We start from the raw sequence: 88,610 nt of genomic DNA, 5'->3' as shown, positions 1-88,610 counted from the left end.
TCAAGGGTGACGGCAATCCGCTTAAGAGATACGCCCTCTCGCAGTAGCTGCTCAATTTGTAGACGCTCCGAATCAGTGAGATGCTTGTTTTTTGCCATGGTAAATTCTCCTTTGACTCAAAGATTCCCGCAGAACACATCCTAAAGTTCTTGTCGGAATATTGCCAGACTAAATGCAATCACTCCCCCATGGGGGAGTGAAGAAAAAGGAGACTTTCGATTGTAAGACTTAATGCCACTATCCTGTTTGAAGATTTAAATGCAATCACCCAGTAATGTATAGGTTGCATTTACAAAGTCAATTGAGGATTTTTTCATTTTCCCACATTTTTGATTAATTTACCCTTAACAAATTATTTTTCTTATGTTATACTGTTAAAGCTTATGGGTTACCAAACATGCCGATGTGGCTCAGGGGTAGAGCAGCTCACTCGTAATGAGCAGGTCGTCGGTTCAATTCCGACCATCGGCTCCACGGAAAACACAGACACCGCAAACCCTTGCGGTGTCTTTTGGTTTTTGTTTTTACTTCTGCAATTGCTCAACTTCTGCAACTCTTCTGCAACCCAATTATTTTTTCATCTTTTTGGGGTTTCTTTTTCTTTCTTAAATGGCTATCAATTTTTAGAGCGGCTTGCTCTTTAAGCTTTCTTCGAACACGGGTATAGATTTTAGTTGTTCGGATATCAGTGTGGCCTAGAATCTCCTGAATGACTCTTAAGTCTTCTCCATCCTCTAATAATATCGTCGCATAAGTATGACGAAGAGCATAAAGCTTTACTGGAGGAATTTCGCGTCTTCTAAGGCATGCTTGGAATGAACGATAGAAATTTCGGTAATCCACTGCTTCCCCGGTAGGAGTAGCAAAAACGTATCCCTGATCGTTATATTCTTCCCCGGTAAGAAGTTTCTCTTTTATTTGATTGATGCGGTGTAATCTGAGAGCAGCTGCTACCCTATGAGCCAGAACGAGCATCCTCTTGCTCTTTTTTGTCTTTGTCTCCTGGTTTATTACTTTTGTCTTTGTTTCTGCGTCCGGATCCTCATTCAAAACCCTTTCCCGTGTCTCCTCAACATTTGCAGTCCTATTCTTTAAATCTACTTGTGACCATTTCAGTGCTATCATCTCACCGGGGCGCATACCGGAGCCGATTAAGAGTATAAATCCTGCAAAATACCGATAATTCAAAATTTCAGTCAGAAATTTATCCATTTCTTCATCTGATAATGTTTGAGTCTCTTCCGCATCTGGTGGCGGCACGTCGATCCCAGTAGCCGGATTTGATGCTATTTTCTTAAATTTTACAGCTTTTGCAAGGATACTGTGTAAAATCCTGTGAGTCTTAATGATGGTTGCCGGTGATAAATAGATATTCAGTTTCTTGGTACTAATTTGATAATATTCAGCGATTTTTTGGATCGATTCAACGTCAGGAATCTCTAAATTCTTTTCCCAGGCAACATATGATTCCGGATCAATGTTAATGGCCGCTGATATTTCCTCGGGGTTGGTTTGTTTTTCAGCTCTAAGGGTCCTAAGTATTTTCCCTATTCGTTTATCCTTCCTTGGCGTCTTCTCCATATTGTTTATCATCAACTGAATCAGAGACGGATCTTGCTCTAACTCGTATAAAGTGTAGTCACCCAATGCGGGGAATACGTGATTTCTTAATTCAGTTTCATATCCGCGCCAGGTAGTTGCTTTGATTTTTGAAAAATCCTTTCTCCATGTTGCTGTCCAATCACGGAGAGTGACCTTTGACGGACGGATGTATTTATTCTTGTTTACCTTCTCAAGGGCCTCAGTTATTTGCTGTGCTACCTCTGCTCTGGTTTTACCAGTAAAGGTAGGACGATAAGGCTTTCCAGTTGCGGGGTCTTTTCCGGCTGTTATTTGACCTTTATATCCGTATTCATAAGGCCAGATTGTCCCTTCATTATTTCCGCGTTTTCTCTTTTTATATTTCTTTTCGCCAGCGGTATCTTTTTGTTTAGGCATTGTTAACCTCCAATCGAACGTGTGTTCAAGCAAAAGGGTAAAAAATATACGCTCACCTGAAATCAGGGGAGTCTTTTTTTGTTTTATAACCTTTTAAATGCTATCAGCTCCCTTGGTATGTCGTAAGAGGCAGCAATCTCATTGATTGTCTTGTCGTGATTTTCATGGAAGAGATAATCAGGCAATAATAGCTCTGCCGCAAATTCATTCGCTTCTCTTTCGATACGATCAGTAGAAAAATAAGTGTTTGCTCTCAGAAACGGAGTATTTGCTTTCGGATGAAGAATAGCGTGTCCTAGTTCATGGGCACACACCATCTGCCGTTCTATTTCTTCAAGGTTTTCATTTATGTGGATGAACTTTGAACGTTTATAGCTATTGTGATATCCTAACGTATTCCCTAATGGTTCAAAAAGGATCAATATATTTTTTAACTCGGCGATCCTAAAAGGATTGTTTGTTTTATATCTTCTAGTGAGCCTAATAACTCTTTTTTTAATCGTGTTAATACCAACCACTCCCTTGAATTCTATCTATATTTCTTAGGGGTGAATTTCTTCTTGGCTATTTGCTTGGCTAGTTTCATAGAGTTTTCTAAGGATATACGGAGAAGCTCTCTGTCATCCTCAGAAAGGGGTTCTCCTTGGAAAGCGAGGGCTTGATCAGATTCAAGATCAGACATCATTCTTTCTAAGTCTATTGCTATATCACGTTCTTCTTTTGGAGTGAGCGGCTGTACTAATCGTTTTTCTTCTAATTCTGCTTGATATTTTTTTAGCTGTTCTCTATTGACTGTTTGCGCAGTTGATTGATCGATATACCCTGCAGCTTGCAGTAAATCTGTACGACTTACTAAAAAATCTACAGGATTATTCGCAGCGATTTTTTCAATAGTTGATAAGGAAGGGGGCTCTAGTATAAGGCCCATACATATTTTCGAAATCTCGTCCGAGTCAATATTTGTATCCTTCGCGAACTCCTCATATGTCCTATTGTTCCGGACATAGTTAATTAACTGGTTCAATAGAAGCCTTTCAAAACCATAAAGCAAGTAATCCGTTGAGACACCAAAATAATCAGCAACTTTTTGAACTTTATCAGAGGAAGGAGAACTTTTGTCCCATTTATAAATTGATCCTCTTCCAAAGTCTAGATCTCTTTCAAGTTTGGTTAGGCTTATTTTGTATAGCTCGCATAATCTCTGAATTTTTTCCAACATGGGAAACACTCCCTTTATAAATAAAATTACGTAAAATAATCAGACCACTATTGACTTACGTTAAATATTCAGATATTATTGTATTAACAGCTTAGATTATCCAAAAAAGGTAACAAAAATATAAGAATTACAAGGTCCCATTTAAAAAATCGTATCCGCACGAGTTTTAATTGGCGTATTTCTTATATCCAATTTTAGAATATTTTCAGACTATTGTCAACATCTAAGCTGCTATATTCTACAAATAATTTCCAGAAAGGAGGATCAGCAATGCCATTAGTTGAGAGAATCAAAGATCTTTGCAAAAAACATGGTACTTCTATCCCAAAACTAGAAAAAGAACTTAGTTTCGGTAACGGCGCTATCTATAAATGGACTACCAACAGCCCGTCAATCGATAAAGTTCAAAAAGTTGCTAAGAGATTAGGGGTAACTCTGAATGATCTTGTTTGTGAAAAAGTTAATACCTGAGAATGGGTTAGGGGGTTACCACCATGGAGCAAACCGCAAAGTTAATTGAGTTTCCTAACCAAAAAAGAAATGAAGCATTGCTAACCGCAAAAGAAGCGTCTCGGGAATTTGGAATTGGGAGAGATAGATTATATCAACTCGCCCACACAGTTCCTAAAACGGGATTTCCTGCCTTATGGTTTGGTCCTAAAACGGTAAAATTCCCGCGTGAGGCGCTCCGAGAATGGTTAGGGAGTGAACGAGGCAGGCAAGCACTTTATCAGACTATGAAAGGCAGGTGAACGTATGGCGAAACGCAAACGGAACCGTTCCAAGGAAAGGATACTTAATCTCATAGCAAATAAGACTCGTTGCTTCATCCAGCGAAGAGATGCTCAACGGCATGACCGCGAGCGTAGCAGCAGACTAATAGAGCTGCTTTATATAAACGGAATGCTGAAGTGAGAGGAGGTGACAAGCAATATGGAAGCTACGGCAAATTATCAATGTAGTGAACCTGAACTGCTTCCCTGGGATTTCCTATTCGATGCAGATCGAGCGACGAGTGATAGACCGTCAGCAAGAGCAAGAAAACTAATTAACGTACTCGATGCGACAAATGCGCAGGCACAAAAAGAAAAAGACCGTTAAAAACGGCCACAAAGAAAATTATTCAAGATCAGTTTACATCTTAACAAATCAGGAGTCAAGAGAGGAGATTTAAATGAATATTGGTGATTTTGTAAAGGGTTTACCAGGTAACGGTTATTCAATCACAGATGAAAATATGACCAAAGGTGTCGTTGTAGACGTATTGTCCGAAAGCGAAATAAGGGTGAAGATCTTAGAGCATGTGCAAGGTGGCTCAGGAACATGGAATGTCAAAGCTAGCGCCTTTGAGGTAATAGGACATCAAAAAGAATTTAACCGTGAAGAAGTCCTGGAGCTGCTGCGCTCAGGCTGCAAGAAAGCAATTTTAGATTACGACCTCAGGAGTGCCGACCTCAGGAGTGCCGACCTCAGGAGTGCCGACCTCAGGAGTGCCGACCTCAGGAGTGCCAACCTCAGGAGTGCCGACCTCAGGAGTGCCAACCTCAGGAGTGCCGACCTCAGGAGTGCCGACCTCAGCGGTGCCGACCTCAGCGGTGCCGACCTCAGCGGTGCCAACCTCAGCGGTGCCGACCTCAGGAGTGCCAACCTCAGGAGTGCCGACCTCAGGAGTGCCGACCTCAGCGGTGCCGACCTCAGCGGTGCCGACCTCAGCGGTGCCGACCTCAGGAGTGCCGACCTCAGCGGTGCCGACCTCGACTTCTCTTGCTTGCCGCTGAGGTGCGGAGGCTTGAGATGGAAAATTGATAAACGTCTGGCTTGCCAGCTCGCTTTTCATCTTTGTTCAATGCAGTGCGACGATGAGGAATACATCAAAATGCGAAACTCCATCTTAGATTTTGCTAATCAGTTTCATCGAGTTGATGAGTGCGGCAGGCTAGAGCCGGTTGAACCTACAGAAACAGCGGAGGCTGTCGATGAGTAGTGAAGAAAGTAAAGCCCCTGAAAAATCCTGCTCCAACTGTGCTACTAATCCTTGTGAAAATGTTAATCCAGATTATGAATATTGCCTATTTCATGAAGAAATTAAGGAGGAAACAAAGAGATGAATATTTCCCTACACATTGAAGCCGCGAGTCCAATTGAATTACAGGAGGCCATTACCGGTTTAGCTGGTATCACCGGAGGGGCGGCAGCTTCTCAACCTGAAACTGATAAACCCAAACGCGCTACTAAGAACAGTGAAAAACTCGTAAATAAGCCGGGAGTTACTCCGGAAATAACGCCTGATCCTGAACCTGCTGACGAACCTACTACAGCAGAGAGCGAAGCAGCTGACGAGTATATCCCCACGGTTGTCGAACTCAGAGCCAAAGCCCAGGAAAAAGGTACATCCCCGGAAGGGAAAAAGTCAATCAAATCCCTGTTGGATGAATTCGGATCAAAATCAATCTCCGATGTGCCCGAAGATAAGAGATCCTCTTTCATGAGTAAGCTGGAGGCGCTATGAAAAATAAGTTCGAGGTAAGAGGTGACACAACCACTATTCTTTTAGCTCGAAAAGACGGAACCGTCATTGAAACAATTATCGAAACCGCTGATCTATTAAGGGCGCAGGAATTCCCGAACTCGTGGTATGCGAGTTGGAATCCGCCTACTCAATCCTTCTATGTTTATGGAAAGCTTCCAGCCGTAAACGGATACCGCAGAACAGTCCTACTTCATCGGTGGCTTGTAAATGAATCAGATGGTTGCGAGGTAGATCACATAAATTTGAACACGCTGGATAATCGACGTATTAAAAATTTGAGACAGGCAACGTATGCAGAAAATGCCCAAAATAAGAAGGTTAATCGAAGCAATAACAAATCAGGTCTGCGCGGCGTTTCTTGGTGCAACACGCATCAAAAATGGTTAGCACAGATCATGGTTGACAAGAAAACCAAATTTCTCGGGTATTTTGATGACAAATACGAAGCCGGGAGAATTGCGGCAGATGCAAGGGCTAAAATGATGCCCTTCTCAAAGGAGGCTCTATATGACACAGCATGCTGAACGGAAACACGCCTTTCTTAGTGCCTCTAAAGCCGAACAATGGTTATCGTGTCCACCTAGCGCCAAGCTGCAGGATGGACTTCCTGATTCAAGAAGCAATTATGCCGATGAGGGGACAACGGCCCATGAGCTTGCTGAAATCAAGCTACGCCAACGCTTAACCGTATGCAATTCAGTAGCACGGAAAACCCTTGCTGAAAGAATGGAGACTATCAAGGCCAGTAATTACTACGGTCCGGAAATGGAAAACGCCATTCAGGAATACGTTGAACGGGTAGAAGAACGATACATGGCAGCTAAGGCACGATCATCGGATGCCGTACTGCTCCTGGAAGAAAGACTAGATTTTACTGAATGGGTTCCTGATGGATACGGCACTGGGGACGTTGTGATAATCGCCGATGAGATCCTAGATGTTATTGACCTTAAATATGGTAAGGGAGTGCCGGTCAGTGCTGTAGGAAATCCACAAATGCGGCTTTATGGATTGGGCGCATGGTTCTTATACAACTTTCTTTATGGCATCAACCAAATCAATACAACGATCATTCAGCCCCGGCTAGATAGTGTCAGTACGGACACTATCCCATTAGATGAACTGCTTGATTGGGCAGAAACCGTCGTTAAACCTACAGCGAAATTGGCTTTTGCTGGCGAAGGAGAACACAAAGCAGGGGAGCACTGCCGCTGGTGTAAGGTCAAAGGCAACTGCCGAGCCCGCGCCGACGAGAATATGAAAGCCCTCGAATATGAATTCAAAGATCCAGCTTTAATGACGCTGGAGGAAGTCGGCTCAATCTTATTCATTGCAGATCAGCTCAAGGTCTGGGCAAAAGATGTTGAAGAGTATGCATTTGGCCAGGCTGTCGCCGGAAATAAAGTCCCACAATGGAAGCTCGTTGAGGGAAGAAGTAACCGAGCATTTACTGACAAAAATGCCGCAAAAGCAAAATTGCTTCAAGCCGGTTATGAAGAAGAAAAAATTCTCAAGCCCCAGGAATTGCTCGGTATCAGCGATCTTGAAAGTAAGATCTTAGGCAAAAAAGTATTTAAAGAGTTATTGAATGATTTGGTTGTTAAGCCCCAAGGAAAACCGGTATTAGTGCCGGAGACCGACAACAGGGCAGAGCTTAACAGTTTAGAAAATGATTTTAAAGATATTGAAATGGAGGATTAAGAAATTATGACTACTGAAAACACGAACGCAACCAAGGTTATTACCGGAAAGGTAAGACTCTCCTACGCGCATATCTTCGAACCCCAAGCCATTGACGGAGGGGATGAAAAATACAGCACAGCCATTCTTATTCCCAAAAGTGATAAAGAAACGCTTCACAAGATCAAAGCTGCTGTCGATGCTGCAATCGAACTCGGCAAAAGCAAATGGAACGGGAAAGTTCCCGGTAATCTCAAAAAGCCCCTGCGTGATGGTGATGAAGAACGACCGGATGATGAAACCTATGCCGGTCATTACTTCCTGAACGCTTCCTCAAAGACTAAACCTGGTATTGCAAAACCGATCGGGAAGGGCGCTGATGGAAAAACCAAACTCCAGGAAATCACCGACAGTACAGAAGTATATTCCGGGTGTTATGCCAAAGTCAGCCTGAATTTCTATCCGTTTGATACCAAAGGCAATAAAGGCATTGCTGCTGGGCTGAATAACGTTGTAAAGGTTCAAGACGGGGAATTCCTGGGCGGTCGTGCCAGCGTCAATGATGACTTTGCGGATGAAGAATTTGACGAGACATACAATGATGAGGATTTCATGAACTAAGAATATGGGGCTCGTAAGAGCCCCAATTTTCTCAAAGGACTTTGGAGGAGATTACCTATGGAAGATATTAAAAAGTTATTACTTGGCTTAAAGCTCAAAGATGTTGAGATGGGTAATGGTGATAGCCTACAACTTACTTTTGAAGGGGATTTAGTCTTAATTATATCCGGTGGTTATTGTAAAGAGGTCTTCACCGAAATCAAAAGGCGAAAAATAATATTCGAGGATGTAAAACAATGACTACACTTCAAATAGACATTGAAACCTATTCCAGCATAGATCTGATTGATTGCGGCGTGTATCGATATGTCGAGGCTCCGGATTTTGAAATTCTGCTCTTTGGTTACGCCTATGACGATGATCCGATTCAGGTCATTGATCTTACCGCTTTTGAGGATCTACCGGACAGAGTTATGATGGATCTAACGAATCCGGGAGTAATCAAGACGGCGTACAACGCTAATTTTGAAAGGACCTGTATTTCTAAGCACTTTGGTATTGTCTGCGATCCTACTCAATGGCGCTGCACTTCTGTATGGGCTTTAACTTTAGGACTGCCAGGTTATCTTGATGGAGTAGCTCAGGTTCTTAAACTTGAAGCCCAGAAAGATGCCCGCGGTAAAAACCTGATCAAGTATTTCTCTGTACCCTGTAAGCCAACAAAGACTAACGGGCAAAGAACCAGAAATTATCCGCACCATGACCCGGAGAAGTGGGAAGAGTATAAGGCATATAACCGGCAGGATGTAGTAGTAGAACGCGAGATCCGTCGTAAGCTTGATAAATTCCCTGTACCGGCGCATGAGTGGGATCTCTGGGCACTTGACCAAGAGATAAACGACAGAGGGGTAAGACTTGATCCTGTTTTATTCCGGAATGCAATAGGCTGCGCTGATCAGTATAGTGAAAGATTGGTGCAGGAGGCCCAGGAGCTAACCGGACTGGAAAATCCGAATAGCCTTACTCAAATTAAAGAATGGCTATCCGAACACGGCTTAGAGACTCCGGACGGATTGTCAAAAGAATATATGCCTGCATTACTGGACGCAGCTCCAAACGATGAAACCAAGCGAGTTTTGGAACTTCGCCAAGAGATGAGCAAGACCAGCGTGGATAAATTCAATGCTATGGACCGATCCATGTGTACGGATGAAAGAGCTAGAGGGCTGCTACAGTTCTGTGGCGCAAACCGTACTTGGCGCTGGGCTGGGAGGCTTATACAGGTTCAAAACCTTCCCCAGAACAAAATAGAGGATCTATCTGTTGCCCGTGAGACGCTGCGGAACGGGGACTTTGAATTACTTGAAATGTTATACGGACCGCCGCCGTTTGTACTGTCTCAGTTGATCCGCACGGCATTTATCCCTTCAGAGGGGTGCCGGTTCATCGTTGCTGACTTCTCAGCAATTGAAGCCAGGGTAATTGCTTGGCTAGCGGATGAAAACTGGGTACTGGATGTATTCCGGGGACATGGCAAAATCTACGAAGCAACAGCGGCTAATATGTTTGGAGTTCCAATGGAGACGATCGTCAAGGGTCATTCGAATTACGCTTTACGGGCAAAAGGCAAAGTCGCAGTATTGGCCTGCGGTTACCAGGGTGGGGAGAATGCCTTGGCTGTCATGGACAGTAAAAAGGAAATTGACCCAAAAGAATATCCGCGTCTGGTGCAACAGTGGCGAGAAGCAAACCCGAATATCAAAAAACTCTGGTATGCCGCTGAGAGGGCAGCAGTAAAAGCAGTTCAGGAAAAGACTACTGTCAATCTGGCTCACGGTGTCCAGTACCGGTATCAATCCGGTGTACTTTTTGCGGATCTACCCAGTGGACGAAGCCTGGCCTACGTGAATCCCAGAATTAAACCTGATCCGAACTTTGGCAAAGATGGATTGGTATTTGAGGGTATGGACCAGGTTAAGAAACAGTGGATCGCGCAAAGAACATACGGCGGTAAATTGGTGGAGAATCTTGTCCAGGCAATTGCGCGGGACTGTTTAGCGGAAAGCATGAAACACCTGAACCGTGCTGGCTTTAAGATTGTGATGCACGTTCATGACGAGGCAATCCTGGACGTGCCGATCGGGGAGAGTTCAGTGGAAGTCATAACATCCATCATGAGCCTGCCGATAAGCTGGGCACCCGGACTACCGTTAAACGCTGCTGGCTTTGAATGCGACTTCTATCAGAAAGATTGAGGAGAAACGAGATGAGAATTGCAAGGATATTCCCGCGAAAAACAAAGGCAACGCCGGATGATGATCTCGTTTTCTTTGGATATCCAAGGAAAGGAGCTATCCCGGAAGTTGATGAGATTCATGTCTCGGTAACATTTACAGAGGATAAAACTAAAGGAGAGCATTTGGCCGAGATATGGGGGGGGTGTACCGGTTTGCCAATTAAGGTAGGAGGACCAGCATATAAACAACCAGCCGGTGAATTTATCCCTGGAATGTATATGAAAATTGGGTACACAATTACATCTCGTGGTTGCCCTAATAAATGCTGGTTCTGTAATGTTCATAAGGCTCAAAAAGAGTTTATCGAGCTTCCAATTAAAGACGGTTGGATTATTCAAGATGATAACCTTTTGGCTTGCTCTGAACAGCATATCAGAGAAGTTTTCGAAATGCTTAAAAGGCAACCGCACAAAGCCCAGCTCAGGGGAATGGAAGCAAAACTACTTAAATCGTGGCATGTAGAGCTTTTACGAGATATCAAACTCGATGAAATCTTCTTTGCTTATGATACCCCAGATGATTATGAACCATTGATAGAAGCTGGAAAATTACTTAATGGCGCCGGGTTCACTCTACAGAAGCGTAAAACGTTCTCATATGTCCTTGTAGGTTACCAAGGTGATACCTTTCAGGCTGCAGAGAAGAGATGCATAGACACTTTAAAAGCAGGTTTTATGCCTTTTGCCATGCTCTATATGGATGAGTCCGGATTCCAAGATCCTGGGTGGGCGAGTTTCCAAAGATCTTGGTGCAGAGTTGCTGCAATAGTTTCGAGTAATAAAGAGTTCTTTAAAAGTATAGACGAAATATCCTGGGAGGCGATGCTGCTATGAACTCATATGAATCTTTCATCTCCCACAAACGTAACACGATGCCACCAAATGGCTTTTCAATAGACCGGGATTCCTTGCATGAAAGTCTATTCGACTTCCAGAAAGATATCGTCCGCTGGGCGCTGCGACGTGGAAGAGCTGCTATCTTTGCCGGAACCGGTCTAGGAAAGACAAGGATGCAGATTGAATGGGCAATGAACATTCACCAGCAGACAGGGGGAGACATTCTCCTTCTAGCCCCGCTGGCGGTAGCAGCTCAAACGATACGGGAAGGAGCTGCCCTAGGATACGAGATCACCATGTGCAGGAGTCAAGACGATGTAAAACCCGGGCTAAACATTACTAACTACGAGATGCTTCATCATTTTGAACCGGTTCTATTTGACGGGGTTGTCCTGGATGAAAGCTCTATTCTAAAATCTTTCACCGGCAAATTCCGAACGGATCTGATTCAGTCCTTCGCTTTTACCCCTTACCGGTTGGCCTGCACCGCGACACCGGCACCAAACGATTATATGGAACTGGGGAACCATGCGGAATTCCTTGGAGTCATGAGCCGGACAGAAATGCTCAGCATGTACTTCGTACACGACGGCGGGGATACAAGTAAGTGGAGGCTGAAAGGTCATGCCGAAGATACCTTCTGGCGCTGGGTAGCTGGTTGGGGCGTTGTACTGGAAAAGCCCTCAGATTTAGAGTATTCCGACGACGGATACAACCTGCCGCCATTGACCATTATGGACCAGGTAATTGAGGTTGAAGGGGAACTGGCTAAGACCTTATCCCAGCGGCAAAAAGCCCGCAGGGAAACCATCAACGAGAGAGTTGAGGCTGTGAGGAAATTGGTGTATGGCGATCAGTAAGGAAGCTCGTAAGCAATATATGAAAGAATACTCCAAAAATAATCCATCTAAATTTAGAAGGACGCCAGAACAGCAAGCAAAGTATAACGAAACTCGTAGAAAAAAGTATGCAGAAAATCATGTTTATCGGGATGAGCAAAGAGCCAAGACACGTGACTGGCAAAAGAATAATCCTGATAAACGGAAAGCACAACGGATTAGAAAGTTTGGGTTAACCCTTGAAGAGTTTAATGCCTTGCTCAAAGCTCAAGATTACAAATGCGCAATTTGCGGCTACTCGGATACGAGCGATCCAAACTTTTTTCCTGTAGTAGATCATTGCCATGAAACCGGATACGTAAGAAATTTGCTCTGTATGAACTGCAACATGGCTATCGGGAAATTTAAAGATGATCCTGAGTTATTAAGAAAAGCGGCTGAATACGTGGAGGTATGGAGATGCATAAATGGATAATCTGGTGCAATTTAAACGATGAGCAGGATGCTCTTGAAAAGATATTCGGGGATGATTGTGTATCAATACGAGGCAGCACTCCAAATCATAAAAAGGTTGAACTGGAACGGCGCTGGCGTGAAGAAGAGGTCCCAATTCTGATAACTAAGCCCTTGTGCTTTGGATTCGGCATGAACTGGCAGCACTGCGCGGATATGGCTTTCGTCGGGCTTTCGGATAGCTTCGAACAGCTATTCCAGGCGATCAGACGTTGTTACCGATTCGGCCAGACAAGACCAGTTAATGTCCACATGATCACGTCCAGCCGGGAAGGTGCAACGGCTGAGAATATCAAAAGAAAAGAAGCCGACTTTCAAAAGATGGTTGCTGAGATGGTCAAATACACTAAAGAAATAACCTCTGAATCCATCCGGTCAACCGAAAGAGATGTTACCGAGTATACCGCGATAACCCCTATAAAAATACCTACGTGGCTGAGGAGTGAGAAGATTGCAAGTTAATACCATAGACCAAACTATAGAACCGGATTTCGCTCTTTATAACGGCGATTGCGTGGAAGTCACCAAGGGACTACCCGATAATAGCATCCATTACAGTATCTTCTCCCCGCCGTTTGCTTCCTTATATACCTATTCTAACAGTGACCGGGACATGGGGAACTGCCGCAGTGATGAAGAGTTCTTTGACCATTTCCGTTTTCTTATCCGAGAACTATACCGGGTAATTATGCCCGGCAGGCTGGTAAGCTTTCACTGTATGGAGATCCCGGCCATGAAGTCACGGGACGGGTATATCGGGATTAAAGATTTTCCCGCGCAGATCCGGCAAGCTTTCGAGGAGGAAGGGTTTATCTATCATTCAAGAACAACCATATGGAAAGACCCTCTGACCGAAGCTACACGGACACATGCACTTGGATTATTGCACAAACAAATTGAGAAAGACTCGTCCATGTGCCGCCAGGGATTGCCGGATTATTTACTAACCATGCGGAAACCTGGAGACAATCCGGAGCCGATCGCACATTCCTGTGGCTTTGATCGGTTCTTTGGAGAAGATGAACCAGAAGCACCAAAGAAGCCAAGACCCGAACCAGACAAAGAAGCGGCTGAAAAGAAAGAAGCCTACGTTGGGGAACCTGTCTATTCTCATCAAGTATGGAGGCGCTATGCGTCCCCAGTATGGATGGACATCCGGCAATCGAATACCCTTCAATACCGCTCAGCTCGTGAAGAAAAGGATGAGCGCCATATCTGCCCGCTGCAGCTGGACGTTATCGCCAGAGGGATAGAACTCTGGAGCAATCCAGGGGACATCGTATTCAGCCCATTCGCCGGTATCGGCTCAGAGGGTTACCAGGCAATCAAAATGGGGCGCAGGTTCGTCGGAGTCGAACTCAAGGAAAGCTACTACCAAATAGCGGTTAACAACTTGCAAATGGCGGTGCAAGAAGCATTCGATGAGTTGCTGGGATGAGAGGTGAACACCTATGGAATTAGATATAAGCTTCGGCAAGCATCGGGCAGATACCAACTGGCGGCCAGAATACTTAACCTGGGATGAGTTCATCGAACGGCTGCAGAAGGTCAGACGGACATCGGAGACGATGGCCGAATATGACAAGATGTCTAATATCGCTAAGGGGAAGATCAAAGACGGTCCGGCGTTCGTCGGTGGCCTTGTTCGAGGCGGCAGGCGTAAGAAAGAAAACGTCGATACCCGTAGCCTTATCACCCTGGATGCGGATCACGCTGATGATGGTTTTTCCTTCGCGGTAGAGCTTGTTTTAGGTGGCTGTGCTTATGCGATTTACTCCACACACAGCCACAGGTCACAAAGACCAAAATACCGCCTGATTGTTCCGGTTGATCGGCCAATGAACCCGGATGAGTATGCCGCCGTAGCGCGGAAGCTTGCTGACAACATCGGAATGAAATACTTTGATAAGACTACCTTTGACGTTCACCGGCTCATGTACCTGCCAAGTTGCTCAAAGGATGCTAAACCGGTTATAGAGGTCCAGGAGGGTGAGCCGGTCAATGTTGATCATGTTCTCTCTGAATACGATGACTGGCAAGATCCCCTCCAGTGGCCCCGGCATGAGGATGATAAGGCCCAAAGGACAACCGGCAAAAAGATGGAAGAGCCAAAAGAGAAGCATGGGGCAGTGGGATTATTCTGCCGCTGTTTCTCAATCAGTGAGGCGATTGAAAGATTTCTTCCGGAGGTCTATGAGCCTGTAGACGGGACCAATAAACGGTATACCTTTATCGGGGCAAGCAGCTTCGGGGGCCTAGTAATTTATGATGACGATACTTTTGCATTTAGTCACCACGAGAGCGACCCCTGCAGCGGGAAAGAGGTTAATGCCTTTGACCTGATCCGGCTCCATAAATTCGGGAAATTGGATGACCGAGCGAGTGAGCGGACGAACATAACAAAGCTTCCCAGCCATATCGCCATGGAGAAGTTCGCGATAAGCCAGCCTGAACTTAAACGGGCAAGAATGGCAGAAATCCAGGATGAGTTTAGCAGTGAAGGTGATCTCGACGATGACCCTGAGGGGGAGTCATGGAATGATAAATTATCCTTCCACCCTAAAACAAAGGACCTGCTGCCAACAGCCAAAAACATAGAACTGATATTATCCCATGGGGAATGGTTTGGAGTCCTTGCGTATGATGCTTTCGGGAATACCGAGGTCATACGCAAGCCCCTTCCCTGGAGAGAGAAGGAAAGGTCTGGTCGGGATTACGAGCCCTGGCTGGGCGCGGATGATAAACGACTACAGCATTGGTTCGCCAAAGTCTATGAAATCAATACCGGCAAGGCAATCCAGAACGCTTTTACGGAAGTGGTCCATATAAATACATTTCATCCAATCAAGGCTTATCTGGAGAGTAACACCTGGGACGGCACCGAACGAGCTGAGCTGGTATTCATCGACTATTTAGGTGCCGCAGATACGCACTATTCACGACAGGTTACCCGGAAAATGCTGCTCGCAGCGGTGAAGCGACTCTATATCCCCGGATGTAAGTTTGATGAAATGCTCGTTCTTATTGGCCCGCAGGGAGCAGGTAAAAGTAGCCTGCTGTCAAAGCTTGGCCGGGAATGGTTCAGCGATTCGCTCAGAACGTTTGAGAATAAGGAAGCCGGAGAACATTTGCAGTCTGGTTGGATCTTTGAGATTGGCGAATTGTCGGCAATGAAGCGGACTGAGGTTGAAGAGGTTAAGGCGTTTCTCTCAAAAACAGAGGACCGTTACCGGGTAGCCTATGACCGGCAGGTGTCGGAGTTCCCGAGAAAATGCGTGTTCTTCGGGACAACTAATACCAGGGACTTTTTAAGGGATACGACAGGGAACCGCCGTTTTTGGCCGGTAGAAATTCACCCTGAGTCAGCAAAGTTTAACCACTGGAAGCATCTTAATGATGAGCTGGTTGGGCAAATATGGGCTGAGGTATTGTGCTGGTTTAAGGTAGGCGAAACCTTGGAGCTTGATGACGAGGCAAGGGAAGAAGCGACACGGCTGCAAGCACAACACATGGAAACAGATCCCCGAGAAGGCATGATTCAGGAATGGCTTGAGACTCCTATTGTCGATGAATGGGGAGAAGAATCCAATGGGGTTTTACGGAACAGGGTATGCGCAGCACAGATATGGGCCGAGTGCCTTTTTAACAAAAAAGGATCTATGCGGCCATGGGAAGCAAAAGAAATCTGTGACATTATGCGTCGTATGCCAGGATGGAGAGAAACAAAAAGCCGTGTTCGCGTTTCTGGTTATGGACAACAAACTGCTTTTGAGCGAATCAGTAAGTGAAAAATTTACTGATTCGCCACTGAATCAACTGCTTCACCTGCCTGAATCTATTGATACATTGCTGAAACAGTAAAAAACTGTTTGCTGCATCACCCAAAAGCCTTGAATGATAATGGCTATAGCTTCATTGATACAGTTGAAGCAGTAAATTCTACTATTAAAGCAATAATTAAAATAGCATATGAAACGTAAATACAGGGCTATATATAATCCGTATGCTAATCGTGATATTACTCATATACGCGCGTGTGAGGGATTACAGCATCAAAGGAGTTTATAAAATGCGTGAATCTTACATCGAGAAAAAGCTCCGAATTGAAATCGAACGGTTAGGGGGCAAAGTACCTAAATGGGTGAGCCCCGGTAATCGTGGAGTGCCTGACAGATTAGTGATACTTCCAGGCGGGAGAACGATATATGTTGAGACGAAAGCGCCAGGGAAACCTCTGGAACCCCTTCAGGAAAAATGGGCAAAGACTCTTCGGAAGATGGGGCATAGGGTTTATAAAATCGATTCGGTTCAGGACATTGAAGAATTTATCCAAGAGGTGATACAAGAATGAGGTATACCCCGCACCAATACCAAGACTATGCGACAAAAAGAATTATCGAAACGAACTTTATAGCCTTACTGCTTGAGATGGGTTTGGGTAAGACAGTATCAACCCTGACAGCAGTAGATCTATTGCTGAATGATTATTATGATGCCTGCCGGGTATTGGTTATAGCCCCTTTACGTGTAGCGGATGACACCTGGGCGCGTGAGGTTGAAAAGTGGGATCATCTCCGGCACCTTCGGATCAGCAAAGTCCTGGGGAGTGCAGAACAGAGGCGCAGAGCGCTGAAAGCCAATGCAGATATTTTCGTGATAAACCAGGAGAACGTCGAATGGCTGGTTAGCGAGTTAGGAACAAGGTGGGATTTTGATACCGTCATAATCGACGAGCTTTCAAGCTTTAAGAATCCCCAGTCAAAACGCTTTAGAGCACTTCGCCGGGTCCGGCCAATGATGAAAAGAGTTGTCGGGCTAACCGGAACACCAGCACCAAATAGCCTGATGGACTTATGGCCGGAGATCTATCTGCTGGATCAGGGGCAGCGCCTGGGGAAAACGATAACCGGATACAGGGAGCAGTATTTTAACCCGGGAGCCCGTAGCGGTTATGTGGTTTATGAGTGGAAAGAGAAGAAGGAAGCTGAACAGCGAATATATGAAGCCATATCAGACATAGCTGTGAGTATGAAAGCTGAAGATTGGCTGCAACTGCCTGAACGGATTGACAGAGAAGTGCCAATCAAGCTTGATGAGGAGTCCAGAGAGCTATACAGGAAACTTGAAAGGGATTTACTGCTTCCATACAAGGATGCAGATGTAGTGGCGCAGACTGCAGCAGTGCTGTCAAATAAACTGCTTCAGATGGCTTCCGGTGCAGTCTATGACGAGGAAAAAGGCGTCAAGTATATCCACGATGCCAAGCTGGATGCCTTGGAAGACATCATTGAGGCGGCAAACGGTAAACCGGTGATGATTTTTTACAACTTTAAGCATAGCCTATCCCGGATTCAGCAGCGATTCCCACAAGCACAGATCTTAAGAAAAGGCAAAGAAGGGGTCCAGGATATTGCTGATTGGAATAGTGACAAAATTCCTTTGCTGCTGCTTCATCCAAAGTCAGCCGGTCACGGGTTGAATCTCCAGGAGTCAAGCTGTCAAACTGTTGTATGGTTTGACCAGATATGGAGCCTGGAAGAAGATCAGCAGGCGAATGCCAGGGTACACCGGCAGGGGCAGACAAGACGAATCGTAGTCTTGCGTTTGGTGGCTGAAGGTACGATTGATGAAGATGCCGTGGACGCATTAGCCCGAAAGGCTGCAGGACAAGATGCTTTGATGGATGCCGTTAAAGCGAGAATAGAGAGGGTCCAGTCATGAAGGTTAAATATCAAGGAGAATATTACATCGTAACGCTAATCCCACGAGGGAAGTATTTTTCATATCAAATCATCAGGGAGCGTACGGGGAATTCGGTTACTGACAAGAAGATCCTTGCCGCAGTTGCTGACAGGGCAAGAAGAAAGAGAGGGTAATCAAGTGAAAATATACATTTCGGGACCAATGACAGGAATACCGGAATACAACTTCCCGGCATTTAATCAAGCAGCAGACTATCTCAGAAGATCGGGTTATGAGGTAATTAACCCGGCAGAATTCGGAGATCCCTTGTTAAGCTGGGAAGCCAATATGCGCCGGGCAATCAGAGGGATGATGAAAGCAGACAGAGTAGTTGTTTTGGAAGGTTGGGAGAAATCCAGAGGTGCAAGAATTGAAGTCGAACTGGCTGAAAAGCTTGATATTCCAGTAGTCAATATGTTTGAGAAAGCGGTGAATGGATAATGGACAACTTAGAAGAAATCACAGGGGTAATGAGTTTAATGGCCGGAGAACTGATTGACGCGAATGAAAAATATCCTTTGTTTGCTTCAGCACATGAAGGCTACGGGGTTATGGCTGAAGAGTTCCAAGAGCTATTTGATGAGATCCGGAAAAAGAAGCCTGATTATAAAGCAATGCATGACGAGGCGATACAATTGGGCGCTATGTGTATGAAATTCATTTTATCGATGGAAGGATGGGTATAAGTTATGACGAAGAAAGAACTCCAGGAATTTTACTGGACCCAGAGGAATATCGAAAAGTTGGAAAGCAGGATAGAGGAGCTTGTCGCGTTTGCAACAAAACAAACTACCAGAATAAAAAATGACGCGGATTCTATACATGGTACTGGATTTAATGATCGTCTGGGTGATATTATGGCAGAATTAACAGATCTGAAAACGGAGCTGCAACAGCAGTTGCAGGAAGCTTTGAATAAGCAGTTAGCTATTGAACAGTCCATCATGGATTTACCTGAACGCGAGAAATATCTTATTCGGGCAAGGTATATCGAGCGAAAGAGTTGGGAAGAAATTGCGGTTGATATGAATTATAATTGGAGATGGATTCATAGGCTTCATGCAAAAGCTTTAAAAATGTTAGCCTAAAAGAAGCCAGTAAAAGACACATCAATATGTGATATTATGGTAACGAGTAAAGGCGTCCGAAGGGGCGTCTTTTTTCATACTCTCTTTTCTGCGAGGGGGATACATGGAAACTATTGCAAAATGTTGGCACTATAAGCCAAAAGATAAAACCCAGAAAGCTAATTGCATTAACTGTAATCATTGGACCGGCAAAGGGTGTAAAGATCAGCAGTTATTGATCGATAAATATCAGGAAAGTGAAGCCTTTAAAGCTTATGATCACATGATGCGCAGCAATAAAGGCGTAACCATTGAATAATCAGAGGTGATCACGGTGGCCTTAACAGCAAAACAAGAAAGATTCGTCCAAGAATATCTTTTAGACTTAAATGCAACTCAAGCGGCTATCCGTGCTGGGTATTCTCCAAGAACCGCAAACAGAATAGCGGCAGAAAACTTGTCAAAACCTGTCATTCAAACAGCAATTCAGGAAGCAAAAAATAAACGAGCTGAGAGAACAGATATCACAGCTGATATGGTCCTGCAGCGTTGGTGGGATATCGCCACAGCTGACCCAAACGAGATTGTACACATTCGCCGAGTCTGCTGTCGGCATTGTTTCGGGATAGGTCATCAGTACCAATGGCGTGATGAAGAAGAATACCAGCAGGCGGTACAATCAGCGATTAACTTTGCAAGAGAATCAGAAAAGGAACCTGTTATTCCTTCAAATGCTGGCGGGTACGGATATGATCGGCTGCTCAGGCCTCATCCAAAATGCCCATATTGCCAAGGTGAGGGAATAGCGGAATTCCACGTTGAGGATACTCGGGATTTAAGCTCAAAAGCAAAACTGCTTTATACTGGGGTGAAACAAACAAACGCCGGAATAGAGATTAAGATGCAGGACCAGGAGAAGGCTTTGGAGAATGTTGCCCGTCATCTTGGTATGTTCGTTGATAAATCTGAAATAAAAACGGATCAGAATATCAACGTGATATTTGGCATCCCGCGTCCGGCTAGGGAATAGCACATGGATATCACTGTTCAATATGAGCCAAATGCAAAACAAGCTACTTTTCATGCCTGCTCAGCGGATGAAGCCGTATACGGTGGGGCAAAAGGGGGAGGAAAAAGCTGCGCCCTGGTAATGGAAGCTCTAGCTTACGGGTTAGAGAATGCCGGTGCAGAAATGTACATCTTCCGTGAAACCTATGATGATTTAGAGGCTAATATCATCCGAGAATGGAAAGAGAAAGTCCCAAGAGAGCTTTATTCCTATAACGAAAGTAAGCACTTTGCCGCCCTGATAAATGGGACAGTAGTCAAATTCAGATACATCCGCAACTATGCAGACGCAGAAGGCTATCAAGGCCGGTCAATGGATTGGATCGGCGTAGATGAACTAACTAAACACGAAAAGAGAAGCATTCAGGTGCTTCTTTCTTGTTTGCGTTCACCAAAAGGGTTCAAGCCAAGGTTCAGGGGAACATGTAATCCTGGCGGCATTGGCCATTCCTGGGTGAAAGAAGATTATATCGAAGCAACAGGGTACGGGGTAAAAGAAATGATTGATCCGGTTACTGGGAATAAGCGTGCTTTCATCCCGGCTAAAGTCTATGACAATGACGTGTTAATGAAAAATGACCCGGCATACGTCAGAAGGCTTGAGAACTTACCGGAAGATCAAAAGAAAGCCTTTCTTTATGGAGATTGGGATATCTTCACAGGCCAATATTTTGGCGAATTCAGACGGGATATTCATGTTATAGATCCTTTTGTTATCCCGGATAGTTGGCGTAGGTATCTTGCCCTTGATTATGGATTGGATATGCTGGCAGCTTACTGGATTGCAGTAGATGATCACCAAAAAGCCTACGTTTACAAAGAACTGTATCAAAGTGGTTTAATTGTTTCTCAGGCTGCCGAAGCAATTATAGGCATGACCAATGAAACAATATATCAGTATATTGCCCCGCCTGACCTTTGGAATAAAAACAGGGATACAGGAAAAAGCACGGCTGAGATCTTCGGAGATAATGGTATATGGCTGGCTCAAGCAGATAACAACCGGGTACAGGGCTGGTACAACCTGAAAGAATGGCTGAAGCCCTATGAAGATGAACAGGAAAGCAAAACAGCATCGCTCGTCGTTACCAATAATTGTGCCAATCTTATTCGGACTCTTCCTCAGCTCCAATATGACGAGAAGAACCCGAATGATGTAGCGACCGAACCGCACGAACTTACTCACGGTCCAGACGCAATACGCTATTTTATTGCCGGTAGACCTTGCCCGAAGATACCGCAAAAGAATGGACAGCCGAAGAGACTTATTGATCAGCTCAAAAAGAAATCCAAGGTAATAATGTAGCACCCTAAAAGGTGCTTTTATTGTGAGGTGAACCCATTGGCATTATTCAGCAGGGGTAAAAAACAACCCAAAAAGGAGAAGCTCCAGTCCGTCAAGTTGGAATCTGGCAGAATTTATGACTATTCCACACCTGATTCTAGGGTGAACACTATTCGCTATTTGTACGCCTACGCAATGAACCAACGCCAGGAACAGGTAGATAAATGGCTTAAATTTAACGATTATTATGAGGGCCGACACAAAACGCAGCAAGAAATAAAAGACAGCTGCGAAGAAAGAGGATTACCCTTTGTCCCGGCTATAATCATGGACCCTTTCATTCATGTGGAATCTCAGATCATTCCCGATGTTCCGGACTTTGAATTCCGTGGCCGTGATGATGACTTGGACAGCATGAAAGCAAAGCAGCGGCAATATGTTGTTCAGTATGTCGTAGAAGATAACAAACTGGCAAGCATGAACACCCAAAACGAACGACAACTGAATAAGCTTGGCAATGCCTTTTGGAAAGTCGCCTTTGATTATTCCCTCATGGACGGTCAGGCTCAAGGTAAAATCGTCATCGGCAATCCTGACCCGGCAAATATCTTCCCTGACCCTTCCGCAGCCGAGCTGGATGACTGCGAATACATCGATTATGTTTATCGTCTGCACAAAATCAAAGCCGGAAGAATCTTTGTCGAAGATCTGAAACGCTTAGGAATAACCGTCTTTGACTTGGCGGCTGACGGATTCCACAGTCAAACCGAAATCTATGACACCACCACTCACGATGTCATGACTGACACTCTTCAAGTTATAGAGCACTGGTTCAGGCAGCCGTTTGACGGCTCAGACACCTATGAGTATGTCGTAGATGGTAAGACGATCACCGAAACAGTAACCTGGGAAAGCGGCGACATTGCCTGCTCAATCATCATCGACAACAAGGAAATCCGGTATATCCCCAAATACTGGCGCAACACCGGCAGGCAAAACAAGCTTTATCCCTTTGTAAAATACTGCAAAATCCCAATCAATAAGTCGTTCTGGGACCGCTCTGAGCTTGACCCAATTCTTGAGCTTGTAGATTCTGCGGATAGAGTTCTTGCCACGACGATACTCAATGATAATTTCATGGGTAACGACATTATCCTCATGGATGAAAACGCCTTATCTGATGAAAGCGAAGCAGAGAACGTCCCGGGAGCGATTTGGAAAACCAAGCCCAATCAGATAAACAACGTCCGCAGGCTTGGAGGGCTTGGAAATCTAAACGGCGGCTTAAAAGATACAATCACCTTCATTCGGGACCATATCAAAGAAACCGTCGGCAATTACGATGTCAACCAAGGCGGCAGTCCTCCATCAAACGTCAAAACTCTTGGCGGCTTGGTCGAACTCAGACAGCAAGGGGAGAGACGGCAATCCCTTAAGAAAGCCGACCGGACAGCTGGCTTTGAACTGCTCTATGAACTCATTGACTGGACGACCTTAGAATTTTATGACGATGACAGGATCATCTTCCTGGGGGCAACAGGAGAAGAAAAAGAGCCTGATCCAAGTCAGCTCATGCAACAGGATCCAAACCAAATGACTCCCCAGGCGAATATGGACAGATCCAAAGGTCCTGTCATCTTTAGATTCAACTCAGGGAGGTATGCAAGAGACGGTTATTTTCCCAAAGTTGATGCAGTCGTTCAGGCCGGTGACGGAGTCATAAACAGCAAAGCCTTTACCCTGAGTGCTACTGAAACGATAGCAAATATGAAAATAACCCAGGAGAATTACAAAATCGTCGAAGAAATGATCGACATCATGCAGCTGCCAAACCGTAAAGAAATCAAGCAATATCTCGAAGAATACTTTGCAAACCAAGCTGCCCAATCTTCTGGAAACGCTCAGCAGACAACAGCAATAAACCCGGCCATACAGCAGTTATTACAAAAAGCTGGAATCAATCCGCAAGACTACCCAAAATATGTTGAAATCCTCCAAGGCCTGGATGCTGAGGAATTGGCCCATTTGCAGGAAAACCCTGAAATACTCACTCAAATGGTGCAGGGAGGTAATTTGAATGCTTCCTAGGAACAGCGTCAAGAAGAAAAAAGAGTATCGAATCCACGAAAGATTAAGCAATGGGCAATTCATGAATTTGTACTTCTCAAAGCATTGCCATAGCTCCGGGATTCATATTTGGAATGTCGGGCTTTATATCTCTTCAAACACCAGAGAAGCAAATAACTTCTGGCTTGGTAAAAAAGTACCAGCTAAGATAACCGGCAGATGCGGAATCGAAGGACTAAAGAAAGCGTTTGACTTCATCATGGAATTTGCGCAGAGCCTTGGGATAAAGGATGAACTCCATGTCGGCTGGGAAGACGACAGAAGGAAATATGCCTACAGGTATTTGCTGAAAAGGGGTTTTTTAGTAGACGAAGATCAAGGCTTTTACCATATCAGAAACATGCAATACCGGGAGCCTGGTGAGAGCTCAGTAAATACTTTAAGGAGTGGAGTTTACCATGCAGTGTCCTAAATGCGGATGCACACTATCAATTGGTGTCACGGAAATGACTTTCGAGAATGACGATACTCCGGACAAAGAAACAATCGCCTATAATAATCTGCCGATGATCTGCACGAATAAAGCCTGTGACCTTTACGGAGGGAAGGACTTAACCAAGCCGGATCAGGTGGTTCAGGTCCTTAAACAAAGAATGAATTGAGGTGAGAAGATGAGCAAAACAAAAGCCCTCCCTGGTAAAAGCAAAACACCAAACGGAAACCTCGCAAAGCTTCAGGAAATCATAGGTCCTCAAAAAGCCAAAAAAAAAAAAGCAAATAAATAAAAAGGAGATAGTGAAATGACAGGTTTAATCGAAGGTAGAATAGTTCATTATGTTAGGAACAATGACCACGTTCCGGCGATTGTCGTTAAAGTGGAAAACAAAGAAGAAGGAGTCGTAAACCTCCAACTCTTTGAAGACTACAACGGAATATCATATGTGCTCAGTGCTGGTTATTCCGAAGAACCAACAGAAGAAACATGGCACTGGATTGAGCAGGAAGAAACTGCTGAAGTAAGTCAAGATCCCCCAACAACCTAAAAATACTTGAAGCCGAGAGGCTTATTTTTATTGCCAAAATTGGGCTGACGACCTGCAAAGACAGGGAAGCATAGTCCGACAGGACTTTAAACAGGGGGCCAAATGGAATACCGGATAATCTGCAAGTATTATTCCGTGGAAAATCAGGTAATCGAGATTGGGAAAATTCAATTACCTGAAAAGCCAAAACCAGGCGAAACAATCTTCATTGAAGATGACAACGGAATAAGAATTTTCGTTGTCCTTGAAGTCATTCGCCAGTACTACAAAAGCACAGAAACAGAAGGAGAAATTCTTTCCAAAGACGTTTATGTGCATGAAGTTATGTATGCTCCGTTTGAGGGCATTGACGACAGCCGAAGGCTGGAAGTAAAAGCCGACGGGCTAAAAACGGGAGGAAATATCAATGATTGACGAAACCGGCAAAGTAACATTTAACGAGCAAGAACAAGCGGAACTCGACCGCATAATCGAGGATAGACTTGGCCGCGAGAGAAGCAAGTATACTGACCATGATGAAATTAAGGGTGTTGTGGAAGAGCTGCAGGCTTTTGGATATCAAGGTACTGCAAAGGAAATCCGTGAGGCCATCAAAACACAGCGCGAAGAGATTGCCAGACAGCAGGAACTTGAAGAGCTTGAACAAAAGGCCAAGGCCATGGGAGACAATACTTCTCCACAACTTCTTCAAAAAATTGAGAAGCTGGAGAATGAACTCAGTCAATTAAAGGGTGAACGCCAAGCCCAAAAACAGGCGGATGACCAACGCAGACAGGCAGACGAAGCCTGGAATAAACAGGTCAAAGAAATGACGGAGGCTTATCCGGATATTGACCTGGACGAATTAGCCGAAGATCCAAAGTTCAAACGCTTTGCCAAAGGCAAAGGGATTCCCCTTAAAGAAGTCTATGAGGACTTTGTTGAATTCATCGGTGAAGCGGAAGCGGATACCATCGCCAAAGTTAAGTCCAAACAGGAACGCTCCACGGGAAGCGGCAAGGGAGCAGTCCCGCCCGGAAAGAACCACGGACTTAACAAAGAGCAAATGGATCTCGTTGACGAATGGAACAGAAAGAATCCCAGAATGAAAATGTCTTATCAACAGTTCGCTGATAAGCTGAACAGATAATGGAGGTATAACCATGAAAGTTGTATACGATCAGTCCGGCAGTCAAGTCACGGCCATGAGAGAATATGACATTGCAACCAATACCGCTGTAGCCTTAGACCAGGTTGTCAAACTCTCCAGCGGAAAGGTTGTTCTGGCCGTAGCCGGTGAAACATCCCCTATCTTGGGAATTGCCGCTGAGGCACATTCCGGCAGCGCAGACACGCTGAATCCCCGCGCCAACGGGCTCAGAATTAAAGTGTTTGACGCTCCTACCCAGATTTATGAATGCCCGGCTCCGCAGGTCACGGCAACCGGCGGCTCCACCACAACCTTTGTTGCCTCAACCATTGCCGGTTTCGCGGATAATGACTTTGTTGGCAGCAAGATGAAGCTCATCCAAAAAGGTGCAAGCAGCACCATCACGGATCCGGTCGGCACAGTTTACCCGATTACCGGCTCAACGGCTGCATCTGGAACCATGACCACCACGACAACCATCACTGGTGGATGCTCGGCAGGGGACATTTTCGCAATCTTCCCACCGGTTGGATTCCAGAAAGGCAACTTTGATTCTGGTATCAGCAAGCTTGTTTTGACTGCATCCGCAGCCATACCGGTTCGTGTCGCCAACTCTGATACCGACCGCAACACAATCCAGTTCGAGCCTGCTCTACACCAGCATGGCAATAAGAACTCCTAATTAACTGATTAACATACGAAAGGGTGAAATAGATGGGTATTTCAAACGTAAATACTGCCTGGAAAAATGACCTGTATCCGCTCATCGAGCAGACCTTCGATTATCAGTACGAGAACTTCATGAACATCATCAAGCAGGTTGTTGAAGAAGATGACAACAAAGCAATCGACTACCGTCTGGAAGGTCTTGGTGGTTATGGCGAGTTACCGGACTATGACGGCTCTCAACTGATAGGCATGAACCAGAAACGCGGATTCGTGACTATCATCAACCCAAAAGAAAAAGCCGGAGCGATCGACATTCAGAGACGCTATGCCAACGTCGATAAATCCGGAGAAGCCAAAAAGGCGGGAACCAGAGCAGCCTATTCTGTTGCGATGACGGTATATTTGGCAGCGCTCAGAATGTTTGGCCGTGCGTTAAATGGTAGTTATCTGGGAGGCGACGGGAAAACATGGGCGGCCACGGATCATCCGGTAGCGTCTAAGGGAGATGCCAATGGAAACAGCATCGCTGATCCTGATGCTGGTACCTTCTCCAACCTGATCACTCAGACCTTGAGTGTATCGGCAATCACTGCAGCCCAAACAATGGCGAATCGCTTTGTCACTCCGGACGGACTTCCGTTCAAGTGCGACATGTCCGGTAACGGATTGCTCCTTGTTTCTCCTGAACTCGAACCGAAGGCCAAAGAAATCTGCGGTCCTAACAGCAAGCTGATTCCGGAAAAATTGCCTGAATCTGCTGAAAACGGTGCAAACCCTATCTATGGTCTGCAATACATCGTCATCGGCGGTGGTGCTGACGGATTCACAGCTAAACAGTGGGCAATCTGCGACAAAACCCTACTTCCGCAGGTCGCAAAGATCGTCTACGTTGAACGGCCAACAGTATTAAGAGCCAATCTGGACAATCCCCTGATTGCCAGAATCGTTCCTTATGCTGACTTCGGCGTGGGCTTCGGGGATGCCCGTCCAATTATCTTCTCTAATCCGTGATAATAGGGGCTTTAAGCCCCTTCCATAGAAAGGATGTGAATCCATGCCTAGAAGTTCTCAGAAAATGACCAATTCCAAGTACGGAATTTGTCTGGATATGAACGGAGACGGTGGTTTGACGGATGAAAAATTCATCCCCGGCAGCCGCTTCGAAGTACAGTTCCCGAACTTGGCAGCAGCGCAAATTCCTGGACTATTTTGGACAGCCCCATACCCTTGCAAGGTAATTCGTGCTTATGAACGGCATGTCACTGTTGCAGGCCAGGCAGGGACGATGCAAGTCGAAAAGACACCATCCGGGACAGCACCGGGATCAGGAACTGCTACGCTTGCAACTGCCTTTGATTTAACCAGTACGGCTAACACGAATGTAAGTGTCAGTGCCTTAACCACTGCCGCCGCTCAGTTGGCAGCCGGTGATTCCTTATCAACCAAGCTCGCTTCCGGTGCTGCAACATCTTATGCCGGTGGGTGCTTATCCGTCGTGCTTGAGTGGACGTAAGAGGGAGATTTTCTCCCTCATTTCCACTTTTAATAAAGTATTTGGAGGTTTGGATAATGTACAAATACATTGAACCCTACGCGATTAAGGAGATAATCAACAACGCTGCCATAACCAACAGCGAAGCGACAGTTGCTATTAACTGCCGTAAGTTTATGATTGCCAACACAGGGGCGCAGCCGCTCTATTTCAAGGAGAAAGCGATCGACAGTGTTGCTGCAACAGCAGCGAATTCCATGCTGGTTCCTGCCAATACGGTATTTCCTCAGATCCTCACAGCACAGACTTTATCTTTAATTTCCAACGCAACAGGGACTTCATACGCAATCATGGTCCTTGATATGTAATCCGGGAAGGGGTGTTTCTAAATGAACTACGGTCAAGCCAGAGATAAGACAATAAAACTGCTCAATAGCTATTCAAACGCCGGTAACATCACTCCGTTGACCGAAGGTAACGTCTTAGATTACACCCTTCGGATGCCAGCTCTATTCGATGCCTCACAGATTGAAATAGCAACAACGGCAAAATACATTGACGCGATTCATACGGTCAGTCAAATAGCTTCGGACGATACTAGCTACACTGAATACACCATGCCAGCTAATTTTTTCAGGCTGGTAAAGGTAGAAAAAGACTTTGAAAAGATCCCCTTCCTCTGGAGAGGGAAAAACAAATACGCCGTCAAAAGCGATCTGGATGGGGACATAGATTTCTTTTACTATGCCTACCCCGCAACAATCCCGGATTCCGTCGCGGATAACTATAACTTTGAAATTGATGAAGAGGCAGCGCAGGCCATGCCTTATTATGTTGCTTCCCAGCTTTTAATAGATGACCCAATCAATAAAACCGTTTCGAGTAAGCTTTACTCAATGTACCAGGGCAAGCTCATGAACCTGACAAGTCCAAAAACTCAAGGCGCAAAAGCCGTAAAGAATACGATGTATAGGGGGTAAGGGAATGGCATTTAAACAAATCGCTATGCCGGTTACAAAAGACCCGGACCCCAACGAATGGCGGCTAAATCAACTCAATGGCGGCGCAGTTTACACGGATCTGCCCCAAAGGATTAGAGATAATCAAAGCCCGGATATGCTCAATATGTGGTTCAAGGAAAGAGCCTTGACCAAAAGGTATGGTCAGGAAATCTTCTGGTCTGGACTGCCGGGACCGATATTGCAGGTTTATAAGAAATTCAGTGGATATGCAATAATTCACAGCGGAACCGGACTTTATAAAGGTGATTATTCCACTAAAACAACAACGCTGCTCTATAACTCACTGACTGCCTCAAAAGGTAGTTTTTTTGTGTTTAAGAACAAAGACACCGGAGCCAGCATTCTTTACTACCTTAACGGCCATGAATATGTCCAATACGACGGAACGACCGTTACAGTACCGACCGGATACATTCCCTTAGTCGTAACCGGCAGGGCACCGACCGGCGGTGGGAACATCCTCGAACAGTACAACCGCCTGCAGCCAGGATTCAAAAACAGCTTTAGCGGAAACGGATCGGCAACGGCCTATACATTAACCTTAGCCAATCTAGATGCAACTACCGTAACCTGTACGATCGGGGGAGTCGCGAAAACCGAAGGAACAGACTTCACGGTCAACCGCACGACTGGAGTCGTTACGTTCACCACCGCACCGGCGACCGGAACGGATAATGTGGTTATCACGGCTTATAAAACAGACAGCGCAGGTAAAGCCGTAATAATGGCTTGCAAATATACGGAGACTTTTGGCGGTAATAACGATTCTAGGGTATTTGTTGCCGGAGACACCACAACGTATTACTATTCCGGACTTCTTGATCCGACCTACTTCCCGGAAGACCAGTACAACAATGCCGGAGTAGATGATACCAAAATCACCGGCTTTGGCAAACAATATGATATCCTGGCCGTATTTAAAGAGCAGTCCCTTTATTCCGTCACCTATTCTTTTGATGGTACAGATGTAAGTTTCCCGATGGTCCAGCTTAGCGATTCCGTGGGTTGCGACATGCCTAATACCATCCAGCTAATAAATGATCATCTTGTCTGGTGTAATACCTATTCCGGAGCCCAGATTCTGACCTCAACTACATTGAAAACTGAAAAGGACATCAATCCTTTGAGTGAAAACATAAACGGCACCCTGCAGAACCCCGGACTCTTGAATGAGTCTCTTTCGGACTTGCAAAACGCCTCGTCCATTGATTTCTTCGGTATGTACTGGCTTTGTGTGGGCTCCAAGGTCTGGGCTTGGGATTACAGCATTACACCTTATACCAATACAGGAAACCAGTATGACGACCAAATACGGCTGTCCTGGTTCCCGTTCGATAACATCAACGCCAACTGCTTCTTCGGGATGAATGACGATCTCTATTATGGTGACAGAACCACAGGCCAGATCGTTCATTTCATAAACAATTACAAGGATTTCGGATTATCAATCACAGCCTACTGGAGAAGCAAGCTGCTTGATTTCAGTTACTTCGATTGGACGAAGGTAATCCTAGAACTTCGGTTCGGAACAAAGAGCGATACTTATACCACGATCACGACGAAATACTTCTATGATGAAGATGACCGTGAAGACTCAACCAAAGATACCATCGCAAGCTTCCGGTGGGATAATTTCCATTGGAATTTGTTTACCTGGCGTGTTATCCGGTTTGCCCGGACCATAACCAAGAGGCCAAAGATTAAGAATACGGTTTATTTTGCTGTAGAATTCTCCAATGATATAGCCGGTCACAACCTTTCTATCTTAGACCTGGCTATAATCTGGATGCTTTACAGAAAAGTGAAATAGGGGGTGTTACCTTGACTATATCTAATATGAATTTTTCACCAACAAATGGGCTAAGAGATCCGGCCTATGCTCCTACAGATCCGGCCAATGAAGCGGTGCTCCGGGGTGTAATTCAAGGAATACCAGATCAAATAAGGGATTTTATAAATGATGTTTTGCTTTTAACGTTACATTCCACAGTTTTAGGCTCAAGTGGTTCAGAGGAAATTGCGAGCCCTACAATACCAGGAATTGCAGGAAATACAGTCTATACTCAAATCGCAAATTTATTGTCTATTGCACAGGCTGCACAGGCAGGGACAATTTTGCCGGGAACAGTTACAGATACAATGCTCAGTAATATAGCTGGGCAAATAAAAGATACCTTAATATTGCATTTAGCGGATAAGGCAACATCAAGTCATTTGGCACACGTTCAGCCCGATGGAACTACTATCACTGCTGATGCAAATGGTGTAATAACTTCAAAAAAACCAGTGGCAGCCAAATTATATGCTTATAGAAATATAGGGGGTGCTTTATAATGGCAAAAACATTTGATATTCCTTATCCTCAAGTCCCGCAAATCGGGAAAGTAACATTAACAACAGCGGACGCAAGCCTAACGGCTCCTACCACAGCAGGACAGGTACTTATGACCGGAGGCGCCGAGGGAACAAGAATGGATGGAATTAAGGTTAGGGCTTTAGGGACAAACGTTCAAACTGTTTTAAGAGTATTTTTCAATGACGGCCTTGGAACTGCCGCCGCCAATTTTTCTTTAGTTTATGAAGTAAAACTTTCTGCTTCGACGGCTTCGGCTACAGATGTTTCCCAGGCATCCGATGTAATTTTATTACCGATAAATTACGATGGTGCTGGAAGTGGGGTTCTGCCGCCAGTACTTAAAGCCGGGCAAAAAATATATGTTAGCCTTGGTACTACTGTCGCTGCCGGATATGCAATAACAGGCATGGGTGGGGATTATTAAAATGGGAAGAAATTTTGACGTAGGCTTTGTAAGACCTTTATCGGATAAAAAAGGCGGTAATTTATTTGATTTTGAGAAGGGTACCTATGTTGTTAATTACCAAGGATATGCACCGGCTGTAGGTTCTGAATCCCTAGTTTATTCTGTCACAGGCAAAGGCATTCTTTATTGTATCGGTGCTTTTGGGGCAGGAAGTGACACAAGATGGAGATTTGTAATTGATGGGGTTCAATATAAAAGCTTAGATAGCACTAAGATTCTGTTTAATGGTTTAGTAAGGTTCAATTCATCATTTCAAGTTTATGCCCAAAACCCCACAAGCACCTATTCATTAGATTTAGGCTGGACCTTATTACTTGACTGAAGGATGGTTTGAAAAATGGATATTAAAAAATTATCCCCGCAAGTGACAATATTAAGTGGAACTTTGACCGGCTCTTTGGTTGAGTTCTTGTCGGTAACTGGTGAAGGCTTTCTGTCTAATATTATCGTGAACCCTTCCACGAACCCCTATATACAAATTCTTATTGATGGAACGCAAATTCTGTATGGGTGTTCTGGGAACTGGGCAAACAGTCCAGGGGGTATTAACCTTCAAATGAATAAGCCTTTTAAAAAATCGCTACAGGTTTTGTTTAGTTACCAGCAATCTTCCCAAAACACTATCAATGGCTTAATAGCTTATGGATTGAAATAAAGGAGGGAGTATTTTGTTTATACAGAAGGGTGAGCCGATTTATTTAAAAAAGGAAATTAGCACCCAGGTGCAAACGGCTATTATCGAAGAGTATGTTGGCTACAGCAAAAAAATTTCCATTTCCGCTAATGGCGCAGTCGTCTCTTTTCAATGGCAAAAATTTAATTTAGAGGCAGGCCTTTATGAAGATGATTCGTTGAATAATAACCAAATTAGCGTTGATGTAGGGGGTATAATGGAAACCTTAACTCCTGATGGTGGGATTGCACATATCGAGGTGGTAACAGAAGAGCCGTCCGTCGAAGTTAAAACGGTTAATCAAGGTGTGGAAAACGAGGTGATAGTCGTTGCTGCAGCCTAAAAAGATCATGGTGCCAAAAAGTGAAAAAACATTGAGAGAACAGCGCATAAATGAACGTAAGCAAAGTGTAAAAGCAAACTTGACCGTGAAAGATGTTATAGAATATTTGAATGACACGAATGACAGATTAAGCGATATTTACGATATGCTTAAAAAATTAACCTCATAATGGAGTCAAGACGATATAGCCAACCCCGAATAGGGGTATTTTTATTACTTCGAAAGGGGTGATCAAATTTGACCTACTACGCTACAAAAATAGACTATGACAAAGCAATACAGTCTAATCCATATGCAGACGTACAACTTTACAACTCCGGCACTCAAATGAAAGCCGGAGATTATTATTTAGGCAATGCAACCGGCGTAAACCTAAACGGTGCAACTGCCTTAACCGGGAAAGACAGGAACGAAACCAACGTTTTGTTTAACCAGCAATCTAATAATGATACTCTCAGAGCTCTTCTCAACTCATCCCAAAAAGACAACTCTGATCAGATTTCCCAGATGTATGAACAGCAGAAACAGGCTGAATTGGCGCAGCTGAAACAGGCAATTGCAACGAATAAAGCCAGTCAGCAAAACATCATTAGTAATGCACCGTCCCAGTACCAGCCTTTAAGAGATCAGGCCAGTTACAACGGATACAAAAACCTTGGCACGCTCCGAGAAATGCTCGCCAATAACGGCCAGCAGGGAGGCGTAAACCGTACCGAGGAAACGCAGGTTAATACGGCCACGCAGAACGACATCAATACTTTAAATGCTCAACAGCAGCAGGTAATTGATCAGGCAAATAAAGCTATAGCCGATCTGGAAGCCAGCGGAAGCCTCCAGGAAGCTCAGATCGTTGCCCAGAATGCAGCGGAGAAGCTCCAGGCATTGACGGCTGAATCAAATCGTATTCAGGAGGCCAATTATCAACGGTTAAAAGATGCGATCTCCAATGCGCAGTATCAGCAGAGCTTCAATTATCAAGCCGACCAGGACAGCAAAAATTATGGCTTGCAATTGGCGCAGTTACTTGGGATGTATAATGGCCAGCCGACACAAGCGGCAAAAGAAGCGTCGCAGAATCTGGCTTTGAATTATGCCCAGCTGGCAGCAGCAAAGAGTAGCTCTGGGAGTTCGGGAACAAGCCTGACCCAAACACAGAAATCAAATAACGCTACGGCAAGCGCACTTTCAGAACTTCAGGCTGCGGTCGATGCCGGTTATTCGAGAGCACAAATCCAGTCTCAGATCCAGCAGAACATGTCTAGCCTCGTCGCTGGCGGCGTGAATATGACAACCATTAACAATTGGCTTGAAGGCATACAAACGAGTGATGAGCAACAGGCAGCGGCAACAGCTACGAACCAAAAAGCATGGGATGAATCTTCACCTTTGTATAAATTAACCCATGGAACGATGTTTGGTGGACTATTTGGAAATTAGGAGATGATATTTTGGGTTACTTCAATTTTGGTAATGAAAAGAATAATGATACCGTATCATCTTCGAGCTCAAGCGGGAAGTATTTTAATTTTGAGCAGCCGAAAAAAGTGAAAGTAGCTGAGCCTGCTAAAAAAGTGACTTCGGTCAAAGCGTCTACCCAAACAAAACAGACCGAGGTAAAGGACCAATCCAGCACGCTGCCTTTTGTCCCGAATACAACTCTGACACAGTATAATCCAACCTTCGGCGATAAGTTAAGAAACCTTTTTATTCCCCGTAGAAGAATAGGCACGGACTCCTTATATTTACCGGTGATTGATGAAATCAGAAATAGTGATGTCATTCAGTCTTTTGGAAGTGCGGCCGCCGGTCAATCATCTGAGTCAAACTCAATCATAGGACTTGGGTTAAATGCATTTGCCAATAAGATTGCAGACGTTTCTTACAAAAAAGCAGAAGAAAAAGGTCAGTTGCCTTATGGCAGGCCAAAAGAACCAGAAGCATATGTACCGCAAACTACCGCAGGGAAAATAGCCGGAATAGCAGGATCTTTTGCCGGTGATGTGCCATTAATGGGGTTAAATATTGGTAGCAATTTATTAAAAGCTAAGACAGTATTAAATCCTGTTATAAGAGAGGGAATATCACAAGGAATTACCGGTGGTATACTTGGTACGGCGCAGGGTGTTTTAAGTGGGGAATCGGCGCAGGATGTTGCAAAACAGGCAGGGGCAGGAATGCTACTTGGCGGTGCTGGAGGGCTGCTCTTTGGAAAGTTAGGCAACATGGCCGCAAATAAAGCTGAAAAATCTTTCGCAAATTCTCAAATAGCATTGGATGATATTAAAAACGCCTATAAGAATGCAATCGTGTCTAAGGTTGATCAGCCCAAGGTTCCAAAAGTTGACAGCGTATATAAATCGCAATACAATAATATTGACGATATTAAAGGTCAAATATCCAAATATTATGATGGCGTTAACGCCGATCGGGAGATGATTGACAATGCCACGCAAGCAATCACAGACCTCAAAAAAACCGAAGATTTACACGCCGGAGGAAATCAAGCCGGAAACACCCTTAACAACCTGCGGGGGAATTCAGAAGCCATACAAAGTCAAAAACCCTTCAAAACAGTAGGTAAGGCTTTCTCCAATGATCTTATTAACACAGGAAAAGTAAACTTGGCCGGGAATAAGTTTAATGATGTAAAAGATTTGGCAACGTTATCCCAGGTTTACCGAGATCCGAGGTTTGAGACATTCAGAATAGTATATACGAATAATGGCACTGTTGTAGGCACTGAAGCGATATCTTCAAGAATGCCCGGCAGTGCTGCTGTTTTTGTTGGTGACAAAGAAGGCTTTGTTAAGTATTTGAAAAACAAAATGGGACGAGTTAAAGCAGATGGCTATTATCTGTTGCATAACCATCCCGGAAAAACGGTTAAACCTTCCCAAGCAGACATCAATGCGACCAGCTATTACGCAAACACTGTACCGGGTTTTAAAGGTCACATCATAATTAACTCAAATAAATATACAGAGATGTACCCCGTAGTTAATAATGGACAAATAGCTTTATCGGGTAACGAAGATGTGCCGTTAACTCTGGGAAAAGATATCCTATACAATCCTTCTGTGCCGCATCCGCTCCTAGGGACAGCGATTAACAGTTCGGATACATTGGCAAAGGTCGCAAAACAGGTGCAGTTAGACAAGAATATGTCTACTGCTTTTTTTGTTGATTCCCAGAACAATATTCGCGGCATAATGGAAATCAACAATGGAATGATCAAAAACACTGCAGATAATAATTTCAGAAACTTCCTAAGAAACCAGGCTATTGAGCATGGTGGAAGAAACGTTATTCTGATAGGCGATAGCAGTGTTAAACAGCAAATTAGTGATTTAGTTAAATCCGGGGATTTGCTGGATGCTGTTGTCTCTGGTGAATCAGGATCATTAAGAGATTCGGTATTCCAAAACGCTCAGCCTAATACCTGGATGGGGAAGAGTGAAGCAGCCGGGAAACTACTCCGGCCACCGAAACCTTTTGAGACTCAGCAGGGATATCAGCAAGTAGGCCCAGGGGTAGCAAGTATAAAGACTATCACTCCTGTAGCTCCAAAACAGATACCATTTGCGCTAACCCCTCAAGCCGTGGAACAGACTGCAGCGAGTTTATTGCCGGAGTTAAAAATAACCAGTAAATTCAATCGGGCAACTCAGATACCAATTTGGGAAGCACGGCCAACAGGGCGGCTTACACAAAAGAATATGGCTCTTCTGAAACCGGAGATGCAGAGACTTGGCGGGTTCTATTCAAAAACGAATAGAGCTTTTGTCTTTGACAATGATCCGACTGAAGAATTGAAAAAACTTACAGACGTCGCGCAGAAAGAAACCCCGATTGAGGAAAGACTACTTGCGAATTCTGATAACTGGAAAGATAAGTCGATGCTTTCTTACAACCGGGAAACCCTGGAGCGGAACCTTGAGGATATCGCTGGTGCCGATGCTCCGGAATTGATTAAAACCTATGTTGAACCACGACAAAAGAGTGTGGCTGACATGACGCGGTTCTTAAACACAGAGCGCAGCGATTTAAAACAGCTTAACATCAAACCAAGGAGCAAGGACAGCCAATTACTCATGGAGTTTGGGGAAAATCGAATTTCACTGGAAGAGCTGAAAAACCAAACAGCTAATTGGGAGAATATCATCAAGGCAAATACGGTGCTTAGAGAAAAATACAATAAGTATCTTGAGATGGCGAATGAAGTCTTAGAGAGGAACGGTTATGATCCGATTCCTAAAAGAGATGATTACTTTATGCATTTCCAGGAGATATCCGATAAGCTTGATATGTTTGGGATTCCAAATAACAAGCTCCCAACAGATATTAACGGGCTCACCGCCGACTTCACACCGGGTAAAAGCTTCTTTGCATCTGCTCTTCGCAGAACCGGCAATGAAACATCCCTGGACGCCATGGCCGGTATTGATAAGTATCTTGACGGTATAAGCAAAGTCATCTATCTAACGGATGATATCCAGCGTCTCAGAGGCTTAGAAAGCGCGATAAGGAAGAAGTACGGTGAGGGGAGTAGGCAGCTTAGCAATTTTGTAGTAAACCTCAGGGAGTACACCAACAACCTAGCCGGTAAAAAATCCTTGTCTGATAGGGGTATGGAATCGGATATTGGTAGAGGTGTATACCGCGCGGCGGAAGTCTTAAAACGGCAAGTTGGGGCCAATGCAATCGGCTTTAATGTCTCGTCTGCTTTGACAAACTTTATTCCCTTAACGCAGAGTCTGGCAACAACAAATAAGCAGGCCTTTGTAAAAGGGATGATGGAAACCCTGGGCAGCGTGTTCAAAAATGATGGATTCATCGACAGATCAGATTTCCTAACTCGACGTTTTGGAAGCGATCCGTTATCTGTAAAGCTGTGGACAACCAGAAATGACTTAAAGGTTCCTGCGAAAGTCCTGGGGAATGTCGGGGCCGGATATGGGAAAGCTCGTGATGCGGGATTCTGGATATTCGGAGTAGTCGATAAATTCGTCGCACAAACCATTGTCCGGGGGAAATACAATGAGCTTATTGAAAAAGGGCTTTCTCCTGAAGCTGCACTAAAACAGGCTGATAACTGGGGAGTAAGACTCATGGCCGATAGGTCAATAGGAGCACAAGCAAACATCTTTAATAAAAAGGGCTTAATGGGTGCAATTACCCAGTTCCAAACTGAGGTAAATAACCAGCTGTCCTTTATCTTTAAGGATATCCCCAGGAGTGCAGAATCAAAAGCAGCTGCAGCCTCAGCGATTGCCCAGGTATTCTTATTTGGGTATCTATTTAATAATCTGTATGCTCAAGCGGTGGGCAGGAGACCGGCGTTTGATCCGATAGGGGTAGTTCTGCAGGCGTATGAGGACTATAACAATCCAGAGGTAACGGATCAGGAAGCTAATAAGAAATTGATAGAGAACGTGGCTAACCAACTTCCCTTCGCATCTATGGTAACTTCTCAAGGAGGAAGAATTCCCCTCACAGAATCTTTACCAAACCCCATCAATGCTTTTAGTGGAACGACCAATTCTGAAAAGGAATTATCTAAAATACCTAAACTCATTTTGCCGACAGGGGCTGGGCAGATCAAGAAAACGATAGAGGGAATGGAAATATTCCAAAATAGCATTGTTCCCGGAAAATATAAGGATTCTGCCGAAGGAGAACAGTTAGTATACCCAGTCGAAGATTCACCTGGTAATAAGCTAAGAGCAGCGTTGTTTGGCCAGTATTCATTCCCAGAAGCGCGAGAGTATTATGATAACACCCGCACACCGTTGACACCAAAACAAACGCAAGTAGTAGAAACTATGGCTCAGAGGGGAGTAGATCCGCAGGCTGTCTATAATCAAATTCAGCTTCTCAAACCATTGAAAAAGAAGTCTGAAGAAATAAAGAGTATTAACTCAAATGCAGACTTAACCTTCCAGCAAAAGCAGCTTTTTAAAAATTTGCTATACAAGAAAGAGTAGCTGTCATATAATGGTTTTGAGGTGGGGGAGATGTTTGGTTCAGATCCTGAAGCTGCTGGCGGTGGCTTAATTGCTTTACTTGTTGTTGGAGCGTATATATTATATTCTCTTGCAAATGATCACGTTGTGCATGACAAAATATCTAACATATACAATAGGATAATAAAGAAACAGCCATTCTAAAATAAAAGCGGGGGTTAAACACCCTCGCTTACATCTTCTTCATATTCTTCTCTGGATTTCTTCTTGATTTTGTAAGAATGAACCCTTTCTATAATGGTAAAGCCAATTACAAAAGCTATTAAGTTTATCAAATTAGAATCTAATAAAAGAATAAGTATCAACGCTATTCCTATTCCGAAGCAGTATAGGGCGAGTGTTTTCTTTTTAAATCTCTTTGCAATTATGAAGCTAAAGAAATAAATTATCGCTGAACCAATGAAATCACCAAAAAAAACCCCTAAAAAAGTTCCTATATAAGCGCCTATACTCAACTTAATTCCTCCCACAAAATATCTATTTCATAAACTTCTAATTTCATATTACCAACGATGGCAGGAAATTACAATCCTGTCTTTTTTCACGCCAGGCGATGGCGTTATTTTTTATACATAAAAAAGGAGGGCGAGAATCATTGGGAAAAGAGTATAGTTTCAGTGCGATCGTGGCCGCGGTCGGAACATTCATAAGTTATTGGCTGGGAGGGTGGGATGTAGCTCTGCAGGTACTCATCGCATTTATGATCATTGATTACATCACAGGGTTCCTGGGAGCAGTAAAAACCAAAAAGGTAAATAGCGAAATTATGTTCTGGGGCGGGATCAGGAAAGGGATCATAATTGTGGTCATTGCGATCGCAGTCATGTTGGATCAGCTGATAGGTAATAAAGAGCCGATTTTCCGGATGCTGGCTCTTTATTTTTATATTGCCCGGGAGGGATTATCAATTGTTGAGAACTTCGGAATCTTGGGGGTGCCGTTTCCGGAAAAAATTAAGAAGGTTCTAGTCCAGCTACAGGAGAAAGGAGAGTGATTACATTGCCAAGGATAACAATCAATCCTGGACACGGAAAGAAAAACAACGGTACATTAGATCCCGGAGCCATCGGAGCTGGAGGCCTGAAGGAATATATTCAGGCTGACCAGGTTGGAGTAATACTCAAGGATCTTTTTCTGGCCGCAGGTTGGGAAGTGCAATATCTACAGGATGGAGACCTTTGGGATGTCAGTGAGGGTTCTGATGCCTGGGGAGCCGATTATTTTATTTCTGTGCATTGCAATGCCGTTGCTGACCGATCCGCGCATGGTATAGAAACATGCTATCAGGCCGCTGGAGGTATGGCCGAAAAAATCGCCAAATCTGTACAGGCTGAGCTGGTGGCCGCAACCGGCCTAACAGATCGTGGGGCAGAAATAAAAAACTTACATGCTACCAGAGAAACAAACGCCCCTGCGATTTTGGTTGAAGCAGGCTTTATTTCTAATCCAGCAGAAGAAAATCTGATGAATCAAAGTAGCTTCGATAATCTGGTTGCAAAGGGAATCTATGAAGGATTTACAAAGGCCACTGGTTACTATAAAGAAAGTAAGGGAGAAAAGACCATGAAAAATCTTATTTTATGTAACCCTGGTCCCGATGAGCGGGCTGCCGGGTACCTGGCCGATCATTTTAATGCGCCGGTAGATAATCTCAGTTCTGTTGCTGCTGATACCTTGGCTGCAGCGCAAAACGTATATATCGTTGGCAGTGCGACCAAACCAACTGCAAATGCTGTATGTATCGCCGGTGCTGATCGATTCGATACATGCCGGAAAGTATTAGATATTTGTCAGGGGAGGTAGGATATCATGAAAAACATCCAGACCCGCAAAACCATTGCGCTGGCCATGACGGCAGCGTATATTTTATTTACTGGGTATTGCCTGGTTACAGGTAAGAACATACCAGTAGAATTTACGGCCATAGTAGGACCGGTGATTGGCTACTATTTCGGAAAAAGCACGGCACTTGAGATGCCGGAACAGAAGTAAGTTGAATAAGCCCCGAGGGAGTCAGTCCTTCGGGGCTTTTTTTTTATAATTGGGATACCCTTCCAAAGCAGGCAAGATTTACAGCTTTACTTAGATTAACAACAAAGGTATGTTAAATACATATAATTGATGTTATAAAAACTAAAAAACACCTTTTTCTTTAGGTGTTCATTTTTTTAAAAGGAATATTGATTCTACAGAACGATTAAGTTTCTTTGCGATTTTAAGTGCTGTTTCTAGGCTTGGTTGTTTTTCTTGTCTCTCGTATGAATTGTACTGCTGCTGGGAGATGTCTAAAATCATGGCCATTTCCGTTTGACTATCAATCATTAGCTCATGACGGATCTCCCTGAGACGGTTTTTTACCACTCCATCACATCCGCCCCAATACATATTTTTTTAATAATTATACAGGATATCCCACCCAATTGAACATCTTAACTGTCGAAAAAAATGTCACTCATCAAGGCGAAAATCTACATAATTTTGTCGCTAGCCTAAAGAAAAAGGTGTAGAATGCTAGTCATCGGTAGTACTATCAGAAAAAAAAAGGGAGGATCAGGGCTTATCGAGAAAAGAAGTCGCTAACATAGCAGATATAAGCTACGGCCATTACAAAAATATTGAGAACGGGTATTCGAAACCTAGCGCTAGGACATTATTAAGGATTTGTGTAGCATTGAATACCAATTTTAACGAAATACTTACCGAAAAACCTGGCTTATAGATTTTAGAGCCCTTCTTAATACATAAAGAGGAGGATGAAAATTGGCTAGAATCGATATAGTCGAACTAGTAAACACTACTCATCGGAGATTAGAAAACAATTTAATGGCTATGCAGGCAAGAACAGTAAGAATGGAAGAGACCTCTGACCTTCATATCCTAATGGATGAAGTGGAAGGATTAAATGAAGCTATAAAAGTGATGACGTGTGATCTAAACGAAATTTTAAAGATTAAGGGTTTGTACTGATTATAAAACGCCTAGTGAAAACTAGGCATTTATTATATTATTTACTTCTGCAATTACTTCTGCAACCCAGTAAAAAAATCGTAGTTTATCATAGGTTATGATAAGACTATAAAATCGTGAAAGCCGCTTAAAATCTATGTTTTAGAATCAGTTAGTATACGTCAGGATACCCGACAAAGCACTCGTAATGAGCAGGTCGTCGGTTCAATTCCGACCATCGGCTCCATAAGAAACATAGACACCGCAAGGGTTTGCGGTGTTTTTGCTTTTTATGATTCGTATAAAATATTGGATTTTTAATGCTTACTACTGCAATTTTACTGCAATTGAGATTTAATTTGTCTTTTTTTCCTAAGATGCATGTCAATTTTATTGGCTGATTGTTTCTTTATTTCTTGAGTCACATGGGTATAAATGTTTGTCGTTCGAATATCGGTATGTCCGAGGATTTCTTGTATAATCCTTATATCTTCTCCATCTTCCAGGAGTCTGGTAGCAAATGTATGGCGCAAGGCATAGAGCTTTACGGGTGGTATTTTACACTTTACCAGACATGCTTGAAAAGAACGGTAGAAGTTTCTATATTCTACGTGGCCGCCAATTGGTGTTGCAAAGACATAATCCTGATCAATATACTTATCTCCGGCGATAAGTTTTTCTTTAACCTGGCTGATTCTATGAGCCCTGAGAGCAGCAGCAAGTCTCTTTGCCAAAGCTAATGTTCTTTTACTTTTTTGAGTTTTTGCTTCCTGGGTGATAACTTTTGTTTTGGTAGCTGCATTAGGTTCATCGTTTAAGACCCTGGTGAGTGTTTCTTCTATAGAAATAGTTTTTTCTTTGAGGTTAAGGTTAGACCATTTAAGGGCAAGTACTTCCCCTGGTCGAAGCCCAGATCCTATTGAAAGCAGGTAACCGGCATAATAACGATATTTCTTGATTTCTTCCAAGAAAATATCCATTTGGTCGTTTGAAAGGATTTTAGTCTCCTGAATTTCCTTATGTGGCCTGTCTGTCTCATCGGAAGGGTTCCAAGAGATAAGCTTGTTTCTTCTGGCATCCACCAAACACTTATGGAGTATGGCATGAATTTTAATTATTGAGCTTGATGATATTGTTCCTTCTTTACCATCAAGTCTAGGCTCAGTTTTTAATTCATTATAGAATTGCTGAATGTGGTAAGGTTCAAGTTTTGAAAGTCTAATTTCACCGAGTTTAGGAATGATTCGATTCCTGATAAAAGTCTCATATCCTCGCCATGTACTGGGTCTGTTTTTTTTCTTAGAATATTGCTCGGACCAGATTTTTATCCAGTCTTTCATAAGCATATTCGAAGGATCAATAAACAACCCTTTATTGACTTCAGTAAGGATTTCGGCTATTTTCCCTGATACTTCTTTTCTGGTCTTGCCATAGATGGTTTTACGTTTTGGTTTACCGTCTGAATTTCGGCCAATGGTAACCTGTCCGGAATATGTACCGTCCTTGCGTTTGTAAATAGATCCTTCATTGTTTCCCCTGCGTCTTGCCAAATATCCCACCTCCGAAAAAAGTATGAATCCGAATGAATAATAAAGCAATTGTGTAATATGTTAGCACATATTTACAAATATTGGTATTAGCAGATACATAAGATCTCATTATTGGTAAAAATCAGGAGGAAAAACAGGAAGTTTGTGGAATTTAGAAAATAATAATTAATCTTATTAGAATACGTGGCTCAATTTTGTCTATAATGCGAAGGCGTTATTGATTTAGGAGGTTTGTCAGTTGGAATCTCAAACATATTCTATTTATGTTGATAAACGCCCAATAAACACAGCATTTTTAATAAATCCGCTAATTGAAGATCTTGAGAGTATTTGTAAGATTGTAAATCGTAATATTTCTATGTGGGGTGGTAGATATAACCCTATTATTTTTACAGACGGTAAAGATATTGAGAATCATTGGTGGACCTTTTTGTATGATGTTGATCCTGACATAATCAAGTCATTTGTTGTTATTGAAGATAGTCTTTTAAATAAGATTGAAGAGAAATTATCACCTTTGTTAATAGAAGTACCATTAAGGATTGATGAATCTAAAATCCTTAATGTTAACAGCAATTATGATGGGATAGCAATTTATCCAACATTAAAAAACGTAGTAAAAGTATCAAATTCTTTTCGTTTTAAACCCTCATTTGTATATTTTGATGTAACAAATATTGAAGATGATTTACTGAAAGCATTTATTACGGTCAACTTTGGGACTTATCCAAAAAATGAACTGATGAATAACTTTTTTAAAGAGAATAATATTGAAGAATACGTTATTACTGATAGAAATAGTTTTGACGACGCTCTTATTAAGGTAAGTACTTTTGAGAAAAAGGTCTATCCTATACAAGTATGTACCCTTCCCAATTACTTTGATGATACTGAATATGATAAATCTGGAGAAGTATTTACAGTTATTATAGGAAATAAGTTAGATGAAGTGGTTTATTCATGGAACAGAATATTCTCAATTCCTCAATGGAAACGGATTGACTTAAATCATATTTGGATTCCACTTGAACTTTTAAATTACTCTTCTACAAAAGATGCAATCGGTAAATGGATAAGTAATATGCATTCACTAAATGGAAAACATGAGAATGAAATAACTTTTGTAAGTTTTAGTATAAGCGAAGATGAACTTAAAGATATTACTAGAGATTTATTGAATAGCAAATACATTATGGTCAACTATGAAACATCAAATGAACTTAGAAAGACAAATTTTAGGAAAAAGATTGTCCCCAATATATCTGAGGATATGGATTTATATAGAGGTATCGGGAATAAAGAACAAATAGTTCTTAAAAATCCAGATCCTGGGAGTGAATATTTTCGACATGGGTATTGGATGTCAGATATATATATTAACCATATAAACAATCATAGAGATAATTTATGGTGGCAACTACCTTCAAAAAATGTTTTGGCTCACAATATTTTTCATAAACCTTCACGGATTAAGAAAGACGGATTTTTTTCAGTTTTATCTAATCAGGCAAATCCTAATCTTAAAATCAGTTTATATGATGATGCGTCAATTATTAGAATGCTATTATGGAGACAGAATTCCCCATACTTTACGGCTGATCCAAGAACAAAGTTATTCTCTATGAAACGCCCCAAATTTCAAGAATCTGATAAGGGAAGGTATTTAACAGGATTCTCAGATTTATTTGGTGGGTTATTTAATGCATATTTTTATCTAAAAGAAAGATATTGGAGACGTATATTTGATCAACTTTGCTATAGAAACCCGGAAAAGGTTAAAATTAATGAAAGTACTATATTATCTAAAATACAGAAAAAGCTCGATAAATATGGATTTAAGGACCCTGATTGGTGGGTAAGTCAAATTTATCAATATGCAAAAGAATTATCAATTAATTCCAAAGAGCAGCCCTTTGATTTATTTGAAAATATAGCACAAGAAGAGTTGAAAGAATATAACTCGAAAAATAATGATGAAGTTGAATATCATAGAGAAGAATTAGAGGAAGAGTTATCAGAACTTATAGCTCTCGATATTGTAAAAATAGGTCTTAGGCAGCATTGTACACTATGTGGTATGGCTAATTGGTTTAATATTGATGAAGCTAGACAAAATTTGCAATGTTCAGGTTGTGGAAATGCTTTTACGATTAAACCTCAATCAAAATGGTATTATAAGCTAAATAGTTTAATACAATCAGGTTGTTCAGAGCATGGCCTTATTCCTGTTATTCTAACATTAGGGCAATTACAATCTGATAGTAGAACATCTTTTTTCTTTTGTAATAGCTTAGAAATACTTTTAGAAGAAGATGAGACTTCCCTTGGAGATATTGATATTATTTGTATACAAGATGGAAAACTAATAATCGGAGAAGTTAAACAATCTATTAAACATTTCAATAAAACAGAATTTGCAAAAATGGCAACAATGGCCAAAAAACTAAAACCAGATGTTGTAATATTCTCCTCACTTGACAACAAGCCTAATCAATTTGTAATTGAGAATATTAAAGATCTCAGTAAAGAATTATCAGATTATTACATTGAAGTAAGGTGGTATCCTTTTCATCAATTCATATTTGAAGCAAGTCCTCTATAAATTGATTTATTATTTAAATGAATGAAACTAAGTAATAGAAATATTTTGGTACCTTCAGGATCCAACATATACTGATTAGGCTAATAATTCGAAGTTTCAAGATCATCGTTTTTGCGCAGTTGAAGGATCAATGGAGCTGTTGTATTAATTCATAGCGTTATAGGAGGAGGGTATGACTAAAAAAGATAGTCTAACAACTGTTGGTTTGGGTAACAACAGTATCTCCTACACAATTAGCCACCCACCCGCTGCAACTATAGTATTTATATCTGATTTGCATTTCGATTACACCGAAGAAGAATATATGCCGAATGATGCTGATAAACGGCAAGAAGAATTTATTGACTATGTAAAAGAACACTACACAAATTGTATATTGTGTTTGGCAGGCGATTTCTATGATAACTATAAAAAAACGCTATCATTCATACAAAAAATTGAGGAAAACAAAATTGCCGGATTCTTTGTCTTAGGAAACCATGACTATTGGAACGATGGAACGAAGAGTTATGATGATATCATAAGACTATTTGATGACCAAACACAAAATAACAATTATATTCACTTGCTTATAACTGGAAAGAAGTACTACGTCGATGATATATGCGTTATTGGGGATACCGGCTGGACGAGCTTCAGACGTAAAAATCAAGGAGTTTCATTAAAGCAATTTAGGTGCTTTCCGGATGCTAAAAATGTAAAGGATTTTGACCCAAAAAAAATACGCCAGAGTCATGAGACTTGGGTTACATACGCTAATGAAATCTTGTCATTTGAAAAAAAGGTAATTATAATCACCCATTTTCCAATGGTGGATTTTACCGAAGGGTCTCGGGATTGTTGGTGGAGTTCGCAAACAACATTAACAAAGCAGGATAACTATTGGGCTATTTTTGGGCATAAACACGATTCTTCTCTGAGGGAGAATAATCACATTTCTTCACAACGGGGCTATGAAAATTATAGTAGTAAATATTTGGAGCTCACGGGAAAAAAACAATACTCGTCTCAATCATTTGGCACGTTGGAAAAAGTCAATGATAACGGAGAATTAATAATTTCAAACAAAGAAGGGTTATTTGCGTTTTATTCACCGTTAATAATTTCAGCCGCAACAGCAGATGTTTCATTAATAACAGGCATAAAAAAACGAGGATTTAAAAGATGTGCAGCTAACAAAGTAAATTTTTCCGCATTGGCGACTTCTCCTGAGGAGTATCTAGAAAGAGTAAAGCACTTTATTTCAGGCTACTTAAGAAATACGTATATTGATTATACGTATTTAGGTTACATAAGCAAAAGGACTATTGATGCAGTTTTTTCTGCTATTTCAATTATGGAAAAAGGAGATTTTACTAACCCGAGGGAATTTATTACTGCTGCAGTGGTAACTGGATTTGTTTACAACCGCAAGCCCGAACTTATTGAGCACATGCGACCAGTTGATGATTATGATGTTTTGCGTTTCTATCTTATGTTCTTGACAATGAAAGAATATAACATTGGGATTGATTTTATCAATTCGGTACGAAAACATAGGAAGAACTATATTACTTTTGGTAATGTTGATATTTATATACCATCGGTAAATGAATGTTCACTATCGATTGAAGAAGTAATGATACAGCTAAAGAAAACGCCTTTGTTACCTGGGAATGTTTAATAAGATAATGTTGTCCTACTTACTCAACTTTATAAAATACATATACCTGTTAGGCTAATAATGGGAAGTTGGCGCTGCCATGTATTATGGCTATACTATCAAGCACATTAGTTTTTATCAATAAAAAATTATATAAATAGGGGATATATACATGAAGAGAATGTATGATCGGATATTGCCACAAATTGTCTCCGAATTCAAAATAGCTAACGAAAACAATATTGAACTGCTTAAACAGATTAGTACAGGATTTTCCGGCGCAGAAATATATGTTATTGAACTCAAGTCTCCATCTAACCGCACGGGCAAGTATTATTTGAAAATTGATGAAAAGGACGAAGAATTCCAAAATACGGATATATCCGAGCAGTTTCCTTGCGCAGTAAAATACATAGATACAGCCACAATTGATGGGCTTTATGTACTGCTTATTGAAATAGCCGGCGGTAGCAGTGTAGAATACAAGTCTTTTTTTGCTTCGGAGGTATCCACAAAAAAAAGTATGATATCCGATATCATCCAAAGCATGCTTGGTTACTCACTCAGCAGGGACATTTTTCATCCAGTCAAAATGCCGCTTTCTGAAATTTGCAACAAGGTGCTTACCAACAAGGCGTCCAAAAATAGCGCCATTAAGGACTTTTTGGAACACTATCTTTCAAATCCCGAGACTCCATTAATTATCTCATGGAGTGATGTCCTACCCAATGCCTTTTATTTTGCAAGACATGTATCTGGCTTGTCAGGATTCTATTACCTGTACGCTGCTGTCCACGGCGACTTTCATGGTGATAATGTATTTCTTGCTCAAAGCGGTAAGGACTATGCGGTGATAGACTGGGCTTTGGCCAGGGAAGACGGTTTTTTATTTTTTGACAGCGCCTATTTTGAACTGAGCCTGTTACTCCGTTCTCTCGAAAGTTACTCTCTCAAAGACTGGGTCGAGAATATAAAAAATATATGTGAAGAAAAATGGGACAAATTAAACTTTACGGACGCCGTCATCATAGAAGCCATCCACAAAACCGAAAACAATTGGATTAACACTGTAAACGACGCTTCTTTCAGCCATGTTGATAAAATGAAATACAGCCGGTATATTGCCCGAATGCTCGCCGGTTTGAATTTCTCCGGAAAAAGGAAAATTGACAGTTCTAAGAAAGAAAAGGCTTTTTTATTCAGTTGCATATTTCTAAAAAAACTATTTGCTACAGCACAATATGAGGATTGGCAGACTCGAGAAATAGAGCGTTGGAATACTATTGCTTTGGGTAGCCGCCCTGATACGAGAACAGTAACGAAGCTGGCACAACATTGTACCCAATTCTCAGAACAATATCAGTACATATTGATTAGCGGCAGTAATCCTGTCTCATCTGATTTGACAAATGAATACTTGGCCAGAATTCCATGGAGGGGTATCATATCTCTGTCCAACAAGGTAAATGAAGTACTTTACACCAAGATAAGCGAGGTAAAGCAGCTTCGAAATTTGCTGTTAAACCAAAAGAGCTCAGATATGGAGAACAATATCCAGCACAGTGCAGTTTGGTGGATGTTTGCTGACGGCTTTGAAAGTGACCCCTCCACTCTCACTGATAAGTTTGCCCAATGGAGAAATAAATATAGCGGTTTCCTTCAGAATGCCATCTCAAAAATCTGCTCTTTTGCGTCTCCGCAGGATTTGATGTTAATTATCGATTGTGGCAGCTTTGCAAAAGATAAAGAGTGGGATAAGGTGCAACAGATACTGGAATGGTTTGATCAGAATGAAAGCGCAGACATAGGGGCTTCGTTACTTACTTTAGATCCGGAAAAGGGATTTGAAGAGGAAAGGTTAGCAAATATAACGCTAAGACCTTTCAATATGAATATGGAGTATCTCGCATATTATGCCTCCACCTATTTGAGCGGCGGCAGTAAAACCGGAATCTGGTTGCCACACATTGAGAAAAAAATTGGAGTCCAACTTGAGGAAGCGGACGTAAAATACATTACATCATATCTCGAGATCATCGGTGACCATTTGTTGAATAGCAGCGCGGACATTCAGTCGAGACGGGCCTTTTATTGGGGAGAGTCCATCACTTGGGATGCTATAGACAGCAAAATCCTGGTCGATAGGCCTGAAGTGCAAGATTATGTTAAAAAAATCAAAAAGAAAATTGAGAATGAAAAATGGGGCCTTATTAATTTAGGCCACACTCCAGGCGCAGGTGCCACAGTTCTGGGCAAATCTATTTGCTGGCAATTGCGTAAGGACTATCCGACTGTACAAATACGCCAGATAGGCAACGATCTGTTTGAGAGCTTCAAAAGAATTGCGAATCATACTGGTAGTCCGATAATTATCTTAGCAGACGGAGATTTTACACGCGGCGAGATTAACACGATTGAGACCGCATTGAAAGCTAATTTGGTTAAATTCATTATCCTCTATACCTATCGTGTCTATGGAGGAAAGAATGGTGATTCCAGCGATATATTAACCTGTCTTGACATACCCCTCGCCGAAAACTTTGAATTCCGCTATATTGAGGAAATGCGGCTGAAAGGAGCCTATTCTAATGAACAGCTTGAAGCAAGAAAAGAACAACTGCGCAATTTAACACGAAATGTTAACTTGACCGAATTTCGTTTGCCATTTTTCTACGGTATGTATACGTTTGAGGAAGACTTTGTTAGCATGTCGGAATACACAAATCAAATTATCAGTTTTATGAAGCAGAAACCTGAATATCAAAAAATTGTAAGTTACATCGCAATTATCACTTACTTTACTTCAAAAAACGGTTTAAGCCACAAGGTTGCAAAAAAGATTTTAAGCATGTCAACAGCTTCAATAAGAAAATTATTGAGCGAATTCGACAGCCATGTGTCAAACTTTATATATGTAACCGGCAATACATACCGTATTTGCCATCCGATAATTGCATTTAAAATACTGACCACCCAGTTTGGAACAGGTAATTCTTCTCTCTCCACATTACAATTTTCCAACATCTGCAAAGACTTTATCAAAGATATCCGCAAAATGGAAGGAGGCGTTCTCCCTTCCGAATATGCTAACAAATTGATTGCAGATATCTTTGTAACCCGTGGATTTGTAGACAGCACGGATAGTTCTGCGGAGGAGTCCAAGGACGCGTTTAAGAAGAGAAGTTTTGCACCAATTATCCTTTCAATCGGCAACGAAAATCTGCAAAAAGAAGTCTTTGCCTGCCTGGTTGAACAGTTTCCTGACAACCCGCACTGCTTCCAGCATTATGGCAGATTGTTAATCTCCAATACGCCTTCAGATATTGTAACAGCAAAACAGCAGTTCGACAAAGCGATTAAGTTGGACGGCAAAAACCCGTTTCATTACCATGCCCGTGGTACTATGTATCAAAAACACTGTAGGTATCTGTTAGACTCCAAATTATATGACACCATGGATCCGATGGATGTCTACAACGGGTGTAAAACAACTGTGGAACTTGCTTTGACCGACTTCGAAAAGGCTGTAGACCTTGCTCGACGGGATACTCAGGATAGTCAAACTGGTATGACTTATCTTCTCCCATACCCCTACAGTTCTATATTATATATTTGTACGCTAATTATCCGCACCATAATGGATAAGTACGGGCTAAAGTATGATATAAAGCAATTTTGGGAAATGAAGACAGATGTGACGCGTTGGTGTTGCAAATTGCTGGCAATGGCGAATAAATATGATTTTGAAACTGAAAATGTGCACCCAGAAGTAAGTGGTGATGATTTTTACCGTGTGGCAAAAAATAATTTGATGAAAATAAAACTCGACCCAGTGAAAATCCAAAAACTTATTGAACTTAACCCAGATGAGAATTCGTTCAAAATAGTCTATCTTAGCAGCGTAGACACACACAGGGAGGCCATGAGGAAAAAAAGTCAGATAGAGCTGTCAACCATTCAGAACTATTGTGAGGTGATTATTACTACATCAGAACCGGACGGCGGGATCATTTGGAAATGGTTTAATGCATATATTCGAATGGGGAACTTTAACTACACGCATGCACTCGGATTTCTTGAAACACTGTCTAATACTGAAGACAATATTACTGTAAATTTCCTGCTGCAAATTATCTATTTTTGTAAATTTCTCAAAACAGATAACCGGGATGATGCGGATAGGGCTTTGAAATACCAGGTGCGCTGTAAAGAACTCGGCCGGAATAATCCGCACAGAAGATCTGCAAGATGTTTTTTAACAGATTCAGGGATTGTGCCATTGACCACCGAAAAAGAAACCGCTGCCAAATTTTCTTGTACAATTTTGGAAGAGGTGACAAAGGAACAGAGCGCCGAGATGTCTCTCGATATGGATACAAGGTTCAAAGTGTTTTTTGTGCCGTATCATAACAAGGTTATAAAAGTGGGACAAAGTTTTAGCCAAAAGGTAAATGCAACTATAGGTTTCAGCTACAGTGGCCTTCGTGGTTTTGAGTTGGAGTCGCGATAGTTTGAGAAGTTGCTGTCGATTATGCATTGCGGTTATCTTGCCAGTATGGTTTTAGTGTTTTTGTTAATCGTATATTAGTAAATAGACAACTTCCTATTATCCATAATTTATATATTAGGGAGGACTATTCATGGATAAATTGATAAAACTATTGGCCCCTTTCGGTGTTATGGGAATAGTATTCATAGTAGCACTTACTTCAGCAATGGCGGCAGGGCTTGCAGGAGCGGCTGCATTTACCGCTGCAATGGCAGCTCTCGGTCCCGGTGGCATGATAGGGGGAGTGATAACACTTGGAGTTGTTGGAATTGTTGCCAAATTAGCTGTAGATTATGGCTATGATGGTATTGCTATTGTAGTTGTGAAAGAACAGTTAAAAACTAAGTCCAAAGATATACTTTGGAGTGAAATTTCTAAAAAAAAGTTTGTTTCCAAAGATTTAAAACTAAAAATTAAAGATTACATCGACAGGGCATAAGCATATAAAATGACGTAGATTCCAATCTGAGACTCGAAATCAAAAACAATGATTTTGAATCATATTATGAGCATACTGGGCAGTTGATTTGATTTTATAAGCTGCCCATTATCCATATTTGTCCCATTGCGCAATTGAAATGGAGGATTATTTTGTCTGCAGAAGAACTGTTTTTTAGCGCTCTTTCATCTGTAATCGGGGTAGAGATTGATAGGTCTAGTCCCAGGCTCGTATATGCAGATAGCTACAGGAATACTAACATGGAACCAAGTATAATAGAACTACTATCTGAGCTGAGGACTGCACTAGGCACAACAAATGACTTTAGTAATTGCCATTTACCTGTTGACGGCTTAATTCGCAACCATAAGAAATTAGGTACAAGAGTGGTTGAATTTGATGAATTTCAACATCTTACTTCGCAAAGAAAAATAGCTATTACTATAGCAAAAGCCCATTGTTCGTTATCTTTTCATGAGCGGTACTTGTCATATTGTGAAGACCCTGAAGTGATTGCTGAAGTCAATAGGGTTACTACGCGAAGCGGATTCCATAGGTCAGTTGCTGGATTCAGATATGAAGGAGGTCGAATGAGCCAGCGCGCCTATTTTGACACGCTGAAAGACTATGTACATCTTTCGGGAGCTGGGCAGGGCTTTAACCCTATTATTCGATTCGCTGTTCGCGATTTTGATGTGATGACCACTGCTGCTTTTATAAATTTGGATGCCAGCTTTATTCAAGAGCGAATTAACTACATGCTAAAAAACCTTGCTGATTGAAATTTTATCCATTAGGTTTAGGATATACTGAGTTTGAGAGAATTTTAAAATGCCCATTATTCATATCAATTATTCCAAAATTTCAATGTGAGGTATTGAGATGAAGATTGAAATAGGCGAGTCTTTAGTCCTTTCGTGGCTTAAGCACATTAAGGAATGCCAGCTTGTACAAACAAACTGGAAAGCATCATATAAGTGGGAACTAAAAAATCGAGACACAATTGAGCAATTAATGAAAAGATCTAACGAGTTGTTTTCTCAAAAGTATGGATACGATATATATAAGGGAAATAGGTCGATAGATCAATTAATTGGCCAGGCTGAAATTGATGTAATTGGTATTTGCTTTGAGGAAACTCAAAATCAGATATATGCCATTGATGTTGCATTTCATGAGGCTGGCTTAAATTACGGTTCGAAAAATGAAACTGTAACAAGAGTCATCAAGAAATGCTTGCGATCAGCGATGTGTATACATGGTTATTTTGGCATTGAAACCGGAACCATAATTTTCACATCTCCAAAAATAAATCCTGCAGTGGAGCAGGATTTGACGAACTGTTTAGATGATATTAGCCTTGTTTTAAAAGATACGGGGTTAAATTATAAGATACGCATTATTGGTAATGATGACTTTTCGGAGAAAATACTTGAACCGGTTTTAAATGTACTTGGGGATGTGGCTGATACATCTGAACTATTTATGCGTAGCTTGCAGATGTACAATATGTTCGCAGGGAAAAAACCGAAGCAAACGACGACGCAAAGGACAACCAATATGAGGAAAGTATCACCTGAGTTTGATGTGATTAAATCGCAAGGAATAGATGGCCTAGAAGAAATGAAAATTGGAGTTATTGTCAGAACAGTTCTTAGGAAGCTCCTCGAAGATGGTATGGTTTTAAAAGAGGAAATTGAGAAAATGCAAACCAAGGAATACTCTAAGGAAACCTTTGATTTACAGTACCCACTTCTACAGAAGGCAGCATTAACTCAGGGAAAAAGTCCAGTAAGATATTATTCAGCACCACTCAAAATATACGGGGAAGACTATTTCCTCTGCTCTGAGTGGTTTGAAGTTCCAGCTAACAATGATCGGCCATATTTAATGAAATGGTTGGCCTTGCGTAAATGATCTGAGACGCTAAAGACGAGAGATTATATCGAAGCCGGAGGCGATATTATGCCACTTGAAATAATTCGTAACGATATAACAAAAGTTCACGTAGATGCCATTGTCAACGCGGCAAATTCATCCCTGCTGGGCGGCGGGGGTGTTGATGGAGCAATTCATCGTACGGCAGGGCCTGAGCTGCTTGCTGAATGCCGTACTCTTGGCGGCTGCGAAGTCGGGCAGGCAAAACTAACGAAAGGATACAATCTGCCTGCGAGGTACGTGATTCATACCGTAGGACCAATTTGGCATGGCGGCAAAAACAATGAAGAAAAGATGCTTGCCGACTGTTATAGAAATTCGCTTTTACTGGCAAAAGATTATCAGTTTGAGAGCATAGCTTTTCCCCTTATCTCATCGGGAGCATTTGGCTATCCCAAGGATTTGGCCATAAAAACTGCGATTGCAGTTATTGGTGATTTCTTGTTAAAAAACGAAATGACGGTTTACCTGGTGGTTTTCGACAAGACAGCTTTCATGCTGTCCGAAAAACTATTTTCATCCATCACGCAGTACATTGACGATAAATACATAGAAGAGCATCCGGATGATCGGGACAATAGACTCGAAGAAAGGCAAATATTAAGAGAATTATATATCGAAGAACCATTGTTTTCGTCAATGGATGCCCCGATTACAGCAGAAAAGAGTAAGCGAAGCCTTGTCGATATTGTAAGTCAATTGGACGAAACTTTCTCACAAATGTTATTACGCTTGATTGGTGAAAAAGGACTGACGGACGCAGAAACATATAAGAAAGCAAATATAGATCGTAAGCTTTTTTCAAAAATTCGAAACGACATTAATTATAAACCAAGCAAGTCTACAGCAATTGCTTTTGCCATAGCATTGAATTTAAGCCTCGATGAAACCAAAGATATATTGCTAAAGGCCGGTTTCGCCCTTTCGAACAGCAGTAAATTCGATATCATTATCCAGTACTTTATCGAAGAACAAAATTATAATATTTTTGAAATTAATGAAGTCTTGTTTGCTTTTGACCAAATCTTGTTAGGAGTATAAGTATGCATATTCATTATTTCCAGCGTTATCATAGTAAAGAGAATGTTGATACAGCCAACGCTATGTTATTACTCTCACGCCTATATTCATATTCTTCAACCAAGTTTTTTACTTTTCTCGGAAAAATATTACCTGAAAATGCCGAAGTTGAGCTTATGTTTAACTTACAGGAAAAGAGTAAAGACAGCATCCCTGACGCAACCATAACACAGTCCAGCTTTAAAGTCGTAATTGAAACGAAGTTGCATGGGGATTTTGGATTAGAACAGTTAGCAAACCATCTGCAATCATTCAAAGGTGAAGATTATAAGGTCCTGCTAACTTTGGATCCAAGTCAATTAAATCCTCATACTAAGGAAATGCTGGATCAAAAAGTAAGAACACATAATTTAGAAAAAAACAGTAATGTTATTCATCGCCATATTACATTTGAGGAGCTAGTAATCGTTGTCATGGAAGTAATCGATGAACGCGATTATGAGATGTTGGACGTTTTGGAAGATTATAAAGAATATTGTTATACCAGCGGACTAATACCAAATGATTGGAAACGTATGCGTGTACAGCTTGCCGGGACAACATTAGCAATCAACAAAAAACTAAACCTATACTACGACAGCATCGGACGCGGTTTTTCAGGTCATGATTATCTGGGTCTTTACAGTCAGAAGGCCGTTAGGGCAATCGGGAAAATTTCTGCAATTGTAACAGCATTGCCAAACAATGATAGTCTGGAAATTAAGGTTGAAAAAGGCAAGCTGACAGAAGATATGATAGCGCGTATCTTGGAAGCTATAGAAGATTCAAAGCAATACGGTTATTCTTTATCCAGAGAGGTAGCTCGTTATTTTTTTGTAGAAAAATTCTATGATACTTTTTATGAGAAAGAAACACCTTATGCACCGATGGGCAGCAGAATGTTTGATTTAACGGAAGTTTTGGGTATTGAGAAACTCCCTAAAACAACTGAAATCGCTGAGTTGCTGCGCGATAAGAAGTGGTAAATTTGTCGCTTGCCATGCGACCATGCTGAAGAATAGAAATGCTATCCTTTAATCACATTAAATGATGATTTGGAGGATGCGATTATGAAAAAAGGTTTAACTGAATTGGTATTTATTTTGGACAGAAGCGGATCGATGAGCGGTCTTGAAAGTGACACGATTGGTGGCTATAATGCCATGCTGGAAAAGCAGAAGAAAGAAACAGGAGAGGTTGTAATAACCACCGTTCTCTTTGACGACCAGTATGAATTGCTGCATGACCGTATTAACCTTCGGGGGATAGCACCTATAACGGATAAAGAATATTTTGTGCGCGGGAGTACGGCCCTGCTTGATGCTATTGGAAAAACCATTAATAAAGTAGTAAATGTACAGAAGCATACAGCCGAAGATGAACGTGCAGAGCATGTTATGTTTGTAATAACTACTGATGGCATGGAGAACGCCAGCCGGGAATTCAGTTATGAAAAGGTTCGGCAGATGATTGAGCATCAGAAAAGCAAATATGCCTGGGAGTTCATCTTCCTTGGTGCAAACATCGATGCTATTGCAACAGCAGAACGTTTTGGCATCGGAAAAGAGAGGGCTGTGAATTATAATGCTGACAGTGAAGGTACACTGCTTAACTATGAAGTAATAAACGAAACAGTAAGCAACCTGCGAGCTGGTCACACTATACCGGAGAGTTGGAAAGACCGCATAGTAGTGGACTTCAAAAAGCGCGGAGGAAGAAGATAAAGATGATAGGAGTAATCATAGTGACATTGTTGGGTTGAGAATTGAGTTCAATAATTGTCAATGTCGATGATAAAAATGCATGTGACTCAGCGAAAAACGATACGCTGAATGTATTATAACGTTTAATAAGGGGAGTCCTGGGGTGATGAGGCAACTTACAGCAAACTGGACATAACCGGATATTCCTCATCCGTCACGGTTCCTCCAGATATGGCATTCAGGCCACTTTGAAGGAAAGATGCCCTTATAACTGATTTTAAGCCAAACCTATTACGAACTTTATCTACAGCGCTGTCTATTGCTCGCTGTTTTTCTATATCTTGCTCAAAAAGGCTCATCTGTACGAAGCTGTTTGTACATAGTTCAGATACTCGGACTCCCAGATGTCTAATAGGTTCATTTCTCCAGATTTCATCAAAAAGCTCACATGCAACTTCGTGAATTCTGTTAGTGGAATCGGTAGGAGTAAAGAGTTTTCTTTGGTGAGAGTAGGAATAAAACTCGTTAGTTCTGATTGAAACGGAGACAAGCTGGGCTAAATATTCTGCCTGACGCAATCTGGCTGCTACACTCTCTACCAAAGAAAGTAAGACCAGGTGGGCGGTCCTTGTATCATCTACATCGAAAGGAATTGTTGTCGAATTCCCGATACCTTTTATTATTGGTCGCCGGTTCACCCTAACAAGGGATTCATCTCGTCCATTGGCAAAGTTCCAGAGAAGGAGTCCATAACTCTTAAGAAAGAGTTTCAAGTGGTGAGGTTCGGTATTGGCTAAATCTCCGATTGTCCGAATTCCTCGGTCTCTTAATTTGGGAGCGGTTGCCCTGCCTACACCAAAAAGTTCTTCCACAGGAAGGGGCCACATTTTTGTCGACATTTCCTTCGGAAAAAGGGTATGCACCATATCCGGTTTTTTTAGTTCCGACCCCATTTTAGCTAAAAGCTTATTAGTTGAAATGCCGACGTTTACCGTAAATCCAAGCTGCTCCTTGATCTGGTCTTTGAGACGGTAGGCAGTGGCAAGGGGGTCTCCTAGTGCTCTCTCCATCCCGGTATAGTCCACAAAATATTCATCAATAGAGTATTGCTCCACCACAGGGGAGTATTCCCGAAGCACATCTCCGAAAGCGGTGCTGCATTGCATATATAAATAATAATTAGGAGGGACAATAATAAGTTCAGGGCACTTTGCTTTTGCTTCAAAAACGGATTCCCCGGTCTGAATGCCATATTTCTTGGCTGGAATAGATTTTGTTAAAACAATCCCGTGCCTGGTCTCCGGATTGCCTCCAACAACAGCGGGTACCGTTCGTAAATCTAAAGGATCGCCGTGCTGTAGCCGGTAGACTGCCTCCCAGGAAAGATAGGCTGAATTGACGTCGACATGAAAAATAATACGTCTGCTCAAAAGAAGTCACCTCTAAATTTTAAACAAAAACCATTTGCCTGTGCCTAGCTCAAACTTCAATTCAAACACTTTTAATAATCCCTCAATTGTACTTTGACAGCGGAATGTAATCATTTTATTGCCTGCCAGTTTTTCCTCAAACCTGAAAGAAACATGTTCAACTGTAATGATGGAAGGCGAATCATGTTCATTGATTTTAAACTTTATTGGTGTTGAAATTCCGTTAAGATTGAAAGAAGCTATAACTTCAATAGGTTTCATAATGACTTTCATTAATATCCCACCTAAAAGAGATTACCAATAGAACATACGTTCGTATCTTAGATTATACATTTGCATAAAAAATATAGCAACATTTTTTGGAAGGAAATATTAGCCACAAAATTATATCTCCGTTATAAATTGAAATTATTAAGAGAATGCTGGTCTAACCGATATTCTCTTTATATAAATAAAAAAGTAGAGAAGCCGTTTGCTTAACCGTTGTAAGTAGCAAGCGGCTTTTTGCATTTAAGGAGGAAAAAATATGTCAAAAGTAATTGCCCTTGCCAACCAAAAGGGGGGAGTTGGCAAAACAACAACGGCAGTCAATTTAGGCATCGGCCTTGCCATTCAAGGCAAAAAAGTGCTGCTGGTGGATGCGGATGCACAAGGCAACCTCACGGACTCATTAGGTTTTCATGAGCCGGACAATCTGCCCGTTACATTAGCGACAATACTTACAAAAGCTATGACAGAGGAACGATACGAACCTGACGAAGGCATACTGCACCAAGAGGAAGGCGCTGACCTTATGCCGGGCAACATTGAACTCTCCGCTATTGAAGTGTCGCTGGTAAACACTATGAGTCGGGAAATGGTGTTGCGCAGCTACATTAACACCGTCAAGCAGAAGTACGATTATGTCCTCATTGACTGCATGCCTTCACTCGGAATGATGACCATCAATGCATTGGCCGCTGCGGACAGCGTTATTATCCCAGTCCAGGCACACTACCTGCCAGCTAAAGGGATGACTCAGCTGATGCAGACCATCGCCAGGGTGAGAAGGCAAATTAATCCGAAGCTGACGATTGACGGCATTTTGCTCACAATGGTGGACAACCGTACAACCTTTGCCAAGGACATTTCATTTGTTCTCCGCAGGGACTACAGTGATAAGTTGTGTGTTTTCAAGACGGAAATTCCATTATCCATCCGAGCGGCCGAAACGAGTGCTGAGGGAAAAAGCATTTATATGCATGACCCTAATGGGATAGCCGCCAAAGCCTACCAAGCCTTTACAAAGGAGGTGCTGGACATTGGCCAAAAGCAACGTCAGAAACATGAATCTGACCTCGGTAGATGAACTGTTTGAAACGGATGCCAGCCGCGAGGACAAGCAGCGGGAAAAGGTGCTGGATATTCCGCTATCGAAAATCAGCGATTTTCCCAATCATCCCTTTAAAGTCAAGGCGGATGAAGCCATGCTGGAAATGGCGGACAGCGTCAAACAGTACGGCATTTTAGTCCCCGGCCTTGTCCGGACTAAAGCGGATGGCGGCTATGAAATGGTTGCCGGGCACAGGCGTAAGAAAGCAAGCGAAATAGCAGGTAAAGAAAGCATGCCCTGCATTGTCCGCGAGCTGAACGACGATGAAGCAATTGTAGCCATGGTTGACAGCAACCTCCAGCGCGAAAGCATTTTGCCAAGCGAAAAAGCCCTTGCTTATAAAATGAAGCTGGAAGCTATGAAACGGCAAGCAGGTCGACCAAGCAAAGAAGATAATTATTCCCAACTTGGGAATAATTTTTCGACTAAAACTTCAAGTGATGAATTAGCTGTTCAAACAGGTGAAAGTAAAAACCAAATATTCCGTTACATCCGTCTAACTGAACTCATACCGCCCATCCTCGAAATGGTGGATGAAAAACAGATTGCCTTTAACCCTGCCGTGGAAATCTCCTACCTAACCGAAAATGAACAGACAGAACTGCTGGAAACTATGAAACAGGAGGAAAATACGCCGTCTTTATCGCAAGCCCAGCGGCTGAAAAAGTTCAGCCAGGAGGGCAGGCTGAGTACGGATGTCATCTATTCCATTCTCACCGAAGAAAAACCAAACCAAAAGGAAAAATTCAATATCCGCCGTGACCGTATTGATCAATATTTCCCGAAGAACTATAACGAAAAACAAAAGGAAGACCTTATTGTTCAGCTGCTGGAAAGCTGGTACAAAAAGAGGCAAAGAGAGCAGGAACGGTGAGATATAGCTGTCAGAAGCACCCGATATATTATCTTGTGTATAAATATTTGTATGTCGAGCCAAGGGGGTAGTCTCTTATTTTTTAGGAGGCGGCGCAAAGTGTTGCTGTTTTGTCCCCCTCTCCACACCTCACCCCCTGAAATTTACCAGCCGAAAAAGAAATAACTCAGCCTTAAAGAAGGATATCTAAAACTACTGACGGAGGAGAATATTGTGAAACATGCAGTGCAGAAGAAACCTAAGACTTTCCGGACCTTAATCCGAAAGAGTCGCAGCGGAAATAGGGAGGCACCGAATGAAGATAAAAGTGTGAATATAGTGGATAACGCTGTGAAACAAGTGGAAAATGCCGGAAAAGAACGGAGAAAACAACCGTTTTCTTTTTTCGGACGGTAAATCGGCCCTCTGTAAAAATGCAGGGAGCTTTTTCATTTATGGCAAAAAAGCAGAAAGGAAGATTCAAAAACTTAAAATAAGGGCGGAAGCCCTTTGCGTATTGGCCTGGATTGGAGTGTGAAGAACGTGGACAATGAAAAACGGATGGTGGACACCTATGAGGTAAAACATGCCGTCTGCATCGGTGATAAGGAAACCCTCTTTCTGGAGGATGGAAAAAGTCCCGACAGCCCGTATATGGTGTGCAATTGCTCCTGGGATAACCCTTTGGGCGTCGACCAATATTCAGATGCGGTCGTAAGCGCGGATTATCTGGAGATGATGACTGAATTTGCCGACCGCGTGACAGCGCAGATTGAAGCAGTCAAAGCGGAACGAGCAAAGATATCCGTTCCCCTGGAGCCTTTTGCTTTGGACCACTGTGTTCCGGATGATACAGGGGAGAGCATTGAGGACAAAGTGGCGGTCATCCGTCAAGAGTCTTTGCGCCCGGAATACCGCACTGCCGACAAGCAGCTGGTGCTCATCTCGGGCGGTTTCGGCTCCCAGGGGAAGGCCAGAGGACGGGCGGTTTACGTCGTTAATCTCTATTCCGGCAAGGAATCCCGCTGGAACCGCGCGGATATTTTAGGTGTCGTAAAACCGGAATGCATACCCGATTGGGCCAAGCACCGGCTACGACAGATTGAAGCCGAAAGACAAGTTAAACATAGAAAACAGGAACAGGCGCGGTAGGAGGTGTCTTGAATGGAGAGAGAAAATAACGCAGGCTATGCCATTACCGACCGGCTAAGTGTGGGGAACTTGGAATTTGTCATCGGGCAAAGCGAGAATGCTCCGGCCAAGTTTGTGACCTGGAGATGCAAAAAGGGAGAAAAGGATTACCACTGGGGTCATTACTGCAGCGACCGCCTCACCGCCCTTGAAGATCTCTGCAACCGTGCGCTGGATGAAATCCATCATGTGCGAAGCTTGCAAAAGGAAAAGGCTCCCGATAAAAGTCTGGTGGGGCAGACCAAAAAGAAAAACCGGGAACCGGAAAGATAAGAAGGAGTAAAAAGTAAGGAGGGATAAACGTTGGCGACAAAACTGCAGCTGATTACGGAACTTGCGGAGCAGACAGCTCTTGCTGTCGTTAAAGCCCCGCCCAACTGGACAGACTTTCTGCAAACGGCTTCTTGGAACTATAAATACCCCTTTCAGGATCAGCTGCTGATTCACGCCCAGCGTCCCGACGCAACTGCCTGCGCTCCGATCGAGGTATGGAACGAAAAACTCGGCAGATGGGTAAACAAGGGTGCCAAGGGTATCGCTCTTATAGACGACAGTGGGGGACGGTTGAGCCTGCGCCATGTGTTTGACATGACGGATACCAACAGCCGCTACAACTACCCTGTCATACTCTGGGAAATGAAGGACGGATATGCAGAGGCAGTGATCGAAACGCTGGAAAACACCTTTGGCGGACTAGAGGAAAAGCTTGAGTTAGCGACCGCCTTAATTTCTGCCGCCCGCAACGCTGTGGAGGACAATTTCTCGGATTATCTCTCTGAACTGGTGGAATGTCGGGAGAACAGCTTTCTGGAGGAACTGGACTCCCAGAATGTGGAAGTCATCTTCAAAGAAGTGCTTATAAGCTCCGTAGCCTATATGCTCTTAATCCGTTGCGGCTGCGATGCCGGCAAATATTGGAGTTTTGAGGACGTCCAAAGTGTTTCGAACTTCAATACTCTGGATACTATTTCCTGTTTGGGGGCCGCCACCAGCGACATTTCCGAAATGATCCTGCGGGAAATTGGGGCAGCAGTCAGAGAGCTGCAAAAGGCGGAGGAAAATCCAAACCGCACCTTTGTCAAAAATCGGGAAGCGGGACACAATGAAAGTGACAAGCAAAATATATGTTTTGAAAGGGGTGGCGAAGATGGAACTGACCTACACGCTGCAGGGAGATTACCTGATTCCCGACCTGACGCTGCCGGAGAAAGCGGCGCACATCGGAAAGTATGGGATGCTGCGCAAGACATATCTGAAAAACCACAGGAAAGGAATATACGCGAGCTTGATGCTGGCGGGCAAACTGAATGGCCACCTGGTAGACACCGACAAGACGGCGAAAGAGAGGATCGAGCGGATCATGGAGAAGATGCTGACGGAGAGTCCCCCGCCGGACAAAGCGGTAAACCCGCTGGGCTGGACGGGGCACCTGAACAGCCTGCGGCATTCGGCGGAGGAAACAGTCCTGGCGGAGAACGTTTACAGCTAACCATTTTCCCAACGGTTGAACAGCAAATTGAAACTATAGAACAGGCGGAGGACGAAAAATCCTTCGCTTTTTCTATTCCCCAGGAAGAAATCGACCATGTCCTATGCCGGGGCACAGGTTTCCAAAACGGCAAAATCCGTGTTTATCTCCACTATAGGGAGCAGCATACTGCAAAAGAAACCATTGACTTTTTAAAGCGAGAGTATGGAATCGGCGGCGGTACTCATATTTTTCTGGATGGGACCAGCGGCAACCAATGGCATGACAGCAAAGGGATCTCCTTAAGCAAAAGCGGCAGTTTAATAACAAATCCGGAATTAAGACTGTCCTGGAACCAGGTTGCTAAACGGATTGGGGAATTGATTGCCACTGGACGCTATTTGAACGGCAAGGAAAGAGAATACCTGAAAATAGAATACCTCCCAATTTATGAGCAGCAGGTGGAGGAACGCCGCCGGCAGCTTACCGAGCAGGCTTATGCCCGAGAAATCCTGAACTGGGAAGCTGCTCCCTCGAAGAAAGAAGAGACACCATCAAAGGATACCACCCATTACGCCTTTTCTCTCGGTGACATAGTTTTTCTGGGTGCAGACGAATACGAGATTTTTTCTTTAGAAAGCGGAAAGGTGATGCTGCAGGACACAAGCTTTCCGTTGTTCAGCAGAGAACTGGCGCGGGATGACTTGGAGAATATGCTGCGGGAAAACCCGTTTAATGACCATCTACTTGTTATCGGGGAAAAACCAGTACAAATTACCGAAGAACAAAGCGACCAAGAAAAAACGGAAAAAATGTTACCACGCGAGCTATACCAAGCATACTTGCCCGAAATCGTCAACCGGATACGAACCGGAGAGATCTATCCTTACCTGCGGGATCGGGACACTGATCCGGAAAGCGCCAAACAGGAGTTGAAGGAGGCAATTGACTTCATTGTTCTTTCCATGAGGGGAGAGCATCCGGCTTTTTTCGAATCTTATACAACCCTGCCGCGGTTCAAAGAATGGCTGGCCGAGGACGTATTCCAACAAACCTATGAAGATTTTCTGACGGAAGAAAGGGATAGTGTTACCCTTCATGCTGATGACCCTGACGCACCCGCCTGGGTACGGGCAACCGGAGACATCACCATCACTCGCGAAGGCGGTACCGTAACCATTGACAGCGGCGGCGATGGTGAAAGAAACTATGTAGAATTTGACCTGGAGCTGCCGGGCAAACAGGAAGAAAAACCGGCCGAAAAAGAAATGGCCACAGGCATGAAGCTTGTCATTGAGGACAGGCGCTTTGAAATTGATTCAATCAACCAAGAAGCAGGAACGGTCAGCCTGCGGGACATTACTTTCCAGAACAGTACGGGTTTTCCCATTTTCCGCAGGGAAAGCATCGCTTTTGTGCGCGGCATTCTGGCGCAGGCTAAAGAACCCGTACAGCAACAAACACAGCACGGTAAAATATCAAAAGTCATTAATAATATTCAGGCGGAAACATCAAAACAGCCCCGTGTCAATTTCCGTATCACCAGCGACAATTTGGGAGTGGGAGGACAGAAAACAAAATACGGCTGGAATGTCGCCGCCATCCGTCTGCTCAATCAACTGGAAGAGCAAAGCCGCCTGGCCACACCGGAAGAACAAGAGAATCTTTCAAAGTACGTCGGATGGGGCGGTCTGCCGCAGGTGTTTGACGGGCAGAACAGCCAATGGGCGAAGGAATATGCGGAATTGAAGGAACTACTTACAGAAGACGAGTATACATCCGCACGGGCATCCACCTTAAACGCCCATTATACATCCCCCACTGTTATCAAGGCCATCTATGACTGTTTGGCCAACATGGGCTTTAAGACCGGCAACATTTTGGAACCGGCTTGCGGAATCGGCAACTTTTTCGGGCTTGTCCCCAACAGCATGCAAAATTCCAAACTGTACGGCGTGGAACTGGACAGCATCACGGGCAGGATCGCCAAGCAGCTGTACCAAAACGCGAATATTGCGGTACAGGGTTATGAGGAAACCAACCTGCCCGACAGCTTTTTCGACCTAGTCGTCGGCAATGTGCCCTTCGGCAGCTATGGCGTGGCGGACAAAAAGTACGACAAGCACAAGTTTTACATCCATGACTATTTTTTTGCCAAAACTCTGGACAAGGTGCGGCCTGGAGGCATGATTGCCTTTATAACCTCCAAGGGCACAATGGACAAGCAGAATCCCGAAGTCCGCAAGTACATCGCCCAGCGGGCCGAGCTGCTGGGAGCCGTCCGGCTGCCCAACAACGCCTTCCTGGCTAATGCAGGTACGGAAGTCACAGCCGATATCCTATTCCTGCAAAAGCGCGACCGGGTAATCGACATCGAGCCGGATTGGGTGCATCTTTCCACTACCGAGGACGATATTCCTGTCAACCGCTACTTTGTCGACAATCCTGAAATGGTGCTGGGCACGATGGCCTATGACGAGCGGATGTACGGCAACAAAAGCGAAACAACATGCATCCACTATGAGGACGCCGACTTAGGCGAGCTGCTGCGCGAGGCGCTGGAAAACATCCATACTGAAATTACGGAATACGAGCTGGACGAACTAGCCGACGAAGCGGACTCTTCCATCCCGGCCGATCCCAATGTACGAAACTTCAGCTACTGTCTGGTGGACGCGGATATCTACTACCGGGAAAACAGCCGCATGAACCGGGTGGAAACTTCTGTCACGGCGGCAGGCCGTATCAAGGGTATGATTGCCATCCGGGACTGTGTGCGGAATTTAATCGAATACCAGACCGAGGATTATGGTGACGAAATAATCCAGGAACAACAGCGCAAGCTCAATATCCTGTATGACGCTTTTGTTGCCAAGTACGGGCTTTTAAACAGCCGGGGCAACAGCATGGCTTTTTCCGACGACAGTTCCTACTGCCTGCTCTGCTCTCTGGAAATTTTGGACGAGAACGGCGAGTTGGAGCGCAAGGCGGATATGTTCACCAAACGCACCATTAAGCAGCGCACAGTCGTCATCCATGTGGATACCGCCGCCGAAGCCTTGGCCATCTCCATCGCGGAAAAAGCCCGTGCAGACTTGGAATTTATGCAGAGCTTGACCGGGCTTTCGGAAGAACGTCTTGCCGACGACCTTCAGGGCGTGATCTTTCGCGACTTTGGCAAAGTGGTGCCGGAAGTCGTTCCCCGCGCTTTCTTTCAGGTGGATTCTTTTCCCTATGTAACGGCGGACGAATACCTGTCCGGCAACGTTCGTGAAAAACTTAAACAGGTACGGGGACTCACCATAATCCTGCCGCTTGAACAAGGTGAAAAGTTAACTTCGAATATTAAAGCTTTGGAAGCAGTGCAGCCGAAGGATTTGACCGCTTCCGAAATAGACGTGCGGCTGGGTGCGACCTGGCTGCCACCCGAGGTGGTCAAGGACTTTATCTTTGAACTTCTGGAAACTCCCTATATGTACAGGCGGTATATCGACGTTTTCTATTCCTCCTATACCGCCAATTGGAACGTCAAGGGCAAAAACGACGACCGCAGCGACAACATTAAGGCCAACGTGACCTACGGCACAAAGCGCATCAGTGCTTACAAAATTGTTGAGGAAACTCTGAACCTCCGGGATGTACGCATCTTTGATACCGTTTGCGAGGACGGTGTGGAGAGGCGTGTGCTGAACAAAAAGGAAACTGCTATTGCCCAGCAGAAGCAGGAGGCCATCAAGGAAGCTTTCCAAAACTGGATATGGAAAGACCCTGAACGGCGGGAACTTTTGACCAGGATCTACAACGACCGCTTCAACTCCATCCGGCCCCGCGAATATGACGGCAGCCATATCCGGTTTACCGGCATGAATCCGGAAATTAGTCTGCGCAAGCATCAGGTGGACGCGGTGGCGCACATCCTGTATGGCGGCAACACCCTGCTGGCCCACTGCGTGGGTGCAGGCAAGACTTACGAGATGACGGCAGCGGCGATGGAAAGTAAGCATTTAGGCCTTTGCAATAAAAGCCTGTTTGTCGTTCCCAACCACCTGACCGAGCAGTGGGCTGGGGAGTTTCTGCAGCTTTACCCCTCCGCCAATATCCTGGTCGCCACTAAAAAGGACTTTGAAACCCAGACCCGCAAGAAATTTTGCGCGAGAATAGCCACCGGCGACTATGATGCCGTGATTATTGGGCACAGCCAGTTTGAAAAAATCCCGATCTCCCAGGAACGTCAAAAGCGGCAGCTGGAGGAACAGATCATGGAGATCACCGGCGGCATCCAGGAGCTTAAGGAGGAACGGGGCGAGCGTTACGCGATCAAGCAGCTGGAAAGGACGAAAAAGACCCTGAAGCTGAAACTGGATAAACTAAACGATACCAGCCGCAAGGATGATGTCGTTACCTTTGAGGAATTGGGCGTTGACCGGCTGTTTGTGGACGAGGCGGATTTTTACAAAAATCTGTTTTTGTATACCAAGATGCGCAACGTCGCTGGCCTGTCCCAAACCGAAGCGCAGAAGTCCTCCGACCTGTTTGCTAAGTGCCGGTACCTGGATGAGCTGACGGAGGGACGAGGTGTCATATTCGCCACAGGGACGCCGATCAGCAACTCTATCACGGAAATGTATACCATGCAGCGGTATCTGCAATACGAAGTCCTGCGCCAGAACGGGCTCCAGCATTTCGACTGCTGGGCAAGCACATTTGGCGAGACGGTGACGGCCATCGAGCTTGCGCCGGAGGGCACAGGCTACCGGGCCAAAACGAGGTTTGCCCGGTTCTACAACCTGCCGGAATTGATGAATATGTTCAAGGAGGTTGCGGATATCAAGACGGCGGATATGCTGAACTTGCCCGTCCCGAAAGCCAGTTACCGCAATGTGGCGGTGAAGCCGAGCCAATTCCAGCAGAATATGGTAGCTGAGCTGGCCGAGCGTGCTGAACGGGTCCGTAACCGGATGGTCGAGCCGAATGAGGATAACATGCTGAAAATAACCAACGATGGCCGTAAGCTGGCACTTGACCAGCGCCTCATAAGCCCCCTGTTGCCCGACCATGAAGACAGCAAGGTAAACGCCTGCGTGGACAATATCTTCCACTTTTGGCAGGAACATAAGGCCAAAAAGCTGACGCAGCTTGTGTTCTGCGATCTGTCCACACCAAAGAATGATGAGAATTTCAATGTGTACGATGACGTTCGCAAAAAGCTAATTGCCAGCGGTATCCCCGCCGATGAGATTGCTTTCATCCACAATGCCGATACGGAAACCAAGAAAAAGGAGTTGTTTGTCAAGGTCCGCAAGGGACAGGTGCGTATTCTGCTCGGTTCTACATTCAAGATGGGGGCCGGAACCAACGTTCAGGACAAACTGATCGCGCTTCACGATTTGGATTGCCCGTGGCGGCCGCGGGATTTGGAGCAGCGTTCCGGACGTATTGTAAGGCAGGGAAACAGAAATGACGAGGTGCATATCTTCCGTTATGTGACGGAAAACACCTTTGACGCCTATCTTTATCAGATCTTGGAGAACAAGCAGAGGTTTATATCACAGATTATGACTTCCAAGTCCCCTGTGCGAAGCGCCGAAGACATTGACGAAACGGCGCTTTCCTACGCCGAAGTCAAGGCGCTGGCGACAGGCAATCCTCTTATTAAGGAAAAGATGGACCTGGACATTCAGGTATCCAAATTAAAGCTCTTGAAGGCTAACCATTTTAGCCAGCGCTATGCTTTGGAGGACCGGCTGCTAAAACAATATCCTCAGCAGATTAGATTCACCGAAGAACGAATTGTCGGTTATGAAAAGGACCTTGCTCTTTACGAGCAGCATAGGATCTCCGTCCGTGACGCGAATGGCGCAGATGAGGCAAAATTTGCGGGTATGACGATCAAGGGTGTTTTCTACAATGAAAAGGCTAAGGCGGGTACAGCCATTCTCGAAACCTGTAAGCTGATGACCTCGCCAGAGCCGCAGGAACTTGACGGCTATATGGGTTTCCCGATGCTGTTTTCTTTTGACACTTTCAGCAAGCAGTACCAGGTAACCTTGCGGGGCGCTCTGAGCCATCCTGTGACGCTGGGGTCAGATATCCTCGGTAACATCACCAGGCTCAACAATGCTTTGGCGGAAATGCCCAAGAAGCTGGAATACTGCCGGGAACAATTGAAAACACTCCGCCAGCAGATGGAAACGGCCAAAGAGCAGATTGAGATCCCGTTTGAAAAGGAACAGGAGCTGCAGACAAAGTCCGCCCGGCTGGCGGAGTTGAATATCCTGCTCAACATGGATAAACGGGAAAACGAAGTGCTGGACGATGAACCTGACGAAGAGTTTGAGGTTCCGGAAAAGAAAGCCGTGGGCTACGAAAGATGAGGGAAAAACATGCCTTATGTAACACCGGAGCAGATTGAGCGGGCCAAGCAAATGGAATTGCTGACCTATCTGCAATACTACGAGCCGCAGGAGCTGGTGCACTTTTCCGGCAATGTCTACACAACCAGGAGCCATGACAGCCTGAAGATCAGCAATGGTAAATGGTGCTGGTGGTCACGCGGCATCGGCGGGCGTTCTGCCCTGGATTATCTGGTTAAAGTGCGGGGACTGTCCCTGCCCGAGGCGGTAATCCAGATCGACGGACAGATGACTATAGCACTGCCTTCCCAATCTAAAGATAAGGAATTAGCCAAGCAAAAGAAGCTGCTTCTGCCGGAGAAAAACGAAAACAATGACCGGGTGGTTGCATACCTGGCTGGGAGGGGAATAAATAGGGAAATAATTGACTACTGCATTCAAACGAAACGCTTGTATGAAAGCCGATTTTACCATAACGCGGTCTTTGTCGGCTTTGACCGGCAAGGCGTTCCCAAGTACGCATCGCTCCGGGGGACGTCGCGGAGGAGGTTTATGGGTGAGGCGAACGGAAGCGACAAGCACTTTTCCTTTTCCCTACTGGCAGGCAAAAACAGTAGCAGACTTCACCTGTTTGAGAGTGCCATTGATTTAATGTCTTATTGCACTCTTGAGCTGCTTGCCGACAGGGACTGGCGGCAGGATTCCTGCCTGTCCCTTGCCGGCATTTACAAGCCAAAACAGGATATCGGGGAAAGCACCCCTCCTGCCGCCTTGATGCAATACTTACGAGATTTCCCGCAGATCAGTGAAATTGCTTTGCACTTGGACAATGACGCAGCTGGGCGGCTGGCGGCAAAAACGATTCATGCACTTCTCTCGTCGAATTACAATGTTTTCGACGAACCTCCGGAACGTGGGAAGGATCATAACGATTATCTGAAAGATATATTGGGAAAACGCCTTGAGCATGAAAGATAAATTATAATAATTTGCGCTTGTTGTCACCAAAATAACAGCGATAACGCGCCAAAATTAATTGTAAAGGATTAAAAGAAAAAGACATATGATTATTCTCCTAACCAAATTATAAAAGAAAATCTATTAGATATTAAAGAAAATCCAAAACGTACAATTGACTGAAAATATGACTTCAAATAGGATATATTCGATATCTAGTAGAAATATTATTGATTTTTGGGGGAAGAGCAAATGTCAATTTTAACTCTTATTAAAAATCATGAGGAAGATATAAATCAAATGATTCAAAACGAGGCTGAATACCATAAATATATGGATGAGGCCGGTGATGCTTGGGAGGAGCTGATAAAAACGGGCATTAGCCAGGAGCAGAAAGACTTAATTGAAAGTATTGAACGGGCTTCCGGCTGCATAGGGTCTATCCATTCTGAAATTTCCTATCAGAAGGGGTTCAGGGATGCCGTAAAACTAATTATTGAATCACTTGTATCCTAGCCGACGTACCATCATTTCGGTGAAGAATTGATTTAGCGATTAAAATTTCATTTTGTACTCAGTTACCTGATTGACAGACATGTTGACCAGGTTTTTTTGTTTCCTTCTTAATCTTTGTAATCATATTTTCGTTCTGATGACCGAGAACTTTTCGGCTGGTGGTTATGCAATCATAATTTTTTGACAGTATAAGACCACTGTCTTGTGTTGCAGCAAGCACTGAATTTGGTCTCCCAAATTCGCTTGTTAGGGGGATGCCCCCCTAAAACCCCAAAGATAATACCGGACGCACGGGTATTCCTTTTCCGTCTGGCGAGCGCTTTCAAGTGCCCATGCACTGAATCATGAATGAAGGCACATCAAAGCGCTCGCGGGCACCGGGCCGCCGTACGCAAGTGGTAACACTCACGTACCGCGGCCTTATGAGTAGTGGGTAAATATTATGTAAAAAAAGTGACATTTCCTTGGCCGGTTTTCAACAGTTAAAGGTCTTTAACGTTTTTTAATTTTAACATTTAATCTACTGCCTTTTCCTATCTGTAGATTTGCCGCCTATAGAGTTTCAAGGGACATTTTCCCAAATTTAATATATTTCGACAAAAAAAACTATGGAAAAGTCATATTACTTTATTGTAAAATTATATTCGTGAGTTTTCGAGAGAGGAGTTAAAAGTTATCAATGGAAAGCCAAATAAAACAGCTACTTGAAATTATTGAAGAAATGAAAATTGATCTTAACCAACAGGGAAGTTGCAAACCGCTTACTGACCCCGCCGTCGTAAATCTAAGTGAGAAGCTAGATAAATTATTAAACCAGTATTATATAATGTTAAATATTAGGACAAACCAGAAAGGAAATAAAATTGCTTAACCATAACAGAATAGTTTAGAAAGTGGAAGCCAACAGAGAAGGGAGAATATAACAATTTTACTAAAACTTTTCGATATTCCTTCATCAAATCTATTCTTCATAACGCAGATATATATGAATAAAGTACTTTTCACTTAAAAAACAGCCAGATGAATGAACTGGTTGTTTTTTTGTGCTGTCTTAGGGATACAACCTAAATAGTGAATTTTAAATATCCAAAAGAACAAACCCAGTAAGGCCGATACTGGGTTTGTTCTCTATTAATCTGTCATTTAAATTTGCCAGCACAGTTATCTTAAAATTTAAGCAACCGCAGTAAATTATAAACTTTAAAAAAATAATATATTTCCTAAACGAATAAACTTGGTCTATCCCAAGCAAAAGGAGCTGGAGTAATGAGAAGACGTAACATCCGTGTCCAAGTCTGGCTTAACCGGGAAGAAAGGGAAAAACTACAAGCCAGTGCCAAAAAATCAGGTCTTTCCGGAGAAACCTACCTGCGCACCCTCATAAACGGCTTTGTGCCCAAAGAGCTTCCTCCGGCTAATTATCATGCCATGATGAGGGAGCTTCACGCCATCGGCAATAACCTAAACCAGATTGCAGCCAAGGCCAATGCCACGGGACATATTGACAGGGCGATTTTTCAGGATGAAGCCAACCGGCTCCGCCAGGTCGTGCTGGACATCCGGGCGGCGGTCACGTCACCGCAAAAGCTGGAGTAAATAGTGGCTACCACAGCGATATGGGATGTCAAAGACCGATTAGACCGAGTAATAAACTATGCTGCCAACCCAGGCAAGACTGAAAACCTGGACTTTTCAAGCCAGAATTTGCAGGATTTACAGAATGTACTGGAATATGCAGCGCGGGAGGACAAAACCGAAATGCAGTATTATGTTACCGGTATCAATTGCGATCCATCTGCCGCCTATAAGCAAATGATCCAGACCAAGCTGCAGTTTCAGAAAAAGGATGGCATCCTTGCCTTCCATGGCTACCAATCCTTTGCACCGGGGGAAGCAACGCCTGAAACAGCCCATGCTATCGGCGTAAAGCTAGCCCAGGAACTTTGGGGTGGGCGTTTTGAGGTTGTTGTTTCCACACATTTGGATAAACATCACCTGCACAACCATTTTGTTCTTAACTCCGTTTCTTTTGCCGATGGAAAGCGCTATTACGACAACAAAGCTACTTACGCTCAACTGCGCCAGGCCTCCGACCGGCTGTGCAGGGAGTACTCACTGTCCGTTATTGAAAACCAACAGGAGGACAGGTCGGAACATTATGCCGAATGGAAAGCCGGGCAGGAAGGCAAGCCCACCTGGCGGGGACTGATCCGTGAGGATGTGGATAAGGCAATTTCCGCATCCATGACTTTCACGCAGTTTATTGCCACTCTCCGAAAACAGGGTTATGAAGTTAAAACAGGCGTCAAATATATTGCTGTTCGCCCGGAGGGCAAGGACCGGTTTGTCCGGATGAAGACTCTTGGGGACAATTATTGTGAGGATGCCATCAAGCAGCGGATACTTCAGAACCGTTCTCCGAAGCGGCAGGAAGTTATACCGGAGCCCAAACGAAGACGCATTATCACCGGAAAAAGTACTAATCGGAAAAAGACCAGAAAACTCAAGGGCTTGCAATCCTTATACTTTCACTACCTCTATAAGATGGGTATATTGCCAAAACACACTGCGTTCAGGAAACGGACGCACTTTTTATTGCGCGAGGATATTCGGCATTTGGGGGAGCTGACCGCTCAAACCAAGCTGCTCTGCAAGCACCGGATTGAAAACATTGAACAGCTTTTGAGCCATCAGTCCATGGTGGAGCAGGAGATGGCAGGCTTGGCAGCCGACCGCAAATCTCTTTACCACCTTCTGCGCCGCTGTTATGACAGTGAGCAGATTGCCGAATACAAACAGCAAATTGCCGCGTTTTCCAAGAAACTGTCCCTGCTCCGGAAGGAGGTGAGGCTTTGCACGGGCATCCTGTCCCGTTCTGAAGCGATGAAGGAGATACTATCCCAAATAAGAATTGACGAAAAAGAGCAAAGAAGGGAGGAAAAAGAGCATGAACAGCGGAGCCGAAGCGGCCGATCAAATGGTCAATATGAGCCTTAAAGGGATTGAAGTAGTGGCTAAAATTTCGGGTGAGGGGGCGAAAAACCTTGCCACTTACCTTTATGCCGTCTTGAAAGACCAGAAAAAAACCAAAGGCAAAACCCGTCTGGAGGGGCTTTTGCGAAGCGGCAAAGAGTTGAAAGTCTTTGCAGTTAGAAACGAGGATTTGCAAAAGTTTTCTCAGGAAGCCAAGCGCTACGGAGTTCTGTACTGCGTTCTTCGGGATAAAAAGAACCTGGACGGGATGTGCGACATTATGGTGAGGGCGGAAGACGCCTCCAAAATCAACCGCATTGTGGAACGATTCAAGCTGGCCACCGTGGATACGGCACGCATCAAGAGCGAGATCGAGAAAGCGAAAGCTATTCGGGAATCGCAGAAAGAGCCGGCTGTCAAAGTTAATCCCGCCGAGAGAAGACCTGAAGATTATATGAGTGAGCGGATAGACAAGCTCGCTTATGTGGAAAAAGCTGCTGAGCCGACCGACAATCCAAACCCCACGACGGCGACGACGGAGAAATCCCGTCCGTCCGAGCCTTTCTCCGCGCACAGCGGGAAATCCGCCGAGGGTGCTGAGCGTCAAAAGAAATCCGTCCGCGAAGAACTGCGGGAAATCAAAGACGCTCAGAAGAAACAGGCAGAGCGGCCTAAACGCGGACCGGTCAGAGAACAATCGCAAGTTATAAAGCAGGATGCCGGCCCTCAAAGGCAAGCTAGATTTCCGAAATCAAAACCGAAAGAGAGGTAAGATTTGATTAAGATCTAAACGTACTTTGATAAGAACCAAAAGAGTAAGGAGGGAAGTTCAATGAAAGATGAGGAACGGGTGCTTACCATAGACGCTTATGAGCAAGGCGTAATGGTAAATGCCTTAAACGAACTCAGGAACGACCTGATTCAAGAAGAACGTCCGACCGACGCGGTGGACGAACTGCTGCTCAAAACTATTGACGCCCCGGCTAAAAAACTGAGACGAAGGAACCAAGATGAGGCACGCTGAGAACGCAAGGAGCAACCTGATACTCTTTGCGGTTTTTTTAATTCCCGTAGTGTGGGCGGCTGTGTTGACTGCTCCGGCCATGTCAGGCGGGCTTCCTGAAATTATTGCCAAACTCGCGGCAGGGCTGAACCATCCCTTTGACCTGGTCTGGGTGAAAGATACTCCCAAGTGCATCTTACTGTTCATAAGCTCCTATGCCCTTGGCATCGGGATTTACCTTTCCACCAAACGCAATTACCGACGAAGGGAGGAACACGGCAGCGCCCGATGGGGCGGCACTGCCGCTGTCAATAAAAAATACCAGGATAAAGACCGGTTCCAAAATAAAATCCTTACAAAGTATGTCAGTATTGGCCTAAACGGTAGGAAGCACAAAAGGAATTTAAACGTGCTGGTGGTAGGCGGTTCCGGCTCCGGCAAGACCCGCTTTTACGCTAAGCCCAATGTGATGCAGGCCAACTCCTCTTTTGTCGTGCTCGACCCCAAGGGAGAAATCCTGCGGGATACGGGCAATCTACTGAAGGCCAAAGGCTATGAAATCAAGGTATTGGATTTAATCAACATGCATCTTTCACATTGCTACAACCCTTTTGCCTATTTACAGGACGACAAGGATGTGCTCAAGCTAGTAACTAACCTGATCCGCAATACCACACCTAAAGGCGCCAATACCAACGACCCTTTTTGGGAGCGTTCCGAAACCGCACTCTTGGAATCTTTGATACTGTACCTGATATACGAAGCACCGCCGGAGGAACAGAACTTTCCGATGGTTATGGAATTGATTGCAGCCGCTGAAGTCCGGGAGGACGACGAAACTTACCAAAGCCCGCTGGACGAGTTGTTTGAACGGCTGGAAATGCGCGAGCCGGAGCATTTGGCGGTCAAGCAGTACAACATCTTTAAGCTGGCTGCGGGTAAAACGGCGAAATCTATCTTGATCAGCCTGGGTGTCCGCTTGGAAAAGTTCAATCTTGCCTCCATTGCCGGCATCACTTCCACCGACGAATTGGAGCTGCCGTTCATGGGAGAGCGCAAGACGGCACTTTTTGCCGTTATACCCGACAATGATTCGTCCTTTAATTTTATTGTAGGCATGCTCTATACCCAGCTTTTCCAGCAGCTCTATTACTTGGCTGACACCGTTTATGGCGGGAGGCTTGCCGTCCATGTCCATTTTGTGATGGATGAATTCAGCAATGTTGCCCTGCCTGACGAGTTTGACAAGCTACTTTCCACTGTACGTTCCCGGGAGATCAGCGTATCCATCATTCTGCAAAACCTGGCGCAGCTGAAAGCCCTGTTTAAAGACAGCTGGGAATCCATTGTCGGAAACTGCGACGAGTTTTTGTATTTAGGCGGCAACGAGCAATCGACTCATAAGTATGTTTCCGAGCTTTTAGGCAAAGAAACAATCGATGTCAACAGTTACGGACAGAGCCGGGGAAGGAACGGCAGCTATTCTACCAATTATCAATTGTCGGGGAGGGAGCTTTTAACTCCCGATGAAGTAAGGATGCTGGACAACCGATTTGCCTTACTGTTCATCCGGGGCGAACGGGCAGTCATGGATGATAAATACGATATTCTCAAACATCCCAATTTGAAGCTGACGATTGACGGCGGCGGCGAACCGTACCGACATGGAGGGACAGAAGACGCCCTGGAATGGAAAACTGCAACTTTAAATGCTGAAGGTGATTACGAGCTTGTCTCCGAGGAAGAACTCGAAACCCTGCTGCATAAAAAATATCTGGAGGAGTGAATCTATAAAAATGTCTAAAAAAATAAAACGGGTGATTGCAGTTTATAGCGTACTCGTACTGATAATTGTAATCTTTCCCTTATCCGTTTATGCGACAAGCGATCCGCTGACCGTCGTTAACAACCTATCTGACTTTATCTTCGGACTCATCCGTGCTATCGGGATGATCCTCTTAGGTTTCGGTATCGTGCAGATCGGGCTTTCCCTTAAATCTCACGACCCGTCCCAGCGGGCCAACGGCTTCCTGACGCTGGCTGGCGGCGTGATTATTACCTTTGCCAAAGAGATCCTTACTCTGATTACAGGCGGGTGAAGCGTCTCATGTTTAGGGGGAACAGACGAAGAAAAAGCCTGTTCCCCTAATGCACTTAAGACCAGCTATAAAGATGCTTAACACAAACGGATTGACAACAATTTTTGATATATTTTTCGGCTTCGGTATATCTTTGATAGTCCTTAAATTCCTGAAAAAAGGCTTTGAAACATATATATCCTCTGGACAGAGGATGACGCAGATGCAGACCCGATATTGTTGCTCACAAACTTCTTTATTGCTCTCGCCTTTGCAGCATCCTTACCAAAGCTCTATAGCTGGCTACGCTTAATGAAATAACCTAACGAGTCAAATTGATTGGTCTTCTGTATGTCCCACGTTAATGTGTCAATTCTTGACGATTAGCGGCTTCCGGTGCTCTTTCCAGCCATCTATTTTCAATTAACAAGTCAATTCCATCCTTAACGTACCCCATAATTTCGGGAATAAGACGACTGAATGCTAAAATGATATCTTTCCTTGATGTATTTGTTAATCCAGTACCATAAGCCGATATGATATATGCCAACATAACAGTTACATGAACCATAATTAACCTGTCGCTATAAGGAGATTCTTTAGAATCTGTAACTTGAGAATCTAGAATTTCCGGCACTGGCAGATCTTCTTGTTCAAATAACGAACCGAGCACCTGTAATTGTTTATCTGCAATCTTTAGTCCTCTATTTAAATGTTCTCTGATTTTATCTGCGCTCACGACTTGGGCAAACCCTAGTTTCAAAGTTTTCATAGCTCTTTTAAAATTCATAATCGTAAAGATATTATTGATTTCTATCGCATTCAATGGTCTTTCACTTCCAAATATTGAACCATAATATGTTTTTTCAGGAACGTAATCTACTCGATCCGGAATCGGAATCGAGGGTGACTTTGTAAAAAGCCCTTTGGCTAAAAGAACGGTATCTGCTCTATTAAGAACCTCTCTTGAAGTATCGATAAATCCAGAAAATAATTCTCGAAAATCAGGCCGCGAACAATCACTAAAAGACGTACTATAATTAAGCAAAATGTATTTTGTTGTATATCTCGTATATAGAACACAGAACCCCTCAGAAAATAATTCACGGGCATTAACATCTACATCTTCTTCGCCAAACCCGTTTGGAATAGGATGTTTTATTCTATTAAATAGATCTTCCATTAACTTGACTCTCTGGCTTGAAATATCCAGTGCAAACTGCAAAACACTATGAAAATCAGTATCTTGAGACTTCGCAACCATATGCTTAAGCATCGCTACCGACATGCTTTCAGCTAAATAACTTGACCAAAGATGGCTGATTTCTGAAGATGTTGGCATAATGTTAGATATATTAATTTGGGCAACACCGAATTTCACTTTTTCAGGGTTTTCATGTGTAATGGTTTGTTGTAAGTTATCCATATTTACCTCACCGTTTTGTATTTAACTTACAATTAATAATTTCAAACAAGTTCAACAATAACCGAGGTAGCAGCATAGGTTCTTTTTATAGCTGGATATCTATTCGTTATGATGAATCATTGTAATCTACTATTGGTTATTTCTAATTCCCTGTTATAATATTGGCTATTTTCCAAACCAATTGAGTTATCCTCATATCGATTTTGAATCAATACATCCGAAGGCTGTTGTACTTTTGCTTGGCCAAATTGAGCGTACTTCTTTATTAAAAATCCTGTTCCAGCTCCATAAGCCACACTCGCACCTAACATGGTAGCCATTGTTTTGGGTTTTGGGTGTGACAGTCCATTGATCTGTAAAAGGGTTCCCACTGCTAGTGTTGTGCTCCATAAGGCTGTGCCAAACAGTGCACCTTTTGTGACCTCATGTCCTTTAGGCGTTTTCCCTATTAGAAAAGCTAATCCTGCCCCAAACATAGAACCCATTATTAAATCAGCACCAGTACCTAAGCCATATTCGAATCTTGTTCTAGGTTTTTTTCCACCTCGGTGACCTAGTATCATACCTCCTGCAATATCTAAATAATGAAGATCGGATGCTTTAACTTTATACAGTCCTAGATTAAGTCCTGTTTTGAGTACTGAACCTACTACTCCGGCGATACTTCCTACGACGAACCAATCGTTGCGCCAAGATGACACGAAAATCCCTCCCATCACTTAACTAAAGTATTAATTTAAATATTTTCCTTGAGACTCTAGGTTATTTTTCTGTTTTACTTGATTATGATATTGGCTGTGATCAGAAGAGAGGTCATTAGGCGAAGGCGACTTATAAAAAATAGACTGATCTCCAAGCTTTGAGATTGCTTGTGTAGCTGCTATTCCATACAGCATATGTGCCAGTACATAAGACAGATTACTTGTTGCATCTCTAGGTTTTACTTTATTGGTAGGTAATCCACTCATTACTGCAGTAATAATTGCTCCGTACACCGATCCATAAAACGCTCCTTTGGTAATAAGATTATCCGTTCCTTTTTTAGACAATTGTTCAGTAAAGGCTATTCCCCCTAAGGCGGATGACCCTAGCACCATACCTACACCTAAAATAGTTCCTCCTCTTGAATTGCCCTCTCTTTTAGAGTTTACCCACATGCCTGAAGATGCTTGATAGTAGGGTCTTTTCGACATCCCAAGCTTATTCGATATTTGGTCAAAAGCTAACATCACTAAACCACCAAGCATCCCGCTGACAATGCCAAGAGTTTGACTATCTTTAATTTTTTGCATAAATAGCTTCCTTCCAATATTTTTTTCATACTAAATACATTTTTACCGTTGAAAGTGAGTTCTTTTTATTATTTCCTACGATTTAAAAATTAGGTAACGTAATATTTGCCATAAACTAATAAAAGCCTTCTTAATAAGAATTCTTAAAAATAATAGTAATCTATCCTATGTTTTTACCACCATTGTGTATGGGCTGATTACGACCTGTGCATCTGCTGATTTAGGTGACGGTACATTATTTGATGTTACCCTCAAAATGACTACTTAAAACCGACAGAGAAGACTAGCGAACAAGAGAGACTATCTAATGTTGCACGTTAATTCTTTTTATCCTATTGAGTTACGCAATATTCACGGCGCGTTATAGAGCGTCGGCATGGCACTGCTGGTGCTGTTTTTTGTCATCGGCGTAGTCAAAACCTGCAGAAGCTTAGATGAAGTAAATCGATTTTCAAATTCAAAATAAATTCCACATTGTTTATACAGAATATCGGAAATCAAAAGTGTAAATACTAGATAAAATTATAGTAATGGAGGTTTGAATATGAACAATATAGAGCAGGGTGTTAATGTTAATAGTGGTACTGAGCAACTTCCATATAGTGCTATTCATCATAATGTTGAGAATATCAGTCTAACATCATCAGAAATGGGCCAGCTTTGGAATACTTATATGGCTCAAAGTATGTCTAAGTGTATGGTCTCGTATTTAGTGGCGAAATGTACAGACCCTGATATGCGTTCAGTCTTGCAATTAATTTTAGATGTATCTAATCGACACGTTAATTCTATTACAGAGATATTTAATAAAGAGAACTTTCCCATACCTCATGGTTTCACGGATGAAGATTTCGATGTAAATGCAAAAAGCTTATTCTCTGATACTTATATGGTATTGTATTCAAAATTCATGACAAAATATGGTTTAATTAACTTCAGCTATTCACTTGCATCGATATTCCGTCCCGACGTCTTCGCGTTCTATAAGGGCTGTATACTTGATTTTACAGAAATAACTGAAAAGATAAATATTGTTCTTTTATCGAAAGGTCTTCTTGAAAAGACACCTTACATTCCAATTCCCGACAGGATGGAATATGTATATCCTGAAACCAGCTATTTTAAAGGAATCTTAGGGGAGAAGCGACCTCTCAACGCTCTGGAAATTGGGCATATTTTCATTAATGCCAACACGAGGCAATACGAAGACGCAATGTTTATGGGATTTGGTCAAGTTGCAAAATCCAAAAAATTAAAAGATTATTTTTCCAGGGGAAAACAAATTGCTGATAAGCAGACAGGTGTTCTTGGTTCATTCTTAGAAGACGAAGACTTACCAAAACCTGTGAATTTTGACCATCTTATAACCGATTCTACAGAATCTCCATATAGCGATAAATTGCTATTATTCCATTCAACGATATTTATCTCGCTTAGCATCCAGGCATATGGAATTGCATTGGGAAATTGCGCAAGACCAGATGTTGCATCGTCTATAGCTCGGCTAATGGCCGAACTTGGTATTTATGTAAAAGATGGACTTGATTTATTGATTGAACACGGTTGGCTAGAAAGAATTCCCGAAGCTGCTAACCGAAAAGAATTAAGGACAACGAATAATTAACGATACCAAATAGATAGATAAGACACCCAAGAGGTGTCTTTATTTTATCTCTATTGCTCTCAGGTACGAGTTCCACTGTATGGCAGTTTATGAAGATTGGTCCTCATCTGGAACAGAGGCCGATATATAGTTGGGACGAGTCTTTGTTGTGAAGCGAGTATATTCAGAACATATTGACAGCTTCACATTATTCTACATACACGCAGTATATAGTGAGGTTAAATTTAGAGAAGAAAGGAATTCGGATAAATAAAAAATAAATCATGTAACACCATTACCTATGTAAAAAAAGAGTTTTAAGAATAACAAATAAAGGGGAACAGACATAAAGCCTGTTCCCTAATATTTTTTGGAGGTGGTTAATCTGTGTCAAGCGGCAACTGGGTCATCAACAATCTGAATAACGCCCTGGCAACCTGGAATGCAAAGCTGGCGGAGATACTGCAAATCATTACCCAATCACCGACGGAATTCAAAGGCGGCGGTATTTGGACTGTTATCGTCAATATTCACGGTGCATTGCAGGCCGTCGGCATGGCACTGCTGGTGCTATTTTTTGTAATCGGCGTAGTCAAAACTTGCGGTAGCTTAGCGGAAGTAAAAAAGCCGGAACATGCGCTCAAGCTGTTTATTCGGTTCGCCTTGGCCAAAGCGGTTGTGACCTATGGGCTGGACTTGATGATGTCTCTATTCAGTATCGTGCAGGGGATAATTTCCACTATTATGAGCAGTGCCGGTTTCGGAATGGCCAACCAAAGCGTCCTGCCGGATACAATTGTTCAGGCTGTCGAGAATTGCGGTTTTTGGGAGAGCATTCCCTTATGGGCTGTTACGCTGCTCGGCGGTTTATTCATTACGGTGCTGTCCTTCATTATGATTCTAACCGTGTACGGCCGGTTTTTTAAAATTTATCTTTATACCGCCATCGCTCCCGTGCCGTTGGCTTCATTTGCCGGGGAGCCGAGCCAGAGCATCGGCGTATCCTTCTTGAAAGGCTATGCTGCCGCCTGTCTGGAAGGAGCGATTATTGTCCTGGCCTGCATTATCTTTTCCGTCTTCGCAGCTTCTCCGCCGTTGGTGGATACCGGTGCCAGCGCAGTGACTATGGTATGGTCCTATGTCGGGGAACTCATTTTCAATATGCTGGTGCTGGTCGGCGCGGTAAAAATGGCTGATCGTGTGGTGCGGGAAATGATGGGATTATAAAAAGATACCGGAAATGAAAATCCGGTATCCTCATATATCCTTGAACTGAACATCCTCGCCATAAACGATAGGTACACCTGTCCTTGGGTCAAGCAAATCCCCTTGTTCGTTAAACTGAACTTCGTCAAGAGGTACGCCCATCTCCCTTGCCCGCCGGATCTGCCATGCGACATCATCCTCAAAGTGTTTCTCGTTCCGTTTACACCGTATCGCCTTTACAAGCGACACAATCCAGCTTAATACGGTCAGACCAAGCAGTGAGAAAAGAATGGTGTACGCTAAAGTCTCATGTTCTCCTGCCCACTTGTTCAGCACGGTGCCAAACAGCAGCAAGCAGACTATAGGAATTGTCAGCCGGAGCTTACCTGCTACCTTAAATATAAAAGAAATAATAAACAATCCTGCCGTAAGACAGAGGGATATAATTGCCACGATCGACATAATCGTCACTCCTTTCTTATTCTCATTATCCCTCATTCAGGGAAAAAATGGAATATTGCTACGTTGATTAAAACAATCGGAGGTCTCAGCATGAAAAAGAAAAGCTTAAACGACAAGCTGGAAAAAGAGAAGGAAAAACTCCACATGCTTGGAGAAGAAGCCATAAAAAAGGGCATTCCCCTTAGAGAGGATGAGGCATTTATGAAGCAAAACCGCAAGGTAGACGAATTGGTATATAAGATACAAAAAGAGAAAGAAAAACTTAAGAAAAACCAAAAGGAAAGGTAAGAATCCGAACGGCGCTTAGTTATTAAGGGCTTTTTTTATTGGAGGCGATTAAATTTGGAAGTCAAAATCAATAGGGAAATCAGGGATTACACGGAAAGCTTGTTTTTTGGACTGTCCATGCGGCAATTCATTTTTTCTATTCTGGCCGTTGGCGTTGCCGTCGGCATCTACTTCGGCCTGCGGAATGTCATAGGCACGGAAACTGTAAGCTGGGTATGCATTTTAGGGGCGTTCCCATTTGCGGCGATGGGGTTTATCCGTTACCACGGCATGACGGCGGAACAGTTTTTATGGGCGTACCTTAAGTCGGAGTTTCTCATGCCTAAAAAACTGACTTTCCATCCAACAAACGTGTATTACGAAGCGTTGAAACAAACCATGCAGATCAAGGAAAGTGAGGAATGGAAACGCCATGATTAAGACCCTGCAAAAAATCATAAAGCAGGATAAGGAAAAGTTTGTTATCCCCAAAGGCGTTCAGCAGGTCATTCCCATCAAGGCTGTCTGGCCGGACGGAATTTTCAAGGTGGGCAACAAGTTTTCCAAATCCTTTCGTTTTACGGATATCAATTACGCAGTAGCCTCCAAAGAAGACAAGGAAGCGATGTTTTTGTCCTATTCTGAGCTGCTCAATTCCCTGGACAGTGGGGCGACTACCAAAATCACCATCAACAACCGCCGCTTGAACAAAACAGACTTTGAAAGCTCAATTCTAATTCAGCTTAGGGAGGACGGGCTGGACGAATACCGGGCGGAATACAACCGGATGCTTTTGGACAAAGCCACTGGTGTGAGCAATATTGTCCAGGATAAGTACGTAACTGTTTCGGTCCTGAAAAAGAATATCGAGGAAGCACGGAACTATTTTTCCCGCATCAGCGCGGATCTGATCACCCATTTTTCCCACCTGGGCTCCAAGTGTGTGGAGCTGGACGCGGCTGACCGCCTGCGCATCCTGCATGATTTTTTCCGCCCTGGCGAGGAAACGAATTTCCGGTTCGACCTGTCCGAGACCATGCGAAAAGGGCACGACTTCAAGGACTATATCTGCTCCGACACCTTCGAATTTGAAAAGGACCATTTCCGCATGGGAAACAAGTTCGGGCGCGTCATATTCTTAAGGGAATACGCCAGCTACATCAAAGACAGCATGGTGTCCGAGCTCTGCGACTTAAACCGCAGCATGATGCTCTCTTTGGATATTATCCCCATCCCTACGGATGAAGCAGTTCGTGAAGTGGAAAACAGGCTGCTCGGGGTGGAAACCAACATCACCAACTGGCAGCGGCGGCAAAACCAGAACAATAACTTTTCTGCCGTTGTACCCTACGACATGGAGCAGCAGCGCAAAGAGAGCAAGGAATTCCTGGACGACCTGACCACCCGCGATCAGCGGATGATGTTTGCAGTTCTCACCATGGTACATGTTGCGGACAGCAAGGAGCAGTTGGACAGCGACACTGAAACCTTGCTGACTACGGCGCGGAAGCATCTCTGCCAGTTTTCCACCCTGACTTTCCAGCAGATGGACGGGCTAAACACGGCGCTGCCCTTGGGCTTAAGAAAGATTGAAGCTATTCGGACGCTGACCACCGAAAGTACGGCGGTGTTTATTCCTTTCCGGGCGCAGGAGATTTCCCACAGCGGGGGCATTTACTACGGTCAAAATGTTATTTCCAAGAACATGATTATTGCCAACCGCAAATGTCTTCTTAATGGGAATTCCTTTATTTTAGGCGTCTCCGGTTCAGGCAAGAGCTTTACTGCCAAGCGGGAGATAGTCAACCAGATCCTGTCCAGTGAAGATGACATTATCCTGATAGACCCGGAAAGGGAGTATTCGCTCTTGGTCAAAGCCATGGGTGGCGAGATCATCCATATTTCCGCAACCTCCCCTAACCATATCAATGCTATGGACATGAACCGGGATTACGGGGACGGGGCCAACCCAGTCATCCTGAAATCCGAATTTGTTCTTTCCTTATGCGAGCAGCTGATCGGCGGCCAAAACCTGGGGGCAAAGCAAAAGTCCCTGATTGACCGCTGCACCGCGAGTGTATACCGGAAGTACCTGCAAAGCAATTTCGAGGGAATAACGCCTACCTTGCAGGATTTTCACGCGGAGCTTTTAAAGCAGGACGAACCGGACGCGCAGGAAATTGCCCTGGCCATCGAACTGTTCACCAGCGGCAGTCTGAACACTTTCGCCAAGCCGACCAATGTGGACGTGAACAACCGCCTGATTTGCTACGACATCCTGGACTTGGGCAAACAGCTTTTGCCCATCGGTATGCTGGTGGTGCTGGACAGCATCCTGAACAGGATTACTCAGAACCGGGCCAAGGGAAAAAACACCTTTATTATCATTGATGAAATATACCTGTTGTTTCAGCATGAGTATTCCGCCAATTTCCTTTTCACCCTCTGGAAGCGCGTTCGGAAATACGGCGCGTTTTGCACGGGTATAACCCAGAATGTCGATGATCTGTTGCAGAGCCATACGGCCAAGACAATGCTGGCCAACAGTGAATTTATTGTCATGCTCAACCAGGCTTCGACCGACAGGATGGAGCTGGCCAGGCTCTTAAATATTTCCGACCTTCAGCTCAGCTACATCACGAATGTGGACGCAGGAAACGGACTGATTAAGGTAGGCAGTTCCCTGGTACCCTTTTCTGATCAATTCCCCCGAAACACCAGGCTTTACCGCCTGATGACTACCAAACCGGGTGAACAGGTGGAAGTCCAGTAAATTAGTTTAATGCGAAAAGCCGTATGAGGGCGGCCTTTTCATTTATTGAGGAGGGAAGACCAATGGAAAATATCCGGTTTGCGGGTAAAGAGCATGAGAATTTTTATTACGATATGCTCGCAGCGGCAGGCAATACCGACGTTTACCACAGGGCATTTTTTTACACGATGGGGATTAGTAAGGAAACAAGGAACCATATCCGTTATTTGTTCGATTTTAAAGAGAATTGCATCAAACCGCAAAATCTTTCAGCGGCCTGGCAGACTGGAGGGACTATCCGTCTTTGCCGTTTGGCCTTTAACCTTTGGAACGGGTGGACGGAAGAGGGAAAAGAGAGATACTCCGCACCGTATGAACTGTTTGACTGCCGTTTTGCGCCGTACTTTTTCGAAGCTATCCGGTTGCGCTATCCGGAATATTGCCGTAGCCTGGAGCATCCCGGATTGCAGCTTTCCGTAATGGAACGGTAAATCCTTAGAAAAGATGAAACTCAGCGGGGAAGACGGTGAGGGTTATGAAAGAAATAAGGATAAAATCGACTATTAAAGATATCAAGGTGTTGGATAAGGCCTCGGATGTATCCCATAGGATGAAAAACGCCTATATTCGTACGAAGGAACAGACTAGACAAAACGGACATAACGAAGACGGTAACTATGTGGACAATGCAGTGGGTAGGGTAAAAGACGGTTCAGAAACAGTTGTTCGAAAAGCGGCAGCTGCGGGAGAGTACGGCAGAAAAGCGGTTTGGAAAATAAAGAAACATACCTACAAGACCGGAGCCGGTGTTCCAAGAACAGAACAGAAATTTGTTCAAAAACCAGTTTTTCAACCGGCAGAAAAAGCAGCATTGACGGCTGAAAAAACTTACAGCCAAACAGGGCGCAGGATCAAGCAATTTTACGCAGCGAGCGGCAAAAACACAAAACAAGCGACTAGAGGCACGTTGAAAATGGTACAAGGAAGAGTCAAGACCGCTGAGCGCAGTGCCAAAACTTCTATTAAGACCTCGCAATCAGCAGCTCAAACTGCCGTTAAAATCGCCCAATCTGCCAAAAGGATGGCGCAAGCAAAACGGGCCGCGGCGAGAGCAGCAGGTGTCTCGGCAAAAGCGACCTCAAAAACAATGGTGGCCACAGTTAAAGCGATTATTGCAGCATTAAAGAGCCTGATTGCTATGATTGCCGCCGGCGGCTGGGCGGCAGTCGTGATTATCCTGCTGGTATGCCTGGTGGCGCTTATGTCAAGCTCGGTTTTTGGGGTTTTCTTTTCCAATGAAGACACCGGCAAGAACACGCCGGTAATGTCGGAGGCCGTCAGTTGGCTAAACGGAGAATTCACGGCAAAACTGGAACAAATAGAGAAGGAAAACCCGCATGACACGCTGGATTTGTCCAATAACGGCAGTAGCACTATGGTCAGCAACTGGCGGGACATCCTGGCGGTTTACGCGGTGAAGGTGGTTGCAGATCCGGAAAAAGGCATGGAAGTTGCCACCCTTGACGACACAAAAGTGGGAATAATGCGGGACATCTTTTGGGATATGAACAAAATCGACTACTGGTTGGAAACGATTGAGCACACGGATGGAGAAACGACCAGTACCGAGACTATTTTGCATATCCGTGTAAATGCAAAATCTTATTCGGACATGATTGTCCAATACCATTTCAATCCGCAGCAAGTTGGGATGTTGAATGAGCTGGTGCAGGACAAATACCGGCAGCTGTTTACGAGTCTTATCGGCAGCTATACGGATATTACCTTTTCACCGCAGGAAATCGCTGCTATTTCACAAAATCTGCCGCCGGATTTGGACGAGCAGCGCAAAAACGTGGTACTGGCCGCTTATTCCCTTATCGGCAAAGTGAGCTATTTTTGGGGCGGCAAATCCACAGTCATTGGCTGGGACAGCCGGTGGGGAACACTTACCAAGGTAACAGCCGAGGGAAGCCCTACTACCGGAACTGTGCGGCCTTACGGATTGGACTGCTCAGGATATGTGGCATGGGTATTCGTCAACGCGGCAGAAGATGCTGAT

At 43.7% G+C, this 88,610-nt stretch carries 94 protein-coding genes, 1 tRNA gene and 1 pseudogene (1 of these 96 only partly in view); 84 read left to right on the top strand and 12 right to left on the bottom strand.

Features of this window, described 5'->3' with window-relative positions:
• Positions 1–399 precede the first annotated feature (399 nt).
• Positions 400–474 (top strand) — tRNA-Thr (locus A7D23_RS02560).
• Positions 475–540: 66 nt separating this feature from the next.
• On the opposite strand, the gene A7D23_RS16530 is transcribed toward A7D23_RS02560, so the two are convergent.
• From A7D23_RS16530 to A7D23_RS16330, 3 genes are all read right to left on the bottom strand, one after another.
• Positions 541–1,998, bottom strand: a complete 1,458-nt coding sequence (locus tag A7D23_RS16530; protein ID WP_068883160.1) for a tyrosine-type recombinase/integrase — start codon at positions 1,996–1,998, stop codon at positions 541–543.
• 83 nt (positions 1,999–2,081) lie between these two features.
• Positions 2,082–2,516: an ImmA/IrrE family metallo-endopeptidase gene (locus tag A7D23_RS02550; RefSeq protein ID WP_242871489.1), complete on the bottom strand. Its 435-nt coding sequence runs from the start codon at positions 2,514–2,516 to the stop codon at positions 2,082–2,084.
• An 11-nt stretch (positions 2,517–2,527) separates the two neighbouring features.
• Entirely contained in the window at positions 2,528–3,217 is a 690-nt protein-coding gene (locus A7D23_RS16330) for a helix-turn-helix transcriptional regulator (protein WP_242871488.1), read from the bottom strand.
• Positions 3,218–3,487: 270 nt separating this feature from the next.
• Here A7D23_RS16330 and A7D23_RS02540 point away from each other — a divergent pair, with 270 nt between their 5' ends.
• The 47 genes from A7D23_RS02540 to A7D23_RS15940 all read left to right on the top strand — a co-directional run bounded on the left by A7D23_RS02540 (position 3,488) and on the right by A7D23_RS15940 (position 39,062).
• Positions 3,488–3,688, top strand: a complete 201-nt coding sequence (locus tag A7D23_RS02540) for a helix-turn-helix transcriptional regulator (RefSeq protein WP_068883158.1) — start codon at positions 3,488–3,490, stop codon at positions 3,686–3,688.
• Between the two features lie 23 nt (positions 3,689–3,711).
• Positions 3,712–3,969 (top strand): helix-turn-helix domain-containing protein, encoded by a 258-nt coding sequence (locus tag A7D23_RS02535; RefSeq protein WP_068883156.1) that lies wholly within the window; start codon positions 3,712–3,714, stop codon positions 3,967–3,969.
• 4 nt (positions 3,970–3,973) lie between these two features.
• A complete protein-coding gene (locus A7D23_RS15960) occupies positions 3,974–4,132 on the top strand; it encodes a hypothetical protein (RefSeq protein WP_176714387.1) in 159 nt (52 codons plus the stop codon).
• A gap of 18 nt (positions 4,133–4,150) precedes the next feature.
• On the top strand, positions 4,151–4,318 hold the full coding sequence (locus tag A7D23_RS15955) for a hypothetical protein (protein WP_176714386.1): 168 nt from the start codon (positions 4,151–4,153) through the stop codon (positions 4,316–4,318).
• A 73-nt stretch (positions 4,319–4,391) separates the two neighbouring features.
• Positions 4,392–5,201, top strand: coding sequence for a pentapeptide repeat-containing protein (locus A7D23_RS02530; protein ID WP_083221856.1), 810 nt, complete (start codon positions 4,392–4,394; stop codon positions 5,199–5,201).
• Entirely contained in the window at positions 5,194–5,325 is a 132-nt protein-coding gene (locus A7D23_RS16525) for a hypothetical protein (RefSeq protein WP_282432008.1), read from the top strand. The genes A7D23_RS02530 and A7D23_RS16525 overlap by 8 nt, the downstream gene beginning before the upstream one ends.
• Complete coding sequence (locus tag A7D23_RS02525; RefSeq protein ID WP_068883154.1) at positions 5,322–5,726, top strand: hypothetical protein; 405 nt, start codon at positions 5,322–5,324, stop codon at positions 5,724–5,726. The genes A7D23_RS16525 and A7D23_RS02525 overlap by 4 nt, the downstream gene beginning before the upstream one ends.
• The gene (locus A7D23_RS02520; RefSeq protein ID WP_068883152.1) at positions 5,723–6,271 is read left to right on the top strand and encodes an HNH endonuclease; all 549 of its coding nucleotides are present in this window, start codon (positions 5,723–5,725) and stop codon (positions 6,269–6,271) included. Before A7D23_RS02525 ends, A7D23_RS02520 begins: the two co-directional genes overlap by 4 nt.
• A complete protein-coding gene (locus A7D23_RS02515; RefSeq protein ID WP_068883150.1) occupies positions 6,255–7,448 on the top strand; it encodes a DUF2800 domain-containing protein in 1,194 nt (397 codons plus the stop codon). The genes A7D23_RS02520 and A7D23_RS02515 overlap by 17 nt, the downstream gene beginning before the upstream one ends.
• A gap of 6 nt (positions 7,449–7,454) precedes the next feature.
• A complete protein-coding gene (locus A7D23_RS02510; protein ID WP_068883148.1) occupies positions 7,455–8,048 on the top strand; it encodes a DUF2815 family protein in 594 nt (197 codons plus the stop codon).
• Positions 8,049–8,105: 57 nt separating this feature from the next.
• Positions 8,106–8,288: a hypothetical protein gene (locus A7D23_RS02505; protein WP_068883146.1), complete on the top strand. Its 183-nt coding sequence runs from the start codon at positions 8,106–8,108 to the stop codon at positions 8,286–8,288.
• Entirely contained in the window at positions 8,285–10,243 is a 1,959-nt protein-coding gene (locus A7D23_RS02500) for a DNA polymerase (RefSeq protein ID WP_068883144.1), read from the top strand. Before A7D23_RS02505 ends, A7D23_RS02500 begins: the two co-directional genes overlap by 4 nt.
• Before the next feature lie 11 nt (positions 10,244–10,254).
• On the top strand, positions 10,255–11,118 hold the full coding sequence (locus A7D23_RS02495; RefSeq protein ID WP_068883142.1) for a hypothetical protein: 864 nt from the start codon (positions 10,255–10,257) through the stop codon (positions 11,116–11,118).
• On the top strand, positions 11,115–11,981 hold the full coding sequence (locus tag A7D23_RS02490) for a hypothetical protein (protein WP_207644964.1): 867 nt from the start codon (positions 11,115–11,117) through the stop codon (positions 11,979–11,981). The genes A7D23_RS02495 and A7D23_RS02490 overlap by 4 nt, the downstream gene beginning before the upstream one ends.
• Positions 11,968–12,435 (top strand): endonuclease VII domain-containing protein, encoded by a 468-nt coding sequence (locus A7D23_RS15505; protein ID WP_083221855.1) that lies wholly within the window; start codon positions 11,968–11,970, stop codon positions 12,433–12,435. Before A7D23_RS02490 ends, A7D23_RS15505 begins: the two co-directional genes overlap by 14 nt.
• Positions 12,420–12,935, top strand: coding sequence for a helicase-related protein (locus A7D23_RS02480; protein ID WP_068883140.1), 516 nt, complete (start codon positions 12,420–12,422; stop codon positions 12,933–12,935). Before A7D23_RS15505 ends, A7D23_RS02480 begins: the two co-directional genes overlap by 16 nt.
• Positions 12,925–13,911, top strand: a complete 987-nt coding sequence (locus A7D23_RS02475) for a DNA methyltransferase (protein ID WP_068883138.1) — start codon at positions 12,925–12,927, stop codon at positions 13,909–13,911. The genes A7D23_RS02480 and A7D23_RS02475 overlap by 11 nt, the downstream gene beginning before the upstream one ends.
• Positions 13,912–13,924: 13 nt before the next feature.
• Entirely contained in the window at positions 13,925–16,261 is a 2,337-nt protein-coding gene (locus A7D23_RS02470) for a virulence-associated E family protein (RefSeq protein WP_068883136.1), read from the top strand.
• 281 nt (positions 16,262–16,542) lie between these two features.
• Positions 16,543–16,824: a VRR-NUC domain-containing protein gene (locus tag A7D23_RS02465; protein ID WP_068883134.1), complete on the top strand. Its 282-nt coding sequence runs from the start codon at positions 16,543–16,545 to the stop codon at positions 16,822–16,824.
• Positions 16,821–18,194: a DEAD/DEAH box helicase gene (locus tag A7D23_RS02460; protein WP_068883132.1), complete on the top strand. Its 1,374-nt coding sequence runs from the start codon at positions 16,821–16,823 to the stop codon at positions 18,192–18,194. Before A7D23_RS02465 ends, A7D23_RS02460 begins: the two co-directional genes overlap by 4 nt.
• A complete protein-coding gene (locus A7D23_RS15950) occupies positions 18,191–18,349 on the top strand; it encodes a hypothetical protein (protein ID WP_176714385.1) in 159 nt (52 codons plus the stop codon). Before A7D23_RS02460 ends, A7D23_RS15950 begins: the two co-directional genes overlap by 4 nt.
• 4 nt (positions 18,350–18,353) lie before the next feature.
• Positions 18,354–18,656, top strand: coding sequence for a DUF4406 domain-containing protein (locus A7D23_RS02455; protein ID WP_207644963.1), 303 nt, complete (start codon positions 18,354–18,356; stop codon positions 18,654–18,656).
• A complete protein-coding gene (locus A7D23_RS02450) occupies positions 18,656–18,901 on the top strand; it encodes a hypothetical protein (RefSeq protein ID WP_068883130.1) in 246 nt (81 codons plus the stop codon). The genes A7D23_RS02455 and A7D23_RS02450 overlap by 1 nt, the downstream gene beginning before the upstream one ends.
• Positions 18,902–18,904: 3 nt before the next feature.
• On the top strand, positions 18,905–19,303 hold the full coding sequence (locus tag A7D23_RS02445) for a sigma factor-like helix-turn-helix DNA-binding protein (RefSeq protein WP_068883128.1): 399 nt from the start codon (positions 18,905–18,907) through the stop codon (positions 19,301–19,303).
• Between the two features lie 103 nt (positions 19,304–19,406).
• On the top strand, positions 19,407–19,601 hold the full coding sequence (locus tag A7D23_RS02440) for a hypothetical protein (protein WP_068883126.1): 195 nt from the start codon (positions 19,407–19,409) through the stop codon (positions 19,599–19,601).
• A gap of 15 nt (positions 19,602–19,616) precedes the next feature.
• Positions 19,617–20,312 carry a terminase small subunit gene (locus A7D23_RS02435; RefSeq protein WP_068883124.1) on the top strand — a complete coding sequence of 232 codons (696 nt, stop codon included), beginning with the start codon at positions 19,617–19,619 and terminating at the stop codon, positions 20,310–20,312.
• A 3-nt stretch (positions 20,313–20,315) separates the two neighbouring features.
• Complete coding sequence (locus tag A7D23_RS02430) at positions 20,316–21,656, top strand: phage terminase large subunit (protein WP_068883122.1); 1,341 nt, start codon at positions 20,316–20,318, stop codon at positions 21,654–21,656.
• A 36-nt stretch (positions 21,657–21,692) separates the two neighbouring features.
• On the top strand, positions 21,693–23,723 hold the full coding sequence (locus A7D23_RS02425; RefSeq protein ID WP_068883120.1) for a hypothetical protein: 2,031 nt from the start codon (positions 21,693–21,695) through the stop codon (positions 23,721–23,723).
• The gene (locus A7D23_RS02420) at positions 23,713–24,174 is read left to right on the top strand and encodes a hypothetical protein (protein ID WP_068883118.1); all 462 of its coding nucleotides are present in this window, start codon (positions 23,713–23,715) and stop codon (positions 24,172–24,174) included. The genes A7D23_RS02425 and A7D23_RS02420 overlap by 11 nt, the downstream gene beginning before the upstream one ends.
• On the top strand, positions 24,161–24,364 hold the full coding sequence (locus A7D23_RS02415) for a hypothetical protein (protein ID WP_068883116.1): 204 nt from the start codon (positions 24,161–24,163) through the stop codon (positions 24,362–24,364). The genes A7D23_RS02420 and A7D23_RS02415 overlap by 14 nt, the downstream gene beginning before the upstream one ends.
• A 138-nt stretch (positions 24,365–24,502) precedes the next feature.
• Positions 24,503–24,745, top strand: coding sequence for a hypothetical protein (locus A7D23_RS02410; protein ID WP_068883115.1), 243 nt, complete (start codon positions 24,503–24,505; stop codon positions 24,743–24,745).
• A gap of 102 nt (positions 24,746–24,847) precedes the next feature.
• Positions 24,848–25,159: a hypothetical protein gene (locus A7D23_RS02405; RefSeq protein ID WP_068883113.1), complete on the top strand. Its 312-nt coding sequence runs from the start codon at positions 24,848–24,850 to the stop codon at positions 25,157–25,159.
• Positions 25,152–25,874 (top strand): hypothetical protein, encoded by a 723-nt coding sequence (locus A7D23_RS02400; protein WP_068883111.1) that lies wholly within the window; start codon positions 25,152–25,154, stop codon positions 25,872–25,874. Before A7D23_RS02405 ends, A7D23_RS02400 begins: the two co-directional genes overlap by 8 nt.
• Before the next feature lie 13 nt (positions 25,875–25,887).
• A complete protein-coding gene (locus A7D23_RS02395) occupies positions 25,888–26,556 on the top strand; it encodes a hypothetical protein (RefSeq protein ID WP_068883109.1) in 669 nt (222 codons plus the stop codon).
• A gap of 32 nt (positions 26,557–26,588) precedes the next feature.
• Positions 26,589–27,554: a hypothetical protein gene (locus A7D23_RS02390; RefSeq protein WP_083221854.1), complete on the top strand. Its 966-nt coding sequence runs from the start codon at positions 26,589–26,591 to the stop codon at positions 27,552–27,554.
• Positions 27,555–27,597: 43 nt separating this feature from the next.
• Positions 27,598–28,056 carry a hypothetical protein gene (locus A7D23_RS02385; protein ID WP_068883106.1) on the top strand — a complete coding sequence of 153 codons (459 nt, stop codon included), beginning with the start codon at positions 27,598–27,600 and terminating at the stop codon, positions 28,054–28,056.
• 56 nt (positions 28,057–28,112) lie between these two features.
• A complete protein-coding gene (locus A7D23_RS15945; RefSeq protein WP_068883105.1) occupies positions 28,113–28,403 on the top strand; it encodes a hypothetical protein in 291 nt (96 codons plus the stop codon).
• Between the two features lie 21 nt (positions 28,404–28,424).
• Positions 28,425–29,015, top strand: a complete 591-nt coding sequence (locus A7D23_RS02375) for a hypothetical protein (RefSeq protein WP_068883103.1) — start codon at positions 28,425–28,427, stop codon at positions 29,013–29,015.
• Positions 29,016–29,019: 4 nt separating this feature from the next.
• Positions 29,020–30,867: a hypothetical protein gene (locus tag A7D23_RS02370; protein ID WP_068883101.1), complete on the top strand. Its 1,848-nt coding sequence runs from the start codon at positions 29,020–29,022 to the stop codon at positions 30,865–30,867.
• An 11-nt stretch (positions 30,868–30,878) separates the two neighbouring features.
• Positions 30,879–31,391 carry a hypothetical protein gene (locus tag A7D23_RS02365; RefSeq protein WP_068883100.1) on the top strand — a complete coding sequence of 171 codons (513 nt, stop codon included), beginning with the start codon at positions 30,879–30,881 and terminating at the stop codon, positions 31,389–31,391.
• The gene (locus tag A7D23_RS02360; protein ID WP_068883098.1) at positions 31,391–31,837 is read left to right on the top strand and encodes a hypothetical protein; all 447 of its coding nucleotides are present in this window, start codon (positions 31,391–31,393) and stop codon (positions 31,835–31,837) included. Before A7D23_RS02365 ends, A7D23_RS02360 begins: the two co-directional genes overlap by 1 nt.
• Position 31,838: 1 nt before the next feature.
• Complete coding sequence (locus A7D23_RS02355) at positions 31,839–32,201, top strand: hypothetical protein (RefSeq protein WP_068883097.1); 363 nt, start codon at positions 31,839–31,841, stop codon at positions 32,199–32,201.
• Between the two features lie 15 nt (positions 32,202–32,216).
• Complete coding sequence (locus tag A7D23_RS02350; RefSeq protein ID WP_068883095.1) at positions 32,217–32,534, top strand: hypothetical protein; 318 nt, start codon at positions 32,217–32,219, stop codon at positions 32,532–32,534.
• A 13-nt stretch (positions 32,535–32,547) separates the two neighbouring features.
• On the top strand, positions 32,548–32,895 hold the full coding sequence (locus A7D23_RS02345; RefSeq protein WP_068883093.1) for a hypothetical protein: 348 nt from the start codon (positions 32,548–32,550) through the stop codon (positions 32,893–32,895).
• 237 nt (positions 32,896–33,132) lie between these two features.
• Positions 33,133–34,332: a hypothetical protein gene (locus A7D23_RS02335; protein ID WP_068883090.1), complete on the top strand. Its 1,200-nt coding sequence runs from the start codon at positions 33,133–33,135 to the stop codon at positions 34,330–34,332.
• Positions 34,333–34,643: 311 nt separating this feature from the next.
• Entirely contained in the window at positions 34,644–38,879 is a 4,236-nt protein-coding gene (locus tag A7D23_RS02330; protein WP_207644962.1) for a hypothetical protein, read from the top strand.
• A 30-nt stretch (positions 38,880–38,909) separates the two neighbouring features.
• Entirely contained in the window at positions 38,910–39,062 is a 153-nt protein-coding gene (locus A7D23_RS15940) for a hypothetical protein (protein WP_176714384.1), read from the top strand.
• Positions 39,063–39,076: 14 nt separating this feature from the next.
• Here the strand turns inward: A7D23_RS15940 and A7D23_RS02325 are convergent, their stop codons facing one another.
• Entirely contained in the window at positions 39,077–39,373 is a 297-nt protein-coding gene (locus tag A7D23_RS02325) for a hypothetical protein (RefSeq protein WP_068883086.1), read from the bottom strand.
• Positions 39,374–39,513: 140 nt separating this feature from the next.
• On the opposite strand from A7D23_RS02325, the gene A7D23_RS02320 reads away from it, so the two are divergent.
• Genes A7D23_RS02320 through A7D23_RS02310 form a run of 3 tightly spaced genes read left to right on the top strand, consistent with a single transcriptional unit; the run spans position 39,514 to position 40,910 of the window.
• Complete coding sequence (locus A7D23_RS02320) at positions 39,514–39,912, top strand: phage holin family protein (protein WP_083221853.1); 399 nt, start codon at positions 39,514–39,516, stop codon at positions 39,910–39,912.
• A complete protein-coding gene (locus tag A7D23_RS02315; RefSeq protein ID WP_068883082.1) occupies positions 39,909–40,721 on the top strand; it encodes an N-acetylmuramoyl-L-alanine amidase in 813 nt (270 codons plus the stop codon). Before A7D23_RS02320 ends, A7D23_RS02315 begins: the two co-directional genes overlap by 4 nt.
• 6 nt (positions 40,722–40,727) lie before the next feature.
• Positions 40,728–40,910 (top strand): hypothetical protein, encoded by a 183-nt coding sequence (locus tag A7D23_RS02310; protein ID WP_068883080.1) that lies wholly within the window; start codon positions 40,728–40,730, stop codon positions 40,908–40,910.
• Positions 40,911–41,078: 168 nt separating this feature from the next.
• On the opposite strand, the gene A7D23_RS02305 is transcribed toward A7D23_RS02310, so the two are convergent.
• On the bottom strand, positions 41,079–41,279 hold the full coding sequence (locus tag A7D23_RS02305; RefSeq protein ID WP_242871487.1) for a helix-turn-helix domain-containing protein: 201 nt from the start codon (positions 41,277–41,279) through the stop codon (positions 41,079–41,081).
• Positions 41,280–41,678: 399 nt separating this feature from the next.
• Between A7D23_RS02305 and A7D23_RS02300 the strand changes: the two genes are divergently transcribed.
• Positions 41,679–41,885, top strand: coding sequence for a hypothetical protein (locus A7D23_RS02300; RefSeq protein ID WP_068883076.1), 207 nt, complete (start codon positions 41,679–41,681; stop codon positions 41,883–41,885).
• Between the two features lie 317 nt (positions 41,886–42,202).
• Here the strand turns inward: A7D23_RS02300 and A7D23_RS02295 are convergent, their stop codons facing one another.
• Entirely contained in the window at positions 42,203–43,414 is a 1,212-nt protein-coding gene (locus A7D23_RS02295) for a site-specific integrase (protein WP_068883074.1), read from the bottom strand.
• Between the two features lie 238 nt (positions 43,415–43,652).
• Between A7D23_RS02295 and A7D23_RS02290 the strand changes: the two genes are divergently transcribed.
• From A7D23_RS02290 to A7D23_RS02250, 9 genes are all read left to right on the top strand, one after another.
• Positions 43,653–46,016, top strand: coding sequence for a hypothetical protein (locus A7D23_RS02290; protein ID WP_068883072.1), 2,364 nt, complete (start codon positions 43,653–43,655; stop codon positions 46,014–46,016).
• A gap of 172 nt (positions 46,017–46,188) precedes the next feature.
• Entirely contained in the window at positions 46,189–47,679 is a 1,491-nt protein-coding gene (locus tag A7D23_RS02285) for a metallophosphoesterase (protein WP_068883070.1), read from the top strand.
• Between the two features lie 643 nt (positions 47,680–48,322).
• Positions 48,323–52,168, top strand: coding sequence for a hypothetical protein (locus tag A7D23_RS02280; protein WP_141690624.1), 3,846 nt, complete (start codon positions 48,323–48,325; stop codon positions 52,166–52,168).
• Between the two features lie 130 nt (positions 52,169–52,298).
• On the top strand, positions 52,299–52,646 hold the full coding sequence (locus tag A7D23_RS02275; RefSeq protein WP_068883066.1) for a hypothetical protein: 348 nt from the start codon (positions 52,299–52,301) through the stop codon (positions 52,644–52,646).
• A gap of 152 nt (positions 52,647–52,798) precedes the next feature.
• Positions 52,799–53,428 (top strand): hypothetical protein, encoded by a 630-nt coding sequence (locus A7D23_RS02270; protein WP_068883064.1) that lies wholly within the window; start codon positions 52,799–52,801, stop codon positions 53,426–53,428.
• A gap of 100 nt (positions 53,429–53,528) precedes the next feature.
• Complete coding sequence (locus tag A7D23_RS02265; RefSeq protein ID WP_068883062.1) at positions 53,529–54,563, top strand: hypothetical protein; 1,035 nt, start codon at positions 53,529–53,531, stop codon at positions 54,561–54,563.
• A 48-nt stretch (positions 54,564–54,611) separates the two neighbouring features.
• On the top strand, positions 54,612–55,625 hold the full coding sequence (locus tag A7D23_RS02260) for an O-acetyl-ADP-ribose deacetylase (protein WP_068883060.1): 1,014 nt from the start codon (positions 54,612–54,614) through the stop codon (positions 55,623–55,625).
• A 2-nt stretch (positions 55,626–55,627) separates the two neighbouring features.
• Positions 55,628–56,629 (top strand): hypothetical protein, encoded by a 1,002-nt coding sequence (locus A7D23_RS02255; RefSeq protein ID WP_068883058.1) that lies wholly within the window; start codon positions 55,628–55,630, stop codon positions 56,627–56,629.
• Between the two features lie 84 nt (positions 56,630–56,713).
• Positions 56,714–57,367 (top strand): vWA domain-containing protein, encoded by a 654-nt coding sequence (locus A7D23_RS02250; protein WP_068883056.1) that lies wholly within the window; start codon positions 56,714–56,716, stop codon positions 57,365–57,367.
• Between the two features lie 155 nt (positions 57,368–57,522).
• Here the strand turns inward: A7D23_RS02250 and A7D23_RS02245 are convergent, their stop codons facing one another.
• Positions 57,523–58,776, bottom strand: a complete 1,254-nt coding sequence (locus A7D23_RS02245) for a DNA polymerase IV (protein WP_068883054.1) — start codon at positions 58,774–58,776, stop codon at positions 57,523–57,525.
• Positions 58,777–58,788: 12 nt separating this feature from the next.
• A complete protein-coding gene (locus A7D23_RS02240; RefSeq protein ID WP_068883052.1) occupies positions 58,789–59,049 on the bottom strand; it encodes a hypothetical protein in 261 nt (86 codons plus the stop codon).
• 253 nt (positions 59,050–59,302) lie between these two features.
• On the opposite strand from A7D23_RS02240, the gene A7D23_RS02235 reads away from it, so the two are divergent.
• The 16 genes and pseudogenes from A7D23_RS02235 to A7D23_RS16325 all read left to right on the top strand — a co-directional run.
• A complete protein-coding gene (locus A7D23_RS02235) occupies positions 59,303–60,124 on the top strand; it encodes an AAA family ATPase (RefSeq protein WP_068883050.1) in 822 nt (273 codons plus the stop codon).
• Positions 60,102–61,022: a ParB/RepB/Spo0J family partition protein gene (locus A7D23_RS02230; RefSeq protein ID WP_068883174.1), complete on the top strand. Its 921-nt coding sequence runs from the start codon at positions 60,102–60,104 to the stop codon at positions 61,020–61,022. Before A7D23_RS02235 ends, A7D23_RS02230 begins: the two co-directional genes overlap by 23 nt.
• A 213-nt stretch (positions 61,023–61,235) precedes the next feature.
• Positions 61,236–61,418, top strand: coding sequence for a hypothetical protein (locus A7D23_RS15785; RefSeq protein ID WP_141690623.1), 183 nt, complete (start codon positions 61,236–61,238; stop codon positions 61,416–61,418).
• A 93-nt stretch (positions 61,419–61,511) separates the two neighbouring features.
• Positions 61,512–62,153, top strand: a complete 642-nt coding sequence (locus A7D23_RS02225; protein ID WP_242871486.1) for a hypothetical protein — start codon at positions 61,512–61,514, stop codon at positions 62,151–62,153.
• Positions 62,154–62,165: 12 nt separating this feature from the next.
• On the top strand, positions 62,166–62,465 hold the full coding sequence (locus tag A7D23_RS02220; RefSeq protein WP_068883046.1) for a hypothetical protein: 300 nt from the start codon (positions 62,166–62,168) through the stop codon (positions 62,463–62,465).
• Between the two features lie 30 nt (positions 62,466–62,495).
• Entirely contained in the window at positions 62,496–70,034 is a 7,539-nt protein-coding gene (locus tag A7D23_RS15780; protein ID WP_068883044.1) for a DEAD/DEAH box helicase family protein, read from the top strand.
• A gap of 9 nt (positions 70,035–70,043) precedes the next feature.
• On the top strand, positions 70,044–70,991 hold the full coding sequence (locus A7D23_RS02210; RefSeq protein WP_068883042.1) for a DUF3991 and TOPRIM domain-containing protein: 948 nt from the start codon (positions 70,044–70,046) through the stop codon (positions 70,989–70,991).
• A 231-nt stretch (positions 70,992–71,222) separates the two neighbouring features.
• A complete protein-coding gene (locus A7D23_RS02205; protein WP_068883040.1) occupies positions 71,223–71,486 on the top strand; it encodes a DUF6809 family protein in 264 nt (87 codons plus the stop codon).
• A gap of 679 nt (positions 71,487–72,165) precedes the next feature.
• Positions 72,166–72,357 (top strand): aspartyl-phosphate phosphatase Spo0E family protein, encoded by a 192-nt coding sequence (locus A7D23_RS02200; RefSeq protein WP_068883038.1) that lies wholly within the window; start codon positions 72,166–72,168, stop codon positions 72,355–72,357.
• A 395-nt stretch (positions 72,358–72,752) separates the two neighbouring features.
• Positions 72,753–73,082 (top strand): plasmid mobilization relaxosome protein MobC, encoded by a 330-nt coding sequence (gene mobC, locus A7D23_RS02195; RefSeq protein WP_068883036.1) that lies wholly within the window; start codon positions 72,753–72,755, stop codon positions 73,080–73,082.
• A gap of 3 nt (positions 73,083–73,085) precedes the next feature.
• Positions 73,086–74,483 carry a relaxase/mobilization nuclease domain-containing protein gene (locus A7D23_RS02190; protein ID WP_068883034.1) on the top strand — a complete coding sequence of 466 codons (1,398 nt, stop codon included), beginning with the start codon at positions 73,086–73,088 and terminating at the stop codon, positions 74,481–74,483.
• Positions 74,434–75,231 (top strand): PcfB family protein, encoded by a 798-nt coding sequence (locus A7D23_RS02185; RefSeq protein WP_068883032.1) that lies wholly within the window; start codon positions 74,434–74,436, stop codon positions 75,229–75,231. The genes A7D23_RS02190 and A7D23_RS02185 overlap by 50 nt, the downstream gene beginning before the upstream one ends.
• 60 nt (positions 75,232–75,291) lie before the next feature.
• On the top strand, positions 75,292–75,483 hold the full coding sequence (locus tag A7D23_RS02180) for a hypothetical protein (protein ID WP_068883030.1): 192 nt from the start codon (positions 75,292–75,294) through the stop codon (positions 75,481–75,483).
• Entirely contained in the window at positions 75,470–77,248 is a 1,779-nt protein-coding gene (locus A7D23_RS02175) for a VirD4-like conjugal transfer protein, CD1115 family (protein WP_068883028.1), read from the top strand. The genes A7D23_RS02180 and A7D23_RS02175 overlap by 14 nt, the downstream gene beginning before the upstream one ends.
• A gap of 10 nt (positions 77,249–77,258) precedes the next feature.
• A complete protein-coding gene (locus A7D23_RS02170) occupies positions 77,259–77,561 on the top strand; it encodes a glutamyl-tRNA amidotransferase (RefSeq protein ID WP_083221849.1) in 303 nt (100 codons plus the stop codon).
• A 97-nt stretch (positions 77,562–77,658) separates the two neighbouring features.
• A pseudogene (locus A7D23_RS16325) lies at positions 77,659–77,846 on the top strand (conjugal transfer protein TrbL family protein); the annotation flags it as partial.
• A gap of 55 nt (positions 77,847–77,901) precedes the next feature.
• Here A7D23_RS16325 and A7D23_RS02165 read toward each other — a convergent pair.
• From A7D23_RS02165 to A7D23_RS02155, 3 genes are all read right to left on the bottom strand, one after another.
• A complete protein-coding gene (locus A7D23_RS02165; RefSeq protein WP_068883026.1) occupies positions 77,902–78,966 on the bottom strand; it encodes a DUF3231 family protein in 1,065 nt (354 codons plus the stop codon).
• 116 nt (positions 78,967–79,082) lie between these two features.
• Positions 79,083–79,667 (bottom strand): hypothetical protein, encoded by a 585-nt coding sequence (locus A7D23_RS02160; protein WP_068883025.1) that lies wholly within the window; start codon positions 79,665–79,667, stop codon positions 79,083–79,085.
• A 30-nt stretch (positions 79,668–79,697) separates the two neighbouring features.
• A complete protein-coding gene (locus A7D23_RS02155; protein WP_068883023.1) occupies positions 79,698–80,258 on the bottom strand; it encodes a hypothetical protein in 561 nt (186 codons plus the stop codon).
• A gap of 544 nt (positions 80,259–80,802) precedes the next feature.
• On the opposite strand from A7D23_RS02155, the gene A7D23_RS02150 reads away from it, so the two are divergent.
• Complete coding sequence (locus A7D23_RS02150; RefSeq protein ID WP_068883021.1) at positions 80,803–81,882, top strand: DUF3231 family protein; 1,080 nt, start codon at positions 80,803–80,805, stop codon at positions 81,880–81,882.
• A 366-nt stretch (positions 81,883–82,248) separates the two neighbouring features.
• Complete coding sequence (locus tag A7D23_RS02145; protein WP_068883019.1) at positions 82,249–83,088, top strand: hypothetical protein; 840 nt, start codon at positions 82,249–82,251, stop codon at positions 83,086–83,088.
• Between the two features lie 30 nt (positions 83,089–83,118).
• Here A7D23_RS02145 and A7D23_RS02140 read toward each other — a convergent pair whose 3' ends face one another.
• The gene (locus tag A7D23_RS02140) at positions 83,119–83,529 is read right to left on the bottom strand and encodes a hypothetical protein (RefSeq protein WP_068883017.1); all 411 of its coding nucleotides are present in this window, start codon (positions 83,527–83,529) and stop codon (positions 83,119–83,121) included.
• 90 nt (positions 83,530–83,619) lie between these two features.
• Here A7D23_RS02140 and A7D23_RS02135 point away from each other — a divergent pair, with 90 nt between their 5' ends.
• The 5 genes from A7D23_RS02135 to A7D23_RS02115 form a co-directional block, all read left to right on the top strand.
• Positions 83,620–83,817 carry a hypothetical protein gene (locus A7D23_RS02135; protein WP_068883014.1) on the top strand — a complete coding sequence of 66 codons (198 nt, stop codon included), beginning with the start codon at positions 83,620–83,622 and terminating at the stop codon, positions 83,815–83,817.
• Positions 83,818–83,871: 54 nt separating this feature from the next.
• On the top strand, positions 83,872–84,237 hold the full coding sequence (locus A7D23_RS02130; RefSeq protein ID WP_068883012.1) for a PrgI family protein: 366 nt from the start codon (positions 83,872–83,874) through the stop codon (positions 84,235–84,237).
• Complete coding sequence (locus A7D23_RS02125; RefSeq protein WP_068883010.1) at positions 84,230–86,569, top strand: VirB4-like conjugal transfer ATPase, CD1110 family; 2,340 nt, start codon at positions 84,230–84,232, stop codon at positions 86,567–86,569. Before A7D23_RS02130 ends, A7D23_RS02125 begins: the two co-directional genes overlap by 8 nt.
• Positions 86,570–86,631: 62 nt before the next feature.
• On the top strand, positions 86,632–87,039 hold the full coding sequence (locus A7D23_RS02120; RefSeq protein WP_068883008.1) for a DUF6075 family protein: 408 nt from the start codon (positions 86,632–86,634) through the stop codon (positions 87,037–87,039).
• Positions 87,040–87,083: 44 nt separating this feature from the next.
• Positions 87,084–88,610 carry the 5' portion of an NlpC/P60 family protein gene (locus A7D23_RS02115; protein WP_068883006.1) on the top strand. 243 nt of this gene lie beyond the right edge of the window, so only the first 1,527 of its 1,770 coding nucleotides appear in the window; its start codon is at positions 87,084–87,086; its stop codon lies off the right edge, out of view.

The organism is Dehalobacter sp. TeCB1 (assembly GCF_001707455.1).
In the GTDB taxonomy this organism is placed as follows: domain Bacteria; phylum Bacillota; class Desulfitobacteriia; order Desulfitobacteriales; family Syntrophobotulaceae; genus Dehalobacter; species Dehalobacter restrictus.
The sequence above is the reverse complement of the archived record's forward strand: the minus strand, read 5'-3'. Positions and strand labels throughout refer to the sequence as shown.

What these genes read in the sequence shown, in the direction of transcription:
- A7D23_RS15945 (WP_068883105.1), top strand. Translation starts at nt 28,113, where the DNA reads ATGTACAAATACATTGAACCCTACGCGATTAAGGAGATAATCAACAAC.
- A7D23_RS02360 (WP_068883098.1), top strand. Translation starts at nt 31,391, where the DNA reads ATGGCAAAAACATTTGATATTCCTTATCCTCAAGTCCCGCAAATCGGG.
- A7D23_RS02400 (WP_068883111.1), top strand. Translation starts at nt 25,152, where the DNA reads ATGATTGACGAAACCGGCAAAGTAACATTTAACGAGCAAGAACAAGCG.
- A7D23_RS02200 (WP_068883038.1), top strand. Translation starts at nt 72,166, where the DNA reads ATGGAAAGCCAAATAAAACAGCTACTTGAAATTATTGAAGAAATGAAA.
- A7D23_RS02415 (WP_068883116.1), top strand. Translation starts at nt 24,161, where the DNA reads ATGCAGTGTCCTAAATGCGGATGCACACTATCAATTGGTGTCACGGAA.
- A7D23_RS02235 (WP_068883050.1), top strand. Translation starts at nt 59,303, where the DNA reads ATGTCAAAAGTAATTGCCCTTGCCAACCAAAAGGGGGGAGTTGGCAAA.
- A7D23_RS02450 (WP_068883130.1), top strand. Translation starts at nt 18,656, where the DNA reads ATGGACAACTTAGAAGAAATCACAGGGGTAATGAGTTTAATGGCCGGA.
- A7D23_RS02505 (WP_068883146.1), top strand. Translation starts at nt 8,106, where the DNA reads ATGGAAGATATTAAAAAGTTATTACTTGGCTTAAAGCTCAAAGATGTT.
- A7D23_RS02495 (WP_068883142.1), top strand. Translation starts at nt 10,255, where the DNA reads ATGAGAATTGCAAGGATATTCCCGCGAAAAACAAAGGCAACGCCGGAT.
- A7D23_RS02250 (WP_068883056.1), top strand. Translation starts at nt 56,714, where the DNA reads ATGAAAAAAGGTTTAACTGAATTGGTATTTATTTTGGACAGAAGCGGA.
- A7D23_RS02355 (WP_068883097.1), top strand. Translation starts at nt 31,839, where the DNA reads ATGGGAAGAAATTTTGACGTAGGCTTTGTAAGACCTTTATCGGATAAA.
- A7D23_RS02205 (WP_068883040.1), top strand. Translation starts at nt 71,223, where the DNA reads ATGTCAATTTTAACTCTTATTAAAAATCATGAGGAAGATATAAATCAA.
- A7D23_RS02405 (WP_068883113.1), top strand. Translation starts at nt 24,848, where the DNA reads ATGGAATACCGGATAATCTGCAAGTATTATTCCGTGGAAAATCAGGTA.
- A7D23_RS02310 (WP_068883080.1), top strand. Translation starts at nt 40,728, where the DNA reads ATGAAAAACATCCAGACCCGCAAAACCATTGCGCTGGCCATGACGGCA.
- A7D23_RS02165 (WP_068883026.1), bottom strand. Translation starts at nt 78,966, where the DNA reads ATGGATAACTTACAACAAACCATTACACATGAAAACCCTGAAAAAGTG.
- A7D23_RS16525 (WP_282432008.1), top strand. Translation starts at nt 5,194, where the DNA reads ATGAGTAGTGAAGAAAGTAAAGCCCCTGAAAAATCCTGCTCCAACTGT.
- A7D23_RS02535 (WP_068883156.1), top strand. Translation starts at nt 3,712, where the DNA reads ATGGAGCAAACCGCAAAGTTAATTGAGTTTCCTAACCAAAAAAGAAAT.
- A7D23_RS02410 (WP_068883115.1), top strand. Translation starts at nt 24,503, where the DNA reads ATGACAGGTTTAATCGAAGGTAGAATAGTTCATTATGTTAGGAACAAT.
- A7D23_RS02210 (WP_068883042.1), top strand. Translation starts at nt 70,044, where the DNA reads ATGCCTTATGTAACACCGGAGCAGATTGAGCGGGCCAAGCAAATGGAA.
- A7D23_RS16530 (WP_068883160.1), bottom strand. Translation starts at nt 1,998, where the DNA reads ATGCCTAAACAAAAAGATACCGCTGGCGAAAAGAAATATAAAAAGAGA.
- A7D23_RS02390 (WP_083221854.1), top strand. Translation starts at nt 26,589, where the DNA reads ATGGGTATTTCAAACGTAAATACTGCCTGGAAAAATGACCTGTATCCG.
- A7D23_RS02515 (WP_068883150.1), top strand. Translation starts at nt 6,255, where the DNA reads ATGACACAGCATGCTGAACGGAAACACGCCTTTCTTAGTGCCTCTAAA.
- A7D23_RS02140 (WP_068883017.1), bottom strand. Translation starts at nt 83,529, where the DNA reads ATGTCGATCGTGGCAATTATATCCCTCTGTCTTACGGCAGGATTGTTT.
- A7D23_RS02375 (WP_068883103.1), top strand. Translation starts at nt 28,425, where the DNA reads ATGAACTACGGTCAAGCCAGAGATAAGACAATAAAACTGCTCAATAGC.
- A7D23_RS02150 (WP_068883021.1), top strand. Translation starts at nt 80,803, where the DNA reads ATGAACAATATAGAGCAGGGTGTTAATGTTAATAGTGGTACTGAGCAA.
- A7D23_RS02120 (WP_068883008.1), top strand. Translation starts at nt 86,632, where the DNA reads ATGGAAAATATCCGGTTTGCGGGTAAAGAGCATGAGAATTTTTATTAC.
- A7D23_RS02285 (WP_068883070.1), top strand. Translation starts at nt 46,189, where the DNA reads ATGACTAAAAAAGATAGTCTAACAACTGTTGGTTTGGGTAACAACAGT.
- A7D23_RS02255 (WP_068883058.1), top strand. Translation starts at nt 55,628, where the DNA reads ATGCATATTCATTATTTCCAGCGTTATCATAGTAAAGAGAATGTTGAT.
- A7D23_RS15940 (WP_176714384.1), top strand. Translation starts at nt 38,910, where the DNA reads ATGTTTGGTTCAGATCCTGAAGCTGCTGGCGGTGGCTTAATTGCTTTA.
- A7D23_RS02530 (WP_083221856.1), top strand. Translation starts at nt 4,392, where the DNA reads ATGAATATTGGTGATTTTGTAAAGGGTTTACCAGGTAACGGTTATTCA.
- A7D23_RS02385 (WP_068883106.1), top strand. Translation starts at nt 27,598, where the DNA reads ATGCCTAGAAGTTCTCAGAAAATGACCAATTCCAAGTACGGAATTTGT.
- A7D23_RS02230 (WP_068883174.1), top strand. Translation starts at nt 60,102, where the DNA reads ATGAATCTGACCTCGGTAGATGAACTGTTTGAAACGGATGCCAGCCGC.
- A7D23_RS02465 (WP_068883134.1), top strand. Translation starts at nt 16,543, where the DNA reads ATGCGTGAATCTTACATCGAGAAAAAGCTCCGAATTGAAATCGAACGG.
- A7D23_RS02155 (WP_068883023.1), bottom strand. Translation starts at nt 80,258, where the DNA reads ATGCAAAAAATTAAAGATAGTCAAACTCTTGGCATTGTCAGCGGGATG.
- A7D23_RS02395 (WP_068883109.1), top strand. Translation starts at nt 25,888, where the DNA reads ATGAAAGTTGTATACGATCAGTCCGGCAGTCAAGTCACGGCCATGAGA.
- A7D23_RS02275 (WP_068883066.1), top strand. Translation starts at nt 52,299, where the DNA reads ATGGATAAATTGATAAAACTATTGGCCCCTTTCGGTGTTATGGGAATA.
- A7D23_RS02525 (WP_068883154.1), top strand. Translation starts at nt 5,322, where the DNA reads ATGAATATTTCCCTACACATTGAAGCCGCGAGTCCAATTGAATTACAG.
- A7D23_RS15960 (WP_176714387.1), top strand. Translation starts at nt 3,974, where the DNA reads ATGGCGAAACGCAAACGGAACCGTTCCAAGGAAAGGATACTTAATCTC.
- A7D23_RS15955 (WP_176714386.1), top strand. Translation starts at nt 4,151, where the DNA reads ATGGAAGCTACGGCAAATTATCAATGTAGTGAACCTGAACTGCTTCCC.
- A7D23_RS02220 (WP_068883046.1), top strand. Translation starts at nt 62,166, where the DNA reads ATGGAGAGAGAAAATAACGCAGGCTATGCCATTACCGACCGGCTAAGT.
- A7D23_RS02460 (WP_068883132.1), top strand. Translation starts at nt 16,821, where the DNA reads ATGAGGTATACCCCGCACCAATACCAAGACTATGCGACAAAAAGAATT.
- mobC (WP_068883036.1), top strand. Translation starts at nt 72,753, where the DNA reads ATGAGAAGACGTAACATCCGTGTCCAAGTCTGGCTTAACCGGGAAGAA.
- A7D23_RS02490 (WP_207644964.1), top strand. Translation starts at nt 11,115, where the DNA reads ATGAACTCATATGAATCTTTCATCTCCCACAAACGTAACACGATGCCA.
- A7D23_RS15950 (WP_176714385.1), top strand. Translation starts at nt 18,191, where the DNA reads ATGAAGGTTAAATATCAAGGAGAATATTACATCGTAACGCTAATCCCA.
- A7D23_RS02540 (WP_068883158.1), top strand. Translation starts at nt 3,488, where the DNA reads ATGCCATTAGTTGAGAGAATCAAAGATCTTTGCAAAAAACATGGTACT.
- A7D23_RS02445 (WP_068883128.1), top strand. Translation starts at nt 18,905, where the DNA reads ATGACGAAGAAAGAACTCCAGGAATTTTACTGGACCCAGAGGAATATC.
- A7D23_RS02135 (WP_068883014.1), top strand. Translation starts at nt 83,620, where the DNA reads ATGAAAAAGAAAAGCTTAAACGACAAGCTGGAAAAAGAGAAGGAAAAA.
- A7D23_RS02350 (WP_068883095.1), top strand. Translation starts at nt 32,217, where the DNA reads ATGGATATTAAAAAATTATCCCCGCAAGTGACAATATTAAGTGGAACT.
- A7D23_RS02520 (WP_068883152.1), top strand. Translation starts at nt 5,723, where the DNA reads ATGAAAAATAAGTTCGAGGTAAGAGGTGACACAACCACTATTCTTTTA.
- A7D23_RS02175 (WP_068883028.1), top strand. Translation starts at nt 75,470, where the DNA reads ATGAGGCACGCTGAGAACGCAAGGAGCAACCTGATACTCTTTGCGGTT.
- A7D23_RS02180 (WP_068883030.1), top strand. Translation starts at nt 75,292, where the DNA reads ATGAAAGATGAGGAACGGGTGCTTACCATAGACGCTTATGAGCAAGGC.
- A7D23_RS02170 (WP_083221849.1), top strand. Translation starts at nt 77,259, where the DNA reads ATGTCTAAAAAAATAAAACGGGTGATTGCAGTTTATAGCGTACTCGTA.
- A7D23_RS02125 (WP_068883010.1), top strand. Translation starts at nt 84,230, where the DNA reads ATGATTAAGACCCTGCAAAAAATCATAAAGCAGGATAAGGAAAAGTTT.
- A7D23_RS02430 (WP_068883122.1), top strand. Translation starts at nt 20,316, where the DNA reads ATGGATATCACTGTTCAATATGAGCCAAATGCAAAACAAGCTACTTTT.
- A7D23_RS16330 (WP_242871488.1), bottom strand. Translation starts at nt 3,217, where the DNA reads ATGTTGGAAAAAATTCAGAGATTATGCGAGCTATACAAAATAAGCCTA.
- A7D23_RS02510 (WP_068883148.1), top strand. Translation starts at nt 7,455, where the DNA reads ATGACTACTGAAAACACGAACGCAACCAAGGTTATTACCGGAAAGGTA.
- A7D23_RS02470 (WP_068883136.1), top strand. Translation starts at nt 13,925, where the DNA reads ATGGAATTAGATATAAGCTTCGGCAAGCATCGGGCAGATACCAACTGG.
- A7D23_RS02265 (WP_068883062.1), top strand. Translation starts at nt 53,529, where the DNA reads ATGAAGATTGAAATAGGCGAGTCTTTAGTCCTTTCGTGGCTTAAGCAC.
- A7D23_RS02440 (WP_068883126.1), top strand. Translation starts at nt 19,407, where the DNA reads ATGGAAACTATTGCAAAATGTTGGCACTATAAGCCAAAAGATAAAACC.
- A7D23_RS02185 (WP_068883032.1), top strand. Translation starts at nt 74,434, where the DNA reads ATGAACAGCGGAGCCGAAGCGGCCGATCAAATGGTCAATATGAGCCTT.
- A7D23_RS15505 (WP_083221855.1), top strand. Translation starts at nt 11,968, where the DNA reads ATGGCGATCAGTAAGGAAGCTCGTAAGCAATATATGAAAGAATACTCC.
- A7D23_RS02480 (WP_068883140.1), top strand. Translation starts at nt 12,420, where the DNA reads ATGCATAAATGGATAATCTGGTGCAATTTAAACGATGAGCAGGATGCT.
- A7D23_RS02500 (WP_068883144.1), top strand. Translation starts at nt 8,285, where the DNA reads ATGACTACACTTCAAATAGACATTGAAACCTATTCCAGCATAGATCTG.
- A7D23_RS02420 (WP_068883118.1), top strand. Translation starts at nt 23,713, where the DNA reads ATGCTTCCTAGGAACAGCGTCAAGAAGAAAAAAGAGTATCGAATCCAC.
- A7D23_RS02370 (WP_068883101.1), top strand. Translation starts at nt 29,020, where the DNA reads ATGGCATTTAAACAAATCGCTATGCCGGTTACAAAAGACCCGGACCCC.
- A7D23_RS02260 (WP_068883060.1), top strand. Translation starts at nt 54,612, where the DNA reads ATGCCACTTGAAATAATTCGTAACGATATAACAAAAGTTCACGTAGAT.
- A7D23_RS02240 (WP_068883052.1), bottom strand. Translation starts at nt 59,049, where the DNA reads ATGAAAGTCATTATGAAACCTATTGAAGTTATAGCTTCTTTCAATCTT.